At 57.5% G+C, this 114,682-nt stretch carries 109 protein-coding genes, 4 tRNA genes, 4 pseudogenes and 1 riboswitch (2 of these 118 only partly in view); of the genes and pseudogenes, 47 read left to right on the top strand and 70 right to left on the bottom strand.

From position 1 onward, the window contains the following. Positions 1–150: the 3' portion of an ABC transporter ATP-binding protein gene (locus AC07W5_RS20510; RefSeq protein WP_495024219.1), read on the top strand. Its footprint begins 840 nt before the window's first position; only the last 150 of its 990 coding nucleotides appear in the window; its start codon lies off the left edge, out of view; the stop codon is at positions 148–150. A 43-nt stretch (positions 151–193) separates the two neighbouring features. Continuing rightward, positions 194–847, top strand: a complete 654-nt coding sequence (locus AC07W5_RS20515) for an HAD family hydrolase (RefSeq protein WP_495024220.1) — start codon at positions 194–196, stop codon at positions 845–847. 38 nt (positions 848–885) lie between these two features. On the opposite strand, the gene AC07W5_RS20520 is transcribed toward AC07W5_RS20515, so the two are convergent. Beyond that, positions 886–1,848 (bottom strand): zinc-binding dehydrogenase, encoded by a 963-nt coding sequence (locus AC07W5_RS20520; protein WP_494993754.1) that lies wholly within the window; start codon positions 1,846–1,848, stop codon positions 886–888. Positions 1,849–1,986: 138 nt separating this feature from the next. On the opposite strand from AC07W5_RS20520, the gene AC07W5_RS20525 reads away from it, so the two are divergent. Further along, entirely contained in the window at positions 1,987–4,068 is a 2,082-nt protein-coding gene (locus tag AC07W5_RS20525; RefSeq protein ID WP_494993753.1) for a carboxy terminal-processing peptidase, read from the top strand. 121 nt (positions 4,069–4,189) lie between these two features. Beyond that, positions 4,190–5,968, top strand: a complete 1,779-nt coding sequence (locus tag AC07W5_RS20530) for a bifunctional diguanylate cyclase/phosphodiesterase (protein WP_494993752.1) — start codon at positions 4,190–4,192, stop codon at positions 5,966–5,968. Positions 5,969–6,107: 139 nt separating this feature from the next. On the opposite strand, the gene AC07W5_RS20535 is transcribed toward AC07W5_RS20530, so the two are convergent. From AC07W5_RS20535 to bamJ, 5 genes are all read right to left on the bottom strand, one after another. Further along, entirely contained in the window at positions 6,108–6,515 is a 408-nt protein-coding gene (locus AC07W5_RS20535; protein WP_494993751.1) for an SEL1-like repeat protein, read from the bottom strand. Then, positions 6,516–6,887: a hypothetical protein gene (locus AC07W5_RS20540; RefSeq protein ID WP_494993750.1), complete on the bottom strand. Its 372-nt coding sequence runs from the start codon at positions 6,885–6,887 to the stop codon at positions 6,516–6,518. Continuing rightward, a complete protein-coding gene (locus AC07W5_RS20545) occupies positions 6,884–7,225 on the bottom strand; it encodes a helix-turn-helix domain-containing protein (protein ID WP_494993749.1) in 342 nt (113 codons plus the stop codon). Before AC07W5_RS20545 ends, AC07W5_RS20540 begins: the two co-directional genes overlap by 4 nt. Positions 7,226–7,341: 116 nt before the next feature. Continuing rightward, complete coding sequence (locus tag AC07W5_RS20550) at positions 7,342–7,797, bottom strand: YkvA family protein (RefSeq protein ID WP_494993748.1); 456 nt, start codon at positions 7,795–7,797, stop codon at positions 7,342–7,344. Between the two features lie 293 nt (positions 7,798–8,090). Continuing rightward, the gene (gene bamJ, locus AC07W5_RS20555) at positions 8,091–8,804 is read right to left on the bottom strand and encodes a BamJ family beta-barrel-assembly machinery protein (protein ID WP_494993747.1); all 714 of its coding nucleotides are present in this window, start codon (positions 8,802–8,804) and stop codon (positions 8,091–8,093) included. Between the two features lie 267 nt (positions 8,805–9,071). Between bamJ and AC07W5_RS20560 the strand changes: the two genes are divergently transcribed. Together AC07W5_RS20560 and AC07W5_RS20565 are read left to right on the top strand one after the other, a co-directional pair. Continuing rightward, positions 9,072–10,880, top strand: a complete 1,809-nt coding sequence (locus AC07W5_RS20560) for a di-heme-cytochrome C peroxidase (RefSeq protein ID WP_495012767.1) — start codon at positions 9,072–9,074, stop codon at positions 10,878–10,880. A 28-nt stretch (positions 10,881–10,908) separates the two neighbouring features. Beyond that, a complete protein-coding gene (locus tag AC07W5_RS20565) occupies positions 10,909–12,045 on the top strand; it encodes a catalase family protein (RefSeq protein WP_495024221.1) in 1,137 nt (378 codons plus the stop codon). 29 nt (positions 12,046–12,074) lie between these two features. Here the strand turns inward: AC07W5_RS20565 and AC07W5_RS20570 are convergent, their stop codons facing one another. The 13 genes from AC07W5_RS20570 to AC07W5_RS20630 all read right to left on the bottom strand — a co-directional run bounded on the left by AC07W5_RS20570 (position 12,075) and on the right by AC07W5_RS20630 (position 22,758). Then, positions 12,075–13,043 (bottom strand): type II secretion system F family protein, encoded by a 969-nt coding sequence (locus tag AC07W5_RS20570; protein WP_494993744.1) that lies wholly within the window; start codon positions 13,041–13,043, stop codon positions 12,075–12,077. Between the two features lie 29 nt (positions 13,044–13,072). Next, positions 13,073–14,059, bottom strand: coding sequence for a type II secretion system F family protein (locus AC07W5_RS20575; protein WP_495012766.1), 987 nt, complete (start codon positions 14,057–14,059; stop codon positions 13,073–13,075). Then, entirely contained in the window at positions 14,056–15,495 is a 1,440-nt protein-coding gene (locus AC07W5_RS20580) for a TadA family conjugal transfer-associated ATPase (protein WP_495024222.1), read from the bottom strand. Before AC07W5_RS20580 ends, AC07W5_RS20575 begins: the two co-directional genes overlap by 4 nt. A 3-nt stretch (positions 15,496–15,498) precedes the next feature. After that, a complete protein-coding gene (locus AC07W5_RS20585; RefSeq protein ID WP_495012764.1) occupies positions 15,499–16,716 on the bottom strand; it encodes an AAA family ATPase in 1,218 nt (405 codons plus the stop codon). After that, positions 16,710–17,204, bottom strand: a complete 495-nt coding sequence (locus AC07W5_RS20590) for a TadE/TadG family type IV pilus assembly protein (RefSeq protein WP_494993740.1) — start codon at positions 17,202–17,204, stop codon at positions 16,710–16,712. Before AC07W5_RS20590 ends, AC07W5_RS20585 begins: the two co-directional genes overlap by 7 nt. Further along, positions 17,204–17,674: a TadE/TadG family type IV pilus assembly protein gene (locus AC07W5_RS20595; protein WP_495024223.1), complete on the bottom strand. Its 471-nt coding sequence runs from the start codon at positions 17,672–17,674 to the stop codon at positions 17,204–17,206. Before AC07W5_RS20595 ends, AC07W5_RS20590 begins: the two co-directional genes overlap by 1 nt. An 8-nt stretch (positions 17,675–17,682) precedes the next feature. Further along, positions 17,683–19,026 (bottom strand): TadE/TadG family type IV pilus assembly protein, encoded by a 1,344-nt coding sequence (locus tag AC07W5_RS20600; protein ID WP_495024224.1) that lies wholly within the window; start codon positions 19,024–19,026, stop codon positions 17,683–17,685. A 160-nt stretch (positions 19,027–19,186) separates the two neighbouring features. Further along, positions 19,187–19,999 carry a Flp pilus assembly protein CpaB gene (cpaB, locus tag AC07W5_RS20605; RefSeq protein ID WP_495012762.1) on the bottom strand — a complete coding sequence of 271 codons (813 nt, stop codon included), beginning with the start codon at positions 19,997–19,999 and terminating at the stop codon, positions 19,187–19,189. A 12-nt stretch (positions 20,000–20,011) separates the two neighbouring features. Continuing rightward, a complete protein-coding gene (locus AC07W5_RS20610; protein ID WP_495024225.1) occupies positions 20,012–21,334 on the bottom strand; it encodes a DUF8689 domain-containing protein in 1,323 nt (440 codons plus the stop codon). A 14-nt stretch (positions 21,335–21,348) separates the two neighbouring features. Further along, complete coding sequence (locus tag AC07W5_RS20615; protein WP_494993735.1) at positions 21,349–21,858, bottom strand: A24 family peptidase; 510 nt, start codon at positions 21,856–21,858, stop codon at positions 21,349–21,351. Positions 21,859–21,907: 49 nt separating this feature from the next. Further along, the gene (locus AC07W5_RS20620; protein WP_495024226.1) at positions 21,908–22,096 is read right to left on the bottom strand and encodes a Flp family type IVb pilin; all 189 of its coding nucleotides are present in this window, start codon (positions 22,094–22,096) and stop codon (positions 21,908–21,910) included. Positions 22,097–22,110: 14 nt separating this feature from the next. Then, positions 22,111–22,521: an A24 family peptidase gene (locus AC07W5_RS20625; protein WP_495024227.1), complete on the bottom strand. Its 411-nt coding sequence runs from the start codon at positions 22,519–22,521 to the stop codon at positions 22,111–22,113. Between the two features lie 48 nt (positions 22,522–22,569). Beyond that, positions 22,570–22,758, bottom strand: a complete 189-nt coding sequence (locus tag AC07W5_RS20630) for a Flp family type IVb pilin (RefSeq protein ID WP_494993732.1) — start codon at positions 22,756–22,758, stop codon at positions 22,570–22,572. 456 nt (positions 22,759–23,214) lie between these two features. Here AC07W5_RS20630 and AC07W5_RS20635 point away from each other — a divergent pair, with 456 nt between their 5' ends. Continuing rightward, positions 23,215–24,105, top strand: coding sequence for a helix-turn-helix transcriptional regulator (locus AC07W5_RS20635; RefSeq protein WP_494993858.1), 891 nt, complete (start codon positions 23,215–23,217; stop codon positions 24,103–24,105). Positions 24,106–24,238: 133 nt separating this feature from the next. On the opposite strand, the gene AC07W5_RS20640 is transcribed toward AC07W5_RS20635, so the two are convergent. The 4 genes from AC07W5_RS20640 to AC07W5_RS20655 all read right to left on the bottom strand — a co-directional run bounded on the left by AC07W5_RS20640 (position 24,239) and on the right by AC07W5_RS20655 (position 24,769). Next, a tRNA-Asp gene (locus AC07W5_RS20640) sits at positions 24,239–24,315 on the bottom strand. Positions 24,316–24,334: 19 nt separating this feature from the next. Beyond that, a tRNA-Val gene (locus AC07W5_RS20645) sits at positions 24,335–24,410 on the bottom strand. Between the two features lie 187 nt (positions 24,411–24,597). After that, positions 24,598–24,674: transfer RNA gene (locus tag AC07W5_RS20650), tRNA-Asp, on the bottom strand. A gap of 19 nt (positions 24,675–24,693) precedes the next feature. Further along, positions 24,694–24,769: transfer RNA gene (locus tag AC07W5_RS20655), tRNA-Val, on the bottom strand. 160 nt (positions 24,770–24,929) lie between these two features. On the opposite strand from AC07W5_RS20655, the gene rdgC reads away from it, so the two are divergent. From rdgC to sugE, 3 genes are all read left to right on the top strand, one after another. Beyond that, positions 24,930–25,850, top strand: coding sequence for a recombination-associated protein RdgC (gene rdgC / locus AC07W5_RS20660; protein ID WP_494993731.1), 921 nt, complete (start codon positions 24,930–24,932; stop codon positions 25,848–25,850). Between the two features lie 173 nt (positions 25,851–26,023). Continuing rightward, positions 26,024–26,989 (top strand): bile acid:sodium symporter family protein, encoded by a 966-nt coding sequence (locus tag AC07W5_RS20665; RefSeq protein WP_495024228.1) that lies wholly within the window; start codon positions 26,024–26,026, stop codon positions 26,987–26,989. Positions 26,990–27,107: 118 nt separating this feature from the next. Beyond that, positions 27,108–27,422: a quaternary ammonium compound efflux SMR transporter SugE gene (sugE, locus tag AC07W5_RS20670; RefSeq protein WP_494993729.1), complete on the top strand. Its 315-nt coding sequence runs from the start codon at positions 27,108–27,110 to the stop codon at positions 27,420–27,422. Positions 27,423–27,544: 122 nt separating this feature from the next. Here sugE and AC07W5_RS20675 read toward each other — a convergent pair whose 3' ends face one another. The 3 genes and pseudogenes from AC07W5_RS20675 to AC07W5_RS20685 all read right to left on the bottom strand — a co-directional run. After that, positions 27,545–29,419: an MFS transporter gene (locus tag AC07W5_RS20675; RefSeq protein WP_495024229.1), complete on the bottom strand. Its 1,875-nt coding sequence runs from the start codon at positions 29,417–29,419 to the stop codon at positions 27,545–27,547. Between the two features lie 89 nt (positions 29,420–29,508). Then, positions 29,509–30,669, bottom strand: a complete 1,161-nt coding sequence (locus AC07W5_RS20680) for a TDT family transporter (protein ID WP_495024230.1) — start codon at positions 30,667–30,669, stop codon at positions 29,509–29,511. Between the two features lie 104 nt (positions 30,670–30,773). Continuing rightward, a pseudogene (locus AC07W5_RS20685) lies at positions 30,774–30,878 on the bottom strand (cupin); the annotation flags it as partial. Between the two features lie 98 nt (positions 30,879–30,976). On the opposite strand from AC07W5_RS20685, the pseudogene AC07W5_RS20690 reads away from it, so the two are divergent. Continuing rightward, positions 30,977–31,102, top strand: a pseudogene (locus AC07W5_RS20690) (TetR family transcriptional regulator); the annotation flags it as partial. A gap of 230 nt (positions 31,103–31,332) precedes the next feature. Further along, on the top strand, positions 31,333–34,803 hold the full coding sequence (locus AC07W5_RS20695) for a hybrid sensor histidine kinase/response regulator (RefSeq protein WP_494993726.1): 3,471 nt from the start codon (positions 31,333–31,335) through the stop codon (positions 34,801–34,803). 167 nt (positions 34,804–34,970) lie between these two features. On the opposite strand, the gene AC07W5_RS20700 is transcribed toward AC07W5_RS20695, so the two are convergent. Continuing rightward, positions 34,971–36,335: a DNA recombination protein RmuC gene (locus tag AC07W5_RS20700; RefSeq protein WP_495024264.1), complete on the bottom strand. Its 1,365-nt coding sequence runs from the start codon at positions 36,333–36,335 to the stop codon at positions 34,971–34,973. Between the two features lie 175 nt (positions 36,336–36,510). Beyond that, positions 36,511–36,834 carry a sel1 repeat family protein gene (locus AC07W5_RS20705; RefSeq protein ID WP_495024231.1) on the bottom strand — a complete coding sequence of 108 codons (324 nt, stop codon included), beginning with the start codon at positions 36,832–36,834 and terminating at the stop codon, positions 36,511–36,513. A gap of 984 nt (positions 36,835–37,818) precedes the next feature. Between AC07W5_RS20705 and AC07W5_RS20710 the strand changes: the two genes are divergently transcribed. From AC07W5_RS20710 to AC07W5_RS20720, 3 genes are all read left to right on the top strand, one after another. After that, positions 37,819–38,043 (top strand): hypothetical protein, encoded by a 225-nt coding sequence (locus tag AC07W5_RS20710; protein ID WP_019407963.1) that lies wholly within the window; start codon positions 37,819–37,821, stop codon positions 38,041–38,043. 271 nt (positions 38,044–38,314) lie between these two features. Continuing rightward, complete coding sequence (locus AC07W5_RS20715) at positions 38,315–38,797, top strand: hypothetical protein (RefSeq protein WP_494993724.1); 483 nt, start codon at positions 38,315–38,317, stop codon at positions 38,795–38,797. A 145-nt stretch (positions 38,798–38,942) separates the two neighbouring features. Beyond that, complete coding sequence (locus AC07W5_RS20720) at positions 38,943–40,214, top strand: OmpP1/FadL family transporter (RefSeq protein WP_495024232.1); 1,272 nt, start codon at positions 38,943–38,945, stop codon at positions 40,212–40,214. A gap of 171 nt (positions 40,215–40,385) precedes the next feature. On the opposite strand, the gene AC07W5_RS20725 is transcribed toward AC07W5_RS20720, so the two are convergent. The 13 genes from AC07W5_RS20725 to cobO all read right to left on the bottom strand — a co-directional run bounded on the left by AC07W5_RS20725 (position 40,386) and on the right by cobO (position 51,271). After that, positions 40,386–40,508 carry a hypothetical protein gene (locus tag AC07W5_RS20725; RefSeq protein WP_494993722.1) on the bottom strand — a complete coding sequence of 41 codons (123 nt, stop codon included), beginning with the start codon at positions 40,506–40,508 and terminating at the stop codon, positions 40,386–40,388. Further along, a complete protein-coding gene (locus AC07W5_RS20730; RefSeq protein WP_494993721.1) occupies positions 40,505–41,713 on the bottom strand; it encodes an MFS transporter in 1,209 nt (402 codons plus the stop codon). The genes AC07W5_RS20725 and AC07W5_RS20730 overlap by 4 nt, the downstream gene beginning before the upstream one ends. Before the next feature lie 52 nt (positions 41,714–41,765). Then, entirely contained in the window at positions 41,766–42,170 is a 405-nt protein-coding gene (locus tag AC07W5_RS20735) for a MarR family winged helix-turn-helix transcriptional regulator (RefSeq protein ID WP_495012986.1), read from the bottom strand. 81 nt (positions 42,171–42,251) lie between these two features. Continuing rightward, the gene (locus tag AC07W5_RS20740) at positions 42,252–42,983 is read right to left on the bottom strand and encodes an adenosylcobinamide-GDP ribazoletransferase (RefSeq protein WP_495024233.1); all 732 of its coding nucleotides are present in this window, start codon (positions 42,981–42,983) and stop codon (positions 42,252–42,254) included. Between the two features lie 2 nt (positions 42,984–42,985). Continuing rightward, positions 42,986–43,558, bottom strand: a complete 573-nt coding sequence (locus AC07W5_RS20745; RefSeq protein ID WP_495024234.1) for a histidine phosphatase family protein — start codon at positions 43,556–43,558, stop codon at positions 42,986–42,988. Beyond that, entirely contained in the window at positions 43,555–44,610 is a 1,056-nt protein-coding gene (gene cobT, locus AC07W5_RS20750; RefSeq protein WP_494993717.1) for a nicotinate-nucleotide--dimethylbenzimidazole phosphoribosyltransferase, read from the bottom strand. Before cobT ends, AC07W5_RS20745 begins: the two co-directional genes overlap by 4 nt. Beyond that, complete coding sequence (cobU, locus tag AC07W5_RS20755) at positions 44,607–45,128, bottom strand: bifunctional adenosylcobinamide kinase/adenosylcobinamide-phosphate guanylyltransferase (RefSeq protein WP_495024235.1); 522 nt, start codon at positions 45,126–45,128, stop codon at positions 44,607–44,609. The genes cobT and cobU overlap by 4 nt, the downstream gene beginning before the upstream one ends. Before the next feature lie 150 nt (positions 45,129–45,278). Further along, on the bottom strand, positions 45,279–46,730 hold the full coding sequence (locus AC07W5_RS20760) for a cobyric acid synthase (protein WP_495024236.1): 1,452 nt from the start codon (positions 46,728–46,730) through the stop codon (positions 45,279–45,281). Then, a complete protein-coding gene (gene cobD / locus AC07W5_RS20765) occupies positions 46,727–47,722 on the bottom strand; it encodes a threonine-phosphate decarboxylase CobD (protein ID WP_494993714.1) in 996 nt (331 codons plus the stop codon). Before cobD ends, AC07W5_RS20760 begins: the two co-directional genes overlap by 4 nt. Next, complete coding sequence (cbiB, locus tag AC07W5_RS20770; protein ID WP_495024237.1) at positions 47,715–48,623, bottom strand: adenosylcobinamide-phosphate synthase CbiB; 909 nt, start codon at positions 48,621–48,623, stop codon at positions 47,715–47,717. Before cbiB ends, cobD begins: the two co-directional genes overlap by 8 nt. Continuing rightward, entirely contained in the window at positions 48,620–49,270 is a 651-nt protein-coding gene (gene bluB, locus AC07W5_RS20775; protein ID WP_494993712.1) for a 5,6-dimethylbenzimidazole synthase, read from the bottom strand. Before bluB ends, cbiB begins: the two co-directional genes overlap by 4 nt. Continuing rightward, a complete protein-coding gene (locus tag AC07W5_RS20780; protein ID WP_495024238.1) occupies positions 49,267–50,649 on the bottom strand; it encodes a cobyrinic acid a,c-diamide synthase CobB in 1,383 nt (460 codons plus the stop codon). The genes bluB and AC07W5_RS20780 overlap by 4 nt, the downstream gene beginning before the upstream one ends. 10 nt (positions 50,650–50,659) lie before the next feature. Next, positions 50,660–51,271, bottom strand: a complete 612-nt coding sequence (cobO, locus tag AC07W5_RS20785; RefSeq protein ID WP_494993710.1) for a cob(I)yrinic acid a,c-diamide adenosyltransferase — start codon at positions 51,269–51,271, stop codon at positions 50,660–50,662. 77 nt (positions 51,272–51,348) lie between these two features. Further along, a riboswitch (cobalamin riboswitch) is annotated at positions 51,349–51,584 on the bottom strand. Positions 51,585–51,741: 157 nt separating this feature from the next. On the opposite strand from cobO, the gene AC07W5_RS20790 reads away from it, so the two are divergent. After that, complete coding sequence (locus tag AC07W5_RS20790; RefSeq protein ID WP_494993709.1) at positions 51,742–52,326, top strand: hypothetical protein; 585 nt, start codon at positions 51,742–51,744, stop codon at positions 52,324–52,326. A 143-nt stretch (positions 52,327–52,469) separates the two neighbouring features. Here the strand turns inward: AC07W5_RS20790 and AC07W5_RS20795 are convergent, their stop codons facing one another. From AC07W5_RS20795 to AC07W5_RS20820, 6 genes are all read right to left on the bottom strand, one after another. Next, positions 52,470–53,132: a class I SAM-dependent methyltransferase gene (locus AC07W5_RS20795; protein ID WP_494993708.1), complete on the bottom strand. Its 663-nt coding sequence runs from the start codon at positions 53,130–53,132 to the stop codon at positions 52,470–52,472. A gap of 23 nt (positions 53,133–53,155) precedes the next feature. Then, positions 53,156–53,689: a C40 family peptidase gene (locus AC07W5_RS20800; RefSeq protein ID WP_494993707.1), complete on the bottom strand. Its 534-nt coding sequence runs from the start codon at positions 53,687–53,689 to the stop codon at positions 53,156–53,158. A gap of 166 nt (positions 53,690–53,855) precedes the next feature. After that, complete coding sequence (locus AC07W5_RS20805) at positions 53,856–54,476, bottom strand: C40 family peptidase (RefSeq protein ID WP_495024239.1); 621 nt, start codon at positions 54,474–54,476, stop codon at positions 53,856–53,858. Positions 54,477–54,689: 213 nt separating this feature from the next. Next, positions 54,690–55,394: a DnaA regulatory inactivator Hda gene (hda, locus tag AC07W5_RS20810; RefSeq protein WP_054049492.1), complete on the bottom strand. Its 705-nt coding sequence runs from the start codon at positions 55,392–55,394 to the stop codon at positions 54,690–54,692. A 233-nt stretch (positions 55,395–55,627) separates the two neighbouring features. Next, positions 55,628–56,698 (bottom strand): AI-2E family transporter, encoded by a 1,071-nt coding sequence (locus tag AC07W5_RS20815; RefSeq protein ID WP_494993705.1) that lies wholly within the window; start codon positions 56,696–56,698, stop codon positions 55,628–55,630. A 35-nt stretch (positions 56,699–56,733) separates the two neighbouring features. Then, the gene (locus AC07W5_RS20820; RefSeq protein WP_495012979.1) at positions 56,734–57,786 is read right to left on the bottom strand and encodes a DUF2066 domain-containing protein; all 1,053 of its coding nucleotides are present in this window, start codon (positions 57,784–57,786) and stop codon (positions 56,734–56,736) included. A 386-nt stretch (positions 57,787–58,172) separates the two neighbouring features. On the opposite strand from AC07W5_RS20820, the gene purM reads away from it, so the two are divergent. The 4 genes from purM (at position 58,173) to AC07W5_RS20840 (ending at position 61,092) form a co-directional block, all read left to right on the top strand. Next, complete coding sequence (gene purM, locus AC07W5_RS20825) at positions 58,173–59,231, top strand: phosphoribosylformylglycinamidine cyclo-ligase (protein WP_495024240.1); 1,059 nt, start codon at positions 58,173–58,175, stop codon at positions 59,229–59,231. Positions 59,232–59,242: 11 nt separating this feature from the next. After that, positions 59,243–59,893, top strand: a complete 651-nt coding sequence (gene purN, locus AC07W5_RS20830) for a phosphoribosylglycinamide formyltransferase (RefSeq protein WP_494993856.1) — start codon at positions 59,243–59,245, stop codon at positions 59,891–59,893. Between the two features lie 8 nt (positions 59,894–59,901). Further along, the gene (locus AC07W5_RS20835; protein ID WP_494993702.1) at positions 59,902–60,615 is read left to right on the top strand and encodes a DUF3108 domain-containing protein; all 714 of its coding nucleotides are present in this window, start codon (positions 59,902–59,904) and stop codon (positions 60,613–60,615) included. Positions 60,616–60,912: 297 nt separating this feature from the next. Beyond that, entirely contained in the window at positions 60,913–61,092 is a 180-nt protein-coding gene (locus tag AC07W5_RS20840) for a hypothetical protein (RefSeq protein WP_494993701.1), read from the top strand. A 71-nt stretch (positions 61,093–61,163) separates the two neighbouring features. Here the strand turns inward: AC07W5_RS20840 and AC07W5_RS20845 are convergent, their stop codons facing one another. The 5 genes from AC07W5_RS20845 to cysM all read right to left on the bottom strand — a co-directional run bounded on the left by AC07W5_RS20845 (position 61,164) and on the right by cysM (position 67,287). Further along, on the bottom strand, positions 61,164–61,703 hold the full coding sequence (locus AC07W5_RS20845) for a DUF2058 domain-containing protein (RefSeq protein WP_494993700.1): 540 nt from the start codon (positions 61,701–61,703) through the stop codon (positions 61,164–61,166). Positions 61,704–61,727: 24 nt separating this feature from the next. Then, positions 61,728–62,561: a nucleoside triphosphate pyrophosphohydrolase gene (gene mazG / locus AC07W5_RS20850; RefSeq protein ID WP_494993699.1), complete on the bottom strand. Its 834-nt coding sequence runs from the start codon at positions 62,559–62,561 to the stop codon at positions 61,728–61,730. A gap of 103 nt (positions 62,562–62,664) precedes the next feature. Continuing rightward, on the bottom strand, positions 62,665–64,908 hold the full coding sequence (gene relA, locus AC07W5_RS20855; protein WP_494993698.1) for a GTP diphosphokinase: 2,244 nt from the start codon (positions 64,906–64,908) through the stop codon (positions 62,665–62,667). Positions 64,909–65,032: 124 nt separating this feature from the next. Next, a complete protein-coding gene (rlmD, locus tag AC07W5_RS20860; protein ID WP_495024241.1) occupies positions 65,033–66,385 on the bottom strand; it encodes a 23S rRNA (uracil(1939)-C(5))-methyltransferase RlmD in 1,353 nt (450 codons plus the stop codon). Next, positions 66,385–67,287, bottom strand: a complete 903-nt coding sequence (gene cysM / locus AC07W5_RS20865; RefSeq protein ID WP_494993696.1) for a cysteine synthase CysM — start codon at positions 67,285–67,287, stop codon at positions 66,385–66,387. Before cysM ends, rlmD begins: the two co-directional genes overlap by 1 nt. 400 nt (positions 67,288–67,687) lie before the next feature. Here cysM and AC07W5_RS20870 point away from each other — a divergent pair, with 400 nt between their 5' ends. Then, entirely contained in the window at positions 67,688–67,846 is a 159-nt protein-coding gene (locus AC07W5_RS20870) for a hypothetical protein (RefSeq protein ID WP_494993695.1), read from the top strand. A 17-nt stretch (positions 67,847–67,863) separates the two neighbouring features. Next, on the top strand, positions 67,864–68,070 hold the full coding sequence (locus AC07W5_RS20875) for a LuxR C-terminal-related transcriptional regulator (RefSeq protein WP_494993694.1): 207 nt from the start codon (positions 67,864–67,866) through the stop codon (positions 68,068–68,070). Positions 68,071–68,507: 437 nt separating this feature from the next. Here the strand turns inward: AC07W5_RS20875 and AC07W5_RS20880 are convergent. The 4 genes and pseudogenes from AC07W5_RS20880 to AC07W5_RS20895 form a co-directional block, all read right to left on the bottom strand. After that, positions 68,508–68,730 (bottom strand): annotated as a pseudogene (locus AC07W5_RS20880) (transposase domain-containing protein); the annotation flags it as partial. A 111-nt stretch (positions 68,731–68,841) separates the two neighbouring features. Then, positions 68,842–69,033 carry a hypothetical protein gene (locus AC07W5_RS20885; protein ID WP_495024242.1) on the bottom strand — a complete coding sequence of 64 codons (192 nt, stop codon included), beginning with the start codon at positions 69,031–69,033 and terminating at the stop codon, positions 68,842–68,844. 521 nt (positions 69,034–69,554) lie between these two features. Beyond that, positions 69,555–70,043, bottom strand: coding sequence for a toxin-activating lysine-acyltransferase (locus AC07W5_RS20890; protein WP_495024243.1), 489 nt, complete (start codon positions 70,041–70,043; stop codon positions 69,555–69,557). Continuing rightward, a complete protein-coding gene (locus AC07W5_RS20895) occupies positions 70,027–71,721 on the bottom strand; it encodes a hypothetical protein (protein WP_495024244.1) in 1,695 nt (564 codons plus the stop codon). The genes AC07W5_RS20890 and AC07W5_RS20895 overlap by 17 nt, the downstream gene beginning before the upstream one ends. 307 nt (positions 71,722–72,028) lie before the next feature. On the opposite strand from AC07W5_RS20895, the gene AC07W5_RS20900 reads away from it, so the two are divergent. The 7 genes and pseudogenes from AC07W5_RS20900 (at position 72,029) to AC07W5_RS20930 (ending at position 82,154) form a co-directional block, all read left to right on the top strand. After that, positions 72,029–73,300 (top strand): HlyD family secretion protein, encoded by a 1,272-nt coding sequence (locus tag AC07W5_RS20900; RefSeq protein WP_495024265.1) that lies wholly within the window; start codon positions 72,029–72,031, stop codon positions 73,298–73,300. Between the two features lie 11 nt (positions 73,301–73,311). Then, positions 73,312–75,443: pseudogene (locus tag AC07W5_RS20905) on the top strand (peptidase domain-containing ABC transporter). A gap of 20 nt (positions 75,444–75,463) precedes the next feature. After that, on the top strand, positions 75,464–76,885 hold the full coding sequence (locus AC07W5_RS20910) for a TolC family protein (RefSeq protein WP_495024245.1): 1,422 nt from the start codon (positions 75,464–75,466) through the stop codon (positions 76,883–76,885). A 529-nt stretch (positions 76,886–77,414) separates the two neighbouring features. After that, positions 77,415–80,168, top strand: a complete 2,754-nt coding sequence (locus AC07W5_RS20915) for a response regulator (protein WP_494993686.1) — start codon at positions 77,415–77,417, stop codon at positions 80,166–80,168. 66 nt (positions 80,169–80,234) lie between these two features. Beyond that, positions 80,235–81,218 (top strand): 2-hydroxyacid dehydrogenase, encoded by a 984-nt coding sequence (locus tag AC07W5_RS20920; protein ID WP_495024246.1) that lies wholly within the window; start codon positions 80,235–80,237, stop codon positions 81,216–81,218. Positions 81,219–81,315: 97 nt separating this feature from the next. Then, a complete protein-coding gene (locus AC07W5_RS20925) occupies positions 81,316–81,750 on the top strand; it encodes a hypothetical protein (RefSeq protein WP_494993684.1) in 435 nt (144 codons plus the stop codon). Beyond that, the gene (locus tag AC07W5_RS20930; protein WP_494993683.1) at positions 81,750–82,154 is read left to right on the top strand and encodes an META domain-containing protein; all 405 of its coding nucleotides are present in this window, start codon (positions 81,750–81,752) and stop codon (positions 82,152–82,154) included. Before AC07W5_RS20925 ends, AC07W5_RS20930 begins: the two co-directional genes overlap by 1 nt. A gap of 146 nt (positions 82,155–82,300) precedes the next feature. Here the strand turns inward: AC07W5_RS20930 and AC07W5_RS20935 are convergent, their stop codons facing one another. After that, complete coding sequence (locus tag AC07W5_RS20935; protein ID WP_495012972.1) at positions 82,301–82,768, bottom strand: TlpA family protein disulfide reductase; 468 nt, start codon at positions 82,766–82,768, stop codon at positions 82,301–82,303. 125 nt (positions 82,769–82,893) lie between these two features. Here AC07W5_RS20935 and arsC point away from each other — a divergent pair, with 125 nt between their 5' ends. The 8 genes from arsC to AC07W5_RS20975 all read left to right on the top strand — a co-directional run bounded on the left by arsC (position 82,894) and on the right by AC07W5_RS20975 (position 90,013). Continuing rightward, a complete protein-coding gene (gene arsC / locus AC07W5_RS20940; protein WP_495012971.1) occupies positions 82,894–83,247 on the top strand; it encodes an arsenate reductase (glutaredoxin) in 354 nt (117 codons plus the stop codon). Continuing rightward, a complete protein-coding gene (wrbA, locus tag AC07W5_RS20945) occupies positions 83,244–83,849 on the top strand; it encodes an NAD(P)H:quinone oxidoreductase (RefSeq protein WP_494993680.1) in 606 nt (201 codons plus the stop codon). The genes arsC and wrbA overlap by 4 nt, the downstream gene beginning before the upstream one ends. Further along, positions 83,842–84,264 (top strand): DUF2069 domain-containing protein, encoded by a 423-nt coding sequence (locus AC07W5_RS20950; protein ID WP_495012970.1) that lies wholly within the window; start codon positions 83,842–83,844, stop codon positions 84,262–84,264. The genes wrbA and AC07W5_RS20950 overlap by 8 nt, the downstream gene beginning before the upstream one ends. 110 nt (positions 84,265–84,374) lie before the next feature. Next, positions 84,375–85,046, top strand: a complete 672-nt coding sequence (locus tag AC07W5_RS20955) for a DNA-3-methyladenine glycosylase I (RefSeq protein WP_494993678.1) — start codon at positions 84,375–84,377, stop codon at positions 85,044–85,046. 464 nt (positions 85,047–85,510) lie between these two features. Next, the gene (gene pmrG, locus AC07W5_RS20960; protein WP_495012969.1) at positions 85,511–86,146 is read left to right on the top strand and encodes a lipopolysaccharide core heptose(II)-phosphate phosphatase PmrG; all 636 of its coding nucleotides are present in this window, start codon (positions 85,511–85,513) and stop codon (positions 86,144–86,146) included. A 362-nt stretch (positions 86,147–86,508) separates the two neighbouring features. Beyond that, a complete protein-coding gene (locus AC07W5_RS20965; protein WP_495012968.1) occupies positions 86,509–86,676 on the top strand; it encodes a hypothetical protein in 168 nt (55 codons plus the stop codon). Then, positions 86,673–88,325 (top strand): lipid IV(A) 4-amino-4-deoxy-L-arabinosyltransferase, encoded by a 1,653-nt coding sequence (arnT, locus tag AC07W5_RS20970; protein WP_494993675.1) that lies wholly within the window; start codon positions 86,673–86,675, stop codon positions 88,323–88,325. Before AC07W5_RS20965 ends, arnT begins: the two co-directional genes overlap by 4 nt. 152 nt (positions 88,326–88,477) lie before the next feature. Beyond that, positions 88,478–90,013, top strand: a complete 1,536-nt coding sequence (locus AC07W5_RS20975) for an ArnT family glycosyltransferase (RefSeq protein ID WP_495024247.1) — start codon at positions 88,478–88,480, stop codon at positions 90,011–90,013. A gap of 37 nt (positions 90,014–90,050) precedes the next feature. On the opposite strand, the gene ttcA is transcribed toward AC07W5_RS20975, so the two are convergent. Next, complete coding sequence (gene ttcA / locus AC07W5_RS20980) at positions 90,051–90,875, bottom strand: tRNA 2-thiocytidine(32) synthetase TtcA (RefSeq protein ID WP_495024248.1); 825 nt, start codon at positions 90,873–90,875, stop codon at positions 90,051–90,053. 360 nt (positions 90,876–91,235) lie between these two features. Between ttcA and AC07W5_RS20985 the strand changes: the two genes are divergently transcribed. Both AC07W5_RS20985 and AC07W5_RS20990 read left to right on the top strand, forming a co-directional pair. Continuing rightward, a complete protein-coding gene (locus AC07W5_RS20985) occupies positions 91,236–91,838 on the top strand; it encodes a Yip1 family protein (protein ID WP_494993673.1) in 603 nt (200 codons plus the stop codon). 160 nt (positions 91,839–91,998) lie between these two features. Beyond that, a complete protein-coding gene (locus AC07W5_RS20990; RefSeq protein ID WP_494993672.1) occupies positions 91,999–92,493 on the top strand; it encodes a SprT family zinc-dependent metalloprotease in 495 nt (164 codons plus the stop codon). 56 nt (positions 92,494–92,549) lie between these two features. Here AC07W5_RS20990 and AC07W5_RS20995 read toward each other — a convergent pair whose 3' ends face one another. After that, positions 92,550–93,731 (bottom strand): CaiB/BaiF CoA transferase family protein, encoded by a 1,182-nt coding sequence (locus AC07W5_RS20995; RefSeq protein WP_495024249.1) that lies wholly within the window; start codon positions 93,729–93,731, stop codon positions 92,550–92,552. A 150-nt stretch (positions 93,732–93,881) separates the two neighbouring features. Then, on the bottom strand, positions 93,882–95,228 hold the full coding sequence (locus tag AC07W5_RS21000; RefSeq protein WP_494993670.1) for a dicarboxylate/amino acid:cation symporter: 1,347 nt from the start codon (positions 95,226–95,228) through the stop codon (positions 93,882–93,884). 336 nt (positions 95,229–95,564) lie between these two features. Between AC07W5_RS21000 and AC07W5_RS21005 the strand changes: the two genes are divergently transcribed. Further along, the gene (locus tag AC07W5_RS21005; protein ID WP_495024250.1) at positions 95,565–96,563 is read left to right on the top strand and encodes an AraC family transcriptional regulator; all 999 of its coding nucleotides are present in this window, start codon (positions 95,565–95,567) and stop codon (positions 96,561–96,563) included. Between the two features lie 46 nt (positions 96,564–96,609). On the opposite strand, the gene AC07W5_RS21010 is transcribed toward AC07W5_RS21005, so the two are convergent. After that, positions 96,610–97,956 (bottom strand): ATP-binding protein, encoded by a 1,347-nt coding sequence (locus AC07W5_RS21010; RefSeq protein ID WP_494993668.1) that lies wholly within the window; start codon positions 97,954–97,956, stop codon positions 96,610–96,612. Further along, positions 97,953–98,630, bottom strand: coding sequence for a response regulator (locus AC07W5_RS21015; protein WP_494993667.1), 678 nt, complete (start codon positions 98,628–98,630; stop codon positions 97,953–97,955). The genes AC07W5_RS21010 and AC07W5_RS21015 overlap by 4 nt, the downstream gene beginning before the upstream one ends. Before the next feature lie 206 nt (positions 98,631–98,836). On the opposite strand from AC07W5_RS21015, the gene AC07W5_RS21020 reads away from it, so the two are divergent. Beyond that, on the top strand, positions 98,837–99,628 hold the full coding sequence (locus tag AC07W5_RS21020; protein WP_494993666.1) for a dienelactone hydrolase family protein: 792 nt from the start codon (positions 98,837–98,839) through the stop codon (positions 99,626–99,628). Positions 99,629–99,753: 125 nt separating this feature from the next. Then, the gene (locus AC07W5_RS21025) at positions 99,754–100,479 is read left to right on the top strand and encodes a 4'-phosphopantetheinyl transferase family protein (RefSeq protein ID WP_494993665.1); all 726 of its coding nucleotides are present in this window, start codon (positions 99,754–99,756) and stop codon (positions 100,477–100,479) included. Between the two features lie 158 nt (positions 100,480–100,637). Here the strand turns inward: AC07W5_RS21025 and AC07W5_RS21030 are convergent, their stop codons facing one another. Continuing rightward, the gene (locus AC07W5_RS21030; RefSeq protein ID WP_495012967.1) at positions 100,638–102,248 is read right to left on the bottom strand and encodes an ATP-binding protein; all 1,611 of its coding nucleotides are present in this window, start codon (positions 102,246–102,248) and stop codon (positions 100,638–100,640) included. Beyond that, positions 102,245–102,970: a response regulator gene (locus AC07W5_RS21035; RefSeq protein ID WP_494993663.1), complete on the bottom strand. Its 726-nt coding sequence runs from the start codon at positions 102,968–102,970 to the stop codon at positions 102,245–102,247. Before AC07W5_RS21035 ends, AC07W5_RS21030 begins: the two co-directional genes overlap by 4 nt. Positions 102,971–103,706: 736 nt before the next feature. Here AC07W5_RS21035 and AC07W5_RS21040 point away from each other — a divergent pair. Next, positions 103,707–106,601, top strand: a complete 2,895-nt coding sequence (locus AC07W5_RS21040) for a ribonucleoside-diphosphate reductase subunit alpha (protein ID WP_495024251.1) — start codon at positions 103,707–103,709, stop codon at positions 106,599–106,601. A 437-nt stretch (positions 106,602–107,038) separates the two neighbouring features. Here AC07W5_RS21040 and flgE read toward each other — a convergent pair whose 3' ends face one another. The 6 genes from flgE to AC07W5_RS21070 form a co-directional block, all read right to left on the bottom strand. Further along, on the bottom strand, positions 107,039–108,364 hold the full coding sequence (gene flgE, locus AC07W5_RS21045) for a flagellar hook protein FlgE (protein ID WP_494993661.1): 1,326 nt from the start codon (positions 108,362–108,364) through the stop codon (positions 107,039–107,041). Positions 108,365–108,394: 30 nt separating this feature from the next. Then, on the bottom strand, positions 108,395–109,123 hold the full coding sequence (flgD, locus tag AC07W5_RS21050; protein ID WP_494993660.1) for a flagellar hook assembly protein FlgD: 729 nt from the start codon (positions 109,121–109,123) through the stop codon (positions 108,395–108,397). A 15-nt stretch (positions 109,124–109,138) separates the two neighbouring features. Further along, entirely contained in the window at positions 109,139–109,582 is a 444-nt protein-coding gene (flgC, locus tag AC07W5_RS21055) for a flagellar basal body rod protein FlgC (RefSeq protein ID WP_494993659.1), read from the bottom strand. Positions 109,583–109,585: 3 nt separating this feature from the next. Next, positions 109,586–109,993: a flagellar basal body rod protein FlgB gene (gene flgB, locus AC07W5_RS21060; protein ID WP_494993658.1), complete on the bottom strand. Its 408-nt coding sequence runs from the start codon at positions 109,991–109,993 to the stop codon at positions 109,586–109,588. Between the two features lie 360 nt (positions 109,994–110,353). Further along, complete coding sequence (gene cheR, locus AC07W5_RS21065) at positions 110,354–111,181, bottom strand: protein-glutamate O-methyltransferase CheR (protein WP_494993656.1); 828 nt, start codon at positions 111,179–111,181, stop codon at positions 110,354–110,356. Between the two features lie 44 nt (positions 111,182–111,225). After that, positions 111,226–112,158 (bottom strand): chemotaxis protein CheV, encoded by a 933-nt coding sequence (locus AC07W5_RS21070; protein WP_495012966.1) that lies wholly within the window; start codon positions 112,156–112,158, stop codon positions 111,226–111,228. Positions 112,159–112,236: 78 nt separating this feature from the next. On the opposite strand from AC07W5_RS21070, the gene flgA reads away from it, so the two are divergent. The 4 genes from flgA to AC07W5_RS21090 all read left to right on the top strand — a co-directional run. After that, positions 112,237–112,998, top strand: a complete 762-nt coding sequence (gene flgA, locus AC07W5_RS21075) for a flagellar basal body P-ring formation chaperone FlgA (protein WP_494993654.1) — start codon at positions 112,237–112,239, stop codon at positions 112,996–112,998. Between the two features lie 150 nt (positions 112,999–113,148). Beyond that, positions 113,149–113,475 carry a flagellar biosynthesis anti-sigma factor FlgM gene (flgM, locus tag AC07W5_RS21080; protein WP_494993653.1) on the top strand — a complete coding sequence of 109 codons (327 nt, stop codon included), beginning with the start codon at positions 113,149–113,151 and terminating at the stop codon, positions 113,473–113,475. 48 nt (positions 113,476–113,523) lie between these two features. Then, positions 113,524–113,991: a flagella synthesis protein FlgN gene (locus AC07W5_RS21085; protein WP_494993652.1), complete on the top strand. Its 468-nt coding sequence runs from the start codon at positions 113,524–113,526 to the stop codon at positions 113,989–113,991. 91 nt (positions 113,992–114,082) lie between these two features. After that, on the top strand, positions 114,083–114,682 hold the 5' portion of the coding sequence (locus AC07W5_RS21090; protein ID WP_494993651.1) for a flagellar brake protein. Its footprint extends 147 nt past the window's final position; the window shows 600 of its 747 coding nt (coding positions 1–600); it begins with the start codon at positions 114,083–114,085; the stop codon falls past the right edge of the window.

Consider the following 114,682-nt stretch of genomic DNA (forward strand, 5'->3'; position numbering starts at 1 on the left):
CTGTTGGGCAACGTGATTCGTTACCGCGTCGTAGCTCGTGGCGTGGAATTGGTGGTCGACGTATTGAACCGCTCGGCGGCTGATTTGCATGCCGACGGTCAACGCCTGGCGCTTTCCATCGATCCGACGGCCCTGTGTGAGGTAGCCTGATGCTCTTGATGGGCCTGATTATTTTGAAGAGAGAGCTGCGCTAATGGCTTTGGCAATTTTTGATCTGGACGAAACCCTGATCCATGGCGACTGCGCCACCTTGTGGAGCGAACAGATGGGCCGCCTTGGCTGGGTCGACGGCGAGTCCTTCATGCGTCGCAACAACGAGCTGATGGACGCCTACAGCCACGGCAAACTGAACATGGAAGACTACATGGCCTTCAGCCTGGAGCCGATTGCCGGACGTACTCCGCAAGAAGTTGAGCATTTGGTGGCACCGTGGGTCGAGGACGTAATCGAGCCCATCATTTTCAGCGATGCCTGCAAAGCCATCGCCGCACACCGCAAGGCTGGCGACCGGATCCTGGTGATCTCGGCCTCTGGCACGCACCTGGTCAAACCCATTGCCGAGCGTCTGGGCGTTGACGAAATATTGGGGATCGAGCTGGAAGTGACCCATGGGGTCTATAGCGGCAACACCGTCGGCACCCTGACCTACCGCGAAGGCAAGATCACCCGCTTGCTGGAGTGGCTGGACACCGAAGGCGAAAACCTCGAAGGCGCGAGTTTCTACTCAGACTCACGCAATGACCTGCCGTTGTTGCTGAAAGTCGACTTCCCACATGTGGTCAACCCGGATCCCGTGCTGCAGGAGCACGCAGAGAAAGCCGGATGGCCAATCCATCTCTGGAAGTAACCCATGATCGCTCCCATGCTCCGCGTGGGAACGATCTGTCAGACCAGGCTTTCGTCAATCACCAACACCAACTTGCCCGACACCTTGTTGGTCGCCAGTTCGGCAAACGCGGCTTCAGCATCCCTGATCGCAAAGGTCTTGGCCAGTTGCGGGCTCAACCGCCCTTCGGCGAACAGCGGCCAGACGTGCTGACTCAGATCGCTGAACAGATCGGCCTTGAATTGCTCGTCCCGACTGCGCAGGGTCGAACCCAGTAGCTGCACCCGCTTGGCCAACACCTGCGCCAGGTCCAACTGCGCTTCACGCCCGCCCATCAGACCGATCAACACCCAGCGGCCATCGCGCGCCAGCAGTTTCACGTTCAGCGCGGCATAGTTGGCCCCCACAGGATCGAGGATGACGTCAAACGGGCCGAACTCATTCAAACTTTCCAGACCATCGGTACGGACCACTCCGCCCTGTGCGCCCAAAGCCTCGCAGTAGGCCAGACGATCCGCCGAACCGACACTGACCCAGCACGGGTTGCCAAATGCCTTGCACAGTTGAATAGCCGCCGACCCAACGCCGCTGGCACCCGCGTGCAACAGCACTTTTTCACCGGGCTTGAGCGCTGCCAGCTGAAACAGGTTCAGCCACGCGGTGCTGTAGACCTCGGGCAGTGCGGCCGCTTCAGTCAGCGACAGACCTTGCGGCACAGGCAACACATGACGGCCATCGACCACCACTTCTTGCGCCATCCCACCACCGGCCAGCAGCGCGCAGACGCGATCACCCACTTGCCAGGGCGAACCCGCCCCCACCTCGCTGATCACCCCGGAACACTCCAGCCCCAGCACTTGACTGGCACCAGGCGGCGCGGGATAGAGTCCTGCGCGCTGTAACAGATCGGCCCTGTTCAAGCCCGCAGCCGCTACTCGAATACGAACTTGCCCTACGTCACACGTCGGACTCGGCTCTTCAACCCATACCACTCGACCTTCAACGCCTTGCAATGCTTTCACAGTGCCTCCATAGTGAGTCTGGACTGAGCCCGTTGCTGTAGCGTCGGGCTTTTTGCATTATGCGACCGGTTCCTGCGGAACCGGCGACTTCAAAGACGGCCTAATATGCGTGATCAATTGTCCCCGCGTCGAATCAGCATGAAGCATTTGTTCCCCAGCACCGCCCTAGCTCTCTTCATTGGTCTCGGCCTTATGCAGCTGTCGACCAATACGTTCGCAGCCAATAGCTGGGACAATCTTCAGCCCGATCGTGACGAGGTGATTGCCAGCCTTAACGTCGTCGAGTTGCTCAAGCGTCACCATTACAGCAAGCCGCCTCTCGATGACGCGCGCTCTGTGATCATCTATGAAAGCTACCTGAAGCTGCTGGATCCGTCGCGCAGTTACTTTCTCGCCAGCGATATTGCCGAATTCGACAAATGGAAAACCCAATTTGACGACTTCCTCAAGAGCGGCGACCTGAATGCCGGGTTCACCATCTACAAGCGTTATCTGGACCGCGTCAAAGCGCGTCTGGACTTCGCCCTGCTTGAACTGAACAAAGGCGTCGACAAATTCGACTTCACCACCAACGAGTCGTTGCTGATCGATCGCAAGGACGCTCCTTGGCTCAAGACCACCGCAGAACTCGACGACCTGTGGCGCAAACGCGTCAAGGATGAAGTGCTGCGCCTGAAAATCGCCGGCAAAGATACCAAGGCTATTCAAGAGCTGCTGACCAAGCGCTACAAGAATCAGCTGGTGCGACTGGATCAAACCCGTCCTGAAGATATCTTCCAGGCATACATCAACACCTTCGCCATGTCCTACGACCCGCACACCAACTATCTGTCGCCAGATAACGCGGAGAACTTCGACATCAACATGAGCCTGTCGCTGGAAGGCATCGGCGCTGTGTTGCAGAGCGACAATGACCAGGTAAAAGTCGTGCGCCTGGTGCCGGCAGGCCCGGCGGACAAAACCAAGCAAGTCGCACCGGCGGACAAGATCGTCGGCGTTGCCCAGGGCGACAAGGAAATGGTCGATGTGGTCGGCTGGCGTCTGGATGAAGTGGTCAAACTGATCCGCGGACCGAAAGGCTCGGTGGTGCGTCTGGAAGTGATTCCGGCCAGCAATGCACCGAATGACCAGACCAGCAAGATTGTCGCTATCACTCGCGAAGCGGTGAAACTGGAAGAGCAGGCGGCGAAAAAGTCGATTCTCAACCTGAAACAGGATGGCAAGGACTACAAGCTCGGGATTATTGAAATTCCGGCCTTCTACCTTGACTTCAAAGCCTTCCGCGCCGGTGACCCGGATTACAAGAGCACCACCCGCGACGTGAAGAAACTGTTGACCGAACTGCAAAAAGACAAAGTCGATGGCGTGGTCATCGACCTGCGTAACAACGGCGGCGGCTCGTTGCAGGAGGCCACCGAGCTGACCAGTCTGTTCATCGACAAAGGTCCGACCGTGCTGGTGCGTAATGCCGATGGCCGGGTCGACGTACTTGAAGATGAAAACCCTGGCGCGTTCTACAAAGGCCCGATGGCCTTGCTGGTCAACCGTCTCTCGGCTTCCGCCTCGGAGATTTTTGCCGGCGCCATGCAGGACTACCACCGCGCGCTGATCATCGGCGGCCAGACCTTCGGTAAAGGCACCGTGCAGACTATCCAGCCGCTCAATCATGGCGAGCTGAAACTGACGCTGGCCAAGTTCTACCGGGTTTCCGGGCAGAGCACCCAGCATCAGGGCGTGCTGCCGGATGTCGACTTCCCGTCGATCATCGACACCAAGGAAATCGGCGAAAGCGCCCTGCCTGAAGCCATGCCGTGGGACACCATTCGTCCGGCGATCAAACCGGCGCTCGATCCGTTCAAACCGTATCTGACGCAGTTGAAATCCGAGCATAACGCACGCTCGGCCAAGGACGCGGAATTCGTGTTCATCCGCGACAAACTGGCCCTGGCCCAGAAGCTGATGACCGAGAAAACCGTCAGCCTCAACGAAGCCGAGCGCCGCGCGCAGCACGCTGATATCGAAGCCAAGCAGCTTGCAATGGAAAATATCCGTCGCAAGGCCAAGGGTGAAGAGCAGCTCAAAGAGCTGAAGAAAGAAGACGAAGAAGCAATCGCGGCCGAGCCGGACAAGACCAAACCGGAAGACGATGCCTACCTGAGCGAAACCGGGCGGATTCTGCTGGATTACTTGAAGCTCAACACTGCGGTAGCGAAACACTGACAATGATGGCAATTTAATCTAGACGTTCCGCGAATCGTCATCAAATAGTCATCATTCTGTCGTGAAATACAGGACTGGGCGCCCGCGGCGCCCAGTCCTTTTTTTATCGACAGAGAACGCCATGACCACGACCGAACAGCTGAGCGCCTTGAGTTCAATCCTGGCTCAAAGCGGTTTACACAGTCTGTTCCAGCCGATCATTTCCCTCTCTGAAAGACGTATCCTGGGCTACGAAGCCCTCAGTCGCGGCCCCTCCAACAGCCCATTGCACTCTCCCATCGCATTGTTTGCCGTAGCCCGTCAGGCCGGTCGCCTCAGCGAACTGGAAATGGCTTGCCGTCACAGCGCCTGTCGACGTTTCAACGAACAGAAGTTGCCGGGCAAACTGTTCCTCAACGTCTCCCCGGAATCCCTTCTGGAGGCGGCTCACCAGCCAGGCCGTACACTGCAATTGCTGCAAGACTTCGGGATTGAGCCGAGCCAGGTAGTCATCGAACTCACCGAACAAACCCCGACCGACGACTTCCAACTGCTGCAAAATGCGCTGCATCACTATCGGGCCATGGGCTTTTCGATTGCCCTGGACGATCTCGGCGCGGGGTATTCAAGCTTGCGGTTGTGGTCCGAGCTGCGCCCGGACTACGTGAAGATCGACCGACACTTCATCGACGGTATTCATCTGGACGCCCTCAAGCGCGAGTTCGTGGGCTCAATCCTGCAAATCGCTAAAGCCTCCCGGGCACAAGTCATCGCTGAAGGTATCGAACTGCCGGAAGAACTCGCGGTGCTGACCGAGATGGGCGTCGACCTGGTCCAGGGCTACCTGCTCTGCCGTCCGCAGGAGCATCCGCCGAAGGATGCGCGAGTAATGATGCCCAAACGCGACAGCACTGCTGTGGCCCTGAACGACGAAGGGCGCGACCTCAGCGCCCTGCTCAACGAACAACCGGCAGTGGCTCGGCAAACCCCTACCGCGACAGTTCTGGAAGCCTTCCGTCGCCAGGCCAACCTCAACTCCCTGGCAGTGCTGGATGATCAAGGACACCCCTGCGGGATCGTCCACCGCCATTCGCTGTCGGATTCGCTGCTCAAACCCTTTGCCACCGACCTGTTCGCGCGCAAGCCCATCAGCCGGCTGATGAGTGAAGACTTCCTCGCGGTCGAACTGAGCCAGTCACTGCAACAGGTCAGCCGCCTGATTACCAGCCGCGCCCGACAACGGATCGAAGAAGACTTCATCATCACCCTGAACGGCATCTACCTGGGCCTGGGGCGGGTAATCGACGTCCTCAAACTGATTACCGAGCTGAAGATCCAGCAAGCCCGCTACGCCAATCCATTGACCCTCTTGCCGGGCAACGTGCCGATCCAGCAGTGCCTCACACGGTTGCTGCAACAGGCCCGCGAATCGGTGATCTGCTATGTGGACATCGACAGTTTCAAACCCTTCAACGATATCTACGGTTACGGCCGGGGGGATGAAGTCCTGCTGTGTCTGGCGCAGTGTCTGAATGATCGAGTGGACCCGGGCCGCGACTTCGTCGGGCATATCGGCGGTGACGATTTTCTGCTGGTGTTAGGCCCGGAAGACTGGCGGAAACGTCTCAACCAGCTACTGGACGACTTCCACAGTCAGTGCCGGCGCTTCTATAGCAATGAGCACCTGGAAGCCGGCTGCTTTATCGCGCCCAATCGCCAGGGCGTACGCCAGGAATTCCCGCTGCTGTCGCTGTCCATCGGCGTCGTGCATTTATATCCACAGGCCTGTGGACAACTCGACTCCAGCCAACTGGCAGAACTGGCTTCGCAAGCCAAGCATCATGCCAAGAATGTGCCGGGTCACAGCATTCACGTGATCGACAGCCTGGAGATTGGGTTGCCGGTGGTGGAGGGGTTTTAAATTATCTTGCGAGCGCAGTCAGTTAAGGAAATGAGGTCTCTATGTAGGAGCCGAGCTTGCTCGCGATGGGCGTTAACGATAACGCGTGTTTTCTGAATAAACGCGTCGTCCCTGAGTCCATCGCGAGCAAGCTCGGCTCCTACAGGGAACCACCGCTTGATTCCAACTGCTTGAGCTTGATCTCCGCCAGCGGATGCCCGGCCTTCGCCGCCATTGTCCACCAACGGGCCGCCTCAGCCGCATCAGGAGCTTTACCGGGTGTTCCGGCAAGGCTGATCACCCCCACTTGGTAGGCCGCCTTGGCGTCCCCCGCCAGCGCCGCCAGGCGCAGCAAGCGTACACCTTCTTCGCGGGCGCCGAGGCCTTGGCCACGGAAGGTCAGGATATGGCCGTAGAAGCTCTGAGCACCGACATCACCCAGGTTTGCCATGCGCGCGAACTGACCTTCGAGCCAGTGCCAGCCACGGGGCTGACGCACGAACCACGGCCAATGAAACAGCCGACGCGCCAACCAGTAGCTGGCTCGCGCCTTAAGTCGCCAGAACACTCAGGCCTCCGCCGATTCGGGATACTCGTATTCGAAAACCCGCACTACTTCGGACGCATGCCAGGAAGCCGCAGCAACACCATCGGACGGACCGGAGAAACGTCCAAGACGCTCGACACACTCGAAGAAGCCGGTACGAGGCAAACGGCTTGCACCTTGGCTGATCACCAGCGAACTGCGCAATGGCTGCTCCGCTCGGGCATCCAGCGCTGCCAGATGCTCCAGGGCCGCGGTCAGGGTTTGCATGGCCGGGCTGGGTAACTGCAAACGCTCAAGCAAAGCCCGGTAAGTCAGTAGATGACGCTGGCGGCGGGCGTGATCGAGCTCGCTCAGCAACCCGTCCCAATGTTGTCGACTAATGCGTACGCTCACGTCTCGTCCCTCCAGCCTGGCACCGTCAACTCCCAGGCCAGGCTGCGGCGAATCGCGGCGTCCGGCAGACGCTCACCGCTTTCAATCAAGGCCAGATAAGACGGGCTGATTCCTACTGTGCGGGCTAACGCCTCAATGGCGATGCCCTTCCCTTCGCGCAAACTGCGGAGTTGATCCAGGCCAGGAAGAATCTGGTCTGGTGGTGCCGCGTGACGGACTGTGGCTTCTCGCGGCGGCTGCTCGGTAATACCCGCAGCTTTTAACAAAGCCTGATACTGAGCCCACGGCAGAACCGCATACTCGGGCTCGCCATCGCGTGTAATTATCTGAATATCCATTACTACCCCGTAGGACAACAACACTTAGCGAGTCAGCACTTTTCCCTAGAAGTGTAATCCTAACAGCCGCCAAGGTCGCGAGGGGGGTATCAATATGTGGAGGACCCTGAATCGGCTCAGGTTTTTTTCGGGCCCTGCAGCTGGAGTTGCTCCAGCGTATCCGGCAATTGCTCGACCACCGCCAGCTTTTCCGGCAGCTGCCGTAAGCGCCAGGCACGGAAGGCACTCAACTCGTCATCGAGGGTTTTCATCACCCAAGCCAATACCGCGATGTCATCGAGCATGCCAAACACTGGAATGAAATCCGGGATGGCATCGAGTGGACTGAGGAAATACATCAGGCCCGCCACAATTATCAGAATCGATTTGTGACTGATGGCCCGGTACTCCCCACGCCAATAAGCCAGACACAACGCCTGTAACAATCGCAGATCATCTTTGAGTTTGCCCAGGCGGTTGCCTTGGCTCGCTCCTTTGCTCGCCACGGCGAAGAGCAATGTCGGCAAACGTCCTCGGCTAAGCAACCGTCCTGCCATGGGCAAGAAGCGCGCGAAATTCCAGGGTGCTTTCATCATCCCTCCCACTGAAATGTTATCCACACAAATTGTGGATAACCTTGTGAACAGAGCCGCTTTAAACGCTTGAAAGCCCCGTTTTATAAGGCCTGAGCTCAGATCGGGCGTTTTTTACTCACATAAAAAAACCCATTATTTCATTGACTTGGCAACCCGTCTGGGTCTAACACCAGCAACTTCAATGGTATGACTCTACCCGGCGGCGTCCGTTCGCTTACTTTGCCCTCCAGCAATCGCCAGATGCAACAACGCCCCGTATAGACGGGGCGTTGTTTTTTATCAGACGCTAATTACTTGGTAGCGTCTTGTTTTGCCTGATCCTTGATCGCCAGCAGTTCCAGGTCGAACACCAGCACCGAGTTGGCTGGAATCGCCGGGCTTGGGCTTTGCGCGCCGTAAGCCAGTTCGCTAGGGATGTACAGCTTGTACTTCTCGCCAACGTGCATCAGTTGCAGGCCTTCGACCCAACCCGGGATCACACCGCTCACTGGCAGGTCGATCGGGCTGCCGCGCTCGACGGAGCTGTCGAAAACGGTGCCGTTGGTCAGCTTGCCGGTGTAGTGAACCGTCACTACGTCAGTCGACTTGGGCTGAGGGCCATCGGCTTTCTTGACCACTTCGTATTGCAGACCCGAAGCGGTGGTGGTTACACCTGCTTTCTTGGCGTTGTCTTCGAGGAATTTCTTGCCAGCGGCTGCCGACTCTTCACTCATTTTGGCCATACGCTCTTCAGCGCGCTTTTGCAGCGCAGCGAAGGCTTCGACCAGTTCGTCATCCTTCAACTTCTGCTCTTTCTTGCCGACGGCATCTTCGATGCCCTGGGCTACTGCTTTGGAATCCAGATCATCCATGCCTTCTTGGGCAAGGCTTTTGCCCATGTTCAGGCCGATACCGTAGGAAGCTTTTTGCGCCGGGGTTTTCAGCTCAACGCTGGTCTGCGAGTCACAACCCGCGAGTACCAGGCTAACCAGGGCCACCGCCGCCGCCAACCGATGCTGTTTCATGCTATTTCCTTGTTCATGCGCCTAAAGGGCAATCGAGTAAAGCCGCGAGCTTATCAGGCCGCCACGACCAATGGCTACCGGCATGAGAGCAGGAAACTTCCGATAAGTTCACGTCCTTGAAACGCATTTCGCAGCGGCAGTCGAATTTGACTGTCGGCGCAAACTCACAATCGGAAAAGACGTTTCTCACTGCATCAGGCGTAATGGCCACTTGCCGCATAAGCTGAGCTAGGGCATAAGGGTTATAAATTGACAAGGATGTTTATTTTGCGCCTCATTTTCCGCGTATTTCTACTCATTATCGCTCTGCTCGGTCTCGGCCTGATCATCGTCCTGTATTACGTCGTCAACCCGAAACTGCCCGGCTACGTGCCTGCCAAACAGGTGCATTACCTGGAACAGTGGAGCACCGCTGACCGCCAGACCTATTACTTCACGCCCCAAGGCACCCAGGTTAAAGGCCTGCGTTATGACTGGTTCGGCGCGCTCGAATTACCGTTCTCCGAACAGCGCTTCGCGGCCCCTGAGTACCTTGCCCGCTTCGGTTTTCTCGTCGACCCGGATCAGAAAGCCACCCCGGGTAATCCCGGCAATCTGCCGGTCGGTTTCGCTCGCCATCAAAATCCTGGCAGCAAAGATGAGTTTCTGGATATTACCTGCGCCGCCTGCCACACCGGCGAGCTGCGTTACAACAGCCAGGCCGTGCGGATCGACGGTGGTTCGGCCCAGCATGTTCTGCCGTCCAGCGTTCCCACTTTGCGTGGCGGAAGCTTCGGCCAGGCTCTGGTGGCCAGCCTCGCCGCTACCTACTACAACCCATGGAAATTCGAACGCTTCGCACGCAATGTCCTCGGCCAGGACTACGAGGCGCAATACCAGCCACTGCGCAAAGAATTCAAAACGTCCCTGGATACCTTCTTGCATGTTGCCTGGAACGACACTCATCGCGGCCTCTACCCCACCGAAGAAGGCCCCGGCCGCACCGATGCATTCGGACGCATCGCCAACGCCAGCTTTGGCGACGCCATTTCTGCAGACAACTACCGAGTGGCCAACGCACCGGTGGACTATCCACAGCTGTGGGAGATGTGGACCTTCGACTGGGTGCAGTGGAACGGTTCGGCTCAGCAGCCAATGGCACGCAACATCGGCGAAGCCCTTGGGGTCGGCGCCACACTGAATTTCTTCGATACCGCAGGCCAGCCTCTCAAAGGTGACGCTCGTTACCCTTCAAGTGTGCGTGTGCGCGACCTGCACCTGATCGAAGAAACCCTGCAACGGCTCAAGCCGCCAGCCTGGCCCGAAGAATTGCTGGGCAGCATCGACAAACCTTTGGCCGCCAAAGGCCGGGCCCTGTTCACTGAAAATTGCGCCGGCTGCCACGTACCGTCCGTGATTCAAAGCAATGGTCGCCCCTTGCAAACATTGAAAATGCTGCCGGTTGGAGTGATTGGCACCGATCCCGGCGCCGCCAATAACATTGCCGACCACCGCTTTGATCTGACGGCCCTGCAATGGGATCCGGCGGAGCTGGCGGACCTGGACGTCAAACTGCATCCAACCCCCGCAGAGCCTCTGGACTTGAGCAAAATCTCGGTGGCCAAAGGGCTGGCCTACGTCACCGCTTTCGTTGAGAAACGGGCTTATCGCGACGCGAATGTGACGCCGGCAGAGCGCCCGACCCTGGATGGGCTCGGCCTGCCGATCGGGGTTCGTGAGTTACGTGCTTACAAGGCCCGACCGCTGGCCGGTGTCTGGGCCACTGCGCCGTTCCTGCACAACGGTTCGGTCCCGAGCATTTACCAACTGCTCTCACCACAGGACGAACGCGCGGCCACTTTCTACAAAGGCACCTTCGAGTACGACCCACGCCACTTGGGTTATCGCACCGAAGCCTTTACCAACGGCTTCGTGTTCGACACGCGGATCACCGGTAATCACAACAGCGGTCACGAATTCCGTGCCGGCAAGCGTGGTAACGGGGTGATCGGCCGCCTGTTGCAACCCGAAGAACGCTGGGCCTTGCTGGAGTATTTAAAAGTGCTGGGCGGCCCGTTGGAGTCGCAACTGCCATGATTATCGCCGCCGTAAAAAGGACTTTCGCATGTTGATCACTCTCTGGCTGCGCATCGGTGCCCTGCTGGGCAAAACCCTTCTGTTGCTGCTGGGTCTGGGCCTGTTCATCTGGGCGCTGGCCACAGCCTGGTTCGCCTGGCACTACAGCGGCCCGGTTTCGGCCGAAGAACAGATCCCGCCGGGCGAAGCCGCCATGACTCAGGACATCATTCAGACCGCCGTGCGCATCGTTGACCAGCACCGTGAAAACACGCGCTATCTGCGTGACGCCCATGCCAAAGCTCACGGTTGTGTCAAAGCCCAGGTTCAGGTGTTGCCTGACTTGTCGCCAGAACTGCGTCAGGGTGTATTCGCCGAGGCCGGCAAGACCTGGCAAGCGACAATGCGCCTGTCCAATGGCAATGCTTACCCGCAGTTCGACAGCATTCGGGACGCCCGCGGCATGGCGATCAAACTGCTGGATGTTCCGGGTACGCAGCTATTGAAAGAACAACAGAGCCGTGGCGAACAGGATTTTGTGATGTTCAGTCATCCGAACTTTTTTGTCAGTGACGTCGCCGAGTACCGTCAGAACGTAGCTGCGCAGGCCGATGGAAAGACGGTCAGGGCGTTCTTCCCGAACCGGGACCCGCGTAGCTGGCAGGTTCGTCATCTGTTTATCGCTCTGGCCACGCTGGCTCCGGCACCTGCAAGCCCGGCCCAGACCACCTATTTCTCGGTGTCGCCGTACAAGTTCGGCACGGCCAATGCCAAGTTCCGTGTCGCGCCAGATCCCGAAAGTTGCCCGATCTACAACCTGCCGACTCAAAATCAGGCGCTGCCTAACTTCCTGCGCAACGCACTGAACCAGCAGTTGTCGACCGATCGTGTCCCGGCGTGCTTCGTTTTGCAGATTCAGCGCCAGGATCCGGCCAAATACATGCCCATCGAAGATACCAGCATTGAATGGCGTGAAATCGACGCCCCTTTCGAGACCGTAGCGCGCATCAAGATCCCGGCTCAGGACTTCGACACCCCGGCGCTGAACCTGCAATGCGACAACCAGTCGTTCAATCCCTGGTTCGGCCTGGAAGCCCATCGGCCGATTGGCGGTATCAATCGTTTACGCAAGGCGGTGTACGAAGCCGTCAGCGATTACCGGCACACTCGCAATGCCGGGCAGTGAGACAGAAACGAAGCCTGCTTCTGTGCATGTCATACCTTTCCGAAAATTTTAAGCACCCCAATGATTGCAGGACCGATGGCCACCAGGAAAAAGCTCGGCCATAGACAGAAAATCAGTGGGAACATCAGCTTGGTGGCTATTTTCGCTGCCGTCTCTTCGGCAAGCTGGGTGCGCCGGTCGCGAAACTCTTCGGCATAAATACGCAGGGTGGAGCCGACACTGGTGCCGAAGCGGATGCTCTGCGCCAGCAAGCTGACCAGCCCACGAATGTCCTCAAGGCCGGTGCGTTCGGCCAGGTGTTTGAGCGCTTCGGTACTGGGAATGCCGGCGCGGATTTCCGCATTGACCAGCGCCAGTTCCAGGGCCAGTTCGGGCTGACTGACCGACATCTCGTCGGCCACCCGCTCAATGGCCTGGGGCAACGCCAGGCCTGACTCCACGCAGACCACCATCAGGTCCAGGGCATCGGGGAAGGCCCGGAGCAGCCGAGTCATCCGTGCCTGCTTGCGCTTGTTGACATAGATTGCCGGCGCCAACCAGCCCACACAGAGTGCCGAAGCTAGCAGCACCATGCCAATGGTCAGGGATAGCTTCGGGATAAACGGCAAAGCCAGAAGCGTAAGGCCCACCAGTATCAATGGCGACAGCAGGCGAATCGCCCAGTACATGTGTACTGCCGCAGGCGAGCGATAACCCGCGTGAATCAGCAACGTTCGAGTGGGCGAGACCTGCCCCTGTTCACCGGAGGCAAAGCGCTGCCCCACTTGCTCCAGCAGCAATTGCAGGTTACTCGGCGCATTCTGCTCGAGGCTCTCCCCGCCATGACCCCGTTTGATCAGCGCAAGACGGCGCTGCACCGGATCCTGCAACCCCAACGCCAGCAATACCAGGGTCGCCGCAGCGAACACCACGCACAGGCCGACAGCCCCAACGAACAAGAGACGTGCCAGCTGTTCGTTGCCCACCACCCGATTGAGCAGACTTAGCAGATAGTCCATGACCAACACCTCTCTACGATTGCTGGCGCTTAAACCTGAATCCGGATGATTTTACGTATCCAGAAAATTCCGATCAGCATGGCAACAAAAGCCCCCATGACCAGCTTCTGGCCCACAGGCTCCTTGATGAGCAAGGGCAAATAGTTTGGGCTCGAGATCACAATCGCCGCCGCCAATACAAAGGGCACAGACACCAATATCCAGCCCGACATGCGTCCCTCGGCCGAGAGGGTCTTGACCTTGCGCTGAAAACGGAAGCGTCCACGAATCAGGCTGCTCAAACGATCCAGCACCTCAGTCAGGTTGCCACCCGTCTCGCGGTGGATCAGCACCGAGGTCACCAGCATCATCACCGTCATGCTCGGCATGCGTTCCAGAAGACCGAGCATGGCCCGGCGCACATCATTGCCATAGTTGATATCGGCGAAGGTCAGGCCGAACTCAACAGCCACCGGCCCCTGATGCTCCTCGGCTACCAGTTGCAGGGTCTCGTTGAACGGGTGCCCGGCACGCAAAGCCCGGCACATGGCATCCAGTGCATCCGGCAGCCCCTCCTCGAACAGAGCGAAGCGCTTGTTGCGGTCGAAGGAAATCTTCAGCACCGGCAGCCAGAACACTGCCATGGCCGCCGGAACAGCCGCCCACCAGAGGTGCGTGAGCAACCAAAGCCCAAGCCCCGTCGCTGTCGCCAGGACCAGCCCGAGTAAAAGCACCCGATAGGCGCGGTAGTCATGCCCGGCTTGCTCGATCATCTGCGCCAGCGCCTCCATAGCCGGTAACTGCTCCAGGCGGGCCTCCAGCGGCGACAGGCGCCGCAGGTATTTCTGCCGCAGCACCGTCTGCATATTCGGCAGGTTGCTGGCCCGTTCCAGCAGCTCAAGGCGACCGCGGATACGTTTACGCACCTGGCCGGCCTCTCCGAACACCGGCACCACCAGCCCCTGGCTGAGGAGGAACATAGCGGTGAACACCATGCCGAGGAACGCCAGGATGTATTCACCAGGGATCTGACTCATGACTGCGCCTCCATCCATTCCGGCCGGAACAGGTTGAGCGGCAGCTCGATACCACGCTTGGCCAGTACATCGCGAAAGGCCGGCACCATGCCGGTGGGGCGGAATTCGCCCAGTACCTCACCGTGTTCGCCCATGCCTGAGCGGACGAAAGAGAAGATCTCGGTCATGGTGATCATTTCACCCTCCATGCCGTTGATCTCCTGCAAGCTGACCAGCCGTCGCTTGCCATCTTCCTGACGTTCCAGCTGTATCACCACGCCGATGGCCGAGGCGATTTGCTGGCGCATGGCCTTGATCGGAAAGGTCGCACCGGTCATCGACACCATGTTCTCGATCCGCCCCAGGGCATCGCGCGCGGTATTGGCGTGGATCGTGGTCAGCGAGCCGTCGTGGCCGGTGTTCATCGCCGTCAGCATATCCAGCGCCTCAGCGCCGCGAACCTCACCGATCACGATGCGGTCCGGGCGCATACGCAGACTGTTGCGCACCAGTTCGCGCTGGCTCACCTCGCCACGGCCTTCGATATTCGACGGGCGGGTTTCCAGGCGCACCACATGGGGTTGCTGCAGTTGCAACTCGGCCGAGTCTTCGATGGTAACGATCCGCTCGTTATGCGGAATGAAGCTGGACAGCACATTGAGCATGGTGGTCTTGCCACTGCCGGTGCCGCCGGATACCAGCACGTTCAGCCGCCCACGGACGATGGCCTTGAGCATCAGCGCGATGGCCGGAGTCAGGGTGCCCATCTGCACCAGACTCTCGGTATTGAGCAAATCCACCGCGAAACGGCGGATCGACATGCTCGGCCCGTCGATGGCCAGGGGCGGGATAATGGCGTTGACCCGCGAGCCGTCCTTCAGGCGTGCATCCACCAGCGGCGAGGATTCATCAATGCGTCGCCCCAGGCTGGAAACAATACGGTCGATGATATTCAGCAGATGCTGATCGTCACGAAAGTGCACATCGGTTCTCTGCAGTTTGCCGAAGCGCTCGACATACACCGAGGCATGCCCGTTGACCAGGATGTCGGACACACTGTGGTCGGCCAGCAGCGGCTCCAGTGGCCCGAGGCCAAGCACCTCGTCGGTGATCTGCTTGATGATCAGCTGGCGGCTGGTGGCACTCACCGGTGCCGAATACTCATCCAGCAAGCGCAGGCTGATCTCGCGGATCTGCCGCCCGGCCTCGGCCGGTTCCAGAGAATCGAGCAATGACAGGTCCATGACCTTGAGCAACTGCTGGTAGATCTTCTCCCGCCACTCGATCTCCATCGGATTGAGTTTGGTTCTGGTCTCGTAGAGGACGTCCGGCACGCTGGCCTCCCAGGCCATTAGCTCGCTGACGCAGTCCTCGCCGTCGATGGGTGCTTCCTGCCCGTCTGCCGGAACATTTTTGCCGGACTGCTGACGCAGGCGATTACGAAATTCGCTAAGCATGGCTTACCCCCCGAACAGGCGGCTAAAGGTACGTTTCAGCAAGCCCTGCTCGCTGGCCTGGATCCCGATAAGATCCTGGCTCAACTCACGCAAGGCGACGGTGACAGAGGCACGTGGCGCATGGAGCTCCAGTGGCACCCCAGTGTTCTGGCTTTCACTGACCACCGCATAATCATTGGGCAGTTTCTGTAGATTCACGCAACGCAGCCCCTCGCTGATATCCTTGAGGCTGACAGGTGAGGCTTTGTTGAAGCGATTGACCACCACTTGCAGGCGACTACCCTGCAACCCCAGGTCGTCACGCAGGATACGCGTCAGACGGGTGCCGTCCTTCAGATGACTGAGACTCTGCTGCACTACGATGTAGACCTGGTCCGCCTGCTCCAGAGTGACACCGGTGAGGTGGTCGATCTGCCGCGGCAAATCCACCACCACCCAGTCATAGGTGCTGCGTGCCAGGCGCAGCAGGGTTTCCAACTGTTCCAGACCCACATCCTGGGACAGAAACAGCTCACTGGCACGCCCGCCGAGCACATGCAGGGTCGGACTGAAATGATTGCAAAAGCCGCGCAAGGCGACACTGTCCAACGCCTCGATCTGCCGCAGAACCTCTACGTGGCAGTGCGTCGGCCGCACATCCAGGCAGTGAGCCACGCTGCCGAACTGCAGGTCCAGATCCAGTAACAGGGTTGCGCCGCCACGGACACTGAGCTGATGAGCCAGATTACAGGCCAGCATGGTTGCGCCCGAGCCACCCTTGGCATTCATCACCGCAATCAGTTTGCCTTCAGTCGCCTGCCCCGCTTTGGCCTCCGTCAGCATACGGCCCAGTGCCGCCTGCAACTCTTCTGCGGCCACCGGCTCGGCCAGAAAGTCACGGGCTCCGGCCTGCATCGCCAGGCGCATGCCCTCGCGCTCATCCAGAGGTCCACACACCAACAGGGGTGGACGCTCCTGTGCAGGACGCCGCAACAGCGCCGCCAGTTCTTCGCGCCACAAGTGGCTGACACGCAGCAACAGGAAATCAGGCATCTGCTCCAGCCCGTACAACGGGTCGGTATGGCCATTGCTCACCAGCCGCGTGCTCACTTGCAGACTGGGCAGACATTGGCTCAACGTAGTCAGATGTTGCAAGGCCTCGGCATCGCGGCTACTGATCAGCAGGCGCAAGCCCTGCTTATGGGCAGAGGTAGTAATGGGGACGTCCCGGGCGCTTAACATGGCGTAATATCTCCCGCCTCGGGATGACGGCCAAGGCTTTCTCGAGGCATGGTTGACCTGAATGCTGGCAGGGTGAACACCCCACTGAATCCAGGTATAAGCAGGTTGAAACTGAAGTTCGCTATTCGCAGCTGAACATAGCGGACGGCGCGAAACCCGGTGGCGCTGACCAGATCGTTGGGGCTGGTCACCACCGCACCGTTCACGTCCAGATAAGTCAGGCTCAGATCGGCCGTTCCCAGGTTGTTGATCAAGCTACTGGCGCCACCGTTATTGGCTGCATTGAAGATCGCCCGGCGCAGAATGATCGGGTCGCTGATGTCACACACCGCAGCCAGCCGAGCACCGCGGCGCACGGTTTCATTCAGTGCATTGACGGTGAAATACAGCCGGCCCATTTCCATTACGCCGAACAACAGCGTGAACATCAGCAGGCCGACGATGGCGAACTCGACCACATACACCCCGCGCATACGCTTGATGTTCATCACAAGGCCCTCATCACGACCGTCGAGGTCAAGGCAATGCCGAGCGGCACTGCATTGCCAAAGAAAGCTGGCAATGCGCTGCCGATCACCGGCTGGAAGGTATAGGTAATGCTCACCTGTACATGGTCAGTACCTGATGCAGAAACCGAGACATTGCCGGTGGTCAGCCCCGGCACCACCGGTGGGTAGTTATTCGGGTTGGCAGGCGCGCCGTAAAGGGCGACGTTCTGGGTCTGGGACTGCAGAGTGGCGTTCAGATCGAGCTGGCCAAGGGTCGCGTTCCAGGCCTGGCCGGCAACAAAACGCCCGGCATCACGACTGGCCTGCATCAGGCTGTTGTACTGAAACAGCAAGCGGCCGAACTCGCCGATCGCACACAGCAGCAGCAACAACAGTGGTAGAGCAATCACCAGCTCCACCATGGCTACCCCGCGCTGGGCCTGCGGCCGTTTGAATGCACGACGTCCCATATGACCTCCTACGAGTCGCTGCTCGGTGTCTGGTTGTTGTCGATATAGGTCTTGTACAGCTGAATAATCTGCGGGCCCGTGGCATTTGAAGGGTTGGGGCCCGACACGTTGTCGCCTTCGCACTGTTTGACGAACTGACCGAATATCTGCGAAGAACTACCCTGTTGAGACGCTGGCTGCAGCACGAAGAAGCAGCCAAAGCCAAGCACCGGTATCGTGGACGACCCGTCGTTCTTGCCAGCGCAATTACCAATCACGATCTTCAGCATCCGTCGTTCGAACGCGCCATTGGCCTGGCAGCCGCTGCCCGTGCCAGCGACACACGCGGCGACGCTCTGCACCCAGTCGTTGTAATCGAGCAATGCGGTGCCACCGGCGGAGAGATTGCCGTTGCTGGAGGTGACCGGTTGACCGTTATACAAAATCTGGGCGGGCGATCCGGTGAAAGTCAGCGGCTGGGGGTTGGTGGTGATCACCAGGTCCGGCGGAAAGTCCGCGGCACTGAGGCCGCCGCCTGAATACTGGCCGAAGCGAGTATTCAGGCCCTGAACGGCAGGCCCCACGGAGTTGCCTGGCTTGGTGTTGACAGTCGAGCCGACGTTGTTGCACTCATTGATCCCGCCCGCCAATGCGTTTCTGACGGCGTTGCCACCGGAACCAAAATCGAGCAGTTGGAAATTGCCGGAGCCGATCGCCGAGTTATTGCCTGAGGCGGTTTTCAACACCTGCACATCACCGAATTGGTAACCCCAGAAATTCCCGGCGCTCGGGTTGTACTGAGCGGGGTCGCCGCAGATCATCAGCGGCGCGACATCACAGGGGCTGGTCGGGCTGGGCCCGGCGGTGGCGACGGCTGCCACGGCCTTGTTCGGGGCGGCGCCATTACCTGTCGCCTGCAACATGCCCCAGAAAAAACCGCTCAGAGGGTAGTTCGCTACCGTTACCCGCACATATTTCGCATCCGCCGGGCCAGGGAAGGAGAAAGGCCCGTAGACGTTGTTGGCCAGCTCCACCGTGGCAAAGCCGGCGACATTATTGCCGATGGCGGTGGCCAGTTCATTGTTGCCCGTGGCATTGGCATTCAGTGTCAGGGTAGCGCGTGCAGCGCTTTGCGTCTGGGTGGCCGCACCAGTTGCGCCGGACACCATCATGAGCGTCTTGGCCCCGCTCAGCGCCGCCGCATCCACCGCATTTTGCAGGCGCGTCTTGTTCACCAGCATATGGCCGCCGTCCAGCGCCAAGGCACCCATCAGCAGGATGGAGGCCAAGGCAGCCACGACCAGCACAATCGTCGCACCCTGCTGACGTTTCGCATAAGTGGTGAATGGCCGTTGGATACGGGGTCTCATCATCAAGCCCTCATTTCTGCCACTATTGATCTGAAACGGCTGGCTGGCCTTGACCTGTGAAGTGGACCTGTTAAGTGCGTTCGCCTGCCAGAGCAATGCCAAACTTTCCGATACCCAATGGGGTCCATCCGACGCAATGCCTACAACGATTGCGCCTGATGACTTATAGGGCTTTCACTACATTGACCTCGATACCGCGAATCACAGTGATGCTGCTGCTACCGCCACCGCCACCTCTATGATGGCGTACTACCGGTTTTGGAGCTGGCGCTGGAGCCGGGACCTGGGCCAGTGCAACCGGCTGAGCGATCGCTGGTTGTTTCTGGTTATCCAGCGGATTGCGCAGAGCCAGTTGCAGCTTCCCTTCGGTCATCCCTTTGACCAGGACTTCCGTCTGACCCGGAGTCATCTCCAGGGTCACCGCGCGCACCACCACCGGTTGGGTCTTGTCGGTGCTGGCAGTCTGGTCCACTGCCAGCACCCGCAAATCCTCCAGTATGGTTTTAGACTCGGCATTACCGTTGTTTCCCGTCTGTCTGGTGGCCAATACATCGACCCTATTGCCCGGCAACAGGAACCCACTCACCCCGACCACATCGTCCACGCGCAACGATATGGCACGCTTGGTGGGTTCGATCAGCGAGGCCAGTGTGCTGCCGCCGAGGTGCTCGGCCAGGCGTGCGCCGCGCAGAATGTCGCCGCGCAGCATGGAGAAAGTGGCGATCTTGCCCACCACCTTGTCGGTGGCATCGAAGGCATCTTCCGGCACTGTATCCTTGGGCATCCGCACCAGCGTGACCTGTTGGGCTTCGACCATCTGCCCGAAAGCAATCTCCACCGTGGCCACTACCACGTTCTGCTGATTGTCGTCCGGACCGGCGTTGAGCCGTGCGCTTAACCAGGTGTTGGCCATCCATGCGGCGCCCAGGCCCAGGATCAGGGATAAGGCAATCAGGGTGAGAGTACGAGAACTCATGTCGGTATCTCCTTATCCAAGAAAGTCGAGCTGAACGAAATAGTTGCGCCAGGCCCACTCCAGCTCCAGCGACGACAGCGGCCCGGAGCCGCCCAGGTAACGCTGGCGGTCGAGCGCCATGCTCAACAGGTCGCGGGGGTGGCAAGGCACCAAGGGCATGTTTTCGGTTTCATAGAGTTCCAGCAGCACATAGCGCAACAGCAGCGGGTCATAAGGAATGCCTTGCCGCTCGGTTTCCTGGCGCCAGATTCGTTCGTAATCAACGGGATCCAGGTAGCCAAATTGCAGCTTGTAACCAATGCGCCGCAGGAACGCCTCATCGGCCAGCTCTAACGGGTTGAGGTTGGTGGAGAACACCAGGATCAGGTCGAACGGCAGCTCGCAGTGCCGCCCACCGCCAAAGTTGAGGAAGTCACGCTTCTCCTCCATCGGCACGATCCAGCGATTAAACAGCTCGGCCGGGGCCACGCGCTGGCGGCCCATGTCGTCGATGATGAACAGGCCATTACTGGCCTTGAGCTGCAAGGGGGCCTGGTACTGGCGGGTGAAGGGATCGTAGCGAACATCCAGTTGTTCCATGCTCAATTCACCGCCGGTGATGACGATCGGTCGCTTACAGCAGAGTAGTCGACGATCGATCCCTTCGTTGAGCAGCAGGTGGTTCTGCGTTTCGGTAGCATCCAGGCGCTGGTGTATCTGGGGATCGAAGATCTCGATCACCGCTTCGTTGATCGCAATGGCATGGGGTACCCAGATGGCTTCGTCAAACAGGCGGATCAACCGGCTGCTGATATAGGTCTTGCCGGTACCTGCGGGCCCGTAAAGCATGATCGCGCGCCCGGAGTTCAGCGCCACCCCCAGTTGATCGAGCATGCTGTCGGCGAGCACCACTGCGCCGAAAGCGCCATGCATGTCGTCCGAGTTGATATGACCGTGGTGGATGGTTTGCGCCTTGATCAGGGAGCGGTAGGCACTCACCGGATAGGGTGCCGCGCCGATATAGCCGCTGCGCGCCAAGGCATCGCGGGCGGCGCTGCGACCGCGCTGCGTCAGGCTGTAGCGCAGTGCCTGAGCACCGTTCTGGCCGAGTATCTCGACGCGGCCATCCTTGCGCAGGAAGCTCAGGACTTCTTCCAGTACCGTGCCGGGCAGCGCCAGGCGCTCCACCAGTCGCGGCATATCCAGCACGCCGGCATCGTGCAGATGCTTGCAGACCAGATCACCGAGAAAGTTCTCCGCAAGGCCCGTCTCACTGACAGTGCGCGGCTGCGGAGCCAACCGCTGCACCGCTTCCCGCTCGTTGGGGCAGACGTTGCTGTCACTGATGGCGTACATAGTGTTCTCCCGAACTAATGGCCGAAGGGCAGCCAGAGGACGCTGGTTAAAGTGCCGAGCAGGATCGCGATTGCGTAAGGGAAGCGTTGCCGGGCGGCATCATCGGCTTGCGGCTGGATATAGGTGCGCAGACTTGTCATCGCCCAGTACCGTTGAATAAAGCGGCCCAACTGCTTTTTGTAGAGCAGAACCGAAATCCCAAGGACGCCACCAACAATCAACGTTAAAGCCGCCGCCCAAAAAGCAGTTACAGGACCGAGAAAACTTCCCACCATAGCCATTAACTTGACATCGCCTGCGGCCATTCCAGCAAAAGCGTAAAGCGGCAGGAAAATCACTAACCCGACTGCCAGCCCGATCAGCCAAACTGTCATTCCAGAGAAACCGTAAAGCCAACTCTGAATAACTGCCGAGCAGATCAAACCAGCTAAAACAAGAATGTTGGAGATACGGTGAGCGCTTAAATCAGTGATCACCGCAATCCCGAGAAAAATGAGCACGGAGGTACTTAATAAAATATTCATAAAAGCCACCTCCGTTTTACCGCGAAAGACCAGACCAAGAATGCCAGCCTTAGGCGGCAGGGGTAATTGCGGTGGTCAAGGCAGTAATCACGACGCTCACTTCCCCGCCAAGCGCCGTAAAGGCCCCAACCACTGTCAAAGAAATAAGCCCACCGGCCACGGCATATTCCACGACGGTCAGGCCATCTTCGTCTTTGATGAACGTCGCCACTGAAGTCTTGATTGTTTTCAGATTCACTTTGCCCACCTCATTTAATCAATTGAGTGCTGGTCTTCCAAGACATGAGTGTTGATCTTCCAAGACGTGAGTGTTGGTCTTCGCTTAATGCACTGCCTGGCTGAAACCTTAGTTGGAAGGGCAACATAAGCCGCCGACCAAAAAATGGCTACAGGGCCGAAAAATTTTCCCACCATAGCCATTAACTCGACATCGCCTGCGGCCATTCCAGCAAAAGCGTAAAGCGGCAGGAGAATCACTAACCCGACTGCCAGCCCGATCAGCCAAACTGTCATTCCAGAGAAACCGTAAAGCCAACTCTGAATAACTGCCGAGCAGATCAAACCAGCTAAAATAAGGATGTTGGAGATACGGTGAACGCTTAAATCAGTGATCACCGCAATCCCGAGAAAAATGAGTACGGAGGTGCTTAATAAAATATTCATACAAGCCACCTCCGTTTTATCGCGAAAAGCAGGACTAAAAATGCCAGCCTAGGCAGCAGGGGTAATTGCAGTTTTCAAGGCAGTAATCACGACGCCCACCTCAGTGCCAAGCGCCGTAAAGGCCCCAACCACTGCCAAAGAAATAAGCCCACCGGCCACCGCATACTCCACGACAGTCAGACCATCTTCGTCTTTGATGAACGTCAGCACCGAAGTCTTGATTGTTTGCAGATTCATTTTGCCCACCTCATTTGATCAATAGAGTGTTGTTCTTCAAGGACGGTGCTGATTGCACTGCCTGGTTGAAACCTTAGTTGGGAGGGCAATAGAAGCGTTAGGAGTTTTTTGTCGATTGCAAGGATTTTTTTGCTGTCATTGTCAAGCCAACAAAAACAGCAGGGGCAGCGCCTGAAACGGCAACTGAAAGCGTAAGAAAAGGAATGACTTAAGAATCCCTCTGCAACTGATTCGCAAGCGACGAGCGGTCAAGCCCGAGCCCATCGAAAAAGGAATGGGGGCGCCCCGATTCTGGCACCCTCAGCAAGGTATAGAACCTGACTAACTGAATTTTTGGTTTCTTATCAGGATTTGATCCTTCGTAGTCATGGCACAGTGACAATACTGCTGAGCAAAGAAGAACCAAGAAGAACCAAGAAGAAGAGAAAACGAGGCACAGGAATAAGGATCAAGGAAATGAAGCCCGACTCGGCCAAAAAACCATTCCTTTTATGGTTCGATCTCACTCGAGATCGATCGGCTGAAGAATTGATCGCGCAATTCCGCTCAGCCTGCGATTGTCGGCTGGCAAAAGACGCCACTTTTCCCGAGCGCGATCATGACCCACTACCGGACATGATCTGCATGCACTATGATCGCCCTGACATGCCGGGCCTCAGCCTGTTGCTGGAGATCAAAAGCGCCGTGCCCTCCGTGCCTGTCGCCATGTTCACCGTGCAGCACTCCGAAGAGCTCGCTGTGTGGGCCATGCGTTCTCGTGTCTGGGAGTACATGGTGCTGCCTCTCCCGGCCGCCGAGATAAGCCGGTTTCTGCGCGCCCTGGAGCAGCTCTGCGAGCTGCGCTGTAACACCCATTTCCACAGCAACAAACCGCCGATCGAGCATGGCCCGTCCCTGCCGGACAGTATTCGATTGACCGCAGAACATCAGAAGCATCAGGCACTCAATAAGGTATTGCTGTACATCGACCAGCATTTTCGGGACAACATCGACCAAAAAGATATGGCCAAGCGCTGCGCAATGACGACATTCCGCTTCAGCCGGCTGTTCAAGGAGGTCAATGGCCTGGGCTTCATGGACTACATCCTGAACAAGCGTATGGACTACGCCAAGGAGCTGCTCGAAAACAGCCAGATGCCCATCACCAGCATCGGCTATGAGGTCGGCTTCAAGGACCCCTCTTACTTCGCCCGGGCCTTCAAGCAATTCGCCGGCAGTACTCCCAGCGAATACCGCCAGGCGCGCCGCGCCGGAGTGCCCATACCTTTACCTGTAAAACCAAGACCGGCATTGGAGACTATACCTTCAGCGGTGATCGACAGCCTGCTGTTACGCAACGAAGCCTGACGGGGCCGATGCAGAAGCGGGCCGCCCCCGGAATAATCCGCGGAACAAAAAGCCAAACCCCAGACAGCAAAAAGCCCGCACTAGGCGGGCTTTGCGTGGTGACCTGGCGTTCAGCGTTCCAGGTTACCGAATATGGCGCAGCGGACGGGACTCGAACCCGCGACCCCCGGCGTGACAGGCCGGTATTCTAACCGACTGAACTACCGCTGCGCGTAACACTTGAAGCGAATGGTGGGTGATGACGGGATCGAACCGCCGACATTCTGCTTGTAAGGCAGACGCTCTCCCAGCTGAGCTAATCACCCTTCACTTTCGGTGTGGGCGCATTCTCTCACAAAATTTCATAACGTGCTGATTTAAATAATAATTTTATTAAAAAAGCTGAAATCCGGTGAAACACTGGGCTTTAACACGAAAGACAGACAGCAAAAAGCCCGCACAAGGCGGGCTTTCTGTGGTGACCTGGCGTTCAGTGTTCCAGGTTACCGAATATGGCGCAGCGGACGGGACTCGAACCCGCGACCCCCGGCGTGACAGGCCGGTATTCTAACCGACTGAACTACCGCTGCGCGTAACACTGAATGCGAATGGTGGGTGATGACGGGATCGAACCGCCGACATTCTGCTTGTAAGGCAGACGCTCTCCCAGCTGAGCTAATCACCCTTCACGTTCGGTGTGGCGCGCATTCTACGGAGCAGCCCCACCTCTGGCAAGCACTTTTTAAAATAATTTTTTCAGGCCTTCCAAAGGCTTAGCGAAGGGTTGGCCTATGACGCTGCGCGGAGAATAATGCCCGCCTTTGTATAAAGGAGAGATTCACCCCATGTGGTTCAAAAACCTGCTTATCTATCGCCTGACCCAAGATCTGCCTTTTGATGCTGAGGCGCTGGAAACCGCACTGGCCACCAAACTGGCGCGTCCATGTGCAAGTCAGGAGTTGACCACCTACGGTTTCGTCGCGCCGTTCGGCAAAGGCGAAGATGCCCCCCTGGTGCACGTCAGCCAGGATTTCCTGCTGATCGCCGCACGCAAGGAAGAACGCATTCTGCCGGGCAGCGTCGTACGTGACGCGCTCAAGGAAAAGGTCGAAGAGATCGAAGCCGAGCAAATGCGCAAGGTTTACAAGAAGGAGCGCGATCAGCTCAAGGATGAAATCATCCAGGCCTTCCTGCCCCGCGCCTTTATCCGTCGTTCGGCCACTTTCGCCGCCATCGCACCGAAACAGGGGCTGATCCTGGTCAACGCTTCCAGCCCGAAACGTGCCGAAGACCTGCTATCGACCCTGCGTGAAGTGATCGGCTCGCTGCCGGTTCGCCCACTGACCGTGAAGATCGCTCCAAGCGCGACCATGACCGATTGGGTAAAAACCCTAAAAGCTGCGGACGACTTCTTCGTGCTCGATGAATGCGAACTGCGCGATACCCACGAAGATGGCGGCATCGTGCGTTGCAAGCGTCAGGACCTGACCAGCGACGAAATCCAGTTGCACCTGAACACCGGAAAAGTGGTGACTCAGCTGTCGCTGGCCTGGCAGGACAAACTGTCTTTCGTGCTCGATGACAAGATGGTGGTCAAGCGCCTGAAGTTCGAAGACCTGCTGCAGGATCAGGCAGAACAGGACGGTGGCGATGAAGCCCTCGGCCAACTGGACGCCAGCTTCACCCTGATGATGCTGACCTTCGGCGAATTCCTCCCGGCGCTGGTTGAGGCGTTGGGCGGCGAAGAGCTTCCGCAAGGGATCTAAAAGGCTTGTGATCTCTACTGTGGGAAGAGCCGGGCGACGTTCGCTTGCTCGCGATAGCGCACTGTCAGTTGGCGTAGATGTTGACTGTTATGACGCCTTCGCGAGCATCGGAACGCCGCCCGGCCCGCTCCTACAGTTGTTTTGTGGTGCTACTTAATAACAAGGAACAGGTCATGCGTGCATTGGCAGCACTGAGTCGCTTTGTCGGCAACACCTTCGCTTACTGGGTATTGATCTTCGCGGTGGTGGCCTTCCTGCAACCGGCGTGGTTCATCGGTTTGAAAAGCGCCATCGTGCCGCTGCTGGGGCTGGTGATGTTCGGCATGGGCCTGACCCTCAAGCTTGAAGACTTCGCTGAAGTTGCCCGCCACCCGTGGCGCGTGGCGCTGGGCGTGGTCGCACATTTCGTGATCATGCCCGGTGTGGCGTGGTTACTTTGCCAGGCGTTTCACCTGCCGCCAGAAATTGCCGTCGGGGTGATTCTGGTCGGATGCTGCCCGAGCGGCACCTCGTCGAACGTGATGACCTGGCTGGCCCGCGGGGACCTGGCTCTGTCGGTGGCGATTGCCGCCGTCACCACCCTGCTCGCTCCGTTGCTGACGCCGGCCCTGATGTGGCTGCTGGCCTCGGCATGGTTGCCGGTATCGTTCATGGAACTGTTCTGGTCGATCCTGCAAGTCGTGTTGCTGCCGATCATGCTCGGTGTGGTCGCCCAGCGTCTGCTGGGCGCTCGGGTCCGCCATGCGGTTGACGTGCTGCCGCTGGTTTCGGTGGTCAGCATCGTGATCATCGTCGCCGCCGTTGTTGCGGCGAGTCAGGCAAAGATTGCAGAGTCCGGCCTGTTGATCATGGCCGTGGTGATGCTGCATAACAGCTTCGGCTTCCTGCTGGGTTACTTCACCGGACACCTGTTCAAACTGCCATTGGCACAACGCAAGTCCCTGTCACTGGAAGTCGGCATGCAGAACTCCGGCCTGGGCGCGGCGTTGGCCAGCGCACACTTCTCGCCGCTGGCGGCGGTACCCAGCGCGTTGTTCAGTGTTTGGCACAACATTTCCGGGGCGCTGCTCTCGACGTATTTGCGCCGGATGAGTGAGAAACAGGACCGCGAACTGGCCGCGCAGCAATCAGCCGACTGACCCTGGAACTTGATCCCCAGGTTAATAATGGGCACTATACTGCGCATCGCGAGGACGACCTCGCGGCTCGAACGAGTTATTTATCTGGGGACGACCCCGTCAATCGATGGAGGTCTTCATGTCCTGGATCATCCTGTTTTTCGCTGGCCTGTTTGAAGTCGGCTGGGCCGTTGGCCTGAAATACACCGACGGCTTCAGCCGCCCCCTTCCCACCGTCCTGACCATCGGCGCTATGGCGATCAGCCTCGGCCTGCTTGGCCTGGCGATGAAGGATCTGCCACTGGGCACTGCCTACGCCATCTGGACCGGCGTCGGCGCAGTGGGCACGGTCATCGCCGGGATCATCCTGTTTGGTGAATCCATGGCGTTGTTCCGCCTGGCCAGCGTCGCGCTGATCATTGCCGGGTTGGTTGGGCTCAAAGCCAGCGCTTAGGCCGCTACCGCCATCGCGGGCAAGCCTCGCTCCTACAGAGTTGCGTCAGGCCACAATCATGTGATCGATACACCCCCCGTAGGAGCGAGGCTTGCCCGCGATGGCATCAGCGAAATCACCGACTATCTAACGGTTCCACGCAACTGCCCAACCAACGCCTGCAAGTGCGCCGGTTCTGCAACTTCCACTGTTACCGCCGGCCCGGCCACCAGGGTCACACGCGACCAGAGTCGGTGGAACAAACCCTTGCTCGGATCGCGACTGAAGAAGCTGCCCCACAACCCCTGCAAGGCCAATGGAATCACCGGCACCGGTGTCTCTTCCAGTATCCGTGTCAGCCCACTCTTGAATTCATTGATCTCGCCATCGGCAGTCAGCTTGCCTTCCGGGAAGATGCACACCAACTCGCCATCCTTCAGGTATTGGGCGATGCGCTTGAAGGCTCTTTCGTAAATCTGGATATCTTCCTGGCGCCCGGCAATTGGAATGGTCCCGGCAGTACGGAAGATGAAGTTCAACACCGGCAGGTTGTAGATTTTGTAATACATCACGAAGCGAATCGGCCGACGCACCGCGCCACCAATCAGCAAGGCGTCAACAAACGAAACGTGATTGCAGACCAGCAGCGCCGCGCCTTCATCGGGAATCAACTCGAGGTTGCGGTGCCGCACGCGGTACATGGAATGGCTGAGCAGCCAGATCATGAAGCGCATGCTGAACTCGGGAACGATGCTGAAGATGTAGACGTTTACACCGATGTTCAGCAGCGACACCACCAGGAACAACTGTGGGATCGACAATTTGGCAAGGCTGAGCAGCACGATCGAGACAATCGCCGAAACCACCATGAACAAGGCATTGAGGATGTTGTTCGCCGCAATCACCCGCGCCCGCTCGTTTTCAGCGGTGCGCGACTGAATCAGCGCGTACAGCGGCACGATATAGAAACCGCCGAAAATGCCCAGGCCAAGAATATCGATCAACACCCACCAGGCCGGGCCGTAGCTGAGCACCGCGATCCAGTCATTGGCCTGGACGTTCTGCGCAAAGCCGCCGGAGTGCCACCACAGCAGCAGGCCAAACACCGTCAGGCCGAACGAGCCGAACGGCACCAGGCCAATCTCCACTTTGCGCCCGGAGAGTTTTTCGCAGAGCATCGAGCCCGTCGCGATGCCTACCGAAAACACCGTGAGAATCAGCGTGACCACGGTTTCGTCGCCGTACAGCCACTCTTTGGCGTAGGCCGGAATCTGCGTCAGGTAAATTGCCCCGACAAACCAGAACCACGAGTTACCGACAATCGAGCGGGACACCGCGGGCGTTTGTCCCAGCCCCATACGCAAGGTGGCCCAGGACTGGCTGAAAATGTTCCAGTTCAGGCGCATTTGTGGAGTGGCCGCTGCAGCCCGGGGAATGCTACGGCTGGCCAGATAACCGAGCACCGCAACGCCGACGATCGCCGTGGAAACAATCGGTGCGTAATGACTGGAAGACATCATGATCCCGGCGCCGATGGTCCCGGCCAGAATCGCCAGAAAGGTGCCCATTTCCACCAGACCGTTACCGCCCACCAGTTCCTCTTCGCGCAACGCCTGCGGCAAGATCGAATACTTCACCGGACCGAACAGCGCCGAGTGAGTGCCCATGGCGAACAGCGCCACCAGCATCAGCGACAGATGATCGAACATGAAACCAACGGCGCCGACCGCCATGATCGCAATTTCGCCGAGCTTGATCAGACGGATCAACGCGTCCTTGGCGAACTTCTCGCCGAATTGCCCGGCCAGGGCCGAGAACAGAAAGAACGGCAGGATGAACAGCAGCGCGCAGAGATTGACCCAGATCGACCGGTCACCCTCGATAGTCAACTTGTACAGAATGGCGAGGATCAGCGACTGCTTGAAGATGTTGTCGTTGAACGCCCCAAGGGACTGCGTAACAAAAAACGGCAGGAAACGCCGTTTGCGAAGCAAGGTGAACTGCGACGGGTGACTCATCTTCCATGTCCCTGAGTGGCTTGGATGCTGTTATTGGATTGGAATGCCGAACTTCGATCCAGGCCACAACCTTAGCTAATCTTTGCCGGTTATTTTGCTAATCCTGCAATGCACGGCGAAACAAACAACTCACCTCGATAGGCGCCTTGTACGGTTCGTTTCGACACAATCAGCCACATAATCGCCAATGCAGCCACCAGAACGCAGCCAAACACACTGAAGAACGTCAGGTTCAAGGTGCTGGCCAGCTTCAAAGTGGCCAGTGAATAGACACCCAGCGGGAAGGTAAAACCCCACCAGCCAAGATTGAACGGGATTCCGGCGCGCAAGTAACGAAGGGTGATCAGCACCGCGATCAGCATCCACCACAGCCCGAACCCCCACAGCGTAATACCGGCCACCAACCCCAGCCCGGCTGCAATTTCGCCGACGCCCGGCAAACCGTTTGCGGCAAAGATCGCTGGCGCATCGGCACCCAACAGCAACATGCCCAGCGCTCCGGTACCAATCGGCCCAAGGGCCAGCCAACTCGAAGCGGCCATGTTTGCAGGGGGTAATTTATGCAACGCCATGCGCAGCAACAGGATAGTCAGGATGCTGAAGGCTACCGGCAGTGAAAAGGCCCACAACACGTAGCTGGTGACGAGCACCACAAGCTGCGAATGGGCATCAAGCAGATGTGGGGCCAGCAAGCCACCGCTGGCCGCCGCGACTTCAGCCGCAACCACCGGCAAAAGCCAGACGGCAGTCATCTGGTCAATGCTGTGTTCCTGGCGGGTGAACATCATGTAGGGGATGAGTACGCCGCAAGCCAGCGACATGGCGACATCCAGCCACCAGAGCACTTCGGCCAGCTGCACCACGCCTTCACCCCAACGCGGCACACCGAACAGCAGAAAGCCGTTGATGATGGTCGCAAGCCCCATGGGGATGGTGCCGAAAAACATCGACACCGTGGAATGCCCGAAAATCCGCCGCGCCTCATCGAAGAACAACACCCAACGCGCGGCATAAACACCACTGAACAACACAAACAGGAAGATATTGAACAGCCACAAACCTTCGGCAAAAGCCTGCAGGCCGGGAGCGTGAACCGGCAATTGGGCCAGGGCCAGAGCCAGCACACCGGTGCCCATGGTCGCGGCGAACCAGTTGGGGGTGAATTGACGGATGGCTTCGCGCGGATGCTGCAAATGGCTCAGTGGCCGCAAACCGTTGTTGACGCTGTTGACGCTGTTGGGGCATGTCATGGTGAACTCCTGTCCTCTGGTGAGGTGGAGCCCATGATAGAACTGAATAGAATATCTATATAACGGGTAATATCTCTAACTGTTATCTGTTTTACCGATAATAACTAAACACTGCCTTCGGTTTCGACCACCAGAACCCTGGCCGCGCCCAGCGGATGGGCGACATGTTCGGTGCCAATATCAGCGTAGAAGATGTCCCCCACCTCCAGCAGCGCAGACGGCTCGATCCCGCGCTTGCTGATTCGAGGCGGGAATCGATGAGCGCTGGAGCGCCGCTCCATCAGCCACTGCTGTCAACCATTGTGCGCTGCCTGGCGTTGATCGGCTGATCAATATGGTCGTAGCGCCAACGGTGTTCCGGATCCTGTTTTCCGCCGCGCCGCTGGCGCTGCAAGAGCTTCATGAACTGATCGAGATTGCGTTGCGTCAGTAAGGCCTCATCGCGAGCAAGCTCGCTCCTACATGATCTCGGCGTGACCCAGCGATTGCTGTAGGAGCGAGCTTGCTCGCGATGAGGCCGGTACAGACAATAACAATTCAACCGAGGCTCTCCTGCGACACCTGGCCGCGCCGAGACCTTGGTCGACACTGACTAACCCCAAACATCATGCGAGACTGTCTTGCCGGGCTGTAATGCCCGGGTGTTTTTTGCCTGGAGTTCCCATGTCGCTGTCCAGCGGGCTGATCGCCGCCGTCGCCCTGGCCTATATGGCCATCATGTTCGCCATCGCCTTTTACGGTGACCGTCGCAGTGCGCCCCTGCCGCCGCGGGTGCGTGCCTGGGTGTACAGCCTGTCGCTGGCGGTCTACTGCACCAGCTGGACCTTCTTTGGCGCCGTAGGCCAGGCAGCGGAACAACTTTGGGCGTTCCTGCCGATCTATCTGGGGCCGATCCTGCTGATGCTGCTGGCACCCAGGGTGCTGCAAAAAATGGTGATAATCAGCAAACAGGAGAACATCACCTCCATCGCCGACTTCATCGCCGCACGTTACGGAAAATCGCAGTCATTGGCGGTGGTCGTAGCGCTGATCTGTCTGGTTGGCGTACTGCCCTATATTGCCTTGCAGCTTAAAGGCATCGTTCTTGGTGTGAACCTGTTGATCGGTGCCGGTGCCGACGCCATGGGTACCCGCGCCCAGGACACGGCGTTGATCGTTTCGCTGGTTCTGGCCTTGTTTACCATTGTTTTCGGTACCCGCAACCTGGACGCCACGGAACACCACCGCGGCATGGTGCTGGCGATTGCCTTCGAGTCGCTGGTCAAGTTGTTTGCCTTTCTGGCGGTTGGCGCCTTCGTCACCTATGGCTTGTACGATGGTTTCGACGATCTGTTCGATCAGGCCATGCTCGCGCCACGCCTGGAGCAATACTGGAAAGAAACCATCAACTGGCCGTCCATGGTGGTACAGACTGGCGTCGCGATGATGGCGATCATCTGCCTGCCGCGACAGTTCCACGTCACTGTGGTGGAAAACATCGAACCCCACGACCTGCGCCTGGCCAGGTGGGTGTTCCCGGCCTATCTGGCGCTGGCCGCGTTGTTTGTGGTGCCAATCGCGCTGGCCGGACAAATGATGTTGCCCGGTTCAGTGCTGCCCGACTCTTTCGTGATTAGCCTGCCGCTGGCCCAGGCCCATCCGGCGCTGGCGTTGCTGGCATTTATCGGCGGAGCGTCGGCGGCCACCGGGATGGTGATCGTCGCCAGCGTCGCGCTGTCGACCATGGTCTCCAACGACATGCTGCTACCGTGGCTGCTGCGCCGAAAAAACGCCGAGCGGCCGTTCGAAGTGTTCCGCTACTGGATGCTGTCGGTGCGCCGGGTGAGCATCGTGGTGATTCTGTTACTGGCCTATGTCAGCTATCGCCTGCTGGGTTCGACGGCGAGTCTGGCAACCATCGGCCAGATCGCCTTCGCCGCTGTCACCCAACTGGCGCCAGCGATGCTTGGCGCACTGTACTGGAAGCAAGCCAACCGCCGTGGTGTGTTTGCCGGGCTGGCCACCGGGACCTTTCTTTGGTTCTACACCTTGGTACTGCCGATTACTGCCCACAGTCTTGGCTGGTCGCTGAACAGTTTCCCGGGGCTGGCGTGGCTGCACGGCAATCCGTTGAACCTCCCGATCAGCCCGCTGACCCAAGGCGTGGTGCTGTCGTTGGCGGGCAACTTCACACTGTTTGCCTGGGTCTCGGTACTGTCGCGCACCCGGGTTTCCGAGCACTGGCAGGCCGGACGCTTTATCGGTCAGGAAATCAGCGCCCGCCCTGGCGCTCGCTCGATGCTGGCGGTGCAGATCAACGATTTACTCAGTCTGGCCGCGCGCTTTGTCGGCGAGGAACGAGCACAGCAAAGCTTTATCCGCTTTGCCTATCGCCAGGGAAAAGGCTTCAATCCGAACCAGAACGCCGACGACGAATGGATCGCTCACACCGAACGCTTGCTGGCGGGTGTACTCGGCGCCTCTTCGACGCGCGCCGTGGTAAAGGCCGCCATCGAAGGTCGGGAGATGCAGCTTGAGGACGTCGTGCGCATCGCCGACGAAGCCTCGGAAGTGCTGCAGTTCAACCGTGCTCTGCTGCAAGGCGCGATCGAAAACATCACCCAAGGCATCAGCGTGGTCGACCAGTCGCTCAAACTGGTGGCCTGGAACCGGCGCTATCTGGAGCTGTTCAACTACCCTGACGGGCTGATCAGTGTTGGTCGACCGATTGCCGACATCATCCGCCACAACGCCGAACGCGGGCTGTGCGGCCCGGGTGAAGCCGAAGTACACGTAGCCCGGCGCCTGCACTGGATGCGTCAGGGCCGGGCGCATACCTCCGAACGTCTATTCCCCAACGGCCGGGTGATCGAGCTGATCGGCAATCCTATGCCCGGCGGCGGTTTCGTCATGAGTTTCACCGACATCACCGCGTTCCGCGAAGCCGAACAGGCGCTGACCGAGGCCAACGAGGGTCTGGAGCAACGGGTCACTGCGCGCACCCATGAGTTGTCGCAGCTGAACGTCGCACTCACGCAAGCCAAGGGCACGGCAGAGTCTGCCAACCAGTCGAAAACCCGCTTCCTCGCGGCGGTCAGCCACGATTTGATGCAACCATTGAACGCCGCGCGGCTGTTCTCTGCCGCCCTCTCCCATCAGGACGACGGCCTGTCCGCCGAGGCGCAGCAGTTGGTGCAGCATCTGGACAGCTCGCTGCGTTCGGCCGAAGACCTGATCAGTGATCTGCTGGACATTTCACGCCTGGAAAACGGCAAGATCAACCCGGATCGCAAGCCGTTTGTACTCAACGATCTGTTCGATACCCTCGGCGCCGAATTCAAGGCATTGGCACAAGAGCAAGGTCTGAAGTTTCGCCTGCGTGGCAGCCGCTTGCGGGTCGACAGCGACATCAAATTGCTACGGCGGATTTTGCAGAACTTCCTGACCAACGCCTTTCGCTACGCCAAAGGTCCGGTGTTGCTGGGCGCACGACGCAAAGACGGGCAACTCTGCCTGGAAGTCTGGGATCGCGGGCCGGGCATTCCGGAAGACAAACGTCAGGTAATCTTCGAGGAGTTCAAGCGCCTCGACAGTCACCAGACACGCGCCGAGAAAGGTCTGGGCCTGGGCCTGGCAATTGCTGACGGGCTCTGCCGGGTACTTGGGCATCAGTTACAAGTACGCTCCTGGCCGGGCAAGGGCAGCGTGTTCAGCGTCAGCGTACCGCTGGTTCGTGCGCAAATCAGCGTCCCGGCCAAAGTCGCTGAGCTGAACGGCCATTTGCCAAGTGGCGCGCAAGTACTGTGCATCGACAACGAAGACAGCATCCTGATCGGCATGAACAGCCTGTTGACGCGCTGGGGTTGCCAGGTCTGGACAGCCCGCAATCGCGATGAATGCGTGGCGCTGCTCAGCGAAGGCATTCGGCCGCAGTTGGCGCTGGTGGATTACCACCTGGATGACGGCGAGACCGGTACCGGCTTGATGGCCTGGCTGCGCACCCAGCTCGGCGAGCCGGTGCCCGGCGTGGTGATCAGCGCCGATGGACGGCCTGAAATGGTCGCCGAGGTGCATGCCGCAGGACTGGATTATCTGGCCAAACCAGTGAAACCGGCGGCACTGAGAGCGCTGTTGAGTCGGCATTTGCCTTTGTAGGAGCAGCCTAGTGGCCTGTGTGGCTAGTTCTGTTAGTCAACTTCGGCGCCAGCAGCCCATATCCTGCGTTGCTGTTCCTCGCCATAGCGGGCTATGACTCGTCACAGCGCCTTGGCTCTGGGCCGCCGGCATCCGAATTTGAGCTAACGAACTAGCCACACAGGCCACTAGTCCGGCATTTCCACCATCCCGTCCGCATCACTCATCGCGCGCTCCAGCAGATCCGCCGGCAAACTCTTGCTGGCCCGCGCACCCAATAGCTTGAGCTGCTCGCTGCGGCTGACCAGATTGCCGCGGCCTTCGGTCAATTTGTTGCGTGCCGCGCTGTAGGCCTTGTCCAGTTGCTGCAGGCGATTTCCGACTTCGTCCAGGTCCTGAATGAACAACACAAACTTGTCATACAGCCAGCCCGCGCGCTCGGCGATCTCCCGAGCGTTCTGGCTCTGGCGCTCCTGCTTCCACAAGCTGTCGATCACCCGCAACGTCGCCAGCAAGGTGGTCGGGCTGACGATCACGATGTTACGGTCAAAGGCTTCCTGAAACAGATTCGGCTCCGCTTGCAACGCGGCGGAAAAAGCCGCTTCGATCGGCACAAAAAGCAGCACGAAATCCAGACTATGCAGGCCTTCCAGACGTTTGTAGTCCTTACCGGCCAAACCTTTGACATGGTTTCGCAGGGACAACACATGCTGTTTGAGGGCCGCCTGACTGATTACCTCGTCATCGGCAACCACGTACTGCTGATAAGCAGTGAGACTGACCTTGGAGTCGACCACCACCTGCTTGTCACCCGGTAACATGATCAGCACGTCCGGCTGAAAACGTTCACCATCCGGGCCCTTGAGGCTGACTTGTGTCTGGTACTCGCGGCCTTTCTCCAGACCTGCATGTTCAAGTACCCGCTCGAGAATCAACTCACCCCAGTTGCCTTGGGTTTTCTGGCCCTTGAGGGCGCGAGTGAGGTTGGTCGCCTCGTCGCTCAGGCGCAGGTTCAACTGCTGCAGCCGCTCGAGCTCTTTAGCCAGAGAGAAGCGCTCGCGGGCTTCGGCCTGATAGCTTTCTTCAACACGCTTTTCAAACAACTGAATGCGTTCTTTCAGTGGATCGAGCAACTGACCCAGGCGCTGCTGGCTGGTCTCGGCAAAGCGCTGCTCACGCTCATCGAAGATCTTCCCGGCCAACTCCGCAAACTGCGCACGCAACTCATCCCGCGAACCTTGCAGGTCGCTCAGGCGTTGTTGATGGCTTTCCTGTTGTTCGCGCAGCTCGGCGCTGAGTGACGCGGCCTGGGCATCCAGCCTGCGTAACTCGCTTTCTTTGCTGGCGCGTTCAAGACTCCAGGCGTGGGCGGCATCGCGAGCGTTGTCACGTTCGATCTGCAACAGTTCGATTTCACGGCGAACGGCCGCCAGATCCGCTTGCTTGGTGGCATTGGCCTGGCTCAGGTCGCTGACTTCATCGCGACTGGCATCGAGCTGGGCATTGAGCCCCTCTTGCGCGAATTGAGCCGTGCTCAGACGCTCCTCGAGCAGCGATAACTCGGATTGCCGGGCACTCAGGCGTTGCTGTAATTGCCAAACCAGCACCAATAACGGCAGTGCAGCACCCGCCAGCCCCAGCAATATGCTGGTCAAGTCCATAGCCATAGCCACTCCTGCCGATTAAATAAAGCACGAAGGTTAACCAAGGCGTCGGGCCAGGGACAGCTCAATCCTGGATCTGACCGAGCTCGCGCATGGCATGTCGATCGCCTGCACGGGCGGCCTGACGCAACAAATCATGACCGATCCGCCGATCCCGGGCATTGCCGCATTCGCGACACATCAATTGCCCCAGACGGCTTTGCGCGGCCACCACCCCCTCACGTGCCGGTTGCTTGAGCAAATGTCCGGCAAAGTGCTTGACGTTAGGGTTATTGCCCAGACGCGGACTGTCGAGCAGCCACATGGCGACACGTAACGAAAAGCGCTTGGGTTCGATAACACCTGAAGGTGTGGAGGTGGCAGAAGGAGATACTGAGCGAAACTTCATAACGTACTGTGGGGCAGATCGGAAGGCGCGCCACTCTACTCTTTTTTTCGTACGGGTAAAGCCGAAAAAATCCTGTACGCCCGTGCTAGAGCAAGCGCTTGGGACAATCCACAGAAGCTGTGGATAACTCAGTGGACAACCGTCCTGCAACTCCCTCAAACCCCCATGGAACGTGGCCCGCAGTCAAACTGACGATTTTTTCACCAGTAAAAAAAAACGATGTTTTTCATTGACTTAAATTTTTGCTACAGGCAGCGATCGCTCAAGAACACGAGGTGACAGCGCGATGACACGCTGCGCAACAAATGTGCACAAGTCCTCTCGAGGCGGTTATATCGGCGCACTTTTTTGGTACACGCTGCGGGAAGAACCCAGTGGCAAGCATTCAAATAGGTGCCTTCCAACCGGCACCTGCGGCAGCCACACTGGCCAACTGCCGGTCAGATTGTCTGCTAGCCTTCTCCTGTTCACCCTCTTGCTGCTCGCGGAGTACGGTTGCGGCTTTGGCCGAACAACAGTTTTTTGCCTAACACACTTCCATTCTTGAATTCAATCCGTTACTATCCGCGGCGTTAGTACCAAGCTGAAAGTCAATTACGGTCGAACAAGTCCCCCGGTACACCTTCCCTAAAGAGAAGCCTCTACCGACAACACGGGATCGACCACCTCGATGGTTTCCAGGTAAAACTTGCGACGACACAGCCTTTGAATCGAATGCAAAGGGTGTTGCGAAGTTCTCATACTCTGACCGAACCAACCTGCAGATTGATCAGGATCTTCACCCTGGGCCCAGAACCTTTGCCCCTGATGTGCTGCCTGCCCTCCTAAGTACCTACCTGCCAGCCCAAGCGCACATAAATCAAAGCGCTTCTAACTGGCTGCTTTGTTCCAGTCGGGTTCTTCGTCAGACCAATGGTGGTCGACGTTACTGGAACGTTTTAACGTTGCACGGTTCTTATCCGTGTCATTTGCAGGAACACCAACATGTCTACTCAAATCCACACTCAGGATGCCATTCGCACCCTCACCAACGCTTTTGCACCAATGAACTGCCTGATCATGGCCGCTCGCAAAGGCTGCTTCAGCTTCACTCTGGTCAACGAACACGGCATCGCCCGTCACAGCGAACGCCTGTACCCCGATCAATACTCCAGCGCCGAGCCGCTGCAGGCTGTGATCGAGCGTACCCGTCAGGCACTGATTGCCTGATACGCCAGACTGCTGAAAATCCAAAACCCTGCCTGACAGCAGGGTTTTTTTATTGCCCAAGGTTTCTATTTCATTCGAATTGGCTTATAGCACCAACGGATCTAACGGTTATAACTCGAAGCCAGAAATATTTTAAAAACAGACCTTTACAGCACGAATATGACACTAGACTTCAACTCAAGCGGCGTGATCCGCTTCCGGCGAGTCTGAACCGATCCACTGCTGCCAAGCCCCTCAGACCTCGCCGCCCAATAACGCGCCTGGAGGGCTTATGGGTATCGCCGCCAGCGAACTATGCCGTTACGTCATTCGCCCGACGCTGATCTACCTCGGGCGCCACAGCCCTACCGCCGAAGCGTTGCTGCTGGGTATCGCTGCCAGCCAATCCGCACTCGGCTCCGCCCTTCACGACCGCCGTGGACATGGCTTGTACCGTATCGCCGAGCCGCGCCATCAGGCGCTCTGGGACCATTACCTGGCCCTGGATCCGGAGCGTGCGAGCCTGGTTCGTGGCCTGGCCAGTCAGCACGCCTTTCTCAGTGGCCCACACCTCGAACTGACAGTCAACCTGCGTTATGCCACCGCCATTGCCTGGCTGCTGATAGAAGAGCAAAACACGCCCCTGCCCGAAGCAGATGATCTGCTGGGAATGGCCCGGATTTGGCGCCAGACATTTCAGCCTCAAGGCCGCTTAAGGGACTTCACGTGCGCCTGGCAAACCTGTGTATCACCTCTGAATCAACTCGCCTGCTGACCGGGATCCGTGCAAGATTGCGCGAAAATCCCGGATTCTGGTCTGATTGTCCTACAAAACCGCTCTATCTCAAGCGATACCACCTATAGCGCTCGGATGAAAATGTTGGTAATTTTCGCGTCGGTGATCACCAGGAGTTCTAATAATGAAAAAAGTAATACTCAAAACCACGCTTAGCCTTGCCGTTACGTTGGCATCCACCCAGATTTTCGCAGCTGGCTTTGCCGTCAACGAACAAAGCATCAGCGGGATGGGTACTGGGTTCGCCGGACGATCGTCTTCTGCCGATGATGCAAGCACAATTTATGGTAACCCTGCCGGTATGTCGCGCATCAAGCGTGAACAAGTCACCGGTGGCGCTGCCCTGATCGACGCTCACACCGATATCAGCCACGCCAGCTCCAGCCCCAACGGCGGCACCAACAAAGGCGACATGGTGCCACTCATTGCCGTCCCGATGGCCTACTACGTCAAGCCAATCGACGACCAATGGGCGTTCGGTATCGGCATGTACGCGCCATTCGGTCTGGTAACAGATTACGAAAACGGTTTTGCCGGCCGTTATTTCGGCAGCAAAAGCCAAGTCAAGGTTTTGACCCTCCAACCAACCGTCAGCTATGCGTTCAACGATAAGGTTTCCATCGGCTTCGGTCCGACCATCAACCATATCGACGGCACACTGGAATCCAATCTGTCGATCACCCAGGCCGCCCCTGATGGCAGAGTCAAGATCAAGGGTGACGATACCGCGCTGGGCTACAACGTCGGCGTCCTGGTACAAGCTACCGACAGCACCCGCGTAGGCCTGACCTATCACTCGAAAGTGAAGTACAAGCTCAAGGGGGACACCGAGGTGGACTATGGCGTGCTGAACGCTATAGGTCTGAGCGCCAGCCAGAAGTATGACGCCTCGCTGAAAATCGAAACCCCTGAGTCGGTCGATTTATCGCTCACTCACGAGTTGAACGACCGGTGGACCCTCTATGCAGGCAGCACCTGGACCCGCTGGAGCCGCCTGGAAAACATCACGGTCGAGAACAAGGGCGTTCAGCCTGTGCTGGCCAGCCAATTCAGCACCATCACCGAAGAACAGAACTGGCACGACACCTGGGCTCACGCCATCGGTGCTTCGTACAAGCTGAACAAACAATGGGTGCTGCGTACCGGCCTGACGTTTGACCAGGCACCCACCAACAACATCGATCGTTCTCCACGCATCCCGACTGGCGATCGGAAGATCTTCAGCCTCGGCGCCGGCTGGAGCCCGACTGACGATCTGACCATCGACGTAGCGTACTCGTACCTGCACGAAGAGTCGGTCGGTATCAACAACAGCAACGACCGTGGCCAAACCTACAACGCCAAGTATCAAAACTGGGCAAACGGTTTCGGTGCAGGCGCGACCTACCGTTTCTGATTCACAGCGAGCCTGAACGGCTCGCCAGTTGAATTGAAAAGCCCCGCACTCTTGTACAGAGGCGGGGCTTTTTAGTGGCCAGCGATCAGGGATTTGAAGCCACGGCTTTTTCCACCGCCTCAAGTCAGACGGCGAAGTTACTCGCCCCTGAGCGCCCCCGACAAGTAGCCTCTAACAAGTACCGATGCCCAATTGCATCAGCGCCAGGCCGCCCTGATGCCAGCCCCACCAGGCCAACGCCAATAGCAGCGCGCAGACACTCAAGCCGACGGACCATGGCCAGAAGCTGTTCATACCGCACTTGCCTGCATTTGCAGGCGCGCAACCGGACGTTCGCGCACCGGCCAGTTCAGCGCAGCGGCCATCAGGCTCAAGAGAATCGCAACCTGCCAGATCAAGTCATAGCTACCGGTCCGGTCGTAGACAACCCCGCCCAGCCAACCACCAAGGAACGAACCCAATTGATGGAACAGGAAAACGATGCCACCAAGCATCGACAGATTTCGCACGCCGAAAAGTGTCGCCACCGTGCCGTTAGTCAGCGGTACGGTCGACAGCCACAAGAAGCCCATGGCCATACCAAACAGATAGGCGCTGATCTGCGTCACCGGTGCCCACAGGAACAGGCCGATCACCACCGCACGCAACAGATACAGCCCGGTCAGCAGGCGCGGCTTTGACATCCGCCCGCCGAGCCAGCCAGCGGTGTAGGTACCGAAGATATTGAACAGCCCGATCAGCGCCAACACGGTGGTTCCGGTGGTGGCGGGCAGATGCTGATCCACCAGATACGCCGGCAAATGCACGCCGATAAACACCACCTGAAAACCACAGACAAAAAAACCGAACGCCAGCAGCCAGAAGCCGGAATGCGAGCAAGCCTCACGCACGGCCTCGGACAAGGTCTGCTCATGCCCGAATACCGGCAACGGGTTGTCCTTGAGCATGCTTACCAACGGCACGATCAACGCCACCAGCAAACCCAGCACCAATAGCGCCGCCGACCAGCCAAGCCAACCGATCAACCCCAGGGTCCCGGGCAACATGGCGAACTGGCCGAAAGAGCCGGCAGCGCTGGCGATCCCCATAGCCATGCTGCGTTTCTCGGGAGGAACAGCGCGCCCAACCACCCCCAGAATCACCGAGAAAGAAGTGCCCGACAGACCGATACCGATCAACAAACCAGCACTGAGCGATAACGACCAGGCCGAATCGGACAACCCCATGCACACCAATCCGAGGGCATACAACACCCCGCCGAGCAGCACCACTTTCGCCGCGCCGAAACGGTCGGCCAGCGCACCGGTAAAGGGTTGCGCCAGGCCCCAGATCAGGTTCTGCAAGGCAATGGCGAACGCAAACACCTCACGCCCCCAACCAAACTCCGCACTCATTGGTGCGAGGAACAACCCAAAGCCATGCCGCACTCCCAAGGACAACGCGAGAATCAGCGCACTCCCGAGAAGAACCCAACCACTGGTACGCCACATCGATGTCATTCTTGTTCTCCGGTAGCGGGTATATACCCGCTTATGATCGGACTTATTGCCTTCAGGCAAGCTCGTCCAGCAAGGCCAGCAAGGTTTCCCGCTTTTCTGCACCCAGTTTCTCGATCAAACGCTGCTGCGCCGCTTCCCACGCCGGCAAGGCCGCCGCCAGTCGCTCTAGCCCGGTTTCAGTGAGCAATACAACACGATTGCGATGATCTTCACCCTCGACCAGCGTAACCAGACCTTCACCCTCCAGCACCCGCAGATTGCGCCCCAGGGTACTGCGGTCCAGGCCCATGGCCTGCGCCAGGGTCGAAATGCTCGGTTGGTCCAGACGTTGTAAATTGCACAGTAAAGAATACTGCGCAACGTTGATCCCGAAGCCGTCGAGAGCGCCGTCGTAATACCTGCTGACGCCTCGGGCGGCACGACGCAGGTTGGTGCATAAACATTGGGAAGGAAGCATAGTGCGTGTATATACCCGCGGTTGAGGGAAAGCAAGTTTTGAAGGATTTCTACGGTACGCTCTTCATCGCCCTACAAATCATCAGACCAACGCCAATCCCACCAACACCGCCACTTCCAGCAGCTCCAATAAGGCGCCTGCGGTATCGCCAGTAGTCCCACCCAGCCGCCGCATCATTACTTGTCGCAACCAGAAGAACACCGCTGCCGCCAGCACTGCGGCAAACACACCGTGTAATCCCGCGATCAGCACACAGGCCACCGTGCTCAGCAACAAAACCTGTTTACCGGCCATACGCGGAAGATGATCAGCCAATGCCTGTCCCAGCCCACCGGCTCGTACGTAAGGCGTCGTCAGAAACAACCCCAGCAACGCGCTGCGGCCGATCAAAGGCGCCAGGATCAACGCAATGCTGTGCTGCTGCTCGATCAGCGCCAGCAACGCGGCAAATTTGAGCAGCAGCACCAACACCAGCGTCACGACCGCAATCGGCCCGCTGCGCGGGTCCTTCATGATGGTCAGGGTTCGCTCACGATCACCAAAACCACCCAGCCAGGCATCGGCGCTATCGGCCAGGCCATCCAGATGCAAACCACCGCTGAACAAGACCCAGGCAGTCAGCAACAGCGCAGCGTGCAACAACAAGGGCGCCCCGGCGAGCCCCCAGTTCAACGTCCACAACAACCCGCCGAGGAGCAACCCCACCAGCGGATAAAACAGCAACGAACGGCCCAGTTCCTGCGGCTGCGGCATACCCGGCAGACGTATCGGCAAGCTGCTGAGAAATTGCAGGGCGATCCAGAAAGGCAGCATGTTCAGATTCCTTCGCTCAACCTGAGATTGGCCTCGACCCGCAGCGAAAACAGCGCACCGTGGCCGACTTCAACGTTGAGCAATTGCTCGCGGGGCAGACCACGAGCCTGGGCCAACAGCAAACGCATGACCCCGCCATGGCTGATCAGCAACACCCGCTCACCGGCATAGGTTTGGTGCAGCCGCTCGACCGCCGCCAGCACCCGTGCCGAAAACTGCGTCACCGGCTCGCCCCCTGGCGGGGTGAACCCGTAGGGATCCGCCCAGAACAGGCCCAGCGCTTCGGCGTCGGTTTCCATCAACGCCGCTGCGCTCTGCCCTTCCCAGGTACCGAAATGCAGTTCTTGCAGGTCTTTTTCCAGCTGCACCGGCAACCCAAGACGTGCGCCCAGTTCCTCTGCGAAACGTGCGCAACGTTGCAACGGCGAGCTGACCAGTCGATCCCACGGCCCCTTTGCCAGCACCGCGGCGCGCATTTGCTCCAAGCCCTTGGCCGTCAACGCGTCATCCAGACTGCCGCGCAAACCGCCACCGAGTTCGGTTTCGCCGTGGCGCAGCAGGTCCAGTTGCATCATGCCGGGCGATCCGCCACAGCCGCTTCCGCGAAGGTTGCCATTTGGCCATGCAGGTCACAGGCCAGTCGCAACAACGGCACTGCCAACGCGGCACCACTGCCCTCACCCAGGCGTAAGCCAAGCTCTAGCAAAGGCTCGGCCTTCAATGCCTCAAGCACATGACGATGACCCGGCTCGGCACCGCGGTGACCAAACAGCAGCCAGTCGCGACACGCAGGATTCAAGCGCACCGCGACCAACGCCGCGACGCTGCAGATGAAGCCGTCCACCAGCACGGCCACGCCTTCCTGGGCACAGGCCAGATAAGCCCCGACCAGCGCCGCGATTTCAAAACCGCCGAGATTGAACAAGGTCAGCAGCGCATCGCCGCGCTGGGCGGCATGCAATGCCAGCGCGCGCTCGATGACGTGCACTTTATGGCTGACGCCCGCGGCATTCAGGCCAGTGCCAGGCCCAACCAGATGCGCCACCGGACAATCGAGCAACGCGCAGGCCACGGCGCTCGCAGCCGTGGTGTTGCCGATGCCCATCTCACCGCCGATAAACAGCTCGGCACCTGCCGCAATGGCACGGCGCACGCTGTCCCGTCCGGCTTGCAGGGCTAATTCGCCTTGAGCATGCGTCATGGCGGGGCCGTTAACAAAGTTCTGTGTGCCAGCGCCAATGTTCAGATGACGCACGCCCGGCAGATTCAGCGAAGGCGTGACAGTGCCCAGATCGACTACTTCGAGCTGCGCCCCCAGTTGCCGCGCCAACACGCTGATTGCCGCACCGCCGCTGACGAAGTTGTGCAGCATCTGCCCGGTGACTTCCTGAGGGAACGCCGAGACGCCTTCAGCGACTACGCCGTGGTCACCTGCAAAGATCGCAATCCATAACTGATTCAGACTCGGCTTGATACGCCCTTGCAACCCGGCCAACTGCACCGCGATGGACTCAAGCTGGCCCAGGGAACCGGCCGGCTTGGTCAATTGCTGCTGACGGACCGCCGCCTGCTCGTAAGCCAGTGCATCGATCGGTTTGCACGGGTTCAGCCACCAGGAGTTATTCATAACGCAGTTCCTTTCAAAATCAGGGGCAGGCCGGCGACGGTCAGTACAACACGCTGACAGCGCTCAGCCAGGGCTTGATGCAACCAACCGGCTTCATCGACATAGCGGCGAGTCAATTCGCCCAGCGGCACGACACCCAGACCGGTCTCGTTGCTGACAAAAACAATTTCACCCGGCAAAGACCCCAGGCACTCCAGCAGCGCCTCACGCTCAAGGGCCAGGCGCTCGGGGTTTTCCAGCATCAGCAGGTTGGTCAGCCACAAGGTCAGGCAATCCACCAGCAGGCAACGTTCGGCGCTGGCGGTGTCGCGCAATACGCGGGCCAGCTCCAAGGGTTCTTCGATCAACGACCATTCAACCGGACGACGCTGGCGATGATGGGCAATGCGCTCGTTCATTTCGCCATCCAGCGGCTGGCTGGTCGCTATATAAGTCACGGCCAGACCGCTGTCGCAGGCGAGTTTTTCAGCCAGACGACTTTTACCGGAGCGGGCGCCGCCGAGGATCAGTTGCAGCATGGTCATATCCCTTCAATTTAGCGGTGCGGCCACTGGCCCCATCGCGAGCAAGCTCGCTCCTACAGTGGATTTTCGTTGTGCCGCAATTGCGTGCCCTGCCGGATTAAATGTAGGAGCGAGCTTGCTCGCGATAGGGCCATAACACTCACCCTAAATCCCACAGAGTTCGCGCAAATAGCTCGTATCAAGATGCTTTTCCACCAGATCGGCCAAGCGCTCAATGTCACGCTCGCGCAAGGAGTGGTAGTCCACCTCCTGCACATTCTGCAAACCCGCCCAACGCAACAGCGCACTGCAAGCCGCCGACGACTCGAACAGGCCATGCAGATAGGTGCCGAAAATCTGCCCGTCCGTACTTTGCGCGCCATCACTGCGGCCGTCATCCAGATACACGGCAGCCCGCTCCAGCGCGGCACCGGTAGTGACTCCGGCATGAATCTCATAACCGTTGACTGGCGCGTCTTCCAGCGCCAGATGGCCGCGTACGTTGCGCAGTTGCTTCTCTTCTTCAAGGACTGTGGCGAAGGCCAGCAGGCCCAGACCGGCACTGGACCCCGGCGCACCTTCAAGCCCCAGCGGGTCATGCAACTGCTCGCCGAGCATCTGCAAACCGCCGCAGATTCCCAGCAGCTTGCCGCCGTAGCGCAGGTGCCGCGAGATAGCCGTGTCCCAGCCGTTGGCGCGCAAGAACGCGAGGTCGCTGCGTACGCTTTTCGAACCGGGAAGAACAATCAAATCAGCCGGAGGAATCGGCTGGCCCGGACCGACGAATTGCAGATCGACTTGCGGGTGCAGACGCAGCGGATCGAAATCGGTGTGGTTGCTGATGCGCGGCAAGACCGGCACCAGCACTTTCAACACCTGCCCGACCTTGTCGGTCTGACGCTGATCGATGCCGTCTTCAGCCTCCAGGTGCAGGTCCATCACGTATGGCAACACGCCAACTACCGGCTTGCCGGTGCGCTCCTGGAGCCAGTCGAGGCCCGGTTGCAGCAAGGCAATGTCGCCACGAAAACGGTTGATGATGAAGCCTTTGACCCGTGCCTGCTCGCTGGCCGACAACAATTCCAAAGTGCCCACCAAATGGGCAAACACTCCACCGCGATTGATGTCAGCGATCAGCAACACCGGGCAGTCCACCGCTTCGGCAAACCCCATGTTGGCGATATCGCCAGCACGCAGATTAATCTCGGCCGGCGAACCCGCGCCCTCGACCATCACCACCGGGTAGGCAGCACTCAAGCGTTGATGGGAAGCCAAAACCGCCTGCATGGCGATGGATTTGTAGTCGTGATAGGCCACGGCGTTCATGCTGGTCACCGCGCGACCATGAATGATCACCTGCGCGCCGGTCTCACTGTTGGGCTTGAGCAGCACCGGGTTCATGTCGGTGTGCGGTTCAAGATTGGCGGCCTGAGCCTGCACCGCTTGTGCACGACCGATCTCGCCGCCATCCGCCGTTACCGCGCTATTGAGCGCCATGTTCTGCGGTTTGAAGGGCACGACGCGGACGCCTTGGCGGGTCAGCCAGCGGCACAGCGCCGTTACCAGCGTACTTTTACCGGCGTCCGAGGTGGTGCCTTGCACCATCAGCGTGGTCATGGTGTTTGTTCCTTGGTGTAGGCCTCTAACGCTTGATTGAGGCGCAGCCAATCGGCTTCATCGGCCGGCAAGCCGAAACGCAGGCTGCTGTTGTGGGTAAACAACCGCAACAGAATGCCGCGTTGAGCCATGAATTCGTGCAGATGTTCAGCGCGCTCAGTGATCAGCCATTGGAACAAGGCGCAGCCGCCCTGTGGCTTGAATCCATGGTGCTCAAGCACTTGCGTCAACCGTTGACTGGCTTCTTCGCTGCGCAGACGTTGCCGGGCATGCCCCACCGTATCGCGCAGGCAAACCTGCCCCAACACCCGTGTCGGCCCACTGACCGCCCAGGGTCCGACCTGTTCGGCGAGCAATTTGAGCAGTTTGCGCTCGGCCAGCACGAAGCCCAGACGTACACCGGCCAAACCGAAAAACTTGCCGAATGATCGCAAAACGATCAACCCGACCTGATTGGCATGAGCGGCCAGACTGAGCTGCGGTGTGTTGTCCATGAACGCTTCATCGACCACCAGCCAGCCGCCGCGTTGCGCCAGTCGAGCATGCCAGTCGAGTAACCGATCCGGGGTCAGGCTCAGGCCGGTGGGGTTATTCGGGTTGACCACCACCAGCACGTCAAGGTGGTCGAGAAAGAAGTCTACTTCCTGCTCCAGCACCTCACGCACGATGTAGCCGCAGCGGCGCCATGCCTCGGCATGCTCGGCGTAACAGGGCGAGAGCACGCCAACCTTGCCGGCACGGCGTAATCGCGGCAGCAACTGGATCGCCGCTTGCGAGCCCGGAACCGGTAGCACTTGAGTCGCGCCGTAGTAATCGCAGGCGGCTTGCTCAAGACCATCATCGGTTTCCGGCAAACGCGCCCAGGCCCGCAGAGGGATCTGCGGTACCGGCCACGGCCAAGGCGCAAGGCCACTGGACAGGTCCAGCCAATCCGCTTCGGCAATACCGTATTGCAGCGCGGCCTTGCGCAACCGTCCGCCGTGGTCAAGCATAGAGCTCAGCTCCCACGCAGAAAATCAGCAACCATAACCACACCCCGCGCTGCACCAGTTGCCAGCCACGGTCGATGGAGTTGGCATCAGCCGGCACGCCCTCACCCAGTTGCGGACGCTGGTGCAGTTCACCGTGGTAGATCGCTGCCCCGCCCAACTCTACGCCCAAGGCCCCCGCGCCCGCTGCCATTACCGGACCTGCGTTCGGGCTGTCCCAGGTGGGTCCCTGAGTCCGCCAGCACTTCAGCGCCAGACGGGTCTTGCCCAAGAGCGCGTAGGTCAGGGCAACCAGGCGAGCAGGAATATAGTTAAGAGCATCGTCGATCTTCGCCGCCGCCCAGCCAAAGCGTTCGAAGCGTTCATTGCGATAGCCCCACATCGCGTCCAGCGTATTACTCAGGCGATACAGCACCACCCCCGGTGCGCCGGCGACGGCAAACCAGAACAACGCAGCGAACACCGCATCGCTACCGTTTTCCAACACCGACTCAGTGGCGGCCCGGGCGACTTCCGTGGAATCAAGCTCACTGGTCTGACGGCTGACCAGATAGCCCACTCGACGTCGTGCTTGCTCCAGGTCATCGCTGCGCAGAGCCTGAGCGACCGGATTGACATGCTCGCCAAGGCTGCGCAAGCCAAGGGCGCAATACAACGCGAGGATCTCGACCAGCCAACCGATATATGGCAGCCAGGCAAAGGCGGTCACCAATAGAGTCAGCGGCAACACCGCCATCACCCAGGCAGTGACGCCGTGACTGCGCCAGCCACGACCGCCGGAGTTGAAACGTTGCTCGATGCGATCGGCAAAACGGCCGAACGCCACCAGCGGATGCCAGCGCCTGGGTTCGCCCAGCAGCGCATCCAGCGCGACCGCGGCGGCACTCAACAACGCCACACTCATTGACTCACTCCCCAATAATTCTCATACAGCAATTCACTCAGCGGGCGCGGCTGCGCCCAGCCTTCAAGCACCAACATGGGGGCCGGATAAAACGCCGTGACCGGACCCAGGCACAATACCGCCAGCGGTTTGGCCCCGGCCGGCAGACCCAGCAAGTCGGCCAGCGCCTGGGGCTCGAACAGCGACACCCAGCCCATCCCCAGGCCTTCGGCGCGGGACGCCAGCCAGAGATTCTGAATAGCGCAGGACAACGACGCCATGTCCATCTCCGGCAAGGTCCGGCGCCCAAAGATATGCCGCTCGCGATCGTCCATCAGCGCGGCGACCAGCACTTCAGCGCAGTCGTTGATGCCTTCGACTTTCAACTTCATGAAGTCGTCGGAACGTTCGCCCAGCGCCTCGGCAGTGCGTACACGTTCTTCTTCGACCAGTTGCTGAATTTTGCCGCGCAACGGGCGGTCGGTGATGCGGATAAACCGCCACGGCTGCATCAGGCCCACGCTTGGAGCTTGATGGGCGGCCTCGAGCAGACGCCTGAGCAGTTCGGGCTCGACGGTGCCGCCAGCAAAGTGACGCATGTCGCGGCGCTCGCCAATCACGCGATAAACAGCCTCACGTTCGGCCGGACTAAAGGCGTTGTCGGTCATGGCCTCTTCGCGAGCAAGCTCGCTCCTACAGGAAGTACACGATCTAGTGTGGGAGCGAGCTTGCTCGCGATAGCGGTTTGCGAGCCAGGCGCAAAAAGTGCGGCCACCGCAGAGGGATTGGAAGGGAAATAGAAGTGCACATAGGAAGCGGTCATTCGACCGTCACGGTAGACCGCTTCGGCGCCACGCCCACCGTTAGGACTCAGGCCCCGGGCTATCGGCTCAAGCGCTGTACTGGTCAGCGAGTGATGATAGGTGTGGCCGCGCAACGAGCCCTCTGGCAGATCAACCGCCTGCAAGGCCAACGCCGCGAGACGCTTTTGCATCACCGCTTCGCCGGCGAGCAACCCCACCAGTTCGGCGCGCTGACCGTCGACATCGGTCAGGGAGTCGAGCAGATACAACATGCCGCCACACTCGGCCAGCAACGGCTTGTCGGCCTCATGGTGCGCGCGGATCGCAGCCAGCATCGTGGCGTTTTCCGCCAGCGCAACATGATGCAATTCCGGGTAGCCGCCCGGCAGGTACAAGCTGTCAGCCTCGGGCAGTTCGCGATCATGGATCGGCGAAAAGAACAGCAACTCGGCGCCCATCGCCCGTAGCAGGTCCAGGCTCGCCCCGTAGGTGAAAGCAAATGCCTCATCGCGAGCCACGGCAATCCGCACACCGGCCAATAATGGCTCGGCGACGACAACCTCAGGCGCAGCGAACCCGACTGCCGGCGGCAACGCCACCTCACAACTGCTGGCCAAGGCTTCGGCCGCCGCGTCGAGGCGCAGATCCAGATCATTCAGTTCGCTGGCCTGCACCAGGCCCAGGTGGCGGCTCGGCAGTTCGATCCCGGTTTCGCGAGACAGCGCGCCATACCAGCGCAGGCCTTCGGTCAGGCTGCCTTCGAGCAATTGCGCGTGGCGCAACGTGCCAACCCGGTTGGCCAGAACGCCGGCAAACGGCAAGTCCGCCTGATAGCGCGCCAGCCCCAAGGCCAGAGCACCGAACGTCTGGGCCATGGCCGTACCGTCGATCACGGCGAGCACCGGCACGCCGAAGTGCCGCGCCAAATCGGCGCTGGACGGCGTACCGTCGAACAGGCCCATGACGCCTTCGATCAGGATCAGGTCAGCCTCGCCCGCCGCTTCCCACAGCAGTCGGCGGCTTTCTTGTTCGCCGACCATCCACATGTCCAATTGATACACCGGCGCGCCGCTGGCGCGCTCGAGAATCATCGGGTCGAGAAAGTCCGGACCGCACTTGAATACCCGCACCTTGCGTCCCTGATTGCGATGCAAGCGGGCCAGCGCGGCGGTCACGGTGGTCTTGCCCTGACCGGAAGCCGGTGCGGCGATCAATACCGCCGGACAATGACGTGCATCACTCATGCTTCAATACTCACAGCTCAATGCCCTTTTGCGCTTTGATCCCGGCCTGGAACGCATGTTTGAGCACGCCCATTTCGGTAACCGTGTCGGCCAGATCAATCATTTCGGGCTTGGCGCCGCGGCCGGTTACCAGCACGTGCTGCATTGGCGGGCGAGCCTGCAAATCGCTGAGAACCAGGTCCAGGTCGAGATAACCGTGCTTGAGGGCGATATTCAGCTCGTCAAGCACCACCAGGCCAATGGCCGGGTCACGCAGCAGTTCACGGGACACTTCCCAGGCCGCTTCGGCTGCGGCGATGTCACGCTGGCGATCCTGGGTTTCCCAGGTGAAGCCTTCGCCCATGACGTGAAAGCGTACTTGCTCGGGAAAGCGTCGAAAGAACAGCTCCTCCCCGGTGCTGTTGCGACCCTTGATGAACTGCACCACGCCGCATTTCATTCCGTGGCCCATGGCCCGTGCAAGCATGCCAAAGGCAGAACTGCTCTTGCCTTTGCCGTTGCCGGTCAGGACCAACAACAGCCCGCACTCGTTCGGCGAGTTGGCAATACGCTCGTCGATCACGGCTTTTTTGCGCAACATACGCGCCAGATGGCGTTCGTCACGATCGGGGGATTCAGTCATGGCAGCTCTCCGTTGGAACGATAACGGGGGGGCAGGAATAAAAATAGACGGCATAAGCCTGGCATCGCCCACCGTGATGCCGCTGGATGGATCAGGCCGGTCTCCGGGCTCATGAGGGGCATCGCTGCCGAGCTGCACGCCTTCCCGTATCGACAGTCGACACAGTGGCCAAAAGCACAGCCTTGACTCATTTACCGTTGCGGGGGCAGCGCCGGGATCGCTGTCCGTTCTGTTAAAGAACGGACACTCACCGGCTTCCCTGTTTCACTCTGTCGACCTTGGGTCACAGAGCACCTGAAACAAGTCGCGAAGGTTAGAGGGTTGGGGGTGGAGCGTCAATTAAACCCGGGGCGTTCGCCCGCGATATTATGTGCTGTCGTTCAATAAACTGACGCCAATCTTGTGCCACACTGAAAGCAGTGATATCAAATAGCCACAACACTAACATCACAAAAATAAAGGTGGGCAACATGCAAGGCATGATCATCAGCAATCCGAAGCTGGAATTCCTGCGCCCAGTGCTGGAGCGCTGGTTTGAATGTATCGATCGCTACATCCAGGTACGCGGTGATAACGAATCCCCTTATTGGTTTGATGAACGCGCCAATCTTGGGCTGCTCTCGGCTGCCGCCTGGATGTCGGAAATGGTGACACTGGAACAGACCCCGACGAAAAAACAGCAGGAAGACGGCGACCGCAATGGACGTGCCGACCTCTACATCGCCACCAATGAGGAACGGGTCTACATCCAGGCCACCCAGCGCTGGCCGCGGGTCAATAACCTGAACCTCACTCAAGCGCTGCTCGACGCCGTGAGCGATGCCAGGAAGATCAGCTACGCCAGCGATCTGAAGCTCGGTTGCCTGTTCGTAGCGCCACACAAACCACAACACAGCGCCACCCCAGAAGAACTCCAGGACATGGTCGACGATCTGCAAAAGGAACATACCTGCGCCGTGGCCTGGTACTTCCCTTACCCCTATCACAAGTTGCGCAATGAAGCAGGCAACTATCATCCGGGCGTCGCCGTGCTATTCAAAGAAGCCCGCGGCTGAAACGCTGAACCACCGGGCAGCTTCGCCTCTCTATGGTTACATCGGTGCATTCATAGGGGAACCAGCATGCTCAAGCCGCAACTCGCCATCGCCATCGCCATCGCCATCGCCATCGCCATCGCCATCGCCAGCAAGCTGTGCTCCTACAGTTTGCGGCACAACGTCAGGCCATCGCCTAACGGCAACAGTGACAAGTCGACACGCAAGTCATCCTTCAAGGCGCGGTTCAATGCCTGGATGGCTCGAGTGTCTTCACTCTCAGGATTCACCTCAAGCACCCGCCCGCTCCACAGCGTGTTATCGAAAATCGCCAGACCGCCACTTCGCAGCAGACGCAAGGCACTCTCCAGATAGGCTGGATAGTTGGCTTTGTCAGCATCGATGAAGATCAAGTCGAAACAGCCACCCTGCCCTTGCTGCTCGATCTGCGCCAGGGTTTCCAGTGCAGGCGCCAGACGCAAATCAATTCGCTGCGCCACACCCGCCTCCTGCCAGTAACGGCGTGCAGTGGCGTTGTAATCACCCGGGATATCGCAGCAAATCAAGGTACCGTCATCCGGCAAGGCTGCGGCCATGCACAAGGCGCTGTAGCCGGTGAAAGTACCGACTTCCAGCAAACGCCTGGCGCCGGTCAGCTTGACCAACAACGCGAGGAACTGACCCTGCTCGGGCGCCACCTGCCAGCGGGCCATGGGCAAGGCCTGGGTTTCGTCACGCAAGCGGCGCAACAACGGCGTTTCGCGCAGGGAAACATCCAGCAGATAGCTGTAGAGGGAATCGTCGAGATTGAGAGTGCGAGCGGTCATGACAACCTCTGCAAAGGTGCGACCTAAGGGTTGCGCGCCAGATGCTCAGGCTGCAATACCCGCTTGGCGCTTAGATAGGCTTTCTGCCAATAGGTTTTGGACAGACTGTCCAGCTTAACCGTTCCGCCAGTGGCCGGCGCGTGAACAAACCGGCCTTCGCCGACATAGATTCCGGCGTGACTGACTTGCGAGCCGCCATTGGTGGCGAAAAATACCAGATCGCCGGTTTGCAGTGCATTCTGGTCGACATCCTGAGCGCGCATGCCGATCATCTCGCGGGTCGAACGCGGCAGAGTGATGCCAGCTGCATCGCGATAGACATAGCCGATCAGGCCACTGCAATCAAAACCCGAATCCGGCGTATTACCCCCCCAACGATAAGGCGTACCCACCAGGCCCAACGCACGGAAAAGCACGTCTTCAGCGGCAGGCGAATAGGTTTGAGGGGAAGCGAAAACAGGAGGCCGAACCACCGGAGCTGGCGGCGGAGTATGGCTGGCGCATGCACTGAGCAGTGCCGCGAAAACGAGAAGGGCGAGGCGGGCCGACGTCGACATATGCAGAACAATCCTGATCTGGATGCGGCTTTCTCTGCCGTGAGGCTGAAAACAAAACCGCGTAAGCAGGGCTTACGCGGTTAGGTTATCAACAATAGGTCAGGATTCTAGCGGCTACGCGTCAAACTTCAAGTAAGACTTTAACTTAACCTTACAAAAAGATTGATTACTTGCGAACAGTGACCGTGGTCGGGGCCATGGCGAGTGCGCGCTTGGCTTCGATGAAGGTCTTGCTCCAGTAGCTGTCGCCCAGGTTATCGACTCGAACACCACCGCTACGACGGCTGCTGGAGTGGATGAACTGGTCATCACCCAGGTAGATCCCCGCGTGACTGACACGGCCACGGCGACCACTGGTGCTGAAGAACAGCAGATCACCGGGCTTGAGGTTGTTGCGAGCGACCAGCGGTGCGTCAACGTTGATCATCTCGCGAGTGGAGCGCGGCAAATTCATGCCCGCCTCTTCACGAAACAGATAACCGATGAAGCCGCTGCAATCGAAGCCAGCCTCGGAGGTGCCACCGAAACGGTAGCGGGTACCGATCAGAGACATACCACGCTCAAGGATGCTGTCGGCCAGAACTGGCAGCTGGTACGGCTTGCTGCCGGCGAAGTCGGCCAGTTCTTTTTCAGTCGCCAGTTCTTCCCGGTAAGCAGCGGAAGATTGGGCAGTAACAGAATTTTTAAACTGTTGTTCTTGCTGTTGCGACACCGGAGAGTGAGCAGCGCAACCAAACAACAGGGTGACGAGTGCGAGAGGCACGAGGGGTGCGAAGCGCTTTAGCATGGGCACGACCGTGGCTGAAGATATAAAGAAGCCGCGACTATGCCTTCTATCATCCTCATTTGCAAATTCAATCGATGTAAATGTGACTTATCGGTTTCTCGTTTACATCTAAGGCCTTAAGCCCGATATAAACGCTCGCGCACCCTGGAAGCATCCCTGGAGCGGGTTTTCTGGCGCCTTGAAAGTGCCAAAAAAGCGCTACAGACTGCGGTTTTACCAGCCCAGGGTTTCTTTAAGGAAGGGAATGGTCAGCTTGCGTTGCGCCTGCAACGAAGCCTGATCGAGACGTTCCAGCAGCTCGAACAACGCACTCATGCTGCGAGTGCCGCGAGTGAGGATAAAGTGCCCGACCTCATCGGTCAGGTGCAGACCACGACGCGAAGCACGCAATTGCAGAGCTCGCAGCTTGTCTTCATCGGACAGTGGACGCATCTGGAAAATCAACGCCAGGGTCAATCGTGATTTCAAGTCCGCCAGCTTCACCGGCAATTCACGTGGAGAGGTTGAAGCGGCGATCAGCAGACGCCGACCACTGTCACGCAAACGGTTGAACAGATGGAACAACGCCTCTTCCCAGTCCGCTCGCCCCGCTACCGCCTGCAAATCATCCAGACAGACCAGCTCGTATTGCTCAAGGTTGTCGAGAATTTCGATACCGCGATCCAGCAACTCTGCCAGCGGCAAGTACACCGCCGGCTCGCCCATTTGTTCAAAACGCAAGCAAGCGGCTTGCAGCAAGTGCGTACGCCCGACGCCATCCTTGCCCCAGAGATAGATCAGGCTTTCGGTCCAGCCGGCGTCGGCTTCGCAAAGCCGCTCGACATAGCCGAGTGCAGCGGCATTGGCGCCTGGGTAGTAGTTGATAAAGGTGGCGTCGTCACGCAGACGCACACCTAGGGGCAGCTGAATCGGTTTCATGCTGACTGAACAGTTCCAAACGAACCGTTAGTGGCCTCTGTGTAAAGTTTGCAAAGTTTATACCCGTGACGCCGGGCGCACAATGCAGCAGACCATAAGCAAAATCAAAGGTTTGCGTTAATTTACGGGTACCGACGGGGTTTGTTTGACGGCGGATGTGACAGCCATGAACACCCTACAGGCCTGCCCGGCAATGAGCCGGGCAGCCTTGGGCGCTTAATCGACAGCGCATCTCAATCAGAATCTTCCACACCACTGTACATGCCAGAATCTTTATACAAATCATGCACATGGCGCACCAGCACCATGATCACCGCTGCCACCGGCAACGCCAGCAGGATCCCGGTGAATCCAAACAGCTCACCGCCAGCCATGATCGCAAAGATCACCGCCACCGGGTGCAAGCCTATCCGGTCCCCCACCAACAACGGCGTTAGCACCATGCCTTCCAACGCCTGACCGACCATGAACACCGCGACAATGCCAATCATCGAATACAGATCACCACCAAACTGAAACAACCCGACGATCAACGCCGCGCCAATCCCGATGACGAACCCCATGTATGGCACGATGGCCGCCAGGCCGGCAATCAGACCGATCAACAGCCCGAGCTCCAGCCCGACCAGCATCAAGCCTGCTGCATAGATCACACCCAAGGCCAGCATCACCAGCAACTGACCGCGAACAAATGCCCCAAGTACTTCGTGGCACTCTCCTGCCAATGACACCGCACGCTCTTCACGATTGCGAGGTAGCAGGCTACGGATTCTGGCCATCATCAGATCCCAGTCCCGAAGTAGGTAGAAACTGACCACCGGGATCAACACCAGGTTAGCCAGCCAGGCGATCAACGCCAGGCCGGAGGCCGTTGCCTGGCTCAGTACCACACCGACAATGTCGGTGGTCTGCCCCATATGCTCACTGATCGCAGCCTTGACCTTGTCGAACTTCCAGAAACCTTCTGCAAGCCCCAGTTTCGACTGCACCCAAGGCATCGCCGTGTGCTGCAACCAATCGAGCATTTGCGGTGCCAGCTCATACAGCCGGAACAACTGCTTGGCCAGCATGGGCACAAGAACCAGCAACAACGTCATGACGATCAAGGTGAATAGCGCGAACACTGCCACAACGCCCCAGGTTCGCGAGAGGCCGAGCTTTTCCAGCCGATCCACCAGAGGGTCGAACAGATAGGCCAGCAGCAGCGCCACCAGGAACGGTGAGAGGATCGGATGCAATAGATACACAAACGCGCACAGCAGGATGACCCCACCCAACCACACCCAACGACGCGTATCAGCCATGAACCACTCCAGCTTGTATATAAGGAAAGAAAAACTTACCAGCGGAAACGCAGTTGCGCGGTTGGTGCCGGAGCACTAACCGGCGCTGCACCTTCGACCGCTGGCTGAGCAGACGCTACCGGCGCCACCGGCACACCCGCGGGAACCTCTTGCAGCTTCGCCAACCCCAATTGCGCTCGCAATTGCTCGGCGCTGCCATTGACCCGATAAATGACTCTGTCACCCTCGACACGCTGCACTTGCGCGCCAAACGGCTCAAGTAAATGCCCAAGCGCCGCGTAGCGCTCCAGGGTCATGCCTTGCACCTCCAGCAGCTGCTCGGTCGACGCTCCCGGCCTGGCGACGAAGCGTGGTGCCAGCTTCTGACTGACGGCCAGCAAAACGGCATCGGCCAGAGCTGCGGTATCGGCGCCCTGCACACTGCCCTGTTCACGCTGATCGCCTAGCCACAGACGCCATTTGGCCTGCCACTGCCCACCCTCCTGACGGGCATGTACCGCCAGCAAGGCGTCAGCGGCGTAGCGTTGCGAAGCTGCATACAGCGGCGCCGGGTCGGTCCCTTCAAGAATCGGTGCGGTGCCGACGATCTGTTCACTCAGATCCCCCAACGGCAAACGCAGTGGCAAACCGCGGTGCTGGGCTGCTCGGCGCAGCGGCTCGGCGCTGGCCTGGCCGTCGCCCATCAGGCTGGAGCCTTCGGTCGAATCGTTCAGCCACCAAATGAGAATCGACGGACGATTGCTACCCCACAATGCCAACCCTGCCTGACGTAATGCGCGATCAGTGCTGACCGGATCGAAATCGACTTTCAGGCTTTCAGGAGGCCCGGCGTCATAGCCGTATTGGCTGATGATCTGCTGCGGATCCTTGCGAATAGCCGCCAGCCCTGGGCCCTGCGCGGCTTTGGCATCACCGGTCAAGCGCAGCACCAGAGTCTCCAAAGCCTTTTGCGTGGCTTGATCGCGCTCTTGCGGGGTCTGACCGCTGACGGGTTCGCGCACTTGATAGAGACCACTAAGGGCTTCGGCATGACTCGCCAGACTGACAAATGACAAACAACCCACAAATAGAATTTTACACAGACGCATGGAAGATTCCCGACGGAAAAAAGCGGCTGGAACAGACCGCATGAACACGATTGAGCAAGGCTGTGACCACACGCCTGCGCAAAACATTCACACGACCAATGGAAGTTTTTGCACTGTCATAACGATAGCTGGTTAAAGGCTATACCTTATACAGCTGCGAGCGAGGCTACCAACACGAGCAATAACGGCTTTTTTTAACGCGATATGTCCCTACCCGTCGGCCCGAGGATGGCCGCTGCCCCTCAAGCCTGATAAAATCGCGCGCCTTCGCAGACCGGCAACAGCTGGGCACCCTGAAATACTCGCGCGGCAATCGCGCATTGGTTTTTTCAGTGGTCTCACTGGACTCGGTCGATATCCCTGAATCCCCCCTAAAGGCCTGGATCATGAGCAAGCAACCCTCCCTGAGCTACAAGGACGCCGGTGTAGACATCGACGCCGGTGAAGCATTGGTCGAACGCATCAAGAGCGTCGCCAAGCGCACTGCGCGCCCGGAAGTCATGGGCGGCCTGGGCGGTTTTGGCGCCCTCTGCGAAATCCCGGCAGGCTACAAACAGCCGGTTCTGGTCTCCGGCACCGACGGCGTCGGCACCAAGCTGCGTCTGGCGTTGAACCTGAATAAACATGACAGCATCGGCATCGACCTGGTCGCCATGTGCGTCAACGATCTGGTGGTGTGCGGCGCAGAACCGCTGTTCTTCCTCGACTACTACGCCACCGGCAAACTGAATGTCGAGACCGCTACCCAGGTCGTGACCGGTATCGGCGCAGGTTGCGAGTTGTCCGGCTGCTCGCTGGTCGGCGGTGAAACCGCTGAAATGCCGGGCATGTACGAAGGTGAAGACTACGACCTGGCCGGTTTCTGCGTCGGCGTCGTGGAAAAATCCGAAATCATCGACGGCTCGAAAGTCGCCACTGGCGATGCCCTGCTCGCCCTGCCGTCTTCCGGCCCGCACTCCAACGGCTACTCGCTGATCCGCAAGATCATCGAAGTGTCCGGTGCAGACATCGAAAACATCCAGCTCGACGGCAAACCTCTGACCGACCTGCTGATGGCCCCGACCCGTATATACGTAAAGCCCCTGCTCAAGCTGATCAAAGACACTGGCGCAGTCAAAGCCATGGCCCACATCACCGGTGGCGGCCTGCTCGACAACATCCCGCGCGTTCTGCCTGAAGGCGCTCAGGCCGTGGTCGATGTCGCCAGCTGGCAGCGCCCGGCTGTCTTCGACTGGCTGCAAGAGAAAGGCAACGTTGACGAAGTGGAAATGCACCGCGTGCTGAACTGCGGCGTTGGCATGGTGATCTGCGTGGCTCAGGAGCATGTTGAAACGGCCCTCAACGTACTGCGTGAAGCAGGCGAGCAACCGTGGGTCATCGGCCAGATCGCTGCTGCCGCCGAAGGCGCTGCACAGGTCGAGCTGAAAAACCTCAAGGCTCACTAATGCGCGAGCAGATGCCGACCACCTGTGATGTAGTGGTGCTGCTTTCCGGCACCGGCAGCAACTTGCAGGCTCTGATCGACAACAGTCTGGCCGGGGACAACCCGGTCCGCATCCGCGCGGTGATTTCCAACCGCGCCGACGCCTACGGCCTGCAACGTGCCAGAGAAGCGGGTATCGAAACCCGCTCTCTCGATCACAAGGCTTTCGAAGGTCGTGAGGCCTTCGATGCCGCCTTGATCGAACTGATCGACGCCTTTAAACCCAAGCTCGTCGTCCTTGCCGGATTCATGCGCATCCTCAGTGCCGATTTCGTTCGTCATTACCAGGGCCGCCTGCTGAATATCCACCCATCGTTGTTACCCAAATACAAAGGGTTGAACACTCATCAGCGAGCGCTGGAGGCCGGTGACACCGAGCACGGCTGCAGCGTGCATTTCGTAACCGAGGAACTCGATGGCGGGCCACTGGTCGTACAGGCAGTGATCCCGGTAGAGTTAGACGACTCGCCGCAGAGTCTGGCGCAACGAGTCCACGTCCAGGAGCACCGGATTTACCCGATGGCAGTGCGCTGGTTTGCCGAAGGTCGGTTAACGCTTGGTGAACATGGTGCATTATTGGATGGTCAGTTACTTGCGGCCAGCGGCCACTTGATTCGAATCTAGGAGATTTTATGCGTCGTGCCCTGCTCTTCGCTTGTGCTCTGCTCGCCCTGCCTGTTGTGCAGGCAGCGGACCTTCAACCTTTCTCCGCCAGTTATACCGCCGACTGGAAGCAACTCCCCATGAGCGGTTCGGCCGAACGCAGCCTGTCGAAAAATGCCAACGGCTCCTGGACCTTGAATTTCAAGGCCTCCATGCTGGTCGCCAGCCTGACCGAGGAAAGCACCCTGAAGCTGGACAAGGACGCCTTGCTCCCCCAGTCATATCGCTTCGAACGCGGCGGTCTGGGCAAAGCCAAGAAGGTCAATCTGGACTTCGACTGGACCACCAAGATGGTCACCGGCACTGATCGCGGCGACCCGGTCAAGGTCCCGCTCAACACAGGCATGCTGGACAAGTCCACTTATCAACTGGCCTTGCAGCGCGATGTAGCAGCCGGCAAAAAAAGCATGAGCTATCAGGTGGTCGAAGGTGAAGACACAGACACCTACGACTTCCGCGTGATCGGCTCTGAGAAAGTCCAGACCAAGGCAGGTTCAGTCGATGCGATCAAGGTCGAACGCGTCCGCGACCCGACACAGAACAAGCGCATCACTGAAATGTGGTTCGCCAAGGATTGGGGCTACATTCTGGTAGCCCTGCGTCAGGTCGAGACCGACGGCAAGGAGTACAACATCATGCTCCAGGACGGTACGGTCGACGGCAAGGCTGTCAAAGGCAGCTGATCCGGATCGAAGTGAATAAGCCTCGCGAATGCGGGGCTTTTTTTCGCCTGCAGTTTTTGCAAAGGCCGCGCAGGAGCAGGGGGACGCCTACGATAACAATGCCGTCGAAGATGAAACTTTTGTCAGAAAAGCCGGAGGCCTGCGACCGTATGTCACGTCTTTCGCGGGCTGCGGGACTGTTTCATTTTTTGCACAAGACCGTTACCAGTCTGAGGTATTTACTTAGCAAGCTAAGAAATAATATAACCAAGGCCTGCAGATGCCTTGCTGCAGATCAATAGAAATTGGAGCCCGCAGATGACTGTAAAAGTAACTGAACGCGACGATTCGCATATGTCCCACGAAGGCCTGGCCGCCGGTATCCGGATCTGGGACGTGCATCAACAAGACATGCTGGTGGGGATGTTCCACTCCGAGAGCGACGCCCACCGCTATAAGGCCGAACTGGAAAACCTGGAACAGCAACGCGACGCCTGATCGATGAAATGACAGGCCTGGAAAACCACAAACCCCGCCAATGAGCGGGGTTTGTCGTCAAGCCGTGGGGCTTACCACATCAGGTCGTCAGGGATCTGGTAGGCCGCGTACGGATCATCCGCATCCACTTCTTCAGTCTGGGTATTGAGCTGGACGATACGACGAGGATCGCGCTCCTGGATCTTCAGCGCCGCCTCACGGGGAATGACTTCATAACCGCCGGCATGGTGGACGATGGCCAACGAACCGCTGCTGAGCTTGTTGCGCATCAGGGTGTTGACCGACAGGCGCTTGACCTTTTTGTCGTCGACGAAGTTGTAGTAGTCCTCGGTGGTCAGCTTCGGCAGGCGCGAAACCTCGATCAATTGCTTGATCTGCGCGGCACGGGCTTTCTGCTCGGCCTTTTCCTGCTGCTGACGATTGAGCTCCTGGTCGCGCTTGACCTTCTCTGCCATAGCCTCCTGGGCTGCACGCTGCTGCGAGTCGTCAAGTTCAATCTGACCCTTGTGGGCCAAACGCTGTTGTTTCTGCTTGTCTTTGCCGACCTGTTTGGCCTGCTTTTGGTTGACCAGCCCTGCTTTGAGCAACTGGTCGCGAAGGGAAAGGCTCATGTACTTACTCACTTAGGCAACGGCTCAGCCGCAGCTGGGCAAATTCTTTTCCTGACGTTTGGCTTCGCCCCACAAGGCGTCCAACTCTTCGAGGGTGCAATCTTCTATGGGACGGTGGGTGTCGCGCAATGCCTGTTCGATAAATCGGAAACGTCGCTCGAACTTGATGTTGGCGCCACGCAAGGCAGTTTCCGGATCGACCTTGAGGTGCCGGGCCAGATTCACCACGACAAACAGCAGATCGCCGACTTCATCGGCGATGGCCGCAGCGTCGTTATCGGCCATGGCCTCGAGCACTTCATCGAGCTCCTCACGGACCTTGTCGATCACCGGCAAGGCGTCGGGCCAGTCGAAACCAACCTGAGCCGCACGCTTCTGCAATTTCGCCGCGCGGGATAGCGCAGGCAACGCGCCAGGCACATCATCGAGCAAGGACAACTGCTCCGGGGCATGGGACTTCTCAGCCCGCTCCTCGGCCTTGATCTCTTCCCAACGCTGCTTGACCTGGTCTTCGTCGAGCCGCGGGACATCCAGTGGCGCATAAAGATCGCCGGTCGGAAACACATGGGGGTGACGCCGAATCAATTTGCGGGTGATGCTGTCGACAACGCCATCAAATTCGAAGCGCCCCTCTTCCCGGGCCAACTGACTGTAATAAACCACCTGAAACAACAAATCGCCCAGCTCGCCCTGGAGGTGATCGAAGTCACCGCGCTCGATGGCGTCAGCAACCTCATAGGCCTCTTCCAGGGTGTGGGGCACAATCGTGGCGTAAGTCTGTTTGATATCCCACGGACAGCCGTACTGCGGGTCCCGCAGCCGGCTCATCAGGTGCAACAAGTCTTCAAGTGAATACATCTATAGGTCTCTGCGCAACCTGTAGGAGCGAGCTTGCTCGCGATAGCGGTGTGTCAGGTAAAACTCTATCGCGAGCAAGCTCGCTCCTACAGGGGATCGCATTTCATGGCGTCCGGTTGCGGCGGGTTTCAATGATGTTCGGCAACTGGGAAATTCTCCCGAGCAACCGCCCCAACGCATCCAGCCCCGGAATCTCGATGGTCAAGGACATCAACGCTGTGTTGTTTTCCTTGTTGGAGCGGGTATTGACTGCCAGCACGTTGATCCGCTCGTTGAGCAGCACTTGCGAAACGTCGCGCAGCAAACCAGAGCGGTCATAGGCGCGAATGATGATGTCGACCGGATAGGTCAACACCGGCACCGGGCCCCAACTGACCTGAATGATCCGTTCCGGCTCACGACCGCTCAATTGCAGCACTGATGCACAGTCCTGACGGTGAATGCTGACGCCCCGGCCCTGGGTGATGTAACCGACGATCGCATCCCCCGGCAGCGGCTGGCAGCAACCGGCCATCTGAGTCATCAGGTTGCCTACGCCCTGGATCTGGATGTCGCCGCGCTTGCCGGGTTTGTAGCCGGTGGCCTTGCGTGGAATCAACTCCAGCTGTTCGTTGCCACGCTCCGGCTCGACCAGTTGCTGGGCCAGGTTGACCAACTGCGCCAGGCGCAAATCGCCAGCCCCCAACGCGGCAAACATGTCCTCGGCGGTTTTCATGTTGGCCTTGTCGGCCAGCTTGTCGAAATCAACCTGAGGCAAGCCCAGACGTCCCAGCTCACGTTCGAGCAAGGTTTTACCGGCGGCTACGTTTTGATCACGAGCCTGCAACTTGAACCAGTGGACGATCTTCGCCCGGGCCCGGGAAGTGGTGATGTAACCCAGGTTCGGGTTCAGCCAGTCGCGGCTCGGCGTGCCGTGCTTGCTGGTGATGATCTCGACCTGCTCACCGGTTTGCAGGCTGTAGTTGAGCGGAACGATGCGCCCGTTGATCTTGGCGCCGCGGCAGTTGTGACCGATCTCGGTGTGCACGCGGTAGGCGAAGTCCAGTGGCGTCGCGCCTTTGGGCAAGTCGATGGCGTGGCCGTCCGGGGTGAAGATATAAACCCGGTCCGGCTCGATATCGACGCGCAGCTGTTCGGCTAGGCCACCGATATCCCCCAATTCCTCGTGCCACTCGAGCACCTGACGCAGCCAGGAGATTTTCTCTTCGTAGTGATTGGAGCTGGATTTAACGTCGGTGCCTTTGTATCGCCAGTGCGCACAAACACCCAGCTCGGCCTCTTCGTGCATCGCATGGGTACGAATCTGGACTTCCAGCACCTTGCCTTCAGGACCGATAACCGCGGTATGCAACGAGCGATAGCCGTTCTCTTTAGGGTTGGCGATGTAGTCGTCGAACTCTTTCGGGATGTGCCGCCACAGGGTATGGACGATGCCCAGCGCGGTGTAGCAGTCACGCATTTCCGGCACCAGCACTCGAACGGCGCGCACGTCGTAGATCTGGCTGAACTCCAGCCCCTTGCGCTGCATTTTTCGCCAGATCGAATAGATGTGCTTGGCCCGGCCACTGATGTCAGCGTCGACGCCAGTAGCGTGCAGTTCGCTCTGCAATTGGTTCATCACATCGGTGATGAAACGTTCGCGATCGAGGCGACGTTCATGCAGCAACTTGGCGATCTGCTTGTACTGATCGGGCTCCAGGTAACGGAAGGACAAATCCTCCAGCTCCCATTTGATATGCCCGATACCAAGACGGTGAGCCAGGGGCGCGTAGATGTCGAAAACTTCCCGGGCGACCCGGTTGCGCTTTTCGTCATCGGCGGTTTTCACCGCACGAATCGCGCAGGTGCGTTCGGCCAGCTTGATCAGCGCGACGCGAACGTCATCGACCATGGCCACCAGCATCTTGCGAAGGTTTTCGACCTGCCCTTGGGTGCCGAGCACCAATGACTGGCGCGGGCTCAAACTGGCACTGATCGCGGCCATGCGCAGCACGCCGTCGATCAGCTTGGCCACCACCGGACCAAAACGCTGACTGACCACCGGCAACTGGATCTGTCCTTCACGAACACCGCGGTAAAGCACCGCAGCCACCAGCGAATCCTGGTCCAGTTTGAGGTCAGCGAGAATTTCTGCGATTTCCAGACCGGTACGGAAACTCGACATCCCCTCGGCCCAGAGATTCTTCGCCGCATTGTCTTGCTGTTCAGCCTGGCGAGCGAACTCGCAGGCTTCTTTCAAGGCTTCACGGTCCAGCGCCATATCGACACTGACCGCATGATCGAGCCATGCCTCGAGATTGATACTGCCGTCGGTGTTGATCGGCTGGTGTGCTCTCACCTGTACCATCTTGCTTACCTTCCCTACGACGCACATTCAATGCGTCAAAATCGCTGACCTTCGTTGCCAATGGTCCCTCGCTGGGCTGGCGAGGGTCATGCATCAGCGGGCCAGTCGGACCAGACGAACCATCCTAGTTCGCTTCAAATAACGCCATGGCCTCGACATGTGCCGTCTGAGGAAACATATCGAGGATCCCGGCACGTTTTAACCGGTAGCCCTGCTTGATCAACTCAACCGTGTCACGGGCCAGCGTCGCCGGGTTGCATGACACATAAACCAACCGTTCTGCGCCCAGGGTAGCGAGCTTGCGCACCACTTCGAAAGCACCGTCACGAGGTGGGTCCAAGAGTACCGCAGAAAAGCCCTCGCTGGCCCATTTGGCATCAGCCAAAGGCTGGGATAAATCGGCCTGAAAAAACTTCGCGTTATGCACATTATTGCTGGTGGCATTGCCGGCGGCACGTTCGACCATGGTCGACACCCCTTCTACCGCGACCACTTCTTTAACCAGTCGAGCCAATGGCAGAGCAAAGTTACCCAAGCCGCAGAACAGATCGAGGACGCGCTCACTGGACTTCGGCGCCAGCCATTGCAGAGCCTGAGCGACCATCGCTTCATTGACCCCGGCGTTCACCTGGATGAAATCCCCTGGCCGATAAGCCAGTTGCAAATCCCACTGTTCCAGTCGATAACCGAGCTGCTGATCCGGCTCGATCGGTTGCGGCTCGCCTTCGCCGTGTAGCCACAACTGGGCCTCATGGAATGCGCAGAATTCTTTGAGTATCGTCAAATCAGCGTCAGACAGTGGCGACATGTGCCGCAGCAGAAATGCGATGGCCGAACCACTGAACAACTCCACATGGCCCAATGCCTGAGGTTTGCTCAAACGCCGTAGCATCTCCGGCAAGCGTTTCATGATCGGCTGCAAGGGCTGTACCAACACCAGGCAATCATTGATGCCGACGATGTCCTGGCTGGCTGCAGCACGAAAGCCCACTTCGAGCTTTTTCGCCTTGGCATCCCAGCGCACCGCCACCCGGGCGCGACGTCGGTAACCGAATTCCGGCCCGCTCAAGGGAGCGGCCCACTCCTCGGGCTCGACCCCTGCGACCCGCGACAACTGCTCGGCGAGCATGCGCTGTTTCAGGGCAAGTTGTTCGTTGTGGGGCAGATGCTGAACGCTGCAACCGCCGCAGCGCCCGGCGTGGGCGCACGGTGCCGGACGGCGCAGTTCACTGGCCTGCAATACCCGCTCGGTACGTGCTTCGACAACTTTGCCGTGGGCACCCAGGACCCGCGCTTCGACGTCTTCACCGGCCAGAGCGCCGATGACGAACCAGGTGCGACCTTCGAAAAACGCGATACCGCGACCGTCATTAGCCAGGCGTTCAATGCTCAGGCGCTGCTTTTTGCCGGTCGGGACTTGCGCGGCCTTGCTGCCGCCAGTGGGCTGGAAGCGCAGGCCTCTCTCTTGCCTGGCCATCAGTTGGGCGCGTCGAAAATGCCGGTCGACAGGTAACGGTCGCCACGGTCACAAATGATCGCGACCATCACCGCGTTTTCGACTTCCTGGGACAGCCGCAGCATCGCCGCTACGGCACCGCCCGAGGACACACCACAGAAAATACCTTCTTCGCGGGCCAGTCGACGGGTCACGTCTTCGGCTTCGCTTTGGGCCATGTCGACTATCCGGTCGACCCGATCGGCCTGGTAGATCTTCGGCAAGTATTCTTGCGGCCAGCGGCGGATACCGGGAATGGCCGAGCCTTCCATCGGTTGCAGGCCAACGATCTGCACCGCCGGGTTCTGTTCCTTCAGGTAGCGCGAAACGCCCATGATGGTGCCGGTGGTGCCCATGGAGCTGATGAAATGGGTGATGCTGCCCTGGGTCTGGCGCCAGATTTCCGGGCCGGTGCCGGTGTAGTGCGCCTCGGGGTTATCAATGTTGGCGAACTGGTCGAGCACCTTGCCGCGACCCTCGGCCTGCATCCGCTCGGCGAGGTCACGAGCGCCTTCCATACCCTCTTCCTGTGTGACCAGAATCAGTTCGGCGCCATAGGCGGTCATTGCTGCCTTGCGCTCGGCACTGGCGTTGCCGGGCATGATCAGGATCATCTTGTAACCCTTGATTGCCGCGGCCATCGCCAAGGCGATCCCGGTATTACCCGAGGTCGCTTCGATCAGCGTATCGCCGGCATGGATCTGCCCACGCAACTCCGCACGGGTGATCATCGACAGCGCCGGACGGTCCTTGACCGAACCCGCTGGGTTATTCCCCTCAAGTTTGAGCAGCAGGGTATTGCTGGTGACGCCGGGCAGGCGTTGCAAACGGACTAGCGGGGTGTTGCCGACGCAATCGGCGATGGTTGGGTACTGCAAGGTCATGGCGTATTCGCAATCCAGACTGCGGGGACGCCTATCATACCGGCAAACGTGCGCAGGCCATATCACGCAAAGTAAGGGGCTTATGGCTGAATGTTATAAGCCGCACCTCATCGGCTCGCTCGCAGGCAAGCCTCGCTTCAGAAAACGCGCAAAAACCTGTAGATGCGCGGCTTGCCCGCGAAGACATCGTGATGGCATTTCAAGGCTAACTTGTAGGATGTAGGAAGTTTCCCGCAAGTTGTGGCGGTTTGCATGAACTGGTGCGCTACGGGCTTCATCGATAGTCTATGGGTGTCACTGCACATTCAGTGGCAGGAGCCCCTATGCGGCTCAGGAGTTATCTACTCATGTCGCAAGTGCGGTTCAGGATGCAACCCTGCCAGCAAAGCTTTTTTATCGTGTGACTGTCGCACTCGATTCGCAGACGGTTGCCGTGTACGGCTATTCGCAGCCCCTGCAGGCCGGGTTGTTAGAAGCCGATATCGTCCAAGACAAGCGTCGTCTCTATGAATGGGTTCTGGAGCCGATCTACTCACTGACGGGCAAGCGCCGGGAGTGAGCAGAATTTAAACACGAATGGCATGGGGCGTTAAAAACATGACAAAAAGGGAACAAGAAGTCCTGCAATCACTTCTGCAAGGCAAAACCAATAAACAAATCGCGTTGTTACTTGGGATAAGTGATTTCACAGTGCGCGATTATGTGTCTTCAATTCTTCGCAAGAAAGGGGTCGGCTCGAGGGCGGAGCTATTCGCAGCAGAAATGAGAAAAGAAAAGTTCTGAGTCACCCTACATCTATAGGGTTATGAAAATCAATCAGCCAGATGATTCTTCTCATCACAGAACAAAGTCCAACTAGGCACCTCAGACGCTGTCAGCGTATTTAATATTCAACTAGCGATCGCTGGCTGAGTTCGGCTGACTGCAAATTTATTGATCCAATCGAATATGACCGCAACTTTTGCGCCTACTGATATCAATATATAGAGCATAGAGATCAAACATGAAAAACGCGATAGAATTCACGCACTTCAATTTCCCGCCCTACATATTCGGAGGCGCACTACTCCCCAGCCTTTTTAAGCGCCTTAGATCCCCCCAAAAAAACACTTTTGATTTTCATCTTATTCGGGACAGGTTTTTTATCCTCACCTACATTAGAGATCGTAAGACCCTATGGGTTGAAGGAGACTTTTTGTATCTGAAAAAAGGACGGGCATTTACGGCGTGCAGTTCCACGGCAGCAAGGCTTCGAAGTCTTCTACTGCGACGGCTTGCGGCAATCGTTCAAGTGCGTGGCGCACGCCACGCATAGGGCTCTTGGCCGTTGGCTTTAGCCGTCTCGACCAAACTGTAAAGTTGAGCGCTGGCCGGCGCGCCTTTGGGCGTGTCGCTGAACAGCCAGTTCTTGCGCCCGATCACGAAGGGCCTGATCGCACGGTCGGGTAGTCAAACGCGGTCGGTTGTTGAAATACAAATTTGTACATCACCTCCCCCTTACTAACGACTTAGTTAACTCTCCTCGACATCTATCCCATCAGTTGTAGCACCCCCTCAAGACAACCCTAAACAGGCCATCAATCGCGGAACTATAGCCATGACCAAAAAGACAACAGCGGGAACATAAAACACATCAAGATATTTATTTGAAAACGTAAATCCAAACGTCACTTTCACAAAATCATTCGCACCCCTACAGGCAAGCGCGATAAACAAGCACAAAACCGCATACAACAGTATTTTCATAGCATCACCTGCTAGCCGACCGATATAATAAAATAAAAGCGCAAAAAGGCTAATACAGCCAATATTCTAGGATAGACGCTGTAATTAAAGCGCTTTTTGCGCTCCTTTACCTAGTATTAGCCTCCGCGTGGTTTCATTTCTCGGCCTATACCTCCGGCGACTATCCCTCCGCCATAGCCGAGCCCAACTCCTTTTATTGCGTTAACTAGACCAGTCGGCCCACCAACAGCTCCAACTAATGCCCCTCCTACCGTAACGCCGACAAAATCTCCAGTATTAAATGCCCCCCCTCCTACTGTAGTTCCAATATAGCCTGCCGCTGCCGACGCAGCACCTATGGCTGCACCAGCCAAAACCGCGCCATTAGCACCACCGACCGCCTCTGCTTCAACCAAGGAAATCTCACGCATTGCTAATCCTCCAATTAAATATTCTGATGATACAGACTAAAAACTCACACAACTACTTCCCTCTCTTATGCTCTCCTCTAGCAAACGGCTTAAAACTCCTACGACATAGTTTTAATCCTCCCCAACACCTGCACGGCACTTTAATTGGAAGTTACCGACTTTACGAATCGTATAGTCTTCATTTCGACGTACCCAGAATACTTTTTCAATACCCTCTTCCTGAAGATAACTTTTAATTATTTTTAAAGCTTCTCTTGCACCGCCACAAGGAAAACAAAAATCAATAATCCAGGTACTCCCGCCCTCGTTCCACTCATCGGAATGGATTAAAAAATCAGGACATTTAAGTAGCCGCTCCTCACTGTCGCTCGCTAAGTGAGCCCATGTTACGTAGCCGATAGGAGTGGACGCTTTATCGAAGAAAAATAAAATTTGTTTATGATCGATTGCAGGACAGATCCAAAACCTTAATGTACGCATTGAAAAAGATGAGTAGCGTCTACACACAGACGTGACCAAGCAAGCAAAACCAAGCAACTGTGCCTTACCAAAAACCACAGAATTTTTACAGGCAGTATTTAGTTCAAACGTTCTTTTCATGGACAAAGCCCCATATATCACCATAAAAAGAAACCGCCTTAGCCAGTTCAGCTTTATCTATATCAAGTTCAAACAAACACCTTACCAAAAATAGAGTACCACTTGCTTGCTTTATGACATACAAGCCACTCTTAATGTCGTACCATATTTTTAGGGAGCCACTAAACCAGAATGGAATACTTACCCCTTTCTCAGTACTAAATTGAAGACATGCTGCGTCAGCAGCATCTTCAACCAGCGTTCCATACCCCTCCTCAGTTCTCCCCTTCCGCTCCATGGTCTCGGCAATATGCTCTTCAAGATCAGCCAGCAAGATACTAGTGTGATTTATCCTGGTAAGATTTACAGCAGTACCAAAAATAACATTCGCACGACTAATTCCCATTGAGCGTGCCCTACCACACACCAGCTCAAACAGCTGACTATATGTTGCAGCCAACTTTCTTAATAGCGTTAATTCTATATTCAGCATCGAGAGATTTTGCTCCACATTAAGAGCCTTCCCTCTCAGCAGTGCCGCATAGAAACGATACCCCCAAGACTCATAGCCTTTCCAACCTGCCTCAGTGGAGATTGACATCATTGAAAAATCATCAGAAGCCAGTACTTCTTGAAGAACTCCAGAAAACTCTGAAAAAATATTACTTTCAGCTACCTTATTAAGCAAACATGATGGAAAGCCCATCCGCATGACACAATGCAAATTGAATTTTTTGTTATACTCCAGAACAAACTCACTCACGGCCTTTCTAAAAATTTCGTTTGAATCATCAGCACTAACAACCCCATATTTACCCAAGAAATAACAAATACTTTCAATACTCTCTATAGCCGAAATGTGTTCTCCAGTAAAATTCTCAAAATCAACTCTATCTCCGCAAATCAGATTCGAGAATATTCTTGTACTACTAAAATCTAACCATGCCCCATCCAAAGATATATTTGATGCGCTGATATTGTAATGAATTATTCGCTTTGCCCTGGCAGTAGCGAATTGCCTGGCGAAACGCTTTGCCAGTTCACTCAAACCTATACTCAACTGCTCACACAAAGTACCTGTAATTAATCCATATTTATTAACAGGCAGAAAACCAACAAGCCTCTTTACAACCGCACGCACACGCTTAGCGTCCTCACTCATTGAACCTGTTTGTCTTTCTTTAAAATAAGTAGCTCTGATAAAGTGCGCAGGCCGCACTGCCGGCATTCGAACCAACAGGCCTCGAGGATAACTTTTACCTCCGTGCTCAAAATCATACCCAGCATCTATAACCGCTACTGCTCTAACCGCTCCGTAAGGAAGTGCGATATGTATAATTTCGGCCCATATTGATTCATAGATCGCCGAATCAAGAGACATAAAGCCATTTCCATCAGCAGCATCTACATCCCCTCCAACTAACTGATTAGGGCCAATCCCTTTGACTTGAAAATCACCATCAAAACCACAACGGCCACCGCCGCCATTCCTTAAAATGCCGTCTCCGCCGTACCGCTCAGCGAAAAATGTTTTTTTATCTGTTCCTATCTTTCCGACAGAACTGCTATTAGCGACAACGTAACTGTATTTTGAGAGCACTTCCTCTTTGCTCAAACCACATTTTAATTTTTCGTTAAAAAATACAATTGAAGTTCCTTTAGCTTCGACTGCTTCAAAGCGTACGAAAACTTCCTGCAAGTCAGATAACCTGTTATGTCCCATAAGAGCGACAACACCCTTCCGTGATTACGGCCAATTGCTGATCCCAGACAAGATAACCATTCTACTGGCCGGAAAAAATCCTACACATGTAGGGGTGATGATCGCGAGCATAAGGCCGTATAGTTCCATCGCACCGACAGCCTATGATGCCTTGAACACCACAACAAGCTGTGCGCTATCACGTATTGCTCTCTTTACGTTAGATACAATAGCAACTCCATATCGTTACGCTGCCATGCCAATTTTTTCCCACCAGAATCAGAGAAAGAGACGTTTTGTATCGATGGAAAAAACTCCGTTATTTAGAACTGAGGCATTAGAAGCGAAGCAAGTACGATTATTAGGAGAAATAGTTCTAATTCGGCCTGTATCCTTCGCCGTATTCACGCTGTTTTCCACACTGCTAGCATCGCTGGTAGTAATTTTCTTCATATTGGGCAGCTATACAAAGCGGACCACCGTGCCAGGCCAGCTCATATCGTCTTCGGGACAAATCAAGATATACGTCCCACAACATGGTCGAATACTGGAAAGCTTTGTCCATGAAGGACAAAACGTTACGAAAGATGCCCCCTTATTAAGTGTATCTAGTGAACGATATAATGCGGGCTTGGGACCTGTCCAAGCGGGGATTAGCGATTCTCTTATACAGCGTAAAACGTCCTTGCTTGACGAACTGGAAAAACAAAGAAGCCTACAGAGTGAAGAAAGAAACAGCCTCCTTAGTAAGCTGAGAAGTCTTCAACAGGAAATAGTGACGCTATCTGAGCAAACCTCGAGTCAAAAACAATTAGTCCTATTGGCTTCAGACGCCTCAAGTCGCTATCAGGGATTGATGGAGAAAGGTTACATCTCCATGGACCAGCTACAGCAGCGCCAAGCGGAACTACTTGGCCAACGACAAACATTACAAGCACTCGCACGTGAGCGCACTACGCTCCAGCAACAAATAGTAGAGCGTAGCAATGAGCTTTCTGGCTTATCAGCCAGACATGCCAACCAACTATCAAGTATAAACCGTGTACTATCAGGCGTGGAACAAGACATTGTAGAAAGCGAGGCTAAACGCACATTAGTTATTACGGCCCCTCAAGAAGGAACTGCTACTGCGGTTCTCGTGGAACCTGGTCAGACCGTGGACAGCTCTCGACCACTTTTGAGCATTGTTCCGACTAATTCACTTTTACAGGCCGAACTCTATGCGCCTAGCAAGTCCATCGGCTTTATCAAGTCTGGAGACACCGTAAGGATTCGCTATCAATCCTTTCCTTATCAGAAATTTGGCCAGCACCGTGGCGTCGTAAAATCTATTTCCAAAGCTTCTGTTTCCCCCTTTGAATTGGCAAGCATGACGGGCGGTGTGCCTGGGCTTGGTGGGGATGGCGAACAGTTTTACCGCATACGTGTAGATCTTGAAAAGCAACAGGTCCTGGCCTATGGCGAGCAGCGCTCGTTACAAACGGGCATGCTGCTTGAGGCCGACATATTGCAGGAGACTCGTCGCCTCTACGAGTGGGTGCTCGAACCGCTTTACAGTCTCACCGGCAAACTCTAGGAGCGGCATATATGGCATATTTGGACGCGATATCGCTGCGCTTAGCTCGCAAGCTACCACTGTTTCTTCAGACTGAAGCCACAGAGTGCGGACTAGCCTGCCTTGCAATGGTGCTCGGTTATCATGGCTACAGATCCAATTTGACAGAGTTACGACGCCGCTTCAATGTGTCGTTGAAAGGGATCACACTAAAACACATCATCCAGACAGCTGATGAGCTAAAATAGGCTCTCGCGCAATCAGGCTAGAGCTAGAAGATCTTGCTAAGTTAAAGTTACCTTGTATCCTTCATTGGAATTTTAATCATTTTGTAGTATTGAAGTCTGTACATAAAAATCGTCTGACGCTACATGATCCCGCTAATGGCGTCCGCCATCTGAGCCTTAACGAGGCAAGCAGATATTTTACCGGTATCGCCTTAGAATTGTGGCCCAACAGCGGTTTTGAAAAACGGGAAGCCAAGCCTAGAATCAAGCTTTTGAGCATGCTAGGAAAGGTAACTGGACTTTATCGTTCATTATTGCAGATCCTTTTACTGGCATTGGCATTAGAAGTGTTTTCCCTGGTAAGTCCTTTTTTTCTTCAATGGACCATCGACAATGTACTTGTTAGTGAAGATAGAAATTTGCTAACGACCTTGGCGATAGGTTTCGGCTTATTGATGCTTATGCAGCAAGCGGTGACTGGCATTCGTGCTTGGGTGATGATGCACATGAGTACCATGCTCAGTGTGCAATGGCGCGCCAACGTATTCAGTCATTTGCTGAGATTACCGATTCAATACTTTGAAAAACGACATCTTGGTGACGTCGTTTCGAGATTCGGAGCTGTCGATAACATTCAACATACTCTTACAGCCGCTTTTTTTTCTACCCTCCTTGACGGTCTTATGAGCGTCGCTACGTTAGCGTTTATGTTTATCTACAGCCCAACGTTGGCGTGTATCGCTCTTATTGCAATGGTATTGTATACCTTTGGGCGTTGGGTCTGGTACTGCCCCTTGCGCAATGCGACTGAAGAGCAAATCATCCATGCTGCTCGTCAGGAAAGCCATTTTCTAGAGACAGTGAGGGGTATTCGGCCACTTAAGTTATTCCAACGTCAAAACGAACGACGCTCCGCTTGGCTTGGGCTCCTCGTTGAACAGATTAATGCAGGCCTTCGCACTCAGAAATTGCAACTAATGTATGTACAGCTAAACGGTTTACTCTTTGGCATGGAAAATATAATTTCCATCTGGTTTGGCGCGAACATGGTAATGAGTGGTCAATTCACTGTGGGTGTACTGATGGCCTATACCGCTTACAAAACTCAGTTTATTAGTCGGGTCGCTAGCCTGATCGACCATTTATTTGAGTTACATATGCTCCAGCTACAAGGTGAACGTTTAGCTGATATTGTCATCCACCCTCCAGAGGACAGTCGAGCAAAAATAGACTCCGCAACGCTGGCGGCACGCGAAGCAAGCATTGAGATCAAAGGGCTAATGTACCGTTATTCAGAACAAGAACCGTTCGTTCTCGATAATTTAGATCTATGGATTGCAGAGGGCGAGTCTGTAGCTATTACTGGTAGCTCGGGGAGCGGCAAAAGCACGTTAATCAGCCTCATGCTGGGTATCCTACATCCGAGTTCTGGCCAAATACATGTAGCCGGAATTGAGCTAGGTCGAATGGGTATGGATGCTTTTCGAGAAATGGTTGGAACAGTACTGCAGGATGATCTTTTGTTTGCAGGGTCACTAGCGGAAAATATATCGTTCTTTGAACCAAACACAGATATGGCATGGATAATACAATGCGCAGAAATGGCAGCAATTCATAGCGAGATTGAGGCAATGCCAATGGGCTATAACACATTGGTTGGTGATATGGGCACGGTGTTATCAGGAGGACAGAAACAACGAGTATTACTGGCCAGGGCTCTATACAAGAAACCCAGGATACTATTTCTTGATGAGGCTACCAGTCACTTAGACGTTCTATGTGAGCAGAAGGTTAACAACGCCATTCGCGCCCTTCATATGACTAGAATCATTGTGGCTCATCGGCCAGAGACGATTGCGTCAGCTGACCGAATTGTAACATTGGATTTTGGAAAAAAAGTTTCGGACAAACACACCAAAACCTCTATAAATCAATAAATTTTTGCTACGACAGAACAATGAATGATATTCTTGCTGGAACATTGTTTTTTTCATTGACTTTCTGTTCCGCGACATCCTTCGCAGCTAGTCTGGATGTATTGGGTGTTCAGAGTACCGTTTCAGGCACTTCTGTAAAAGACCTTAGTCGCGGAAATATGCCATGTCTATTCGGTAGCCTACCCAAAGAGCTGACGCTGGAAGAGGCGATAGAGAGAATACTTTGCAACGACCCACAGACACGTTTGGCATGGGCCAATGCTAAAGCACAAGCGGCTCTAGTCGGGATAAGCGAATCTTCGTATCTTCCAAGACTGAACGGCGGTATCGGCATTTCCAGTGGACGCAACGTCAGTGATTACGAACAACGGCCAGAGCTTTCCAGCAAAGGCAAACAGCAACAAACCACCAATAGATTGAGTTTTAGCTGGGTCCTATTCGATTTCGGGCGTAGAGAAGCTGCACTAAGTAGTGCCAGGCAACTGCTAGTAGCTGCCAACTCCAACCAGGATGCGACTCTTCAAAGCTCCTTCGTCTTGGCAGCACAGCTCTACTACAACGCTCTCTCCGCTCAACGCAGCTTAATTGCTTCGACTGAAGTCGAGGCGTTGGCCGCAGAAAATCTTAAAGCTGCTGACGCCAAATATAAGGCAGGAGCCGCAGCACTCTCAGATAGATTACAAGCTCAGACGGCTTACTCTCAAGCACGTCTTGGCCAAGTTCGTAACGCTGGAGCATTGCGTAATGCAACTGGAATTATTGCACTGCGCATGGGGATCCCCCCAAATACGCCCTTTAAATTGGCTGGGAATCTTACTCCCTTACCTGACACATACTTCGTTCAGGCAATTGATGAACTACTTAAACAGGCTCGACAGGATCATCCTGCCCTAATAGCAGCTCAAGCGAGGATCAAAGCGGCCGAGGCCACACTTGAAGAGCGCCGAGCGACAGGAAGACCGACATTATCGTTAACTGCTGACATCTCCGAAACCCAAAGCAATCGATCACAGGCGCTCAACGGAGATAGAAGCGAACGCGACAGAACGATCGGTTTGCAGCTAAATATTCCCTTGTTTGAAGGATTCGAACGCACTTATCAAATACGTAATGCCCAAGCACGCCTTGAGGCAAGCAGGGCTGAGCTTATCGATGCGGAACAGATAGTATTAGTTGATTTATGGGCAAACTATCAAGCACTTAGTATCGAAACTCTCAGCCTGGAACGTACAGGTGAATTGGTGGCGCAGTCGCGCCAGTCTCTTGAGATAGTTCAAGGTCGTTATCGCTCTGGTGTTGGTAGCATGATCGAATTGCTTAACACATTGACGTCTTATGCTTCAGCGGAAGAGCAACACATTAGAGCGTTGAGCAATTGGCAAGTTTCTCGTTTGAAATTGGCCGCTAACCTGGGGCGCCTTGGGTTCTGGACACTGCAGTAACTGAACCCGGCGGTGCCGACTGTCATTCCAGGGGTGAACACCAGCATCCCTGTCCACCAGATCCATACATGGACATTGTCCTGGAGGCCGGTGATGCCTTCTATCTCCACGTGGTGGGTGGCATAACCCATTGCCACTGGGAGAAGCTACCTTTTATCTGGCGACAGGTACCTTCCCGGCTTATACCGTCGATTGTCCGATCCAGCACGAGGTGGTCTCCTATCGCCAGCATACGGGGATGGCCAATAGATACGGGCGTCATTATCTTCTGTAATTAATTCTCAGTTACCCATTATTCAAGTTTGCTCCCCGACGAGTAACCTGAGCTCTCTCTCGCAGGGCGGGTTTTTTGGTGGATAGGAGATCGCTATCGCGAGCAAGCTCGGCTCCTACATAGCAGACGGCTGGCGGCGTTAATTTACAAAGATTGCCCGCAAGCAAATGGCTACACTGCGCAGGTGGCGCGTACCGGATGTGCGCATCAGTCATTCGTCTGTCATTCAAAATGGCGTGGTAGCAGGAGAGTTGCGTGCTTAAGAAACTGGGGATAAAAGGCCGCGTGCTATTGTTGAGCCTGTTGCCGACCAGCTTGATGGCATTGGTGCTGGGCGGCTATTTCACGTGGATGCAGCAGTCCGACCTGCAAACCCAGCTCCTGCAACATGGCGAGATGATCGCCGAACAACTGGCACCGCTGGTGGCCCCTGCCATGGGCCATAACAACTCGGATTTACTGGAACGCATCGCGACCCAATCCCTGGAACAGACGGATGTTCGCGCCGTATCCTTTCTCGCTCCCGACCGCACGCCTCTGGCCCATGCGGGCCCGAGCATGCTCAATCAGCCACCGATCGGTAACAGCCCCCACATGCTGCGACGCACCGGCAGTGACGCGACGCGCTATCTATTGCCGGTGTTCGGCCGACACCGCAACCTCGCCGGTGACCTGATCCCTGATGAGTCCGACCGCTTACTGGGCTGGGTGGAGCTTGAACTGTCCCACAACGGCATGCTGCTGCGCGGTTACCGCAGCCTGTTCGCCAGCCTGCTATTGATCGCCGCGGGCCTTGCCGGCACGGCCCTGCTGGCGCTGCGCATAAGCCGCACAATCAATACGCCGCTCAGCCTGATCAAACACGCTGTTGCGCAACTCAAGGAAGGTAACCTGGAGACCCGCCTGCCGGCACTCGGCAGCCAGGAGCTGGATGAACTGGCATCAGGCATCAACCGCATGGCTGGCACTCTGCAAAACGCCCAGGAAGAATTGCAACACAGCATCGACCAAGCCACTGAAGACGTTCGGCAGAACCTGGAGACTATCGAAATCCAGAACATCGAACTGGACCTGGCACGTAAAGAGGCGCTGGAAGCAAGCCGGATCAAATCCGAGTTCCTGGCCAACATGAGCCACGAGATCCGCACGCCCCTCAATGGCATCCTCGGCTTCACCCATCTGCTGCAGAAAAGTGAGTTGACACCTCGTCAGCTGGATTACCTGGGCACCATCGAGAAGTCCGCCGACAGCCTGCTGGGGATCATCAACGAGATTCTCGACTTCTCGAAAATCGAGGCCGGCAAACTGGTGCTCGACAGCATTCCCTTCAACCTGCGAGACCTGCTGCAGGACACCCTGACCATCCTCGCCCCGGCGGCCCACGCCAAGGAGCTTGAACTGGTGAGCCTGGTCTACCGCGATACCCCATTGTCGCTGGTCGGCGATCCCCTGCGCCTCAAACAGATCCTCACCAACCTGGTGAGCAACGCGATCAAATTCACTCGCGAGGGCACCATCGTCGCCCGCGCCATGCTCGAAGAAGAGCATGAGGACAGCGTGCAACTGCGCATCAGCATTCAAGACACCGGTATCGGCCTGTCCAATCAGGACGTGCGTGCCTTGTTTCAAGCGTTCAGCCAGGCCGACAACTCGCTGTCCCGACAACCCGGCGGCACCGGTCTGGGCCTGGTGATTTCCAAACGCCTGATCGAACAAATGGGCGGCGAGATCGGTGTCGACAGCACGCCCGGCGAAGGATCCGAGTTCTGGATCAGCCTGAGTCTGCCGAAAGCCCGCGACGACGCCGAAGACCTGCCGTCTGCGCCACTGCTTGGTCGCCGCGTCGCTGTGCTGGAGAACCACGAACTGGCCCGCCAGGCCTTGCAGCATCAACTGGAAGACTGCGGCCTGGAAGTCACCCCGTTCAATACCCTGGAAGCGTTGACCAACGGCATCACCGGCACCCATCAGACCGATGAGGCGATCGACCTGGCGGTGCTTGGCATCACCACCAAAGACATGCCGCCCGAACGCCTCAACCAACATATCTGGGACCTCGAACATTTGGGCTGCAAAGTGCTGGTGCTATGCCCGACCACTGAGCAGACGCTGTTCCATCTCTCGGTGCCCAATCCGCATAGTCAATTGCAGGCCAAACCGGCCTGCACCCGCAAGCTGCGCCGAGCCTTGTCTGACCTGGTCAATCCGCGCCCGATGCGCAACGAGCCCGGCGAGCCCATTTCCAGCCGTGCGCCGAAAGTGCTCTGCGTCGATGACAACCCCGCCAACCTGTTACTGGTGCAAACCCTGCTTGAAGACATGGGGGCCAAGGTGCTCGCGTTGGAGAGCGGCGATGCCGCGGTCAAGGCAGTGCAGAAGCAGGCCTTCGATCTGATCCTGATGGACGTTCAGATGCCCGGGATGGACGGCCGCCAGACCACCGAAGTGATTCGCCACTGGGAAAGCGAGCGTCATAGCACCCCGCTACCGATCGTTGCTCTGACCGCCCATGCCATGGCCAATGAAAAACGCGCCCTGCTGCAAAGCGGGATGGACGACTACCTGACCAAACCCATTAGTGAGCGCCAACTGGCCCAGGTAGTGTTGAAGTGGACTGGCCTTGCGCTGCGCAATCATGGGCCGGAGCGCGCCGGCGAGTCCTACGGTAATAGCACCGAGTTGCTGGTGCTCGATCATGAAGAAGGACTGCGCCTGGCCGCCGGCAAAGCCGATCTGGCTGCCGATATGCTGGCGATGTTGCTCGCCTCTCTGGAGGCTGACCGTGAAGCCATCCGCGTCGCCCGGGAAGCCAAAGACCAGAATGCGCTGATCGAGCGGGTCCATCGCCTGCACGGTGCCACCCGCTACTGTGGCGTACCGCAACTGCGAGCAGCCTGCCTGCGCAGTGAAACCCTGCTCAAGCAAGAGGACCAAAAGGCCTTTGCCGCTCTGGATGAACTGGACCGAGCCATCAACCGCCTGGCTACCGAAGCCCGCATCGGCGCTTGACCCACGGCAATACTGGCAATGCAGGTGAACGTTAAGCTCATCGCACCTGCAAACAAGGATGAAGCCATGCGCACGATTCTCTTTAGCTGCCAGACCTATGATCGCGACAGTTTCCTCGGTACCGAGCAACCGGCCGATGTCGAGTTACAGTTTCAATCGGCACGGCTGAGCCTGGACACGGCGGCTCTGGCTGAGCACCACGAAGTGGTCTGCGCCTTCATCAATGACGACCTCAGCGCACCGGTGCTTGAGCAGCTGGCGGCCGGCGGCACCCGCTTGATCGCCCTGCGCTCGGCCGGCTACAACCATGTCGACCTGCCAGCAGCCAAACGCCTGGGGCTGAGCATCGTCCGGGTTCCGGCCTACTCACCCCACGCGGTGGCCGAACATGCCGTGGCCTTGATTCTGGCGCTGAACCGACGCTTGCATCGCGCTTACAACCGGACCCGCGAAGGTGATTTCAGCCTGCACGGCCTGACCGGTTTCGACCTGGCGGGCAAATCCGTCGGCGTGGTCGGCACCGGCCAGATCGGCACCACTTTCGCCAAAATCATGGCCGGGTTTGGCTGCCAGCTACTGGCGTACGATCCGTATCCCAACCCGCAGGTGGAAGCCCTCGGTGCCCGATATCTGAGCCTGCCCGAGTTGTTGGCGCAAGCTCAGATCATCAGCCTGCATTGCCCGCTGACGACTGAAAGCAAACACCTGATCAACACTCAGTCACTGGCCCATATGCGACCGGGCGCGATGTTGATCAACACCGGCCGAGGTGGCTTGGTGGACACACCGGCACTGATCGACGCACTGAAAATCGGCCAACTGGGCTATCTGGGTCTGGATGTGTACGAGGAAGAAGCACAACTGTTCTTCGAGGATCGCTCTGATCTGCCGCTGCAAGACGATGTACTGGCGCGCCTGCTGACGTTCCCGAACGTCATCGTCACCGCCCACCAGGCCTTTTTGACCCGCGAAGCTCTGGCCGCGATTGCCGCAACCACCTTGCAGAACATTACCGCCTGGGCGGCGGGCACACCACAGAACCAGGTGTAAGGCCAAGCCACGGGTCGACTGCCTGATCGAAGGTCACAAGCCCGGGCCATGCTGGATTCGTCCGCGTGCTAGCATACCGCCCATACTTGGAGGACCCATGGTCGAACACGATTTCCGCTACAGCCTGATGAGCCCGCAACACACCCTGATCGAATGCCGCGCCTTAGTGCCGGGTCGTTATCAAGTCACCGGTAACGGCGGCTCGATACAGAACGATGACGTCCTGGTGGTCACCCTCAAAGGCAGCAAGGACTTGTCCATGCGCCTGACCGTAGAAAAAGTCCGTCACCTGATCAACCCGATCGGCCAATGGGTCGCCGTGGCCCGTGGTCCGGTGTTCGGTGAACTGGCGATTCACACGTGGCAGGTCAACTGCGACAGCTGTTCAGCCGAGCTGAACTTCGAGTTCGCGGTTGACGCCAAACTCGGCAACAACGCACAAAAGCCTGCCGCCACAGCGCGCATAGCCGAGCTTGGTTGGGTAAGCAAAGGCGAGAAGCACCTGTGCCGCAAATGCCAGGAGCCAGGCTAATGAAACATCTGACCATGATGGGGATGGTCGGTGCCAGCCTGTTGGGATGCGCTGCTGAGCCAGTGAAACTGCAACAGGATCACAGCTACATTCTGGAGTGGATCGGCGAACGCCCGCTGATCGATAACAGCCACCTGACCATCACCCTCGGTGAAGACGGTCGGGCCTATGGCAATGGCGGCTGCAATCACTGGTTTGCGCCTTACACCCTGGACGGCGACAAACTCAGCTTTGGCAAGGTCGGCAGCACCCGCAAAATGTGCGCGCCGGCATTGATGGAGCAAGAAAAACGCTTCCTGCTGGCACTGGAAACCGTGCAACGCTGGGACATCTCGCCGATCGAGCAAGTACGTTTCTGGCCGGCCGAAGGCAAGCCGCTGCGTTGGTGGCTGGAAGAGGGCTGATACAACAATCCCTGTACCTGCAGGAGCGAGCTTGCTCGCGATGAACTTGAACTTGATGCGTTTCTTCAATGAGTACGCGTTATCGTTAACGACCATCGCGAGCAAGCTCGCTCCTACAGAGATCTATGTTGTTCCCATTAGACTCTTCAATTTTTCGCCTGCAACGCCGTAAGCTTTGCCATCACTCCCGCCGCCGTTTGCTCACCCATCAACTGCTCACGCACTTTGCCCTTGTTATCAATGATGTAGGTCACCGGCAATGCCTCACTGCGCGGCAACTCGAAAAAATCGGCCGGGTCCTGGGCCAACACGGTGAACTTGATCCCCAGCGCTTCACTGGCCTTCTTCAGCTCCTCCCCCTGCACATTGTCGAAGTTGACCCCAAACACACTGATCGACTTACCCTTCAATTGCTCAGCCAGGACATTCAACTCGGGAATCTCTGTTCGGCAAGGGCCACACCATTCAGCCCAGTAATTGATCACCACCCATTGTTTGTCCAGACGCTCGGACGCGATCTTCTGCCCCTGCTGATCGACGCCGTAATCATTGCCGCAGCCGCCGAGCAGCAAGGTTGTGATGATCGCCAATACCGCCGCCAGTCGCCTTGTCATGTCTTGGTCCTTTGAAAAGATTGGTTCTGAATCCACTTTGACTGCGACCCATCGCCTCCCAAGGTTCAGGACTGCTCGCCACACAGGTAGAATAGCCGCCACTTTACGCAAGATGCGACCCGCACATGACCGATCTGACGCTTTATCACAACCCGCGCTGCTCGAAATCCCGCGGTGCACTGGAACTGCTGCAAGCTCGTGGCCTGGCCCCGACCGTAGTGCTCTACCTGGAAACCCCGCTCGATGCCGCACAACTGCAAAGCCTGCTGGACAAACTGGGTGTTAGCGCCCGCCAGCTGCTGCGCACCGGCGAAGACGAGTACAAGACCCTCAACCTGGCGGACAGCAGCCTGACCGAGGCACAGCTGATCGCCGCCATGGCCGCGCACCCGAAACTCATCGAGCGACCAATTCTGCAAGTCGGCGACAAGGCCGTGATCGGCCGTCCGCCGGAGAAAGTGCTGGAGATCCTGCCGTGAGTGCGCCGTATATTCTGGTTCTGTATTACAGCCGCAGCGGTTCGACCAACGAAATGGCCCGGCAGATTGCCCGTGGTATCGAACAAGGCGGTCTGGAAGCTCGTCTGCGAACGGTACCGTCGATCTCCACTGAATGCGAAGCGGTAGCGCCGAGCATCCCGGACGAAGGCGCCTTGTATGCCAGCCTCGACGATCTGAAAAACTGCTCGGGTCTGGCCCTTGGTAGCCCGACCCGCTTCGGCAATATGGCCGCACCGTTGAAGTACTTCCTGGACGGCACCAGCAACTTGTGGCTGACCGGTGCACTGGTAGGCAAACCGGCCGGAGTCTTCACCTCCACCGCCAGCCTGCACGGCGGCCAGGAAACCACCTTGCTGTCGATGATGCTGCCGTTGCTGCACCACGGCATGCTGATCACCGGCCTGCCCTACAGCGAATCAGCTCTGCTGGAAACCCGCGGCGGCGGTACGCCTTACGGCGCCAGTCACCACGCTGGCGCCGATGGCAAAAGCCCGCTGAACGAGCACGAAGTCGCCTTGTGCCGGGCGTTGGGCCTGCGCCTGGCGAAAACCGCCCGGCAACTGGAGAGCAGCCGTGGCTAAAAAGCCCAAGATCCTGCCCTCAATCGAGTGGCTGGAACCACGCGTACGGGTAGCCCGAGTATTGAGCCTGCTGTGCTTTCTCGGTTTGATCGGCCTGTTGTGCGCGTACTACCTGATCATCGCCGACCTGCATGGCGCGAGACCCTGGGTGATCCTGCTGATCGAGCTGGTGCCTTTGCTTCTACTGACACCGGGCATGCTCAGCGGCAGCGCCCGTGGGCATTCATGGATGTGCTTTGTGGTGAACCTGTATTTCATCAAAGGCGCATTGGCCGCCTACGATCCGAATCGACAGATGTTCGGTCTGCTGGAAATGGCCGCGAGCCTGGCCGTGTTCTGCAGCGCGCTACTGTATGTGCGCTGGCGGTTTCAGCTCAATCGCAAGCTGGCGGGGGAAGGTGAAGTGCTGGCTTGATAGATGAGAGTCGCCGGACCAACCACCATCGACGACCCGACTTCCTATCTAAAGCCTTATTTATTAAAGCCTGAGAGCTTGCGGCAATCGTTATCCAGTCAGGAGAGGGCATGCACGACTACAAATGGTTAAACGAATATTGTCTCAATCGCTTCGGTTCAGTGGCGGCCCTGGAGGCACACCTGCCCTCCCCTGCATCTGCCCAACAATTGAGAAAAATCAGCGACGATCGCTATTTATCGACCTTGGCGTTAAGAGTTTTCCGTGCCGGATTGAAGCACAGCCTGGTGGATGCAAAATGGCCGGCGTTCGAGCAGGTTTTCTTTGGGTTTGATCCGGAAAAAGTCGTGTTGATGGGGGCTGAACATCTTGAACGCCTGATGCAGGACGCACGCATCATCAGGCATTTAGGCAAGCTCAAAAGCGTACCGCGCAATGCTCAACTGATCCTCGATATTGCTCATGAACATGGCAGCTTTGGGGCCTTCATTGCTGACTGGCCCACGACCGATATCGTTGGCCTCTGGCAATATCTTGCCAAACATGGAAGCCAACTGGGTGGTCTCTCGGCGCCGAGGTTCCTGCGAATGGTCGGTAAAGACACGTTCATTCCGACATTCGACGTGGTTGCTGCGCTGAACGCCCAGAACATCATCGACAAAGTTCCAGGCAGCAAGCGGGACCAGGCGAAGGTACAAGAGGTTTTCAACCTCTGGCATAGCGAAAGCGGACGGCCGCTCTGTCAGTTATCCGCCATGCTGGCTTATACGGTAAACCATTGATCCGCGATCAAACCCGGCCACCTGGAAACCGTTCAGGGTGCACTGCCCTTTTGTAAACAAGTACGCGGCAGTGCACCAGCTGAGATCTCCCTCGCCAGTGCGCTAAACTGATCGCTCCCGGTCTCGATACTTTTCATTTTGCAAACTCCCCCTCATTTCTGGCAGCCTGTTAGATATCGTCAACTTCAAACGTGATTTCCACAGCAAAATGAACTAAAGCGGATGTGTCATCACACCAAACTTCAGCCCCTCCCTGAATAAGGCTTCCCTGTCACAAGGGAAGCCTGCCCCCCCTCCAAATTTTTCACATTCCTTTCACCAATCCCCCACCTGGCTTGCCCTAGATTTGCGTTCAGGTCACTGTCCAGGGTCTTCGCGCGCACTGAAAGTTTTCGTTTGAGAATCATACAAGGGTGAACAATGTGGTTAATTCCGTCCCGGCCGGGTCGCCATCGAAACGAGTCATGACAACCAGACTCAAGAAACTGCTACTTGGGGCTGGCATCGCCACGGTGAGCTTGATTCTGGCCACCGGATTCGTGTTATGGCCAAAAACGCCGTTGAACCTGGGAGAGGGAAACCACATGAACACCGCTGGTGTTTATGAACACTGGAAGGCCGGAGACGTTATCGTACTGGTCAGACATGCTGAACGCTGCGACCGTTCCAGTAATCCCTGCCTCGGCCCGGCAGACGGCATCACCCGTGTCGGCAGCATCGCCGCGGCAGAAGTGGGTAAAGCCTTCCAGACCATCGGGATGGTGAACGCCGATGTACTCAGCAGCCCGGCGACCCGCACCCTGCAGACATCGCAGTCCATGTTTGGACAAGCAGCCGCCGCTCAAGACTGGCTGGCCAGCTGCGGCAAGCCCCTGTCAGATGACGCGCTCGCCCATAAAGTCGCCCATCGCAATCTTGTGTTGGTTACCCACAGTGGATGCATCAGCGACCTCGAAAGTCAGTTGGGTTTTAAACATGCGCCTACAAGCGAGTACACCAGCTCCCTATTCGTCTCTGTCGGAGCGGGCGGCCAACTAAATGTGCTGGGTGTCATGAATGAGCAAGATTGGGCGTCCACACTAAAAAAAGTCGCCAAATAATTTGTTACTATTTTTAATCGCTGCACAATCATGCCCCATCAGTAAAATGGCGGACCGGACGTGCCAGACTTTATTCGACGCCTCAGGAATCGCTACTAACAACCGCGTTACGACAGCAACTTCAATGATCGCTTATTCGTAAACATGCGCCGCGACGAAACTCGCAGGTTGCGAGCACATGCTCTGGAAACGTAATTATTTGCGCTGAGCCACCCGACTTTTTTGTTTAGACGCTTGAGTTCTCTTGAGTAAGTCGAACCTTTAGTCTGTGGCACATTCAGGCTTCAGGCATGCCTTTAAAGGTCTGAGCGGCAGAACACCAAAATTCTAAAACAACATATACAGAGGTAGAACGGATTCTGATGGCTAACGATTTTCGCCCACTGGCGACCCACACCAGTCAGCGTGACACTCATCTTCACTTCTTCGGCAACCTGCTGCCAACACGCATCGACAGTTTGCCCAAGGGTCTGCTGCCATGCAGCGCCCTGAACGATCACAAAGACTGCCTGGGAGCACAAAGCGCATGATTAGACGTTGGGCGTTGCCATTACTGCTGTTGGCCTTTGGCCTGTTCTATCTTCTGCCACTGGCTTCTCACGGGCTGTGGATTCCAGACGAACCCCGTTATGCCCAAATCAGCCAGGAGATGCTGCTGAGCGGCGATTGGGTTTCCCCGCACTTCATGGGCATTCGTTATTTCGAGAAGCCTATCGCCGGCTATTGGATGATTGCCATCGGCCAGGCGATATTCGGCGATAACCTGTTCGGAGTCCGCATCGCTTCTGCTGTGAGCACCGGGCTGAGCGTGCTGTTGACGTACCTGATCGCCCGACGCCTCTGGAATGATCCGCGCAAGAGTTTTGCTTCGGCCTTGCTTTACATGAGCTTCGGCCTCATCGCCGGTCAAGCCGGGTACTCCAATCTCGATCCGCAATTCACTTTGTGGGTCAACTTGAGCCTGGTGGCGTTGTGGTTTGCTATTGACAGCACCACACAGCGGGCCCGATTGACGTCATGGGCGGTACTTGGCTTCGCCTGCGGCATGGGCTTCATGACCAAGGGGTTTCTCGCCTGGCTGCTGCCGGCGTTGATCGCCCTGCCCTATATGCTCTGGCAACGGCGCCTGGGGGAACTGCTGCGCTACGGTCCGCTGGCCGTCATCGTTGCAATCATCGTCAGCTTGCCTTGGGTGCTGAGCATTCATGCTCACGAACCCGACTTCTGGAGGTTTTTCTTCTGGAATGAACACATTCGTCGCTTCTCCGCAGAGGATGCCCAGCACACTCGCCCATGGTGGTTCTACCTGCCGATGCTAGTGGTCTCCAGCCTGCCCTGGGCGGCATTGCTGCCTTCTACATTCACGCAAGCGTGGAAGAGCAAACAGCAAGCGGGCACCGGTTTCCTGCTGCTTTGGCTGGTGCTGCCGCTGGCATTTTTCAGCCTTAGCCGAGGCAAACTGCCGACTTACATCATGCCGTGCCTGCTGCCGCTGGCGGTACTGATGGGCAACACATTGATCGACCGGATCACACAAACGCAAGGCCGCGCTATCCGTATCAATGGGTTGCTCAATCTTGTCATCGGTACGGTTTCGCTGCTCGCGCTGATCTATCTGCAATTGACCAAGCCGGTTTACGGGCAGCAAGAAATGATGAGCCTGTCGCTGACATTCATCGTATTGATGGGCTGGATCATGGCCAACATGCTGCAGGCCGTCAGACCATTGACCATGTGGGCCGCACCAGCCCTGGGTATCTGGCTGCTGATCGCCTTGTTGCCTGCCGGCATGCCCAACAGCATTGTTCATAACAAGATGCCCGACCAGTTCATCAACGAACACATCGAAGAACTCAAGCAAACCACAAAACTGCTGAGTAACGATCTGGGGGCCGCTTCTGCTCTTGCCTGGAGCCTGAAGCGTCCTGAAGTCGAGTTGTTTAACACCGCTGGCGAACTGAAATACGGCCTGACTTATCCTGACTCGGTCAACCGTCTGGTTGACACCAAGAGCGTCCAGCAATGGATGACCGATGCCCTCAAACAAGGCTCGGTTGGCGTGATCATGCGAGTCAAGAACGTGGAGGAGATACAGGAGGTCGAACTGCTGCCCGTGGGCGGCAAGCGTTACGAACAGGGCAATCTCGTGATTCTGATCTTCCCTCAGAGTCAGCCATGACCTTGCCTGATTCCCGATGACACGGCTTTCGCATATCCCTGACGAATCGAAGACATGACGAACTGCTTAGCCTTGGCGCATCTATCATTCACGGCCCCCCATGGGGGCCTTCACTCTAGACGGGCCCATTTGTCGCCCTTGGAAATACTCAAATGAAGCTATGGAACAGCGACAAGAAAGCGCTGGTGCTGTTGCTCGGCGTATCAGCACTGCTTCTGTTGTTGGGTTTGGGGACGAGAGAGCTCTGGGGGGCGGAAACCCGCTGGGCGAACATCGCGCTGCAAATGATGCAGACGGGTAACTACTTCGACCCCTACCTCAAAGGCATGCCGTATTACGACAAGCCACTCCCCTCTTACTGGCTGATTACCGCCACTGCCTGGCTGATGGGCGGGCTGGGTAATTGGTCACTACGCCTGACTTCGGTCATCGCCGCCTGGCTGAGTATCTGGCTGATCTATCTGATCGGCGAGCAGCTGTTTCGCAAAGGCACCGGCCTGATCGCCGGGTGGATGCTGGCGACAACCTTCTATTTCATCTTTTGGGCACGGGTTGCGACGGCCGATATCCTGACTGTATTCGGCATACTCGCGGCCGTCTGGTGGTACTGGCGCGACCCGAATGACACCCGACTGGGCCGCTACACCGTGTTCTTCCTGCTGCTGGCAGCGACCTCGCTGCTCAAGGGTCTGATCGGCTTCATTTTGCCGGGGTTGGTGCTGTTGCCGCACCTGCTCAGCGAGAATCGCTGGAAACGCCACCTCAACCTGCGACTGTGCCTGGCCGTGTTGATCGCCGGCCTGGTGTACATGGTGCCGTTCATACTCTCGCACCTCTACGGCGCCCCCACTTACGGCGCGAGCGGCCTGGGCCTGGTGTTCCGGGAAAACGTGGTGCGTTTCTTCCAGCCGTTCGACCAGTTCGGACCGATCTACACCTATCTGATCTACCTCCCGGTCTATACATTGCCTTGGGCGCCGTTCTGGATACTCGGGCTGTGGCTGGCGGTACGCAATTGGCGGCAAACCGAACCCAACACCCGCTGGCTGATCTGGGGCCTGGGCCTGTTGTTCCTGTTCTTCACCGCCAGCGGCAGCCGGCGTAGTTACTATGTGTTGCCACTGGTGCCGTTCGCCCAACTGTTAGCGGCCTGGTGGGTCACCCGCCGAATTGACGAAAAACGCGCCGCCGGCAAGGTCAGCGGCCCTGGTTGGAAAAAGGGCTTCGGTGCGGCAGCGGCGCTGTTGATCGTGGTGCTGGGCATCATCTACCCGTGGACCAATCTCGGCGGCGGGGTCGTCCAGTTCAGCGCGGACGTACGCGCCGAGGCCAGCAAGAGTGCACCCTGGAATCAGTGGCGCATGGTGATGGTCGAGGTTGATAACAAACTGCCTATGTACATCCAGAATCAGGGGGCACCGTACTTTTACGTTCGCGATACCGACGACTTTCCGCGTGAAGGCGATAGCGCAACCCTCATGGCATGGCTGGAAAAAAACAGCGGTCAGCGCTGGGATCCGCAGCGCACTATCATCATCGCGCAATATAAGGATGCGGATAAGCTGCCGCTGAACTACCTGACCGCCGACCATCAGGTGATTCTCACTAAACCTAACAATGGTGAGCGGATGTTCCACAATCGTGACTACGGCAGCGTTGCGTTTCTCCCCAAAGCAACGACCCCTTGAGTGATAAATCGAGAGGCCTGGCAGGCCTCTCGATCCATCAGAGGTTCAGCACATTGACGAACCGCGAAGCTGCGGTTTCGTCGATCCGCAGGTTGGTGAAGTCGAACAGGTTACGGTCCGCCAATTGCGAAGGGATAACGTTCTGCAAGCTGCGGAAGATGCTTTCGGTCCGACCCGGGGTCTTGCGCTCCCATTCCTGAAGCATTTCCTTGACCACCTGACGTTGCAGGTTTTCCTGAGAACCACAGAGGTTGCACGGGATGATCGGGAATTGCTTGAAGTCGGAATACGCCTGGATGTCTTTCTCGTTGCAGTACGCCAGCGGCCGGATCACCACGTTACGACCGTCATCGGCACGCAGTTTGGGCGGCATGGCCTTTAACGAGCCGTTGTAGAACATGTTGAGGAAGAAGGTCTCGACGATGTCGTCGCGATGATGACCGAGGGCCATTTTGGTCGCACCGATTTCATCGGCGAAGGTATACAACGTGCCGCGGCGCAGGCGTGAACACAGCGAGCAGGTGGTCTTGCCTTCAGGAATGAGCTCCTTGACCACCGAATACGTGTCTTTTTCGACGATGTGATATTCCACACCCAACTCTTTCAAGTAGGCCGGCAACACGTGCTCTGGAAAGCCCGGCTGCTTCTGGTCCATGTTCACCGCGACGATCTCGAACTTGATCGGTGCAACTTTCTGCAGATGCATCAGCACGTCGAGCATGGTGTAGCTGTCCTTGCCGCCGGACAGACAGACCATGACCTTGTCGCCCTCTTCGATCATGTTGAAATCGGCGACGGCTTCACCGGCCAGCCGGCGAAGGCGTTTCTGCAGTTTGTTCTGGTTGACCGTAAGAGTGCCCATGGCGCTTGAAATCCGCGAGGTATGACGAAAGGCCGGCATTTTACGCAAAAACTCTGCGTGGGCGAAGAGTCTGCCCATGAGTAAACCCGGTAAGGCTGGCGCACGCCCTGTGGCGAGGGGGTAACCGTAGATGCAGGACAAGCTCCCTCGCCACAGAACCTGCATGTTTCCAGAAGATGCAGCGATTAAGCCTCGCGTTTACAGCGCGATTTGCTCTAAAGGGCCGCACCTTTGCCGGCAACTCCTTCCTATACTGCGACATAAGGTCGTACACATATAGAGACCTTTACTTACTTCGGCCGCTTGGCCCGTAGGCGCTCCGTTTGGGGGGCGATGGTAATAGCAAAAGGAGTGAATGGCATGATCCATCACGTTGTGGGGCTCTTCACCCACCCTGATCAAGAATGGCGAGAAATCCGTGGCGATGCAGAGGAAAGCATCAGCCACATGTACCTTACCCACACACTGATTCTCGCAGCGATTCCAGCGATTTCAGCCTTTATCGGTACCACTCGTGTCGGCTGGGTCATCGGTAGCCGCGCTCCAGTCATGCTCACTCAGGAAAGTGCACTGTGGATGACGATCATGTCCTATCTGGCCATGCTCGGCGGCGTGGCCGTGATGGGCGCCTTCGTTCACTGGATGGCGCGTACCTATGATGCCAGTCCGAGTCTGGCCCGTTGCGTCGCGTTTGCCACCTACACCGCTACGCCGCTGTTTGTCGGAGGTCTTGCGGCGCTGTACCCGCACATGTGGCTGGGAATGTTCGTCGGTACTGCGGCCATTTGCTACACAGTGTATCTGCTGTATGTGGGCTTACCGACCTTCATGAACATTCCATCGGATGAGGGTTTTCTCTTCTCAAGCTCGGTGCTGGCCGTAGGGCTGGTCGTGCTGGTCGCGATCATGGCTTTCACCGTGATTGTCTGGGGCCTGGGCGTTGGTCCGGTCTATACCAACTGACGCGGGCAACTGACATCGTCACAAAAAAAAATAGAAATCTGCCAACACTACAGGCCGCCGCAAGGCGGCCTTCTATTGATACGCTGACCATTCGGCGCCTGAGCGATTCGGAATGCGCGTGGTTTGCGGCATACTCGGCACCTCTGGAGATCCGTACAGCATGCCCGAGCAACTCAATACCCGCGTCGAACACTGCTTCCAACAAGCCGAATCCTTTTTCAAACGACCTTTCAAACGCCCCGCGGTCAGCCTCAAGTTGCGCGGCCAGAAAGCCGGCGTCGCGCATTTGCACGAAAATCTGCTGCGCTTCAACCCGCAGCTGTACCGGGAAAACAGCGAAGACTTCCTCAAGCAGACCGTGGCCCACGAAGTCGCGCACCTGATCGCCCATCAGCTGTTCGGCGAGCGCATCCAGCCCCATGGCGAAGAGTGGCAATTGATCATGCGCGGGGTGTACGAGTTGCCGCCCAACCGCTGCCACACCTACGCGATCAAACGCCGCAACGTGACCCGTTACATCTACCGCTGTCCTTGCGCTGACAGCGACTTCCCGTTCTCGGCCCAGCGCCACAGCCTGGTCAAACAGGGCCGGCGTTATCTGTGCCGCAGGTGCCGGCATACACTGGTGTTCAGTGGGGAAATGCGGGTGGAGTGAAGCTGTCGACTTTTCACCCTCTCTCTAATAGCTCCACCGGCCTCATCGCCAGGGCGCTAACCAATCACCCTGGCACTACGCAGCTCTTCAATCTGCTGAGCGCCATACCCCAACTCCATCAAAACCTCATCGGTATGCGCGCCCAACTGCGCACCAATATGCCGAGGCTCGGGTAATCCATCTGAAAACTTCAACGGACAGGCCATCTGCGACTGCGTACTGCCATCGACCCGAGGCACCTGGCTGACCAGTTCCCGCGCTTTCAACTGGGGATGCTCGAAGGCCTCGGCCAGGCTGAGCACCGGCTCGACACAGGCATCGACACCTGCGAACAACTCGCACAACTCGGTAAAGGCATGCTTCTCGAACTCAATCTGCAACTCCAGTTTGAGCGCCTGCTGCTGTTCAGGCTCGGGCGACAAGCCCTGTCCCACCAGTTCCGGGCGCCCCAGCGCCGCGCAGAGCTGCCGCATGAATGCAGGTTCAAGACTGCCCACCGACAGCCAGCGGCCATCACGAGTGCGGTAGTAGTCGTAGAAGCTGCCGCCGTTGAGCATCTGGTTTTCCCATTCGGGCTCGACACCACAGGCCAGATAGCCAGCACCGGCCATGGCGTTAAGACTGAAGGCGCAGTCGGTCATGCTCACGTCCAGGTGCTGACCCAGCCCGCTGTGTTGACGGGCAATCACTGCCGCCAGCAGACCAATCACCCCATGCAGCGAACCACCGGCAATGTCCGCCACCTGAATTCCCAACGGCAACGGCCCGCTGTCCTGACGCCCGGTGTAACTGGCCAGCCCGGCCAGGGCCAGGTAGTTGATGTCATGACCGGCGCGATCCTTGTACGGGCCGGTTTGACCATAGCCGGTGATCGAGACATAAATCAGCTTTGGATTGATCGTCTTCAAGGCTTCATAACCCAACCCAAGACGCTCCATGACACCTGGGCGAAACTGCTCCAGAACGATGTCGTAGTCCTGCACCAGTTGCTTGACCACGTCCAGCGCCGCGGGCTGTTTGAGGTCCAGCGCCACGCTGCGTTTATTGCGGTTGAGGTAGGCGTGGCTGGCGGATATGCCCTGATCATGGGGCGCCAGCACGCGCAGTAAATCCATGCGGGCCGGCGACTCGATGCGCAATACCTCGGCGCCCATGTCCGCCAGCAACAGCGAGGCGAACGGCCCTGGCAGCAAGGTGGAAAAATCCAGTACTTTGAGTGATGCCAGAGGACCTTGCATGAACGCTCCACAATCCAGATCGACTACCTCCAGAGTAGGCAGCTGGCAAGCCCACGGCAATCACCGCAAGCATCAGCTGGACTGACCGTTGCGCTCAAACCGCGCCCATGAAAAAACCCGCCGAAGCGGGTTTTTCATTACAACGCGGTCTTACTTGACGGACGTTGAGGTCGGGGTTGTGGCTGGGCTTTCAGCCACAACCAGATCGTCTTCGTCACGGACGTTGGTAATGCCGCGACCACCGGAAGCCAATTCGACATGCAGCGTGTCTACGTCCAGCTCCTTGACCCACTTGGCCACAACCAGGGTCGCAACAGCATTGCCCACCAGGTTGGTCAGGGCACGGGCTTCGGACATGAAGCGATCGATACCGAGGATCAGTGCCAGACCGGCAACCGGCAGGTGACCAACGGCGGACAGGGTGGCGGCCAACACAATGAAGCCGCTACCGGTCACGCCAGCGGCGCCTTTGGAGGACAACAACAGCACCACCAGCAAGGTGATCTGATGAGTAATGTCCATGTGTGTGTCGGTCGCCTGAGCGATGAACACCGCGGCCATGGTCAGGTAGATCGCAGTACCGTCGAGGTTGAACGAGTAACCGGTCGGGATCACCAGACCCACTACCGATTTCTTCGCACCCAGGCGCTCCATCTTGATCAGCATGCGCGGCAACACGGATTCCGAAGAGGAAGTGCCGAGTACGATCAGCAGCTCTTCACGGATGTAACGGATCACCTTGATCACGCTGAAGCCGTGAGCACGAGCGATACCGCCCAGCACCACCAGCACGAACACTACGCAGGTGATGTAGAAGCAGAGCATCAGCTGGCCCAGTTGCACCAGCGAACCGACGCCATAGGCACCGATGGTGAAGGCCATGGCGCCCAACGCACCGATTGGTGCGAGCTTCATGATCATGTTGATGACGTTGAACATCACGTGGGCGAAGCGATCGATGAAGTCCAGCAACGGCTTGCCGTAGGAACCCAGGCGATGCAGGGCGAAACCGAAGATCACCGAGAACATCAGCACCTGCAGGATATCGCCGGTGGCGAATGCGCCGACAATGGTGGTCGGAATGACGTTCAGGAGAAAGCCAACGACACTTTGATCAGCACCGGCAGCCACATAGGCAGCGACCTTGGAGGCATCCAGCGTGCTCACATCGATGTGCATGCCGGCACCCGGCTGGACGATGTTGACCACGACCAGACCCACCAGCAAAGCGATGGTGGAAACAATTTCGAAGTACAGCAGCGCGTAACCGCCGGTCTTGCCGACCGACTTCATGTTCTGCATGCCAGCGATACCGCTGACAACGGTGCAGAAGATGATCGGCGCGATGATCATTTTGATCAGTTTGATGAACCCGTCACCCAGCGGCTTGAGCGCCACGCCTGTCTGAGGATAGAAATGGCCGATCAGAATACCGATAGCGATGGCTACGATCACCTGCAGATACAGGGATTTGTAAAATGGCTGACGAGTCGTCATTGCAAAGTTCCTCAAGAATGTCGCCCGGCAATCATCCCTCTGACGCCCACGACACCTACAGTGCGAACCCTCCTGCACTGGAGGGATTTGTTTTGTCGAGCTGCGCGCTGGCAGATCTCTCACCCTTACCGCAAAGCCCGTGCCACCTTGCCGAAAAAACCCTGAAAGCCTTTAGGCATAAGGGGTAAGCAAAAATAACCGGAACATTCCTCCTGGCCAAAGTGGCGGATATCCGCCCATAGACCGGCCATCATCCTGCAATTTGGCGGATATCCGCCTTGTCCATCGCCAGGGGGCGTGGCTAACATCGCCCCCTCAATGGACGGACCTACCCTTATGCGCGAACGTACCATCGCCAGCCATTTCGCCCGTGCCGCCCTCGGCGGAGCGCGCAGGCAGGGCTTTGACTATTCGGGCTTGCTGCAACAACTGGGCATCGGCGCAGAGTTGCTGGAGGAGCCCAAAGCACGCCTCGCGCCCGAGCAATTCACTGGCTTGTTGCAATTGCTCTGGCAGGCGCTCGATGACGAATACCTGGGGTTTGGCCATGGCCCCAGTAAACGCGGCACCTTCGCCATGATGTGCCACGCGTTGATTCACTGCCGCAACCTGGAAAAAGCACTCAATCGCGGCTTATTATTTTATAGCCTATTCCCCGAGGCTCCGCGTCTGAGCCTGACCCGCGAGGGCGAAATGGCCCGCCTGAGCCTGGACGATTCGCAGTTTTGGGACCCCGACCACTTCCTCTGCGAGTGCTTGCTGGTGATCTGGCATCGATTGGGCAGTTGGCTGATCGGCCAGCGCATTCGCCTGGAGCAAGCCACATTCAGCTACCCGAAACCCGAACACGGCGCCGAATACGACTTGCTGTTCCCTTGCCCGCTGGTGTTCTCGACACCAGACAGCAGCCTGCTATTCCACAGTCGCTACCTGAGCATGCCTGTGCTGCAAGACGAACGCACGCTCAAACATTTCCTTGAACGCTCGCCAGCCGATCTGCTGTCACGGCCAGATGACGGTGACAGTTTGAGCAGCCAATTGCGGCGCCTGCTCAGCCGTGACAGCTCACACTGGCCCGATCTTGAAACAGTCGCTCAACACCTGCACATCAGCCCACAGACCCTGCGCCGGCATTTGCGGGAGGAAGGCTCGAGTTTTCAGGAGTTGAAGGACCAACTGCGCCGCGACATTGCGATTTACCACTTGGGACGCGCCGATCTGTCATTGCAACAGATCGCCGAGCAACTCGGTTTTTCCGAGCCCTCGGCCTTCCACCGGGCGTTCAAGAAATGGACCGGTCTGACGCCTGGGGCTTATCGCGCCCAGGAGAATTGAGCGCACGACCTTTACCGATTCAGCCAATCTGCTAGGTGAAGTGCATTCAAACCACCGGAAAATGAATCCGGAACGCTGCCCCGCCCAGCGGCGAATCATCCAGCGTCAGCCGCGCGCCGTAGCTTTCGATGATGTCCTTGACCACCGCCAGACCGATGCCCTGTCCCGGATGCTGTATGTCCAGGCGCTCTCCTCGCTGAAGTATCCGTGCGCGCTGGCCCGACGGTACGCCGGGGCCGTCATCTTCCACGCACAACTCGATGCCGCTCAAGGCTTCCCGCACGCTGATGCGTACCTCGCTCAGGCATAAACGGTAGGCGTTCTCCAAAAGGTTACCCATCATCTCGAGCAAGGCGCCCTGCTCGATCGGCACATAGCAATGCTGCGACAGGTCCAGGGAAACCCGCACCTGCTTGTCGCGATAGACCTTGTCCAGTGTATCGCAAAGGCTTTGCAGCACCGGCCGTAGCCGGACCTGATGGCGCACCAGGCCACTTTTACGCAGGCTCGCGCGCTGCAATTGATAGCTGATCTGCTGGCTCATGCGTTCGATCTGGGTTTGCAGCACCCTGGCCTGATCCCGCCCCTGCGGTCGCTGAGCCATGTCCTCACTCACCCCTTGCAAGACCGCCAACGGGGTTTTCAAGCTGTGGGCCAGGTCATCCAGAGAATCCCGATAACGACTGCGCTGCTCGCGCTCGCTATGCAACAAGCGGTTCAGCGAACCGGTCAATCGCAGCAGCTCACGAGGGTGCTCTTCACTGAGGCTTTCAAGGGTCCCGCCCTCGATCTGGTCCAGCTCCTGACTCAAGCGCCGCAATGCCTGCAAACCCCAGGTCAAACCAATCCAGAGCAGCGCCAGCAATACCAACAACGCGGCACCGAAACCCAGATAGAGATTTTCCCGCAGCCCTTCCAGCGTCAGCTGGTACTCACGCACCGGTTGCAGGGCAACAATACTGAACGCCGCATTTTTACCGCCGAGCAATTTGACCTCGACGTCATAGACGAAGAACTCCTGACCATCGGCCTCACGAATCCTCGCAAACTTACTGCCACGCCCGTCGTAACGTGGCGTGTAGTTGATGTTTTCTTCCTTGGTCGCTCTCGAGCGCCAGACCAGATGCCCTTCGCGGTCATAGATGTAACCGAGCAAACGGCTGTCGGTGAGATTAAAACGCTCATCCGGCAACTGCTCCGGCATCAACAGACGATTGTTTTCGACCCGCGCCGCAGAAATCAGCGTGGTCACATCCGAGGCCAGGCGCTGCTCGATGGAATCCTGCAATGCCAGGCTGAACGCCCCCTGCATGGCCGGCAACAGCGCCAGCATGAACAGCACGGCCAGGGTCGTCGCCGCCAGCATCAAGCGCAAGCGTAGCGAACGGATCACCGGCAGCGCTCGTTGAACAAATAGCCCAGACCGCGCACGGTATCGATCGGCTTGAACCCGGACGGCCCTTCCAGTTTACGTCGCAAGCGCCCGACCAAGACTTCGATCACGTTCGGATCACGCTCCTCGTCATCCGGATAGAGCTGCTCCATCAGGCGGTCCTTGGCCACCACCTGTTGATGATGACGCATCAGGTACTCGAGGATTCGGTACTCATAGGCAGTCAAGGCCAGCGGCTGTTCATCGAGGGAAGCTTGTTTGCGATTCAGATCAAGCAACAAGGGCCCGGCGATGATAGTCGCCTGGGTAAACCCGCTCGAGCGGCGTAACAGCGCATTCAACCGCGCATCCAGCTCTTCGAACTGGAACGGCTTGACCACATAGTCATCGGCGCCAGCGGCCAGCCCTTCTACTTTGTCCTGCCAGTTACCGCGGGCAGTAAGAATCAGGATCGGAAACGTCTTGCCTTGCAAGCGCAACTGGCGGATCAGATCAAGACCGCCCATGCCCGGCAGGCCGAGATCGATCACCGCCAGGTCATGGTTGAACTGCTCGGTCTGGTACAGTGCCTCCTCGGCATTGGCCACCGCCTCGACCACATGACCACTGTCCGTGAGTCGGGTTTGCAAATGATGACGCAGCAGCGCCTCATCTTCGACAACCAGCAGTTTCATAAAGCTCTTCCAGGCAAAATCAACTCTCCAAGGGCGCTTCATCGCGCCCTGATCGCTTATAACGGTAACCCAGTTCAGCTGAAGTGTTCTGCGAAAACTGCTGCAAGGTTAACCACCTGCCCCTGAACTCCCCCTGAACGTTCTCTGAACCTGAGCTGAACCAAATCGACTACGCTGTCTGGACGTCTTTCAAAGGAGAACTGACCATGCGCGTGTTCCTTGCTTTCGTATTATTGGCCTTGAGCGGGCTGAGCCAGGCGGCGATCAAGACCCAGGAAATCCCCTATCAGGGCTCCGATGGCACCCGGCTGATCGGCTACTACGCCTATGACGACAGCATTCAGGGCGCTCGCCCCGGCATCGTCGTGGTTCATGAATGGTGGGGGCTCAACGACTATGCCAAGCGCCGCGCCCGTGACCTCGCCGCTTTGGGGTACAGCGCGCTGGCCATCGACATGTATGGCGAAGGTAAAAATACCGAGCATCCGAACGACGCCAAGGCCTTTATGCAGGCGGCATTGAAAGACAACGCGACAGCCAGCGCCCGCTTCAATGCCGGGCTCGATTTATTGAAAAAGCAGCCGCAGACCGACCCGAACAAACTCGCCGCCATCGGTTACTGCTTCGGCGGCAAAATCGTGCTGGATGCCGCACGCCGGGGCGTGCCACTGGCCGGTGTGGTGAGTTTCCACGGAGCGCTGATGACTGACACCCCGGCCACAGCCGGTAGCGTCAAGGCCAAACTGCTGGTTGAGCACGGCGCCAGGGACAGCATGGTCACGCCAGACAACGTCAGCGCCTTCAAGGCCGAAATGGACAAGGCTGGCGCCGACTATAAATTCGTCAGCCTGGAAGGCGCCAAACACGGTTTCAGCAACCCGGACGCCGATCGCCTGAGTCACGGCGACCATGGCGGGCCGGACATTGGCTACAACAAGGCCGCCGATGAACACTCATGGGCGGATATGCAGGCTTTCTTCAAGAAGATCTTTGGGTGATATGCCCGCAAGCAAGAAAATTCCGAGCCAGGCATCAGTACCGTGGCGAGGGAGCCAGCTCCCTTGCCACAGGGATCGCATCAGGCTACTACCCAGCCTGAACGCAACCCGGCAAAATGCCCGACATGAATCCGCCCTCCGCACTTCCCGCCTGTTGCACTCCACTCGATGCCCACTGGCCGTTGCCTGTCGTTCTGCCGCACACAGTGCTGCTCGGTACTCACTTCGATCCGTCACAGTTGGCGCCTGATGATTTCCAGCGCTGCGCTATCGAACCGCCCGCGAGCATTCAACGTTCGGTGGCCAAGCGCCAAACCGAATTTCTTGCCGGACGCCTCTGCGCCCGGGCCGCCTTGCAGCAGCTTGAAGGGCTCGACTGCATCCCGGCCATTGGTGAGGATCGCGCACCGGTGTGGCCGGCGCACATCTGCGGTTCGATCACCCACAGCACCGGCCGGGCTGCAGCCATTGTTGCGCATAAGGAACATTGGCGCGGATTGGGGATGGACCTGGAAAACCTGCTCAATACAGAGCGCGCCCAGCGACTGGCCGGAGAAATCCTCACCCCGCCCGAGTTGCAACGCATGGCCAGCGCCCCCCAGGAACAGATCGCCCTGTTAGTGACCCTGACGTTCTCAGTGAAAGAAAGCCTGTTCAAGGCGCTCTACCCGATCGTCCAGCAACGCTTCTATTTCGAGCATGCCGAGGTGCTTGAATGGGACGAAAACGGGCATGCCCGTCTGCGCCTGCTGACTGACCTCTCCAGCGAATGGCGCAACGGCAGTGAGCTTGATGCGCAGTATTGTACAGGCGATGGGCAGTTGCTGAGTCTGGTCAGCATTGAGGCCTGAGAGATTTTTAGTGTCTGTCAGGCCGCCATCGCGAGCAAGCTCGGCTCCTACAGGATTTGTGTTGGTCGCGGGATATGGGCACAACCTATATGCCCTGTAGGAGCCGAGCTTGCTCGCGATGGCGATCTAACAGCCAATAGATATGCCAGGGACCAAACTCAACGCTTCTCCTGATGCCGTGGCCAGCTCAGGCTAAAACACGCCCCACCCAGACTCTTGCTCTTGCTGATCAGCGCCCGGCCGTCGTGCCAGTGAATGATCCGCCGCACGATCGACAACCCCAGGCCATGCCCACCGGAGGCGCGGGTGCGACTATCGTCCAGGCGCAGGAACGGCGTGAAGATTTTTTCCCAGGCGGTTTCCGGAACCCCGGGACCATCGTCCTCGACATCCAGCCGACAACGCTGCTGGCCGACCTGATAGCTGATGAACACCTGTGACTCGGCGTGACGCATGGCGTTGCTCAGCAGATTTTGCAACGCTCGATGCAAGTAGCGCGGCTCGGCCTCGACCCAGGCGTCATCACAGTCGTTGGCCGACAGACAAATGCCCCGCTGGACCTTGACCTCAGCTCGCAAAGGCGCCAACTCGCTGATGACCTGATTGACCAAGGCATCCAGATCGACCCGCTGGAAATTCAGTGCCGGCGAGCCTTGCTCCAGGCGTGCGTAGGTGAGCATTTCGTCCACCAGCCGATCGAGGTCCTGGATATCGTTGTCCATGCCCACCCTGTACTTCTCCCGCGCTTGCGGTGTGGTGGCAGCACCGATCATCTCCAGACCAAAACGCAAACGCGCCACCGGTGTGCGCAACTCATGAGACACGGCCCGCACCAGCTCGCGCTGAATCGCCAACAGGCGCTGCAGGTGCTCGGCCATGCCATTGAATGCGGCCGCCAGACGCCCGATCGAGTCGGCACCGCGAGCCGGCACCCGGGCTTCCAGGCTGCCCTTGGCGATCCGCGTCGCAGCCGATTCCAGACCGCTCAAACGCCGTTCCAGTTGCCGCACCAGCAAATACACAATCAAACCGATCAGGCTCAAGCCAAGCGCAGCAATCAACACCAGCCATTCAGGTGGATAAGGGTTCATCTGATACAGCGGACCGATTTCCAACACCCAAGGCGTCCCGACCATTCCGGCAAACACCCGGATCGAATCGCCCCCCTTGCCCAGCGCCATCACCGTATCGCCTTCGGCGACCCGGCGACTCTGGTCCTCATCCATATCTGCCTGATCGAGGGTGACCAGTTGCAGCTCAAAGCCAAAGCCCTTGTCTGCCTTCAGCGCCGCCAGGCGCTGCGGTTGCTCGGCGACCGGGTAACGCACCAGCTCATCGGCCAACAGGTAAATCGTTGCCCGCGCCAGTTGCTCACTGATTTGCTTTACTTCACCGGTCAGCAGCAGTTGCTCTTTATCGCTGACCAATCGATAGACCTTCGCCGCGTGCGGGCCGGTCTGTTCCACCAGCACCTGACCTCGCTGCACGCGATTGCGCTGGCTCAGGTCAAGGCTGGTTTGAGTGAAGGTCTGCAAGGCCAGAGGAATCCCCAACAAACGCTCCCACACCACCAACGCCCGGTGCCGCTCGATCTCGCTCATCGGTTGCAGGTTGTCGGCCATCAACGAAAACGTACCGTGCGCCAGGCGCTCGCGGTATTGCTCACTGCGCACCTGATTGAGCAGGTGCAAGGCCAGTACGCCAAGCACCGCGACCAGAATCAGCGCTGCGCACATGCCGCCGTAGATACGCAGGAAAATCGAGTTCACAGCACTACGTCTACGCAAGCTTCGGGGACAAACAGATAACCTTTGCTGCGAATGGTCTTGATCAGCCGCGGATGAATCGGGTCATCACCGATCTTCGGACGGATGCGCGAGATCCGCACATCAATGGAGCGATCCTGACCGTCGTAACCGATGCCCCGCAGCGCGGTGAAAATCTCTTCGCGGGAAAGAATCCGCCCGGCATTGGCCACCAACAACCACAGCAGATCGAACTCGGCACTGGTCAGCTCGATGCCGTTGTCATGCAGCCAGGCTTCGCGTAGTGCGTTGTCCACCACCAGCGGGCCGAACTGCAGACGCCTGAGCTTTTCAGGAGCCACCGCTTCAGGCGGTTCACTGCGGCGCAGCAAAGCCTGGATCCGTGCCAGCAACAAGCGCGGGCGTACCGGTTTGCAGACGTAGTCATCGGCGCCCATGTCCAGACCCAACACCTGATCCATGTCGTCGGTACGCGCGGTCAGCATCAGGATCGGCCCGTCATAACGATCACGCACATTGCGACAGATGCTCAAGCCGTCTTCGCCAGGGAGCATCAGATCAAGGATCACCAGGTCCGGTTGCTCGGCAATGATCCGAGCCGCGGCCAGCGCACCGTTACCTTCGATAGCAACCCGCAGACCGTTGCTCTCCAGGTACTCGCGGGTCAACTCAGCCAGACGCTGGTCATCCTCGACAATCAATACCTGCCAGGCTTCTTGCTCCACGGGTGACCTCTTCTTGGCAAAACCACATTCAGGAAGGATCCACCCGTCTTTTTGTAATGATTTGGGTGGATAAGACTGCATAGAGATGGGGCGATTGTAGCAACGGCTCCCCTTGAAAATACAAGCAGGTAAATGCGCTCGGTACCTGCGTTATTTTGTGATAGGGTTCGCGCCCGCAAAAATCCGTCCAAGGCTGTTTTCAACGGCAAAATTCAGTGACAAACGGTCTACTCCAGTGCTGTCGCGGCCTACACTGCGTTTGGCGGTTTCATACACAATTTACGCACAGCTTTATCCACAGGTAGCACGTTGCAATCGCCCCCCAAAACGCATTATCTTGTAGCCCAACGACAAAAAAACCCTACATGTAGGGTTTCACACAAAAAACCAAACACAAATCAGACAAGAAACTCAAGAGCTTTTCTTGCTCCTGCTTGGTTGAACTAAACACTTTTTCAGAAGACCAAACCGCGTGTGCGGATGGCAGCTGTTTTCCAGCCTCTGGCCGCGAAAACGGTACGGGTGTCGCAGTACAAATACTGTCACCCATCAGGAATTCGGTTTTGAGCCCTGTGGCTGCAAACCAAAGACTTCGGCATGGAAGCGACGCCCGAAAGAGCTCCTTCCTACTGTCCCGAAGTCGTTATGCCCGACGCTTGTCGGTTGTAGTGCTTCAGGACAGAACGGTGGGCGCCGTGACGGTGCCCAAACAAACATAGAGAACGTGGAGACACCCATGCAAACCGACACAACTCGCGAGAACCCGCAGGGCACCGCGCCGCAGGCCACTGATTCGAATCTGGATCTGTCCGCCACGGCGCCTGGCCAACTGCGCGTGATCAAGCGTAACGGCACTGTCGTTCCTTACACCGATGACAAAATCACCGTCGCCATCACCAAAGCGTTCCTCGCAGTTGAAGGCGGCACCGCCGCTGCCTCGTCGCGAATCCACGACACCGTTGCCCGCCTGACCGAACAAGTCACCGCGACCTTCAAGCGTCGCATGCCATCGGGCGGCACTATCCATATCGAAGAAATCCAGGACCAGGTCGAACTGGCCCTGATGCGTGCCGGCGAGCAAAAAGTCGCTCGCGACTACGTGATCTACCGTGATGCCCGCTCCAAAGAGCGCGCCACCCGCTCCACCACCGACGAGCCGGTACAAGCCCATCCATCGATCCGCATCACCCGCGCCGATGGCAGCCTTGCGCCGCTCGACATGGGTCGTCTGAACACTATCGTGACCGAGGCCTGTGAAGGCCTGGAAGAAGTCGACGGTGATCTGATCCAGCGCGAAACCCTGAAGAACCTCTACGACGGCGTGGCGCTCAAAGACGTCAACACTGCTCTGGTGATGACCGCACGTACTCTGGTTGAGCGTGAGCCGAACTACTCCTTCGTGACCGCTCGCCTGCTGATGGACACCCTGCGTGCCGAAGGCCTGAGCTTCCTCGAAGTTGCCGAAAGCGCCACCCATCACGAAATGGTCGATCTGTATGCCAAGGCGCTGCCGGCGTACATCGCCAAGGGTATCGAGTTCGAATTGCTGAACCCGGTTCTGGCCAGCTTCGACCTGGAAAAGCTCGGCAAGGCGATCAACCACGAGCGTGATCAGCAGTTCACCTACCTGGGCCTGCAAACCCTGTACGACCGTTACTTCATCCACAAGGACGGCATCCGGTTCGAACTGCCGCAGATCTTCTTCATGCGCGTGGCCATGGGCCTGGCGATCGAAGAGAAGAACAAAGAAGACCGCGCCATCGAGTTCTACAACCTGTTGTCGTCCTTCGACTACATGTCCTCGACACCTACCCTGTTCAACGCCGGGACCCTGCGTCCACAGCTGTCGAGCTGCTATCTGACCACCGTGCCGGATGACCTGTCGGGCATCTACCACGCCATTCATGACAACGCCATGCTGTCGAAATTCGCTGGCGGTCTGGGCAACGACTGGACTCCGGTTCGCGCGCTGGGCTCTTACATCAAGGGTACCAATGGCAAGTCCCAGGGTGTCGTACCGTTCCTGAAAGTGGTGAACGACACCGCAGTGGCCGTGAACCAGGGTGGCAAGCGCAAAGGCGCTGTCTGTGCCTACCTGGAAACCTGGCACATGGACATCGAGGAGTTCATCGAGCTGCGCAAGAACACCGGTGATGATCGTCGTCGTACCCACGACATGAACACCGCCAACTGGATCCCTGACCTGTTCATGAAGCGCGTCTTCGATGACGGTCCGTGGACCCTGTTCTCGCCGTCCGAAGTACCGGATCTGCACGACCTGACCGGCAAGGCCTTCGAAGAGCGTTACGAGTACTACGAAGCCCTGTCCCAGTACCCGGGCAAGATCAAACTGTTCAAGACCATCCAGGCCAAAGACCTGTGGCGCAAAATGCTCTCCATGCTCTTCGAAACCGGCCACCCATGGCTGACGTTCAAAGACCCATGCAACCTGCGCAGCCCACAGCAGCACGTTGGCGTGGTTCACAGCTCGAACCTGTGCACCGAAATCACCTTGAACACCAACAAGGACGAGATCGCTGTTTGCAACCTCGGGTCGATCAACCTGCCGAACCACATCACTGACGGCAAGCTGGACACCGCCAAGCTGCAACGCACCGTGAACACCGCCGTGCGGATGCTCGATAACGTGATCGACATCAACTACTACTCGGTGCCACAAGCGAAGAACTCCAACTTCAAGCACCGTCCGGTCGGTCTGGGCATCATGGGCTTCCAGGACGCGCTGTACCTGCAGCACATTCCGTACGGTTCCACTGCAGCCGTCGAGTTCGCCGACAAGTCGATGGAAGCCGTCAGCTACTACGCGATCCAGGCTTCTTGCGACCTGGCTGATGAACGCGGCGCCTACGAGACGTTCCAGGGTTCGCTGTGGTCCAAAGGCATCCTGCCACTGGATTCGCAACAGATCCTGATCGAACAACGCGGCCAGAAGTACATTGATGTCGACCTGAACGAAACCCTGGACTGGGCACCGGTCCGTGCCCGCGTACAGAAAGGTATTCGTAACTCCAACATCATGGCCATTGCACCGACCGCTACCATCGCCAACATCACCGGCGTATCGCAGTCGATCGAACCGACCTACCAGAACCTGTACGTGAAATCGAACCTCTCGGGCGAATTCACCGTGATCAACCCGTACCTGGTTCGCGACCTGAAAGCCCGCGGCCTGTGGGACTCGGTCATGATCAACGACCTGAAGTACTACGACGGTTCCGTGCAGCAGATCGAACGCATCCCGCAAGAACTCAAAGAGCTCTACGCGACTGCTTTCGAAGTGGATACCAAGTGGATCGTCGACGCCGCCAGCCGCCGTCAGAAGTGGATCGACCAGGCTCAGTCGCTGAACCTGTACATCGCCGGCGCATCGGGCAAGAAACTTGACGTGACCTACCGTATGGCTTGGTACCGTGGCCTGAAAACCACTTACTACCTCCGTGCCCTGGCCGCGACCAGCACCGAGAAGTCGACCATCAGCACCAGCAAGCTGAACGCTGTTTCCAGCGGCGGCAACCACGGTGACGATTCGGTACTGGCAGCTCCTGCCGGTCCCGCGCCAGTGCCAAAAGCCTGCGCTATCGACGAGCCGGATTGCGAAGCTTGCCAATAAGCTGAGCCGATAAGCGCTGCAAGGCGCTTGTCTGAACCCCCGATAGATTCTCCGGATTTATCGGGGGTTTTCTTTTGCCTGGATAAAAGTGGAACGTTGATCACTCCCATGCTCCGCAGCACTGTCGAGAGCCGGCGCGATGACGCCAGACCAGGCACCGCACGATCATCATGTCTAGTCCTGAAATAGGTTTACACCTGTTTCACCCTAACGCTCGATGACGCTGAACTCGCCTTACGCGACGTTCATGGTCTTGATCGTTCCCACGCTCTGCGTGGGAATGCCGCCCCGGACGCTCTGCGTCCGCTGTAGAGGTGACGCAGAGCGTCACAGGATGCATTCCCACGCGGGAGCGTGGGAATGATCAATGCTGGGCGCACACAAAAAAGCCCCTGCAATGAGGGGCTATTTTTGAAGCGCTGTCAGCCAGCCAGGCATCAAGTCATCTGAATGATGGTCTGCATGATGGTGCTTTGCGTCGAGATGGTCTTGGCGTTGGCCTGGTAGTTGCTCTGCGCCTTGATCAGATTGACCAGTTCGTTGGTCAGGTTAACGTTGGACTCTTCCAGGGAGTTGGAAACCACCGAACCCAAGGTACCTGTTGTCGGGGCGTCGTAGGCCGGAATACCCGAAGCGAACGTTTCTTTCCAGCTAGTACCGCCTACCGCCTGCAGACCTTGCTCGTTGGTAAAGCTGGCCAGGGAGACTTGGCCAATAGCCTTGTTCTGACTGTTACTGAAGTTGGCGAACAAGGTGCCGGTAGTGTCGATGGTCAGGTTGGTGATCTGACCAGTTGCATAACCGTCCTGGGTCGGCAGCGAGCGAGCAGTGTCAGCGTTGAACTGAGTCGTATTGGTCAGGTCGATCGCCACACCCGCAGCATTCGCACTCGAACCGTTGGCCGCCCAGACTCCGTTGGTCACAGTGCCTGGAACCCAGCCGACCAATTGCAGGCTGTTGGTTGCGTTAGGTGCAGCCGGCGTATTCGGTGGTGTGGCCACCGATACAAGTTTGCCTGCCGAGTCAAAGGTAATAGTCGAAGCGACGGGATCTGTCGCACCACCCACCGTCGGTGTACTGCCATTGAGGTTACGACCATCTACCAGGGTGTAGGTACTCCAGGTGTTAGCAGCGGTCTTGACCATGTATTGATCCATGGTGTGCTGATTGCCCTGACTGTCATAGATTGGCGTACTGAACGACTTGGTGTAGGTGTTGACGTTATTTGGATCGAACGGGAGAACGGTCTGATCGATAACCGCCGCGGTCGAACTCAGGTTGACGGTCGAAGACACCGCGCCAGTAGCCTTGGGCGCCAGGTTGGACGTGTCGATCCGCAGGTCGGTCAGCACACCGTTGACGATCTTGCCATTGGCATCCACACCATAACCTTGCAGACGAGCAGTGCCATCGGTGTTGGTGACATAGCCGTCCTTGTCGGTCTTGAACGTACCGGCACGGGTATAGGTCTGCGAGCCGTTGCTGCTCAAGACGAAGAAGCCTTGCCCTTGAATGCCCATGTCCAACACGTTGCCAGTGTTGTTCACATCACCTTGAGTGAACTGCTGGGAAACGTTGGCCAGAGCCACGCCATTGCCGACGCTTTTGCTACCCGAACCCAACTTGGTGGCCGAGTAGACGTCGGCGAATTCCGCACGGGAAGACTTGAAGCCTGTGGTCGCGACGTTGGCGATGTTGTTGCCGGTCACGTCCAGTTGTTTGTTGGCTGCATAGAGACCGCTAAGGCCGACATTGAAAGACATATTCCACTCCTTGCGCCGCGTAAGCTGGCTCTATAGACCAATAGTTTGTACTTTCGACAGGGCAACAGCGCCCAGACCGGCAAGGTTGAGCATCATCTCGCCACCTGTTTGACTCAAGGTCACGCTGTTGACCGTTGCCGGTAGATAAGTGACCAAATCCGTCGACTTGCTATCGATCGTGGCATTCGCCTTGAAGGTATAAGTGCCCGGATCGACCTTGACACCGGCATCGTTGGTGCCATCCCAGACAAAACTGGCGTTACCGGCGCTCTGGCTACCCAGGTCGATGGTTTTCACCGCATTGCCGTTTTTATCCGTGATGCTCACGGTAGCGTCGGCAACCGACGAGGGGATCACTGCACTGCCCGTCAGGCTCTTGGTTGTATCGACCACGGCTGTACCGGTTTGAGCAACCACCGAGCGACCCACCAGGGAAGAAGCCTGCAACGCCTGCGACGACTGGAAGGTACTCGCGATGGAGTTGACCGAAGTGTTCAGCGTGGTGATGCCTTCCAGGCTGCTGAACTGAGCCAGCTGAGCGACAAACGCACTGTTGTCCTGCGGCGACAGCGGGTTCTGGTTCTTCAACTGGGTGACCAGCAGCTGCAAGAAAGCATCCTTGCCCAAGGCATTCTTGCCCGTAGTGCCACTGGTTGCCGCCGCAAGACCCGAGGTGCTGGTGGTACTGGTCTTGACCGAAGAGTTAGCAAGGATCTGGCTGAGATCCAGGCCGCTCGTGGTATCGGTAACACTCGTCATCTGAGTCGCCCCTTATCACTGACCGAGGGTCAGGACTTTCTGCATCATGGTTTTGGCGGTGTTCATCATTTCCGCATTAGTCTGGAACGAGCGACTGGCGGAAATCATGTCGGCCATTTCCTCAACCACATTGACATTGGGGTAGTAGACATAGCCCTTGGCATCGGCTGACGGATGGTTCGGTTCGTAGCGCGCCTCCAGGTTGCTCTGGTCTTCAACCACACCCAGCACCTGTACGCCCTGGCCGGCGGCATCCTGGCTCTGGAACAGCGAACTGCTGCCGCCGCTCTGACCACCCTGAAACATGGTGGCGAACACTGGGTGACGGGCCCGGTAGGTCTGGTCGATGCTCGAAGACACGGTCTCGGCGTTGGCGATGTTACTGGCGACGGTGTTCAAACGAGTGGTTTGAGCACTCATGCCGCTACCGGCAATATTGAAAACACTGGCAAGAGACATGGATTACTCTCCGCGCAGGGCTGACACCAGCCCTTTGAATTTGCTGTTGAGCAGCGTGAAGCTGGCCTGGAAGTTGACCGCATTTTCCGCGTAGTTCGACTGTTCCAGCTGGGCGTCCACGGTGTTTTGGTCAATCGAGGGTTGCATTGGCGTGCGATACAGCAACGTCTCGTCGCCATTTCCCAGACCTTCGGCTTCGATATGACGGCTATTGGTCATGTTCAACGCGAAAGTGCCGCTCTTGGTCTTTTCATTCTGCGCAGCAAGCACGGCAGAGAAATCCAGATCCCGAGCCTTGTAATTAGGGGTGTCAGCGTTGGCGATGTTGTTGGCCAGAACTTCAGCACGCTGAGCGCGGAAGCCCAGGGCTTGTTCATGGATACCGAGCGCTTTATCGAAGCTGATGCTCATGCCGGGAAACCTTCGGGTGACCAGATTTTTCGTGCGATGAACATAGCAAGCGTCGTGCCAATTCACGAAAGGCCGTAAACCGGGGCTTTGCGGGCATCGGCAAGGTGGCAATGCCAGAAAAGCGGCAACTGATTTCCGCCGCCTGCCGCTTTTCTGCCGCTCGAGATGTCGGGATGCATGAGATCCGTGATCGTTCCCACGCTCTGCGTGGGAATGCCGCCATGGACGCTCTGCGTCCGCTTCGAGATGTGACGCAGAGCGTCACGGGATGCATTCCCACGCAGGAGCGTGGGAACGATCATTTCGGAGGACAAAAAACGGGAGTCCCTGAGGACTCCCGTTTTTTATGACGCTGGCAAATCACTTCGCCTGGTAGATGATTCCAGGACTGCACTGGACCATCTGGTAGTGATCCGGCAAGCCATTCAGCGCTTCGGATGCGCCGAGGAACAGATAGCCACCTGGCTTCAACGTACTGTGAATCCGCAGCAGGATGTCCTTCTTCACTTCAGCGGAGAAGTAGATCAGCACGTTGCGGCAGAACACGATGTCGAACTTGCCAAGACTTGCATAGCTATCGAGCAGGTTGAACGAACGAAACTCCACCCGACTCCTGATCGGTGCCTTGATCGCCCAACGCCCCGGCCCTTTCGGATCGAAGTACCGTTGCAGCCGCTCCGCGGAGAGACCGCGGCCAATGGCCAGACTGTCGTATTCGCCGGTCTTGCAGTTGTTCAGCATGGTGCCGGACAAATCGGTGGCAACGATCTGCACACCCATTTTCAGCTGACCCATGTTGGTCCGCTCGAACTCATCGATCGACATGGACAATGAGTACGGTTCCTGCCCCGACGAGCACGCCGCCGACCAAATGCGCAGGCGCTGGCCAGGACTGGCCTTGATCGACTCGGGCAATACTTTGTTCTTCAATACTTCAAACGGATAGGTGTCACGAAACCACAGGGTTTCGTTGGTAGTCATGGCATCCACCACCATCTCGCGCAACCCGCTGCGCGGCTGGGTCTGAATGCGCTGAACCAGCTCACCCAACGATTTGATGCCCTGCTGCTCCATGAGTTTATTGAGACGGCTCGACACCAGATACTGCTTGTTTTCACCGAGCAAAATGCCACAGGCTTTTTCCAGGAAGACCCGGAACTGTTCGAAATCCAAATTACCCGTAGACAATGATGCCGCCTCTTAAATCGTGTTGACCGCCAAGGGCAAACGCCCTAGCTGTTATCTGCTGCTTTGATCCGGTCGATTACCCGGGACGCCAGGTCATCAGGACGGAATTTGGCAAGGAAGTCATCGGCACCGACCTTCTTCACCATCGCCTGATTGAATACACCTGACAACGAAGTATGCAGGATGATATGTAGCTTTTGCATGCGTGGATCGCTGCGGATCTCGGCCGTGAGCGTGTAGCCGTCCATTTCGGGCATCTCGATGTCGGAAATCATCATCAAGAACTCTTCTTCCGGCTTCTTGCCCTCCTCGACCAGCTTGCGCAGGTAATCCAGCGCCTGTCGGCCGTCGTTCAATGCCACTACATCGACCCCGACGGTCTGCAGACAACGCGTGACCTGCTTGCGCGCTACCGACGAATCGTCGACCGTCAGCACCCGCAGGGAAACCGCCTTGCGCTGCGTTTCAACGTCCACCACACCCGCCGAAATGGATTCCGACGCCGGCGCCACTTCAGCCAGGACCTTCTCGACATCGATGATTTCGACTAACTGATTGTCGACCCGGGTCACTGCCGTCAAATAATGATCGCGCCCGGTGCCCTTGGGTGGCGGATGGATCTCCTCCCAGTTCATGTTGACGATGCGCTCGACCGACCTGACCAAAAAACCCTGGGTCTTGGTGTTGTACTCCGTGATGATTACGAAGGGATTGCTTTGATCCTGCAAACCGCCAGAACCGGTCGCCATTGCCAGATCAAGAATCGGAATGGTCGCCCCCCGAATATTTGCGACACCGCACACGACAGGACTGGATTTAGGCAGCAGGGTCAGTTTGGGGCATTGCAGCACCTCCCGAACCTTGAACACGTTGATCCCATACAGCTGCTGGCCGTCAAGACGGAACAACAACAGCTCAAGGCGATTCTGCCCTACCAGTTGCGTGCGCTGGTTCACCGAATCCATTACACCAGCCATGCCCAGACTCCTACACCAACGCTTAAGATCCGATGCACATTCATCACTAAACGGCACGGGGCTTGCTTTTTAACTGCTATGAACGCAAAAACGACATTTTTCCGACACCTGACATCAACGTATCGCAAATTGCTTTGCGCGTTGTCAGCGTTGTGCTTTTTCACCGCTGGCAGCCCTGCCGTTGCTGACCCGGTTACCTTGCCTGATCTGCTTATCGGCGTCACTCAAGGCTTTCTTGAATTCACCGTAGAAGATTATCTGGCAACCAGCCACACCGAAGGACGCTACGAAATTCAGGTCAATCAACTCGACCCTCGCTTGCGCATGCCGCTATGCGACAAGGAATTGACAGCGACGCTGGAAAGTCCGGCTCAGCCTTTGGGCCACGTAATCGTAAAGGTGCGTTGCGATGGCGCCTCGCCCTGGACCGTCTTCGTTCCCGCTCAAGTGCGCCTGTTTCGAGAGGTCGTTACCACCACTCGCCCACTTAAACGCGCCGGCATCATCGAACCTGAGGACGTCATCCTGCGCGAGCGCGACATCAGCCTGATCAATCAGGGTTATCTGACGTCGGTCGATCAGGCCATCGGTCAGAAACTCGTCCGACCAATGGTCAGCGATCAGGTCATTACCCTTGTCCACATGGAACAGGCGGAGGTCGTTCGCAAAGGCGATCAAGTGGTGATATCCGTTCGCAGCGGTACGCTCAATGTGCGAATGCCCGGCGAAGCGTTGTCCAACGGCGGTCTGAGCGAACAGATCAGGGTCAAGAATCTGAACTCTCAACGGGTAATCAAAGCGCGCGTGACCGCGCCGGGCCAGGTGGACGTCGCCATGTAGGGAACTGGCGCTGCACTCAGGCGTTCCCTAAACTGTGCCTCAAGCAAGGCAGGTGCCGACTCGCGCCGGCTCATCGAAAATTGAGCCTAAAGTTTTACCGGGTATGGCCGAAAACATGGCAAGCGTCCAAATACCCAGAGGTTTTCTATCATGGTCATCGATTTCAGCCGTTTAAACAGCTCCCCCTCACCCACAGGCAGTACGCGTACCAGCGGCAGCAAGGAAACCGGCGACGCCGGCAAATCCGCGCCGGTGATTACCCCGGCCGAACAGGCCAGTACCAGCCAAAGCGGGGAGTCGGTTCACCTCAGTAATGAGGCTCAACAGTTGCAGAAGGTCACTGACACGCTGCGCGATCAACCTGCTGTCGACAAAGCCCGCGTGGCCGAGTTGAAGCAAGCGATTGCCGATGGCAGCTATAAAGTCGACAGCAACCGTGTAGCCAGCAAACTGCTCAACTTCGAAGCCCAGCGCTAGCCAAAGGCCTGCGCCAGGCTTTTGGACGCTTAAAACCCAAGGCCAGCCATGCACGACACAAATTTACTGCAACTGATCACTGACGATTTTGCTCCAGCTCAACAGTTGCTGGAGTTGCTGCAAACCGAGGCCCTCGCTTTGCACGGTCGCGACATGCCACTGCTCGAAGATATTCTCGCGCAGAAACAGGCGCTGATCATTTTGCTTGAACAGCATGGGCGTTTACGCAGCCAGATCCTCATCAGCCTGAACCTGCCGGCCAGTCGAAGCGGCCTGGAACGACTTGCAGAGCAATCGTCCATTGGCGATCAACTGCTGTCTCAGAGCGACGAACTCAATCAGCTTCTGGCCAACTGCCAGGCAGCCAACGAACTCAACGGTCGTTCGATCCAGATACAGCAAGCCACCACCGCCAATCAGTTGAAGATTCTCACCGGTGGCGAACCTCCTGCCCTTTATGATGCCCGCGGATCAACCTCCAAGCTTGCGAAGCCCCGCCCACTTAGTCAGGCTTGAATTCAGAGATGAGCGCTCTATCAAGACGCGAAACATGCTGGCAAAATGCCGGCTCTTGCGTGTGTCGTATTTGTCTGGAGATTGATGAACCGTGTTCAATGCCTTAAACGCAGAAGATGCTCCGCAGCCACCAAAGGCGCTCACTACCCCTTTGGAAATTGCCGCCAATCTGCGGTTGCTGCAAGAGAGCCATGATCCACTGATCATCACTTTTCATGAGCGCACCCAGCGCTTTCAGAGCTATCTGGTCGAAGTCGATCGAGACAGCACCATGATCGCCCTGGACGAGATGATTCCTCGCGATGGCGAACGCTTTCTGCTCAATGGCGAAGCGTTTCGCGTCGAAGGTTTCCACGACGGCGTGCGGATTGCCTGGGAAAGCACCGGCACTCTGACGATCGACGAATCCAATGGCAGTCGCTGCTATCGCGGCACAATGCCTGATGAAGTGGTCTATCACCAACGTCGCAATGCGTTTCGTGCAGCGTTGAAACTGGCTCAGTTGGTCAACATCGAACTCGGCGGCGAAAAGCTTAAAGCCCCGATCAAGGGTAAACTGCTGGATATCTCGGCTACCGGCTGCAAGTTGCGCTTTGAAGGCGACATCTCCGACCGCCTGCAACTGGGCGAGGTCTACGACCGATTCATTGCCGCCCTGCCCTTCGGCAAAATGACGGCGCCAGTCGAATTG

The sequence above is a fragment of the Pseudomonas sp. GW821-FHT01E05 genome (assembly GCF_059422425.1).

What these genes read in the sequence shown, in the direction of transcription:
- relA (WP_494993698.1), bottom strand. Translation starts at nt 64,908, where the DNA reads ATGGTACAGGTGAGAGCACACCAGCCGATCAACACCGACGGCAGTATC.
- AC07W5_RS20935 (WP_495012972.1), bottom strand. Translation starts at nt 82,768, where the DNA reads ATGACAAGGCGACTGGCGGCGGTATTGGCGATCATCACAACCTTGCTG.
- AC07W5_RS20530 (WP_494993752.1), top strand. Translation starts at nt 4,190, where the DNA reads ATGACCACGACCGAACAGCTGAGCGCCTTGAGTTCAATCCTGGCTCAA.
- flgB (WP_494993658.1), bottom strand. Translation starts at nt 109,993, where the DNA reads ATGAGCATCAGCTTCGATAAAGCGCTCGGTATCCATGAACAAGCCCTG.
- AC07W5_RS20885 (WP_495024242.1), bottom strand. Translation starts at nt 69,033, where the DNA reads ATGAAAATACTGTTGTATGCGGTTTTGTGCTTGTTTATCGCGCTTGCC.
- AC07W5_RS21005 (WP_495024250.1), top strand. Translation starts at nt 95,565, where the DNA reads ATGCGCGAACGTACCATCGCCAGCCATTTCGCCCGTGCCGCCCTCGGC.
- AC07W5_RS20720 (WP_495024232.1), top strand. Translation starts at nt 38,943, where the DNA reads ATGAAAAAAGTAATACTCAAAACCACGCTTAGCCTTGCCGTTACGTTG.
- flgC (WP_494993659.1), bottom strand. Translation starts at nt 109,582, where the DNA reads ATGTCTCTTGCCAGTGTTTTCAATATTGCCGGTAGCGGCATGAGTGCT.
- flgM (WP_494993653.1), top strand. Translation starts at nt 113,149, where the DNA reads ATGGTCATCGATTTCAGCCGTTTAAACAGCTCCCCCTCACCCACAGGC.
- bluB (WP_494993712.1), bottom strand. Translation starts at nt 49,270, where the DNA reads ATGACCGACAACGCCTTTAGTCCGGCCGAACGTGAGGCTGTTTATCGC.
- arsC (WP_495012971.1), top strand. Translation starts at nt 82,894, where the DNA reads ATGACCGATCTGACGCTTTATCACAACCCGCGCTGCTCGAAATCCCGC.
- flgE (WP_494993661.1), bottom strand. Translation starts at nt 108,364, where the DNA reads ATGTCTTTCAATGTCGGCCTTAGCGGTCTCTATGCAGCCAACAAACAA.
- AC07W5_RS20570 (WP_494993744.1), bottom strand. Translation starts at nt 13,043, where the DNA reads ATGGACTATCTGCTAAGTCTGCTCAATCGGGTGGTGGGCAACGAACAG.
- sugE (WP_494993729.1), top strand. Translation starts at nt 27,108, where the DNA reads ATGTCCTGGATCATCCTGTTTTTCGCTGGCCTGTTTGAAGTCGGCTGG.
- ttcA (WP_495024248.1), bottom strand. Translation starts at nt 90,875, where the DNA reads ATGGGCACTCTTACGGTCAACCAGAACAAACTGCAGAAACGCCTTCGC.
- AC07W5_RS20715 (WP_494993724.1), top strand. Translation starts at nt 38,315, where the DNA reads ATGGGTATCGCCGCCAGCGAACTATGCCGTTACGTCATTCGCCCGACG.
- AC07W5_RS20985 (WP_494993673.1), top strand. Translation starts at nt 91,236, where the DNA reads ATGATCCATCACGTTGTGGGGCTCTTCACCCACCCTGATCAAGAATGG.
- cbiB (WP_495024237.1), bottom strand. Translation starts at nt 48,623, where the DNA reads ATGAGTGTGGCGTTGTTGAGTGCCGCCGCGGTCGCGCTGGATGCGCTG.
- flgA (WP_494993654.1), top strand. Translation starts at nt 112,237, where the DNA reads ATGAACGCAAAAACGACATTTTTCCGACACCTGACATCAACGTATCGC.
- AC07W5_RS21085 (WP_494993652.1), top strand. Translation starts at nt 113,524, where the DNA reads ATGCACGACACAAATTTACTGCAACTGATCACTGACGATTTTGCTCCA.
- AC07W5_RS20930 (WP_494993683.1), top strand. Translation starts at nt 81,750, where the DNA reads ATGAAACATCTGACCATGATGGGGATGGTCGGTGCCAGCCTGTTGGGA.
- flgD (WP_494993660.1), bottom strand. Translation starts at nt 109,123, where the DNA reads ATGACGAGTGTTACCGATACCACGAGCGGCCTGGATCTCAGCCAGATC.
- AC07W5_RS20695 (WP_494993726.1), top strand. Translation starts at nt 31,333, where the DNA reads ATGTCGCTGTCCAGCGGGCTGATCGCCGCCGTCGCCCTGGCCTATATG.
- AC07W5_RS20665 (WP_495024228.1), top strand. Translation starts at nt 26,024, where the DNA reads ATGCGTGCATTGGCAGCACTGAGTCGCTTTGTCGGCAACACCTTCGCT.
- AC07W5_RS20730 (WP_494993721.1), bottom strand. Translation starts at nt 41,713, where the DNA reads ATGACATCGATGTGGCGTACCAGTGGTTGGGTTCTTCTCGGGAGTGCG.
- AC07W5_RS20975 (WP_495024247.1), top strand. Translation starts at nt 88,478, where the DNA reads ATGAAGCTATGGAACAGCGACAAGAAAGCGCTGGTGCTGTTGCTCGGC.
- AC07W5_RS20710 (WP_019407963.1), top strand. Translation starts at nt 37,819, where the DNA reads ATGTCTACTCAAATCCACACTCAGGATGCCATTCGCACCCTCACCAAC.
- AC07W5_RS21025 (WP_494993665.1), top strand. Translation starts at nt 99,754, where the DNA reads ATGAATCCGCCCTCCGCACTTCCCGCCTGTTGCACTCCACTCGATGCC.
- AC07W5_RS20590 (WP_494993740.1), bottom strand. Translation starts at nt 17,204, where the DNA reads ATGAACATCAAGCGTATGCGCGGGGTGTATGTGGTCGAGTTCGCCATC.
- AC07W5_RS20515 (WP_495024220.1), top strand. Translation starts at nt 194, where the DNA reads ATGGCTTTGGCAATTTTTGATCTGGACGAAACCCTGATCCATGGCGAC.
- rlmD (WP_495024241.1), bottom strand. Translation starts at nt 66,385, where the DNA reads ATGGCCAGGCAAGAGAGAGGCCTGCGCTTCCAGCCCACTGGCGGCAGC.
- AC07W5_RS20610 (WP_495024225.1), bottom strand. Translation starts at nt 21,334, where the DNA reads ATGTACGCCATCAGTGACAGCAACGTCTGCCCCAACGAGCGGGAAGCG.
- AC07W5_RS20705 (WP_495024231.1), bottom strand. Translation starts at nt 36,834, where the DNA reads ATGAAGTTTCGCTCAGTATCTCCTTCTGCCACCTCCACACCTTCAGGT.
- AC07W5_RS21070 (WP_495012966.1), bottom strand. Translation starts at nt 112,158, where the DNA reads ATGGCTGGTGTAATGGATTCGGTGAACCAGCGCACGCAACTGGTAGGG.
- AC07W5_RS20675 (WP_495024229.1), bottom strand. Translation starts at nt 29,419, where the DNA reads ATGAGTCACCCGTCGCAGTTCACCTTGCTTCGCAAACGGCGTTTCCTG.
- AC07W5_RS20550 (WP_494993748.1), bottom strand. Translation starts at nt 7,797, where the DNA reads ATGAAAGCACCCTGGAATTTCGCGCGCTTCTTGCCCATGGCAGGACGG.
- AC07W5_RS20790 (WP_494993709.1), top strand. Translation starts at nt 51,742, where the DNA reads ATGCAAGGCATGATCATCAGCAATCCGAAGCTGGAATTCCTGCGCCCA.
- AC07W5_RS20910 (WP_495024245.1), top strand. Translation starts at nt 75,464, where the DNA reads ATGAATGATATTCTTGCTGGAACATTGTTTTTTTCATTGACTTTCTGT.
- AC07W5_RS20565 (WP_495024221.1), top strand. Translation starts at nt 10,909, where the DNA reads ATGTTGATCACTCTCTGGCTGCGCATCGGTGCCCTGCTGGGCAAAACC.
- AC07W5_RS20925 (WP_494993684.1), top strand. Translation starts at nt 81,316, where the DNA reads ATGGTCGAACACGATTTCCGCTACAGCCTGATGAGCCCGCAACACACC.
- AC07W5_RS20815 (WP_494993705.1), bottom strand. Translation starts at nt 56,698, where the DNA reads ATGGCTGATACGCGTCGTTGGGTGTGGTTGGGTGGGGTCATCCTGCTG.
- AC07W5_RS20735 (WP_495012986.1), bottom strand. Translation starts at nt 42,170, where the DNA reads ATGCTTCCTTCCCAATGTTTATGCACCAACCTGCGTCGTGCCGCCCGA.
- AC07W5_RS20600 (WP_495024224.1), bottom strand. Translation starts at nt 19,026, where the DNA reads ATGATGAGACCCCGTATCCAACGGCCATTCACCACTTATGCGAAACGT.
- AC07W5_RS20920 (WP_495024246.1), top strand. Translation starts at nt 80,235, where the DNA reads ATGCGCACGATTCTCTTTAGCTGCCAGACCTATGATCGCGACAGTTTC.
- AC07W5_RS20995 (WP_495024249.1), bottom strand. Translation starts at nt 93,731, where the DNA reads ATGCAAGGTCCTCTGGCATCACTCAAAGTACTGGATTTTTCCACCTTG.
- rdgC (WP_494993731.1), top strand. Translation starts at nt 24,930, where the DNA reads ATGTGGTTCAAAAACCTGCTTATCTATCGCCTGACCCAAGATCTGCCT.
- arnT (WP_494993675.1), top strand. Translation starts at nt 86,673, where the DNA reads ATGATTAGACGTTGGGCGTTGCCATTACTGCTGTTGGCCTTTGGCCTG.
- AC07W5_RS20525 (WP_494993753.1), top strand. Translation starts at nt 1,987, where the DNA reads ATGAAGCATTTGTTCCCCAGCACCGCCCTAGCTCTCTTCATTGGTCTC.
- AC07W5_RS20615 (WP_494993735.1), bottom strand. Translation starts at nt 21,858, where the DNA reads ATGAATATTTTATTAAGTACCTCCGTGCTCATTTTTCTCGGGATTGCG.
- AC07W5_RS20800 (WP_494993707.1), bottom strand. Translation starts at nt 53,689, where the DNA reads ATGTCGACGTCGGCCCGCCTCGCCCTTCTCGTTTTCGCGGCACTGCTC.
- pmrG (WP_495012969.1), top strand. Translation starts at nt 85,511, where the DNA reads ATGACAACCAGACTCAAGAAACTGCTACTTGGGGCTGGCATCGCCACG.
- AC07W5_RS21015 (WP_494993667.1), bottom strand. Translation starts at nt 98,630, where the DNA reads ATGAAACTGCTGGTTGTCGAAGATGAGGCGCTGCTGCGTCATCATTTG.
- AC07W5_RS21000 (WP_494993670.1), bottom strand. Translation starts at nt 95,228, where the DNA reads ATGACGACTCGTCAGCCATTTTACAAATCCCTGTATCTGCAGGTGATC.
- AC07W5_RS20845 (WP_494993700.1), bottom strand. Translation starts at nt 61,703, where the DNA reads ATGAGCCTTTCCCTTCGCGACCAGTTGCTCAAAGCAGGGCTGGTCAAC.
- cpaB (WP_495012762.1), bottom strand. Translation starts at nt 19,999, where the DNA reads ATGAGTTCTCGTACTCTCACCCTGATTGCCTTATCCCTGATCCTGGGC.
- AC07W5_RS20900 (WP_495024265.1), top strand. Translation starts at nt 72,029, where the DNA reads ATGGAAAAAACTCCGTTATTTAGAACTGAGGCATTAGAAGCGAAGCAA.
- AC07W5_RS20795 (WP_494993708.1), bottom strand. Translation starts at nt 53,132, where the DNA reads ATGACCGCTCGCACTCTCAATCTCGACGATTCCCTCTACAGCTATCTG.
- AC07W5_RS20760 (WP_495024236.1), bottom strand. Translation starts at nt 46,730, where the DNA reads ATGACCACGCTGATGGTGCAAGGCACCACCTCGGACGCCGGTAAAAGT.
- AC07W5_RS20965 (WP_495012968.1), top strand. Translation starts at nt 86,509, where the DNA reads ATGGCTAACGATTTTCGCCCACTGGCGACCCACACCAGTCAGCGTGAC.
- AC07W5_RS20835 (WP_494993702.1), top strand. Translation starts at nt 59,902, where the DNA reads ATGCGTCGTGCCCTGCTCTTCGCTTGTGCTCTGCTCGCCCTGCCTGTT.
- AC07W5_RS20725 (WP_494993722.1), bottom strand. Translation starts at nt 40,508, where the DNA reads ATGAACAGCTTCTGGCCATGGTCCGTCGGCTTGAGTGTCTGCGCGCTG.
- AC07W5_RS20840 (WP_494993701.1), top strand. Translation starts at nt 60,913, where the DNA reads ATGACTGTAAAAGTAACTGAACGCGACGATTCGCATATGTCCCACGAA.
- cobD (WP_494993714.1), bottom strand. Translation starts at nt 47,722, where the DNA reads ATGCTTGACCACGGCGGACGGTTGCGCAAGGCCGCGCTGCAATACGGT.
- AC07W5_RS20745 (WP_495024234.1), bottom strand. Translation starts at nt 43,558, where the DNA reads ATGATGCAACTGGACCTGCTGCGCCACGGCGAAACCGAACTCGGTGGC.
- cobO (WP_494993710.1), bottom strand. Translation starts at nt 51,271, where the DNA reads ATGACTGAATCCCCCGATCGTGACGAACGCCATCTGGCGCGTATGTTG.
- AC07W5_RS20575 (WP_495012766.1), bottom strand. Translation starts at nt 14,059, where the DNA reads ATGAGTCAGATCCCTGGTGAATACATCCTGGCGTTCCTCGGCATGGTG.
- AC07W5_RS20625 (WP_495024227.1), bottom strand. Translation starts at nt 22,521, where the DNA reads ATGAATATTTTATTAAGCACCTCCGTACTCATTTTTCTCGGGATTGCG.
- bamJ (WP_494993747.1), bottom strand. Translation starts at nt 8,804, where the DNA reads ATGAAACAGCATCGGTTGGCGGCGGCGGTGGCCCTGGTTAGCCTGGTA.
- AC07W5_RS20955 (WP_494993678.1), top strand. Translation starts at nt 84,375, where the DNA reads ATGCACGACTACAAATGGTTAAACGAATATTGTCTCAATCGCTTCGGT.
- mazG (WP_494993699.1), bottom strand. Translation starts at nt 62,561, where the DNA reads ATGTATTCACTTGAAGACTTGTTGCACCTGATGAGCCGGCTGCGGGAC.
- cysM (WP_494993696.1), bottom strand. Translation starts at nt 67,287, where the DNA reads ATGACCTTGCAGTACCCAACCATCGCCGATTGCGTCGGCAACACCCCG.
- cobU (WP_495024235.1), bottom strand. Translation starts at nt 45,128, where the DNA reads ATGCTGCAACTGATCCTCGGCGGCGCCCGCTCCGGTAAAAGTCGTCTG.
- AC07W5_RS20630 (WP_494993732.1), bottom strand. Translation starts at nt 22,758, where the DNA reads ATGAATCTGCAAACAATCAAGACTTCGGTGCTGACGTTCATCAAAGAC.
- AC07W5_RS20680 (WP_495024230.1), bottom strand. Translation starts at nt 30,669, where the DNA reads ATGACATGCCCCAACAGCGTCAACAGCGTCAACAACGGTTTGCGGCCA.
- AC07W5_RS20635 (WP_494993858.1), top strand. Translation starts at nt 23,215, where the DNA reads ATGAAGCCCGACTCGGCCAAAAAACCATTCCTTTTATGGTTCGATCTC.
- AC07W5_RS20595 (WP_495024223.1), bottom strand. Translation starts at nt 17,674, where the DNA reads ATGGGACGTCGTGCATTCAAACGGCCGCAGGCCCAGCGCGGGGTAGCC.
- AC07W5_RS20875 (WP_494993694.1), top strand. Translation starts at nt 67,864, where the DNA reads ATGGCATGGGGCGTTAAAAACATGACAAAAAGGGAACAAGAAGTCCTG.
- AC07W5_RS20545 (WP_494993749.1), bottom strand. Translation starts at nt 7,225, where the DNA reads ATGGATATTCAGATAATTACACGCGATGGCGAGCCCGAGTATGCGGTT.
- AC07W5_RS20780 (WP_495024238.1), bottom strand. Translation starts at nt 50,649, where the DNA reads ATGAGTGATGCACGTCATTGTCCGGCGGTATTGATCGCCGCACCGGCT.
- AC07W5_RS20890 (WP_495024243.1), bottom strand. Translation starts at nt 70,043, where the DNA reads ATGAAAAGAACGTTTGAACTAAATACTGCCTGTAAAAATTCTGTGGTT.
- AC07W5_RS20740 (WP_495024233.1), bottom strand. Translation starts at nt 42,983, where the DNA reads ATGCTGCCTTTCTGGATCGCCCTGCAATTTCTCAGCAGCTTGCCGATA.
- hda (WP_054049492.1), bottom strand. Translation starts at nt 55,394, where the DNA reads ATGAAACCGATTCAGCTGCCCCTAGGTGTGCGTCTGCGTGACGACGCC.
- AC07W5_RS20820 (WP_495012979.1), bottom strand. Translation starts at nt 57,786, where the DNA reads ATGCGTCTGTGTAAAATTCTATTTGTGGGTTGTTTGTCATTTGTCAGT.
- AC07W5_RS20585 (WP_495012764.1), bottom strand. Translation starts at nt 16,716, where the DNA reads ATGTTAAGCGCCCGGGACGTCCCCATTACTACCTCTGCCCATAAGCAG.
- AC07W5_RS20805 (WP_495024239.1), bottom strand. Translation starts at nt 54,476, where the DNA reads ATGCTAAAGCGCTTCGCACCCCTCGTGCCTCTCGCACTCGTCACCCTG.
- AC07W5_RS20990 (WP_494993672.1), top strand. Translation starts at nt 91,999, where the DNA reads ATGCCCGAGCAACTCAATACCCGCGTCGAACACTGCTTCCAACAAGCC.
- AC07W5_RS20580 (WP_495024222.1), bottom strand. Translation starts at nt 15,495, where the DNA reads ATGCTTAGCGAATTTCGTAATCGCCTGCGTCAGCAGTCCGGCAAAAAT.
- AC07W5_RS21020 (WP_494993666.1), top strand. Translation starts at nt 98,837, where the DNA reads ATGCGCGTGTTCCTTGCTTTCGTATTATTGGCCTTGAGCGGGCTGAGC.
- purN (WP_494993856.1), top strand. Translation starts at nt 59,243, where the DNA reads ATGCCGACCACCTGTGATGTAGTGGTGCTGCTTTCCGGCACCGGCAGC.
- AC07W5_RS21040 (WP_495024251.1), top strand. Translation starts at nt 103,707, where the DNA reads ATGCAAACCGACACAACTCGCGAGAACCCGCAGGGCACCGCGCCGCAG.
- cobT (WP_494993717.1), bottom strand. Translation starts at nt 44,610, where the DNA reads ATGAATAACTCCTGGTGGCTGAACCCGTGCAAACCGATCGATGCACTG.
- purM (WP_495024240.1), top strand. Translation starts at nt 58,173, where the DNA reads ATGAGCAAGCAACCCTCCCTGAGCTACAAGGACGCCGGTGTAGACATC.